The sequence below is a fragment of the Variovorax sp. Soil_C_26 genome (assembly GCF_057657075.1).
Window position 1 is genome coordinate 348844 of sequence record NZ_JBDGJC010000004.1, and the last position, 111873, is coordinate 460716.

Here is a 111873-nt window from a genome sequence, read left to right on the forward strand (position 1 = left end):
CCGCCGCATCATGCATTTCGAGACGCCCTATGGCGCCACCATCTGCCAGATGGTCGGGCTGGGCCTCGGCGTGAGCATCGTCAATCCGCTGGTCGCGCGCAGCTATCGCCACACCGGCATCGTGGTGCGCCCCTTCGCGCCGCAGGTGCCCTTCGTGAGCTACCTGCTGCAGGCGCGCCACCGGCCGTTCAATGCGCTGGTCGACCGCTTCCAGGCGCTGGCCGGCGAGGTCATCGCCGAGGAACTCCGCGCGCTCGACTGACCTCGGGCGGCCGCAGAGCCCATACGGTTTTCGTATGGGCGCCTGACACACTCGTATTTGCGTCCGGCAGGGGGGCGCCGCAATACTCGTTGGCCCTTGAAAAGACCAGGAACCCACGAGTATTCCGATGAATCTGCGAACCCGCCCGAGGCCGTGCTGATGGCTGCGCCGGCGAACAATCCGACTTCTTCTTCCGCCGTCTTCGACGTCGCCGTGATCGGCGGCGGCCTCGTCGGCTCGGCCATCGCCTACGGCCTGCGCGGCAGCGTCGAGTCGATCGCGGTGCTCGACGAGGGCGACATCGCGCTGCGCGCCTCGCGCGGCAACTTCGGCCTGGTCTGGCTGCAGAGCAAGGGCTACGGCATGGGTGCCTACAGCCGCTGGACGCTGGGCTCGACACGGCTCTGGCCGCAGCTGGCTGCGCAGCTGCGCGACGAGACCGGCATCGACGTGGCGCTCGAGCAGAAGGGCGGCCTCACGCCGCTGATGGGCGACCACGAGATCGAGGCGCGCCTCGCGTGGGTCGAGCGGCTCATGGCGCAGCAAGGCGTCGAGCCCTACGAATGGAAGCTGCTCGACCACCATCAGGCCGCGTCGCTGGTGCCCGGCCTCGGGCGCGACGTGACCGGTGCGATCTGGACGCCGCACGACGGCATCGTCAACCCGCTGAAGCTGCTGCGCGCGCTGCACACGGCCTTCGCGCAAAGCGGCGTCTCCTACCTGCCGCACCACGGGGTCGAGAAGATCGAGCATTCGGCCGGCATGTTCCACCTGCGCACCGCCGCGGGGCGCTGCATCCATGCGCGGCGCATCGTGCTCGCCTCGGGCCTGCACAACGGCACGCTCGGCGCACAGGTCGGCATCGACCTGCCGATGGCGCCGCAGCGCGGCCAGATCATCGTGCTCGAGCGCACGCGCCGGCTGCTCGACACGCCCATGGTCACGCTGCGCCAGAACGACGAAGGCAGCTGGCTGGTCGGCGACTCGCAGGAAGATGCGGGCTATGCCGAGCACGTGACCACGCTGCCGGTGCTCGCCACGCTGGCCGACCGCGCGGTGCGCACGCTGCCCGCACTGAAGGACGTGCGTGCGGTGCGCGCATGGTCGGCACTGCGCGTGCGTGCGCAAGACGGCTTTCCCGTCTACGAACAATCCGCGCGCCATCCGGGCGCCTTCATCGCGACCTGCCACAGCGGCGTCACGCTGGCGGCGACCCACGCCTTCACGCTCGCACCCATGATCGCCGCCGGTGCCCTCGCGCCCGAACTCGACGGCTTTTCGACCAGGAGATTCCATGTTCAGTCGGCTTGAGCACCCCGCCGGGGCCGCCGGGCGCACGGTGCGCATCACCGTGGACGGTGCCGCACTCGCCTGCGCCGAGGGCGACAGCGTGGCGGCTGCACTGCTGGCCGCTGGCATCGACGCCTGCCGCGACACCGCGGTGACCGGCGTGCCGCGCGGACCTTTCTGCATGATGGGCATCTGCTACGACTGCCTGGTCGGCATCGACGGCGAGGCGAACCGCCAGGCCTGCATGACGCGAGTGCGCGACGGCATGGTGGTGACGCGGCAGCTCGGTGCGCGGGAGGTGAAGGCATGAACGCCAGCTCTCCGCTGCAGTTGCCGCCAGCGCTCGAATGCGACCTGCTGGTCATCGGCGCCGGTCCCGCGGGCCTGGCCGCAGCCACGCGCGCCGCAGGCCTCGGCCTGGACACCGTGCTGATCGACGAACAACCCGCCGCGGGCGGGCAGATCTACCGCGCGATCGGCAGCACGCCAGTGCAGGACCGCGCGATCCTCGGCGCCGACTACTGGCACGGGCTCGACCTGCTGGCGCCGTTCCGCGCGAGCGGCGCGCGCCATGTCGCGGGCACGATGGTCTGGGCCGTGAGCCCCACCGCGCAAGGCTTCGAAGTCGCGTATTCGAACGCGGCCGAGCGCACGAGCGGGCTGCTGCACTGCCGGCACATCATCGTCGCGACCGGCGCGCAAGAACGGCCCGTGCCGATCCCGGGCTGGACGCTGCCCGGCGTGCTCACCGCGGGCGCGGCGCAGATCCTGCTCAAGACCGCGGGCGTGGTGCCCACCGGCACCACGGTGCTGGCCGGCGCCGGACCGCTGCTCTACCTGCTGGCCTGGCAGTACCTGAATGCGGGCGTGAAAGTCCATGCGCTGCTCGAGACCGGCATGCCCGGCCAGTGGCGCCATGCGCTGCCGTTCGCCTGGGGCTTCCTGCGCTCGCCCTACCTCGGCAAGGGCCTGAAGCTGCTGCGCGCCGTGAAGGCGCAGGTGCCCATCATCGGCAACGTGACGGCACTCGAGGCGCTCGAGGCGCCCGGGCATGCCGGCCGGCTTGCGCAGCTGCGCTACCAGGCCGGTGGCCAGACACACACGCTCGCGGTCGACCAGCTGCTGCTGCACCAGGGCGTGGTGCCGAACACGCACCTGTCGCGCGCGCTCGGTGCCGAGCATGCCTGGAACGAACGACAGGACTGCTGGGAGCCCGTGGTCGATGGTTGGGGTGCGAGCTCGGTGCCGCAGCTGACCATCGCGGGCGATGGCGCCGGCATTGCGGGCGCCGTCGCGGCCGAACACCGCGGCCGGCTCGCGGCCGTGCATGCCGCGGCCTCGCTCGGCGTGATCGACACTGCGCGTCGCAACAGCGAAGCCGCACCGCACCGCACCGCCCTGTCGCGTGCCACGCGCGGGCGCGAGTTCTTCGAGACGCTGTACCGCGTGCCCGAGCGCCTCCGCCGGCCGGTCGGCGACACCATCGTTTGCCGCTGCGAAGAAGTGACGGCCGCGCAGGTGCGCGAGGCCACGCGCATCGGCTGCCAGGGGCCCAATCAGTTGAAGGCCTTCCTGCGCTGCGGCATGGGCCCGTGCCAGGGCCGCTTCTGTGGCCTCACGGTCGCCGAAGTCATGGCCGACGAGCAGGGCCGGCATCCGCGCGACGTGGGCAGCTACCGCGTGCGCTTCCCGATCAAGCCGGTGACGCTGGGCGAGATCGCCTCGCTGCCGCAGACCCAGGCCTCGCGCGACGCGGTGGTCCGTTTCGCCAAAAAATAATGAACTCCAAAGTCAGCCGCCGCCTCACCGAAGGCACCGCCCCCGAGGTCACCGAGCACATCTACGCGCCGCGCCTCGCCAAGGACTTTCCGGCCGTTTTCGCGCCGCTCAACGACGTCAACCAGGCGCACCTGCTGATGCTGCTGCGCACCGGGCTGATGCCGCCCGAGCCGGCCGCGCAGCTGGCGCGTGCGCTCGCGCGCATCGAGGACGAAGGCGTGGCCGCCGTGCCGCTCGATCCCTCGATCGAGGACGCCTACTTCAACTACGAAGCGCACCTGATGGCCGTGGCCGGCAGCCATGTGGGCGGCTACCTGCACATGGCGCGCAGTCGCAACGACATCCTCGCCACGACCGACCGCATGCGGGCGCGCGAACTCGCGCTGTCGCTGGTGGAGGCCCTCTGCACCGTGCGCGACGCGGCGCTCGCGGGCGCGACGAAGCACTGCCGCACCGTGATGCCGGGCTACACGCACCTGCAGCCCGCGCAGCCGATCACCTATGGCTTCTATCTCTCGGCGATGGCCGAGGTGCTGACGCGCGACATCGAGCGCGTGCAGCAGGTCGAACGCCTCATCGACCGCTGCCCGCTCGGCGCGGGCGCGCTCGCGGGCACTTCGTTCGCGATCGACCGCGAAGCGACTGCGCGGCTGCTGGGCTTCGGCAGCGTGCTGCCCAATGCGCTCGACGCCGTGGGCTCGCGCGACTTCGCGCTCGAGCTGCTCGCGGCCATGGCGATCTGCGCGGTGGGCTGGAGCCGCTTCGCGCAGGACTACTTCGTGTGGTGCACCAGCGAGTTCGGTCTGATCGACTTTCCGGACCGCGTGGCGGGCACCTCGAGCATCATGCCGCAGAAGAAGAACCCGGTCGTGCTCGAGTACCTCAAGGGCAAGGGCGGCCACCTGATCGGCCTGCTCGGCGCATCGCTCTCGACGATCAAGGGCACCAACTTCAGCCACACCGGCGATGCGAGCCGCGAGGGCATGCGCAGCGTCTGGGAGGCCGGCGAGGAATGCCTGCGCTGCCTTGCGCTGTTCGACCTCGTGGTGCGCAGCGCCACGCCGAATGGAAAAGCCATGTCGCAGCGCGTGCGCCGCGACTTCAGCACGGCCACCGACCTGGCCGACCTGCTGGTGCGCCGCTCGGGGCTGTCGTTTCGCGAGTCGCACCACGTGGTGGGCGCCGTGGTGCGCGAGGCGATGGACCGCGCGCTCGGCGCCGACGAGGTCGGCCTCGACATGCTGAACCGCGCCGCCCGGGACCAGCTCGGCCGGCCGCTCGCGCTCAGCGACGAAGAAGTGCGCCAGAGCCTCGACCCGATGGCGAGCGTCGAGAGCCGGCTCGTGCGCGGCGGCCCTGCACCCGTGCGCGTGCAGGAGCGCGTCGCCGAGCTCGAACGGCTTTCGGCAGACGACCGCCGGCGCAACCAGGTACGGCGCGACACGAGCAACGAGGCGCGCGAGCGCCTCAAGCAAAGCATCCGGACACTTGCCCTTCAACAACCCGCGGCACCGTCGGCCCACCAAGGCCGCACCGCTTTCTTCGAGGATTGAGACATGCGCTTTTTCACCCGAATCGTTCCGGCCGTCGCGATGGCGATGACCCTGGGACAGGCCGTTGCCCAGGACCTGCCGCCTTCGCCCATCCGCCTGCTGGTCGGTTTTTCCCCCGGCGGTGGCAACGACGTGATGGCCCGCCTGATCGCCACGCAGTTCCAGCTCAACACCAAGGAAACCATGGTGGTCGAGAACAAGCCCGGCGGCGGCAGCACCGTGGCCACTTCGGAAATGACGCGCGCCAAGCCCACCGGCCAGACGCTGCTCATGGGCTCGGTCGGCGGCCAGGCGATCGCGCCATCGATCTACAGCAAGCTGCCCTACGATCCGGTCAAGGGCGTGCAGGCGGTGTCACTCGTGGCCAGGTCGGCCAACGCGTTGGTCGTCAATGCCGAGCTGCCGGTGAAGAACGTGAAGGAGCTGCTCGCGTACGCCAAGGCGCATCCGGGTACGCTCAACGTCACCTCGCCGGGCAACGGCACCATCTCGCATCTTTCGGCCGAACTCTTCAAGAGCATGGCGGGCGTGTTCATCACGCACATCCCCTACCGCGGCGACGCACCCGCCATGCAGGACGTGATGGGTGGCCAGGCGCAGATGACCTTCGCGAGCCTGCCGTCGGCCAAGGCCGGTGCCGACACCGGCAAGGTGCGCATCCTCGCGGTGACCAGCGCCAAGCGCGTCGATTCGATGCCGCAGGTGCCGACCATCGCCGAATCGGGCGTGCCGGGCTACGACGTGGTTTCCTGGTATGGCGTGTTCACGACCGGCGGCACGCCGATGCCGGTGGTCAACCGCCTTGCAAAGGAGTTCGGGGCGGTGCTCGCGCAACCCAACGTGCGCGAATCGATCACCAAGATGGGCATGGAAGCCGGCGCGCTCGGCCCGGCCGAGTTCACCGAACTTGTCAACGCCGACACGCGCAAGTGGGAGAAGGTAGTGAAAACGGTGGGCATCAAGCTCGATTGAGCCTGAGCGAACCCTGCAGGCGGGTTCACTCGCACATCATCCGCAGCAGCCCCCGGTGTTCCGCGACGACCACCGCCTGCGTGCGGGAGCGGACCTGGAGCTTGCCGAGAATGCCTTGACATGCGCCTTGACGGTCCCGAGCTGGATGTCGAGCGTGCGCGCTATTTCCTTGTTCCCTGCACCTTGCGACATCTGGTGAAGGACGTCGTGCTCGCGCTTGGTGAGGGACGCATGCACCAAGCTGTCGGCGATGCGCGCCGAGACCGCGTCGTCGTAGCAGCGCCCGCCGCGCGACAGCGATCTCACCGCGTCGACGATCCTCTCGGCAGAGCAGCCCAGCAGGAGATAGCCTTGCACACCGCGCGCCATCGCGCTGCGGATGTCCCATTCGCCGGCACGCGTCGTCACGATCAGCACCTTTGGTGCCGGCCGGCGAGCACCCGGCGAACCGGCGAAAACCTCGAGGCAGCGCATGGCGGTCGTGGATTCGGCCGAAGGTGTCTATGAGGTGCTGCTCGATCAGCAGACGCAAGCGTTGCGCTGGGTGGCGAACGGCCCCGAAGGGGAAGTGCTCGAGAAGGAGCCCGGTGTCGGCCTGCTCCTCCGGTTGCGCATGCTTTGGCTGTCATGGTTGATTCCGCAGGACCAGCTGTGAGCAGCGCCGTGCATCAGCCCGCGCCGCGCGGCGCGCGCCCGGCGCCGCCGCCGCCCTTGCGCACCGAGACCTGGTTCTGCGAGCCGGCGCCCAGGGTCAGGCGATCGTGCCGGCTCTCGGGCGTGCGGCGTCCCTGGTTGAGCTGCGTGGGCTCGGTCTGACCCATCTTGTTGTGGTCGTTTGCGAGCTTGCCGCTTTGCGGCGTCTGCGCATCGGCCTCGGCGGTACCGTGCGCGGTGGCGGTGGCCGCGCGCACGGGGCCGCCGACCTGGTCGCGCTCCGGATGCTTGTCGCGGCTCTGTTCCTTGCGCAAGAAATCCTGCTTCTTTGTCATGGTGTGCTCCGTGTGGGTGAATGAACCATCGGTTTCACCATGCGCGGCCCTCAAGGTTCCCGCGTGTAGGAAATGGGCTGAGGCGGATGTCGTACCGGTCGGGCGTCAAGACGGCGCTTCTCTCGCGAAACGGACCACCGTCACGCCAGGCCGCAACTGCCGCAGCGAGGGCATGACGAGCACGCAATCGTCATAAGGCGTGATGACGGCCTCCCCGTCGTTGTCGCCGATGGGCGTTCCCGCTTTCGGTAGGGTTTCGAGGCCGCGGTAGTCGCCGAGAAACCGGAACCGCTCGCTGCGCGCGACGACACCGCCTGTCACTCGCAACACGCGCTGCGGGGGCGCGTCGGGACGGCGCCAGCCCGCGAGCAGTTCCTGCGCCACTGCGGCCTCGAGGATCCCGGCTTCGACCAAGAACCGGACGGCCATGTCTTGGGCCACGTCACGGCTCGACAGGTCGCCGTGGAAGCCGCACTCAACAAGCAGCGACCGGTTGTCGACCGCCTCGGTGTCGGCCAATCCGAAATGGCCGAAATCGCGCATGCGCGTGCCATCCTCATGCCCTTCGTCGACCACCACGTGCTCGGGTGCGCGCAGCTTTCGCGCAAGCGCAAGGTTGCGTGCATGCGGCCCTGGGAGCAACAGCGGGGCACCGGATTCATGCATCGAGTGCAGGTCCAGCAGCCAGTCTGCCTGCGCCACGAACGGAAGCAGCGCCTGCGCGCGGCGCCGCTCCAGCGTGCCGCCCTGCGCCAAGCGCGCCGCGGACCATTGCCGGTTCAGGTCCTCGTCGACGAAACGCGACGCATCGAATGCGGCCGGATCGAACCGGTCGAAAGCGGCGAGATTGCAGAAGGCCAGCGTGAGGGTGCCGCGGCATGGGCGCACGCCGGCCTCAAGCAGGCCCCGGACAGCCCAGGCCCCGCACAGCTCGTTGCCGTGGACGAGCGCCGCGACCATGACACGGCGGCCGGGCGCGCCCGACTCGAAATGCCACACCCCCTCGGTCCCGGTATTGCCCGCGCGCCAGGCGCCGAGCTCGGGCCTGGGCAGCGCAAAGTGCAGCGCCGTCATTCCGTGATCTTCGCGAAGTCGACGATCTGCTGATACTTGGCGCTTTCTTCCGCCAGGAAGCGCGCCATGTCGACGTCGAGCGGCGCGATGGTCGAGCCGGATTCCTCGAGCTTCTTGCGCAGCTCCGCGGTCTGCAGGATCTCCCTCAGCGCATTGCGCAGCTTCGCGAGGATGGGTGCCGGCAGGTTGGGCGGCGCCATCAATGCGAACCAGACGCCGATGTCCATGTGCTTCAGCTTCGGCAACTCCGCGAGGGCGGGAATGTCCGGGGCCGCCGGCGACCGGCTTTTCTGCGTCACGCCGATCGCCACCACCTTGCCGCTGCGGATGTGCGGCAGGCCGCTGGACAGCACGAACACGCCGTAGTCGAGCGAGCCGCCCACCAGGTCGATGGTCAACGGCGCCACGCCGCGGTAGGGGATGTGCGTCATGAACAGGCCGCCCTGCTCCTTCACCATCTCGCCGGCCAGGTGCAGCGCCGTGCCGACCCCGCTGCTTCCGTAGCTGAACTGCCCCGGCTTGGCCGACACCGCATCGAGGAACTGCCCCGCGTTCTTGACGCCCGCGCCGGGCGATGCCACCAACACCATGGGCTGAGAGGCGACCAGGCCGATCGGCGTGAAGTCCTTGTAGCTGTACTTGACCGTGCCGGGCGTGATCAGCCGGTTGATGGCGATCTCGTTGTTGGCGCCCAGCAGCAGGGTGTAGCCGTCGGGCGCCGCCTTGGACACCTTCGTCGCGGCGATCGCGCCGCCCGCACCACCCGCGTTCTCGACCACCACCGCAACGCCGAGCTTCTTCGCGAGCTGGTCGGCCACTGCGCGGCCGGTCAGGTCGGTGCTCCCGCCCGGCGGATAGCCGACCAGCACGGTGATCGGCTTGCCCGGGTAGGCGGTCTCCTGGGCCAGAGCCGGGCCCGCGCAGGCAGCGGCGGAAAGAACCGAGAACGCGGCAACGCGAAGGGCATGGGGAATCTTCATGGTCTGTCTCCTGTGGTGCCCGCATTCTGTTGGCCGCGAGCTTCGCAGCAGTGCCGATTCGGCACACAGGCTTGCAGGAAGGTACCGGAGTTCAGCCGGGGTCGACGGTCTGCCAGAACGACTCCGCCGCGGCGGAGAGCCTTCGCTTGGCGCGCACCATGCGGATCTCGAAGCCGATCTCCAGGGCCTTGCTGCCCACCGGCGCCAGCTGCCGCGCCTTGCAGGCGCCCGCAGCCAGAGACCAGGGAAGCCACGCCACGCCCAATCCCTTGAGCGCGTACTCAAGCAGCGCGTCGGCCGAATCGCACTCGATGGTTTCCGTGAGCCGGGGCGCCTTCGGGTGGTTGCTCAGGTGGTCGCTCACAAGGCGGCCCAGGGCCAGCGTCTGGGCATAGGCCAGGAAGGGAATCGCCTCGGCCTGGTCGACGCTGAACGCCGCCTGACCGCGGGCATCGACCTTGCCCACCGGCACCAGTCGGTCGCTCGCGATCCTGCGCTGCAGGTACTGGTGCGAACCGAGACGCAGCGCGATCTGCGGATGGTGGTAGGTCAGCATGAAATCCGATTCCCCGCGCTCGAAGCGCTGCAGCGTTTCCGCCATGGAACCGGTGCGCACCACCACACGGACGCCCGCGCGCTGCCGCCTGATCCTCGCGAGCCAGTCGGCGGCGACCGTGCGCGCCAGTGTGCGCCCCGTAGCCAGCGTCACCGTGGCGGTGCGCCCCTGCCCGTCCGCCCCGGCGATCTCGCTTCTGGCCTGCGCCATGGCCGGCACCACCTGCAGCGCAAAGCCGAGCAGCTTCTCGCCCTGGCTGGTCAACCGGACCGACGTGCCGTGCCGCTCCACGAGGGCGGCCCCGGCCCAGGCTTCGAGCGCACGGATGCGGCGGCCGAACGCCGGATGCGTCACGTGGCGCTGCTCGGCAGCCCGGGTGAAGCTCCCGGTGTGCGACAGCGCAATGAGGTCTTCGAGCCACTTGGTCTGCATGGCTGCGACTGTAGTCGCTGCGTCCAGCGCGTCCCGCGTCGCTCCGGCGACCATGGCTCGCCGCGGCGCTGCCTACCATGCAGCCCATGAACGATGCCTACCTGCTCTACGGCGCCCAGATCAGCTACTTCAGCGGCAAGGTCCGCGCCTACCTCCAATGGAAGGGCCTGCCGTTCACAGAGCGCGAGGCGGATGCCGACATCTATCGCAGCGTGATCGTGCCCGGCGTGGGATTTCCGGTGATCCCGGTCTTGCGAACGCCGAGTGGCGCGCTGCTGCAAGACAGCACCGACATCATCGACGCGCTCGAGGCCGCGCATCCGGTGCCGAGCATCGCGCCCGCGGGCGGGGTGCAGCGGTTCGTCGCGAGCCTGCTCGAGCTCTACGGCGACGAGTGGCTGATCATCCCGGCGATGCACTACCGCTGGCACCACAACCGCGAGTGGGCGATGCGGGCGTTCGGACGATTGAACGCGCCCGACGCTTCGGCCGACGCGCAGTTCGAGATCGGCCAGCGCCGCGCCCAGCCCTTCGCGCAGGCCGCCGTGCTGTTGGGTGCGCAGCCCCACATGCACGCCGCGATCGAGCGCTCGTACGAGGCGCTGCTGCTGGAACTCGATGCGCATTTCGCGGTGCACCGCTGCGTGCTCGGCGACCGGCCCAGCATCGCCGACTTCGGGCTTTACGGTCCGCTCTATGCCCACCAATACCGCGACCCCGCGAGCGGCGCGCTGATGAAGCGGCTCGCGCCGCACGTGGTCGCGTGGATCGAGCGCCTGCGCGATAACGCCATGCCCACCGACGGCCGCTTCGCGCCTGCCGATGCCGTGCCGCCCACGCTGCTGCCCGTGCTGCGCCGCATGATGCGCGAGCAGCTGCCGGTGCTGGTCGACTCGATCGAGCGCTTGCACGCGTGGATGGCTGAGCACCCGGGCGAGCATGCCGTGCCGCGTGCACTGGGCATGCACGACTGCGAGATCGAAGGCGAGCGCGGCGAACGCATCGTGCGGCCCTACAGTCTCTGGATGCTGCAGCGCGCCGCCGATGCGTATGCGGCGCTGACTGCGGCCGAGCGCACGCAAGCCGACCAGCTGCTGGCGGAGGTCGAAGGCAGCGCCTTCACGCGCCTGCCGCCGATGCCCAGGCTGGCGCGCGACCGGCTCAGCGTGCGCCTGGCGGGCGAGGCCGCCGCCGCGCGTCAGTAGCCGAGCTTGGCCTCGCCCTGCAGGCGTCCGCCGGCCGCCGAGGCCTGCTGGAATGCGCGCGTGATGATGCTCGTGGTTACGCTCGCGAAGTAGCGCGCGCCCCAGGCGCCGTATTTGTCCTCGTCCTCGGGCGTGAGTGCGATGGTGCCCGCGCAGGTGCCGGTGCCGCTCACCGCGCGCAGCGCGCGCTCGATCTCGGCCTCGACCTCGGGGGCCTTCCAGTCGCTGCCGAAGCCCATCGCATGCGACAGGTCGTTCGGTCCGACAAAGACGGCATCGACACCTTCGACCGCGGCGATGGCGGCGGCCTGCGCCACGGCCTCGGGCGTCTCGATCATCACGATGAGCGCGATGCCTTCGTTGCTGCGCTGCGTGTGGGCGGCGCCCGGGAACGCGCCGTAGCCCGCGGCGCGTGGGCTGAAGGCGCTGCCACGGCGGCCGACGCCCGGGTAGCGCACCTGCTGCACGAGTTCGCGCGCCTCCTCGGCGCTCTCGACCATCGGGATCTGCACAGCGCCCGCGCCCATGTCGAGGATGCGCGAGATGTCCTGCCGCAGGCAGCGCACGACCGGCGCGATGCCGCTCGCGCGGGCCGCGCGCAGCATGTGCTCGGTGGTCTCGAGGTTGGCGCTGCCGTGCTCGTTGTCGAGAATGATGAAGTCGAAACCGGCATAGCCGCACATCTCGACGATGGCAGGGCTCGGCAGTGCGTTGAACAGGCCGCGCAGGCGCCGGCCGCTGCGCAGCATCGCGGGCAGGCGGGTGTCGATGGGGTGGTGATGGTCCATGGCGGTGGCTGCCCTCAATCGAGCACGATGTTATTGGTCTTGATGACCTTCGCGAACTTGACCGTCTCGTCCTGGATGAACTTGCGAAAGCCCTCGTGCGACATGGGCTTGGGCGTGAAGCCCTGCGCCGCAAGGCGCTCGGCCATGGCCGGCTGCTTCAGCACCGCGACCACTTCGCTGTTGAGCCACGCCACCACGGGCGCCGGCGTGCCCGCGGGCGCCAGCAGGCCGAGCCAGGTCGAGGCCTCGAAACCCGGCACGCCCGATTCGGCCAGCGTCGGCAGCTCGGGCGCGAGCGGCGAGCGCGCATCGCTCGTGATCGCGAGCGCCTTGGCCTGGTTGTTCTTCGCGAACGCGAGCGCCGTGGTCATGTTGTCGAACTGCATGTCGATCTGGCCGCCCGCGAGGTCGACCAACGACTGGCTGCTGCCTTTGTAGGGCACGTGCACCGCGGTCGCGCCCACGCGGTTGAGCAGCATCAGCGTGGTCAGATGCTGCGAGGTGCCCGGGCCGCTGGTGCCGTACGAAACGGCATCGGGCTTGGCCTTGATGGCGGCGATCAGCGCGGCCACGTCCTTGGCGCCCGACTTGTTGCCGGCCAGCAGCACGAGCGGCGTGCTCGCGAGGCCTGTGACGGGTGCGAAGTCTTTCTCGGCGTTGTAGCTGATCTTCTTCTGCAGCGTGGGGTTCACGGCCAGCGCGGTTTGCGTGCCGAGCAGCAGCGTGTAGCCGTCGGGCTTGGCGCGCGCGACGTACTCGGTGCCGATGCCGCCGCCCGCGCCGGCCTTGTTGTCGACCACCACCGCGGTGCCCCAGCGCTTGCCGAGCGCATCGGCCAGGAGGCGGCCCACGATGTCGGTGGCGCCGCCGGGCGCGAAGGGCACCACGATCACGACGCGGCCGGTGGAGGGATAGCCATCGGGGCCGTTGGCCGTCTGGGCCTGCACGGCGGGTGCCGCGACGGCGAGCGCGACGGCGGCGAACGCCATGGCGCGGCGCACGGAGGAGAAAGAGAAGGAAGAAAGTTGGCTGTTGTTCATGGAGAGGTCCTCGTTCATTCGGCCTGGATGTTCGCGTCCTTGATCACCTTGCCCCACTTGGCGATCTCGGCACGCTGGAAGGATGCGAAGGCATCGGAGGTGCGCCCGTCGGCCTCGACGCCGAGGCCGCGCAGCCGCGCCTGCACCTCGGGCATGGCGACCACGGCCGCGAGTTCGCGCGACAGGCGCTCGACGATCGGCTTGGGCGTGCCGGCCGGTGCGAACACGCCCTGCCACGACTGCATCTCGAAATCGGCCACGCCCGCCTCGGCGAGCGTCGGCACGTCGGGCATGCTCGCCTGGCGCTTGGCCGAGGTGATGCCGAGCACCTTCACGCGCTTGGCATCGATCATCGGGCGCGCCGCCGCGACGGTCTCGAACACCATGTCGATCTGGCCGCCCACCAGGTCGACCATCGCCTGCGAGCCGCCCTTGTACATGATCTGGCGCATGCGGGTCTCGGTGATGTTCTCGAACAGCTGGCCCGAGAGGTGCTGCGAGGTGCCCGCGCCGGCCGTGCCGTAGGTCAGACTCTCGGGCTTGGCCTTGAGCTCGGCGATCACCTGGGCCACCGAATTGAAGCGGCTCTCGGAGGGCACCACGAGCACGTTGCTGACCGTGCCGATCATGTTGACCGGCACGAAGTCCTTCACCGGGTCGTAGCCCAGGTTCTTGTTGAAGAAGGGGTTCACCGCGTGCGTGGTGATGGTGCCGCCCATCACGGTGTAGCCGTCGGCCGGCGCGCGCGCGGTGGCCTGCGTGCCGACGATGCCCGAGACGCCAGGACGGTTCTCGACCACCACCGGCTGGCCGAGGCGCTCGCCGAGGTGCTGCGCGATCAGCCGCGCGACGCCGTCGGACACGCCGCCCGTGGAGAAGGGAACGATGTACTTGACCGGCTTGGTGGGCCAGGCCGTCGACTGGGCGTGGCCGTTGCCGGCCAGGGCGCCGAGCGCGAGTGCCGCGACGATCAGCGGACGGAATCGGAATTGCATGGTGTGTGTGTCTCCAGGTTTTTTCTGTGGGTGGAAGAAGAGGTCCGCTCAGGCGGAAGGCGATGAAGCGCCCTTGCGGCGCCGCGCGGCAACGGCGCGCACCGAGTCGCGTTCGATGAGGGCACAGGGAACGACGACGTTGCGCGGCTGCGCGTCGTCGTGCATCTGTTCGTGCAGCAGCTCGACCGTGGCATCGACCATCGGCTCGACGGCCTGCACCGCGGTCGTGAGGCGGTAGGCGCCCCATGCGGCCTGGGGCACGTCGTCGAAGCCGACCACGCTCACGTCTTCGGGCACGCGCAGGCCCAGCTCCTGGCGCAGCACGTCCATCACGGCGATCGCCATGTGGTCGTTGGCGACGAACACCGCATCGGGCCGACGCGCGGCGGGCAGGTTGGCGAACATCGCGCGCGCGGCGGCGCCCGCCTGCACGAAGTCGTAGTGGCCCACCTCGCGGCGGAACAGGGGCATGCCGGCAGCGGCGAGCACTTCGCGAAAGCCGCGCTCGCGCTCGTGGTTGGTGGACGACTTCTCGAGGCCCGCGAGGAACGCGATGCGCTTGTGGCCGCGTTCGAGCAGCAGCCTGGCCACCATGCGCCCGCCCTCGACATTGTCGGAAGTGACCGCGCTGGTGGTGTGGCGCGCGAAGGCGCTGGTGTCGGGCACGCGGTTGAACAGCACCACCGGCACGCCCGTGTCGGCGCACTGGCGCGCGAGCGCGGGCGAGAGCATGGCCGAGGCGATGACGATGCCGTCGATCTGGTACTGCAGGATCTCGTCGAGCACGCCGTCGGTCTCGTCGCCGTCGCTGATGAACATCAGCACGTGGTAGCCCTGCTTCTGCAGCTTCTGCGAGAGCTTCTCGATCACCAGCGGATAGAACTGGTTCTCCAGGTAGCCCATCACCAGCGCGATGATGCGGCTGCGGCGCGTGATCAGGCTGCGCGCCATCGCGTTGGGGCGGTAGCCGAGCGTCTTGGCCGCGATCATCACGCGCTCGCGCGTTTCGTCGGACACGCTCGCACCGGGCGTGAAGGTGCGGCTCACGGCCGACTGCGACACCTTGGCGAGCGTCGCGACATCTTGCGCGGTGGCCTTGGGTTTCATGCGGCGCTCCATCCGCCGTCGAGCATCAGCGCGCTGCCCGTGACGAGGCTCGAGGCCTCGCTCGCGAGGAACACGATGGCGCCCATGATCTCTTCGGTGCGGCCCAGGCGCCCGAGCGCAATGCGCTCGGTGACCCAGCTGCGAAAGCCCGCGTCGGCGAACATGCCGGCCGTCATCGCGGTCTCGATGAAGGTCGGGCAGACCGTGTTGACGCGGATGCCCGCGGGGCCGAGCTCCCAGGCCAGCGCCTTGGTCATGCCCTCGACCGCATGCTTGCTCGCGCAGTAGAGCGTGCGGCGCGGGCTGCCGACCACGCCCATCTGCGACGACACAGTGATGATCGAGCCCGGCAGCGTCGCCTCGACGAGCATGCGCGCCACGGTGCGCGTGACGTACAGCGTGGCCTTCACGTTCAAGTCGAACACCGCGTCGATGTCCTCGTCCTCCACCTCGACCAGCGGCTTGGGTCGGTTCAGGCCCGCGTTGTTCACGAGGATCTGGAACGGCGCCGCCGCGCCGAGCGCGCGGGTTACCGCGGCCGAGTCGGTCACGTCGAGCACGAGGTGCTCGCAGGCGCCGCCCTCGGCGCGGATCAGTTCGCAAGCCTCGCGCAGCTGCGCCTCGGAGCGCGCAGCGAGCGTGACGTGGGCACCGGCGCGTGCGAGCGCCGCTGCCGCGGCCAGGCCGATGCCGCGGCCCGCGCCGGTCACCAGCGCGCGCTGGCCATCGACGCGAAAGCTCGGCGAAGGCGGCAGAACGCTCATGGCGCCAGCGCCGGCACCGGCTCGTACCAAGGCACCTCGGCGCGCGTGCCGTAGCGGCGCACGCGCAGGTTGGCCTGCTCGCCGTGGCCTGCGAAGTTCTCCATGTGGCACAGGCGCGAGCAGTACTCGCCCATCGTTGCGCTGGCTTCGTCGGTCAGCACCTTCTGGAAGGTGCAGGTCTTCAGGAACTTGCCGACCCACAGCCCGCCCGTGTAGCGCGCGTTGCGGTTGGTGGGCAGCGTGTGGTTGGTGCCGATGACCTTGTCGCCGAAGCTCACGTTGGTGCGCGGGCCCAGGAACAGCGCGCCGTAGTTGGTCATGCGCTCGAGAAAGTAGTCGGGGTCGCGCGTGAGCACCTGCACATGCTCGAAGGCCAGCTCGTTGGCCTTGGCGAGCATTTCTTCCTGCGTGTCGCACACGATGACCTCGCCGTACTCGGCCCAGCTCACCGAGGCGATGGCCGCGGTCGGCAGCACCGTGAGCTGGCGCTCGATCTCGGCCATGGTGTCGTGCGCCAGCTTCTCGCTGGTGGTCAGCAAGATCGCCGGCGAGGTCGGGCCGTGCTCGGCCTGGCCCAGCAGGTCGACCGCGCACATCTCGCCGTCGGCCGAGTCGTCGGCGATCACGAGCGTTTCGGTCGGGCCGGCGAACAGGTCGATGCCCACGCGGCCATAGAGCTGGCGCTTGGCCTCGGCCACGTACATGTTGCCGGGGCCCACCAGCATGTCGACCGGCGCGATGCTCTCGGTGCCGACAGCCATCGCCACCACCGCCTGCACGCCGCCGAGCACGAGGATCTCGTCGGCGCCGGCCATGGCCATTGCCGTGACGATCGCCGGATGCGCCGCGCCCTGGAACGGCGGCGCCGTGGCCACGATGCGCTTCACGCCCGCGACCTTCGCGGTCAGCACGCTCATGTGGGCCGAGGCCAGCAGCGGGTATTTGCCGCCGGGGATGTAGCAGCCCACCGCATCCATCGGGATGTGGCGGTGGCCCAGGACCACGCCGGGGTAGGTCTCGACCTCGACGTCCTTCATCGAGTCGCGCTGGATCTGCGCGAAGTTGCGCACCTGCGCCTGCGCGAAGGCGATGTCCTCGATCTCGCGCGCCGAGAGGCTCTTGCGCGCCTTCTCGATCGCGTCGGCACCCAGCCGGAAATCGGCCGGGTCCCAATTGTCGAACTGGCGGCTGTACTCGCGCACGGCCGCGTCGCCGCGCGCCTCGATCGCCTTGACGATGCCCTCGACGGTCGCGCGGACCTTGGCGTCGTCGTCGGCACGCACTTGCACGTCCTTGCCGCGCTTCAGATGTCTGATCATTCGGTGGTTGCTCCAGGGTGGGGATCTTGCATACGCATGCAATGTCACGGTCTTGCATGCGTATGCAAATGAGCGTTTACCCTTAGTCGATGGACCCATAAGTAGCATCGCCTCGCATGAAAGAAGAAGAAGCCACGCGCCCCGACCCCGCCTTGCTGCGCCGGCTGCTGCGCGCCAAGGACCGCATCGACGCCGCATCGCACGAGGCCTGGCCCGTGGCACGGCTCGCGCAAGTGAGCGGCGTGTCCGAGGCGCACTTCGCGCGGTCGTTCAAGCAGGCCTTCGGCATTCCGCCGCACCGCTACCTGCTGACGCGCCGCATCGAGCGCGCGGTGGCGCTGCTGTGCGAGACCGATGACCCGATCACCGACATCGCGTTCGCCACCGGCTGGGCGAGCCTCGGCACCTTCGGCCGCATCTTCCGCGACATCACCGGCGAAAGCCCCAGCGAGGTCCGCGCGCGCGCCGGCACGCTGCGGCCCGAGGCGCTCGGGCGCATGCCGGCCTGCATCGTCCATGCCGCCGAGCGGCCGGACTTGCGAACCGCAGTTTTGGAGAAGCGGCGCCGGGAGATGGACGGTACAACCGGATCCGTTCATCAACACAAGGAGATTCCATGAGCCAGAACGGCATCGAGGTGGCCGGCGTGTACGTGCGCGACCAGGACGAGGCGCTCGCGTTCTATGTCGACAAGCTCGGTTTTCGCGTCCACACCGACGTGGGCAACGGCAGCTATCGCTGGCTCACGGTGCAGCACCCCGAGCAGCCCGCGTTTCAGCTCGGCCTTTTCGTGCCCGGCCCGCCGGTGCATGACGAGGCCACCGCAAAAACGCTGCACGAGAGCGTGGCCAAGGGCGCGATGCCGCCGCTCGTGCTGGCCGTGGACGACTGCCGCGCCGCCTACGACCGGCTGCTGGGCCGTGGGGTCGAGTTCACGCAGGAACCGATCGAGCGCTACGGCACGGTGGATGCGGGGTTTCGCGATCCGTCGGGGAATGGGTGGAAGATGATCGAGCGGCGGGGGTAGATAGAAACACGCAAGAAGCGCCGGCTTCTTGCGGGTATCCTCCGGGCGCGCTGCGCAGACCCGCGAAGCGCCAGACACGGAGAACCCCAGGCATGCGGCAGGACGATTCCCGCGATCCCTCGCTGGATCACAGCAGGGCTTCGACGGCGGCTTGGGAGCGGTCGCTTCGGCCCTCGCGATCGACCGGCGCCGTCTGGTTATTGGTCGGTGTTGTCGCGGCGGCTGCGCTGCTCTATGCGGGCTTCAGCCTGTGGCCGGTTGCGCGTCAGGTGCGCGATGCGGCGGTCCGGCAGGTTGCACCCGCTGCAGCCCCACCCGTGATTGCACCGGCACCGCGGCAGGATGCGCGCAGGCGGCCGGAGGCCGAGGCGCCGCCGCGCACCCAGCGCTTCGCCAAGTGCATCTCGGCCGCGGGCGCCATCACCTACTCCGACGGCCCCTGCCCCGCAGGCACAAGGGCCACCGAAGTCGCGGTGAATCCCGATCTCAACCTTGCCGATGGAATGTCAGACGAAGCCAGGCTCGCTTCGATGCGGGACAACCGCGCCAGAGCGCATGCCGTGGTCGAGCACGAGCGACGCGTGGCGGCGAACGTCGACAGATCGACGAGCTCGGAGTGCGCGCAGCTAAAAGCATTGATTGAAGCGATCGATGCCGCGGCACGCCAGCCGTTGTCCGCGTTCAGGCAGGACCAATTGAAGGATGAGCGCAGGCGCGCGCATGACCGGCGGTTTGCGCTGCGGTGCGGGTGAGGTGGCCTGATGTTCCGCCTTTCGCGACACTGATGTCCGGGTTGCAGGGCTAGTGCGGCACGCTTCGCAACCTTAGATTTGCACCACACAAGGAGCGAAATCATGCAAGCAACCCAGAACAGGCGCATCGTCTACCGCACCCGCGGACAAGGCCACGGCGGGATCACTCGCCTGATGAGCCCGTCCGACCTCGGCGAGAGTTTGAAGCCGTTTGTGTTTCTGGACCTTTTCAACATGGAGCGCCCGCTGCTCGACGCCATGCGCGCCGGGGCCGGCATGTCGATTCATCCGCATTCGGGGATCGCCACTGTGACGGTGCTCACCGAAGGCCGGATGAAGTTCGACGACCCCTCGTCTGGCACTGGCATGCTGTCGTACGGGGGCGTCGAATGGTTGCGCGCGGGCAGCGGCGTCTGGCACGGCAAGGAACTCACGCCGGACGACGTGCCGCTGGTGCAGGGCTTCCAGCTGTGGCTCGCATTGCCGCCGGCGCTGGAGAACGGGTCGCCGGAAAGCCGCTATCTTGAGCCGCAGAGCATCCCCTCGGCAGGCCCTGCCCGCGTCATCCTCGGAGAGCATGCGGGCGTGCGCAGCCCGACGCCTGCGCCCGTGGGCATCAACTACCTGCTCGTGACCCTCGAGGCCGGCGGATCTTGGACTTACCAGCCGCCCGCGGGTCATTCGGTCGGCTGGCTGGCGGTGGCGCGCGGAACCCTGGAGGCCGGCACATCCGTGCGCACGGGCGATATGGTGGTCTTCGAGGACGCGGTGGAACCGATCACCGTGCAGGCCGGCATGGGTGGCGATGCGGTGTTCGTGCTGGCATCTGCCATCCCGCACCCGCATGAACTGCATTTGGGCAGCTATTCGGTACACACCTCCGCGCAGGCGCTCGAAGCCGGCGAGCGTCGCATCGAGGCACTGCGCGAGCAGATGGTTGCGGCGGGAAATCGGCGAACACCCACGGGGAACGTCCCGGTGTTTCGCTGACAGGCCGCCCGCATCTTCTGGGCAGAGCCCAGCCCTGCAACACGCCCCGAGACACCGTTCAAGCGTCCGCAGTCCAGCCTGATTTGCCAGGCGGATCGCAGTACTCGATCAGGAGCTCGGTCAGCACACGTATCTTCCGGGCGGGGTGCTGGCCCGGTGGCCGGACGACGAAGGCGCCGGCCGGCGGCGGTGGATACCGGGTCATGACGGGGACCAGTGCGCCGGCGACCACATGCTCGTCCGTGAGCCAATCGGGCACATACGCGATGCCGAGCCCTGCGACCGCCGCAGCAACCAGTGCGATGCCGTTGTCGGCCTTGAATCGGCCCTGCGGTCGCACGGTGAGGATCCGGTCGCCATCCATCAACCTCCAGGCCTCGGTTCCCTGCATCAGGGCTTCGTGGGCCACCAATTCTTCTGGCGTTTCCGGCGCCCCGTGTGCGCTGACATAACCCGGACTCGCGACCAACTTTCCGTAGACCGGGCCGACGCGCCGCGCGATAAGGTTGGAATCCTCCAGGTAGCCCACCCGTATCGCGCAGTCGAAGCCCTCCGCGATGAGGTCCACGAAACGATCGCTGTAGGACGTCTGCATTTGCAGTTGAGGATGTCGCCGCGCCATCTCGGCGAGCATGGGTGCGAAGTGGGTGGGCCCGAAGGACAGCGGCACTGCGATCCTCAAGCGGCCGCGGAGGTCGCCTTCAGGCAGGATCGTCTCTTTCGCCACGTCGATTTCGGTACATACCCTGGCCGCGTGCTCCCGGAACATGGCGCCGGCCTCGGTGAGTGCGGCTCCGCGCGTGGAGCGCGACAACAGTTGAACGCCGAGTTCTCCTTCCAAGCGGACCAGTCGCCGGCTCACCATCGACTTGGAGATGCCGAGCCGAACGGCTGCCGCCGAAACCCCGCCCGCCTGGGCCACCTCGACGAATGTGCGCAAGTCCTCGATGTCCATCCTGGCGTTCCTTGAAGTGCGACACAGATCGCCTAAAGATGGTACTACCGCTCGATCAAGGGGAACGGAATACTCATCGCTGGCGACATCGCCCCGAGCGCATCGACCGCCGGAAACCCCCGCCGCTCAATGCGGCAACAAGGAATCAACATGAACCCTCGCAACGGCCTCTCTTCCCTTCTCCGCCCTGAAGATTCGGTCCTTCTTCTGATCGATCACCAGGCCTACCAACTTGCCAACCTGAACAGTCACGACCCGCAGATGGTCATCAACAACACCGTGGGGCTGGCAAAGGCTGCCAAGGCCTTCGGCGTTCCGACCATTCTGACGAGCGTGATTGCGGAACGCGGCGGGCGCCTGTTCCCGCAGATCACGGACGTCTTCCCCGAGCAGGAGGTCATCGACCGAACATTCATCAACACTTGGCAGGACAAGAAAACTGTGGACGCCGTCAAGGCAACGGGTCGCAAGCAACTCATCATCGCGGGGCTGTGGACCGAAGTCTGCGTCGCGATGCCTGCCATCCACGCGCTGGGCGAAGGCTGGGATGTCACCGTCGTGACCGATGCGTCCGGCGGGATGTCCATCGAGGCGCATCAGGTTGCCATCCAACGGATGCTCGCAGCGGGCGCGAACATGCTGACCTGGCTCGCGGTGACCGCCGAATGGCAGCGCGACTGGGCACGGACCGAAAGCGCTGCTGAGTTGACGACAGTGATCACGCAGCATGCCGGCGCCAGCGGCATCGCGTACCTGTGGGAGCAGCAGTTGCTCAACACGCCTGTGCCCGCCAGCGTGGGCTGACCTTGCACGGGCCGGAGTCTCCGCTGAAGTAAGAGCAGCCAAGGCAACGCCTGGTCGATCCGGGCGCACGCTTTCGTGCGTCGCGCCAGGCGCGATCTCGTTCAGGTCCCCACTCAGCGCGGCAGGTCGAACAACCTCGCCGCATTCCCCCAGGCAATCCTTCGCGCCACATCCACCGGCAACTCTCCAAGCCAAGTGCGATACCCCCGCATGATCTCGTCGTAAGCACTCCAGCGCTGGTTGACCCAGGTGTCGGACCCGATCACAAACCGGTCCGGATACTTGAGCAGCAGCGCACGCCACTCGGGGCACAGCATGCCGCCGCCACACGTCAGCCCCGGCCGATAAGAGAGTTCGCCGACAAGCAGCGGATAGCGCTCGAACAGCGCGTGCACCCGCTCGATCGGCGTGCCGCCGATACCGGTGTGGGCCCAGATCAACCGCAGCGACTGCCCCTTCGACGGCGCATTGGCCATCAGCAAATCGATCGCCACATCGTCGACGTGCGCGAGCACCGCGAGCTTCTGCCGCTCGGCAAGCGCGATCAGCTTCCTGGCGACGGGGCCGTCCGCATTGGCGCTGTCGTACAGATGAAACTCGCCGATGCCGCGGTAGGGGCCGCTTGCGGTGCCGCGCGCGAGTTCGGTCTGCACCATCTCGTAGATGGTCTCGTCGCGGAACCAGTTGGTGTAGTCCTCGCGGTTGCGGTAAAGCCGCACGAAAGGCACCACGGTCACGCCCGCGGCGCGGGTCTCGCGCGATGCGGCGAGCGTCTGCGTGCCGGCGTTGGGGCGCGAGTTCGCGATGATCGCCTGCACCTTGTTGCGCTGCATGCGCGCCAAGGCCTCGGTGGGCGGATAAGGGCCCGTGTTGCCGTCCCAGGCTTCCTGGTTGTAGTGCAGGTGGGTGTCGAACAGCGGGCCGTCATAAGGCCCCTGCGCATGGGCGCCAAGCCCCACTGCAAGACAAGCTGCGACGAGAAACGCGCGGAACGATGCAGTGGTGGCTTTTCTCATCGCATGGCCTGCTTGCTAGATCAGTGGGTTGAAACCAGGCGCCTGGTTCAGCTCCGAGGCCTTGTAGATCTTGTGCTGCGCGGTCGGGCCGCCCGCATCGGACACGACCAGCAGGCGCCAGAGCGGCTCGTTCGCGGCGGCGGCCTGTTCCTCGGGCGAGAGCTTGAAGCCCGGCACGGCCGTCGAGGTGCCCTTGACCGCCACGCGCAGCAGCGTGGCGCCCTTGCCGTTCGACACCTCGATGCCGTAGCCGAGGTTCTGCGCGGTCACGTCGGCGGGCTTGTAGCCGTAGCCGCCGAAGTGGCGCACCACGTAGTCCATGGCGGCGGCCTGCACGTCGCCGGCCGGGCTGCCGGCGGTCGATGCTGCGGCGGCCGCGGGCTCGTTCTGCAGGGGCACGCCGCTGCGCGCGCGCGCGGCCTCGATCTCGGCCTCGCTCGGCACCCAGCCGGGCGCGCCGCGCACCAGCACGGCGAGCAGGCGCTCGGGTTCCCAGGTGGCGACATGCCATTCGGTCTCGTCGCGCACGCGCGTGGAGACCTTCGCGCTCTTGTTGCTTTCGAACTCGGCAATCTCGATGCGGTTGGTCTGCAGCACGGCGCGAAAGCCCTGGCCCGCGTCGAACGTCTGCTTGAGCAGGCCGAGGCGGTCCTTGGCGCGCTGCACCTGCTGGGCGCTGCGCGGGGCACCGCCGGCGCGGCGCTGCACGTCGAGCGACTCGAGGCAGAACCAGCGTCCGCCTTCGCCCACGCTCACGAACTCGGCCCAGACGGTGGCGATCACGTTGTCGCCGGTGGCGAGCCAGGCATGCTCGAAGGGCTTGTCGCGGGCGTCGAAGACGCCCATCTTGGCGACGATCTCGACCGGCGTGAGCCGTGGGCCCGAGAGCCGCATCTCATCGATGACGGCGAGTACCTGGGGGTCGACTTCCTTGTCCATTGTTCAGTGCGTATCCGGCGGGTTTCAAAGGGGGTGGCAGTATGCCGCATCGGGCCATGTGGCCTTGGGCGAGCGCGTTAGCATTTACGCTTTCGCGCCGACGATTTTCCACATCTTCCGACCGAAGGAGCACCGATCGATGTCCACTTCCTTGTTTCAACTCGAGAGCCCCGAATTTCGCGACGGCAGCACCCTGCCCCTCTCGTGCGTCCACAACGTGATGGGCGCGACCGGCGAGAACATTTCGCCCGAGCTCGTGTGGAAGAACCCGCCCGCGGGCACGAAGAGCTTCGTGCTCACGATGTACGACCCCGACGCGCCCACGGGTTCGGGCTGGTGGCACTGGGTGGTCTACGACATTCCTGGGTCCGCCACCTCGCTGCCGCGCGGCGCCGGCGCGGCCGACGGCAAGCTGCTGCCCGCGGGGGCAAAGCAGGGCCGCACCGACTTCGGCACGGCCGGCTACGGCGGCGCCGCGCCGCCGCCCGGCCATGGCCCGCACCGCTACATCTTCACGCTGCATGCGCTGTCGACCGACACGCTCGACGTGCCGGCCGACGCCACGGCGGCGTACGTCGGCTTCATGGTCCACATGTCGAGCCTCGGCTCGGCCACGCTGGGCGCGTCCTACGAGCGCTAGCAGGCAGGCAAGGCGCCCGTCGCAGGCGCCGCTCAAGCGGCATGCGCACGCGCGCAGAGCCGCAGGCCGTCGAGGTCCAGCACGTCGATGCTGCCGTAGCGGATCTGCAGCAGGCCGGCATCCTCGAGCTCGTGCAGCGCACGGTGCGCGATCTGCCGCGAGATGCCCGCGAGCCGGCCGATCTCCTCCTGCGAAATCTGCAGCACCAGGCCGGTACGTGGGTTGAGCTGCGGATTGAAGAGTTCGGCCAGGCAGCTCGCCACGCGCGAGCGAATGTCGTGCATGCGGTTGCTCTCGGCCAACGCGATGAACTGGCCGAGCCGAGCGTTGAGCTGGTCGATCATGAAGTGGCAGAAGGTCAGGCTGCTGCCCCGCAGATCGTGAAAGGTCTGGCTCGGCATCAGCGCAACACGGGTGTCGCGCAGCGCAACCACGCCATACGGGCGCAGCTCGCCCTTGAGCACCGAGCCTTCGCCGAGCCAGCCGCCATTGGAGATGCCGCTCAGCGTGGTGCTGCGGCCGTCGGCCGCGAGCACGTCGACCTTGACCATGCCGTCGACCACGCCGATCCAGTGTGTCGCCATGCTCCATTTGTGACAGACGATTTCACCGGCCGCGAAGAAGCGGTCCTGCGTCTCGCGCTCCACTCGCTCGAGCTGCTCGGGCGCCAGCTCGCGCGCCCAGGCCGCCGCTCGCAACATGGCCAGGGTCTGCACGTTGTTTGTCATGGGAAAGACTTTCTTTGTCGGCGCGAATGCCTAGCATGCGCTGCGCAGGCGATGAGGCGATGGTCTTGGCGGCCTGAGTTTATGTGGCAGTACAAACAGGAGACAAATCATGAGAAACCCTCTCTCGATGGCGGGCTGCGCAGCGGCCTGCATTCCCGTGTTGCTCGTGGCCTGCGGCGGGGGTGGTGGCGGTGGCGGCGGGTTCGGCTTTCCGCTGCCGCCGCCCGCGCCCAACCCGCCGCCCGTCGCTTCTGCCGAAGAGAAATGCACGGCCTTCGCCGGCGCATCGCTCGCCGGCGCCACACTGCGTGAAGCGAGCTTCGTCGCAGCCACCGCAACGGCCGCGGAGTACTGCAAGGTCACGGGCAGCCTGCATGGCACGCTCAACTTCGAGGTGCGCCTTCCCACGGCCTGGAACGACAAGCTGCTTTATGCGGGCGGCGGCGGCTGGAACGGCAGCATCAGCATCACGCCCTATTCGCCGAGCGGTGCCACCGGCGGCTATGTGCTCGTCGCCTCGGACGGCGGACGCCAGGGCGACGGCCTGGATGCATCGGACTTTCTGAACAACCCCACCGCGCAGGCCGACTTCGGCTATCTGTCGATCCACTCGGTCAACGAGGTCGCCAAGGAGATCGTGCGCCAGCGCTATGGCAAAGAGGCCACGTTCCGTTATTTCGAGGGCTGTTCGAACGGCGGGCGCGAAGCCCTGGTGCAAGCCACACGCTTTCCGAACGACTTCGACGGCATCGTGGTGCGCGCGCCGGCCTACTCGTTCACCGAGCTGTTCCAGGCCTTCATCGCGAACGGCAAGGCGCTCGCGGCGCCGGGCGGCCAGATCAGCGCCGCCAAGGCCACGCTGATCGCCGACACCGTGCGCGCGCAATGCGACACGCTCGACGGCGCGGCCGACGGCATCGTGAGCAACCAGCTGGCCTGCACCTTCGATCCGGCGGTGCTGCGCTGCACGGCGGGCGACGCCGACACCTGCCTGACCGATCCGCAGGTCGCGACCGCGAAGACCATTTATTCCGAACTCACTCGCGCGGACGGCAGCAGCGTCTATCCGGGCTGGGGCCCCGGCGGCGAGGACCAGGGCTGGCCACTGTGGGTGACCGGCTCCGCGATCGGCGGCACCGGGCTGCAGTTCCAGTTCGGCAGCGGCCTGGTGAAGTACTGGGTCACCGGCGATCCGGCCTTCGACGTGCTGGCCTTCGATCCCGAGATCTACACCGCGGGGCTACGCCTGGCCGCCACCACGCTCGACGCCACGCCCGACCTGCGTTCGTTCTTCGGCCGCGGCGGCAAGATGATCCTCGTGCACGGCACGCACGACTGGGCGATCAGCTACAAGGGTTCGATCAAGTACTTCGACGACGTGGCGACGGCAGTGGGCGGCGCATCGACGCGCGATGCGTCGATGGAGTTCTTCCTCCAGCCCGGCGTCCAGCATTGCGCGGGCGGCGTGGGCCCGGACACCGTCGACCTGGTCGACGCCGTGGTGAAGTGGCGCGAGAGCGGCACCCGCCCGTCGACGCAGGGCATCGTCGCGAAGAAGCTCGATCCCGCGACCCAGGCCGTGGTGCAGGCACGGCCGCTCTGCAGGCACCCCGCCTTCCCGAAGTACAAGGGCAGCGGCGACCTGAACCTAGCCGAGAGCTACAGCTGCCAGGCCTCGTGACGCGCTGAAGAAGCCAGTGCGCGGGGCGCGGCCGCATAGACTCGGCCGATGCACAGCGCCCCCGCCCTCGACATTCATTCAGCTGCCTCGCTGTCCGAGGCGCAGGCTGAAGGCCGCGTCGATGGCGCCAGGATGGCCGACAGATGAACCCGTGGATCGCGGCGCTGGGGCTGGCCTTGCTGCTGGCCGGTCTGCCGGCCGCAGCAGCGCCGGCGCAGAACGCGGAGGCGGTCCACATCACGCGGGCCGCGCTGCTGTCCGTTCCGGGCACGGGCTATTCGGCTGCGCCGAGGCGCGCCGAGGAAGCCGGGCTTCCCACTGACGGATGGCAGCAGGTCGACCTGCCGCACACGGCGAAGCGCGAGCTGGTGCCCACCTCGGCGGGCGGCGTGCACACCGTCACCGACTGGTACCGCATCGACCTGGCCGAGCTCGCCCCCTCGGCGTCGCAGCAGCCACGGCTTCTCTACCTTCCGCGCTGGAAGACGCTGGGTCGCATCGCGGTGTACGGCGACGGCATGCTGCTCTACCAGTCGCAAGGCAGCGCCGTGCACAACGGCTACAACCACCCGCTGCTGCTGCCGCTCAACGCGGCCGCCGACACGCCTGCGCCGACGACGGTGCTGATCCGCGTCGACCGCCTGCGCAGCAGCGGCAGCGGCTTCTCGACGGTGTGGGTGGGCGACCAGGCCGCGCTGAATTGGCGCTACCAGGTTCGGCAGCTGCTGCAGGTGCACCTGCCTTTCGTGGGCGGTGCCGCGTTCCTGGCGGTGGGAATCTTCGCGCTCGCGGTGTGGCTGGGACGGCGGCGCGAGACGCTCTACCTGCTGTTCTTCGCGATCTCGGCGCTGGCCTTCGCGCGCATGCTTCACTACTTCGTGAGCGGCGACTACCTGCCGGTATCGGACGAATGGTTCGAATGGATCACGGTCGCCTCGCTGCTCTGGCTGATCATCCTCATCCACCTGTTCCTCGAGCGCCTGCACCATCAGCCGTCGGCCTGGCTGACGCGCGCGTCGGTCGCGCTGGCGCTGGCCTGCAGCGTCGCGACGCTGCCGGGCGTGTCGGCCGCGGTGCCGAGCCTCTACCTGTTCACGCCCCTGCTCAATCTGTCTGTGCTGCCGGTGGCGGTGCTGATCTTCGCCGTGAACCTGCGCAAGGCGCTGCGCGCCAGGTTGCCCGAGGGGCGGCTGGTCGCGGGCTGGGCCGGCATGGCGGTCGCATTCACCGCCTCCGACGGGCTGCTGCAGAACAACCTGGTCAGCCCCGAGAGCGTGTACACCTCTCCCTACGCGATCATCGGCCTGTTCTTCATCTTCTCGTACATCATGTTCCGGCGCTACACGGGTGCGTTCGACGAGATCGCGCGCTTGAACGAAGGCTTGGCCGAACGCCTCGAGGCGCGCGAAACCGAGCTCGCGCAAAGCTACCAACGACTGCGCGCGGTCGAGAACGAGCAGATGCTCGCGGCCGAGCGGCGGCGCCTGATGCAGGACATGCACGACGGGCTCGGCTCGTCGCTGATCGGCGCGATCCGCTCGGTCGAGCACGGCGCCATGACCAGCGCCGAGATCTCCGGCGTGCTCAGGGGCTGCATGGACGACCTGAAACTCGCCATCGATTCGATGGAGAGCGTGGATGCCGATCTGCTGCTGTTGCTGGCGACCTTGCGCTTTCGGCTGGCGCCTCGCATCGAGAGCGCCGGCCTTGCGCTGCGTTGGGAAGTGCAGCCCGTGCCCCCTTTGCATTGGCTGAACCCCGGCAGCGCGCTGCACATTCTGCGCATCATGCAGGAGTGCGTGGCCAATGTGCTGCGCCACACGCGGGCCAGCACCATCCGCTTCAGCACCGCGGCCGATGCCGAGGGCGTGCGCGTGGTGATCGAGGACGACGGCGAGGGCTTCGCCGTGGCCGAGGCGCTGCAGCGCAGCGGCCGCGGCCTGCGCAACCAGCAGCAGCGCGCAGCAGCCATCGGCGGTACCGCGACCTGGGAGTCCGGCAGCGCCGGCACGCGCTTCACGCTCTGGTTGCCGCTTCGCCAAGAGACCGGCACCGAGACGGCCTGAGTACCGTCTGAGCGTTTGCGCCGGGTGCGGCAGCCTGCTCGCGCACGCCCGGCCGGCGCAGATCATCCGCTTTACTGCGATTGCGTTCGCAATTGCAATAAGATAGTGGCCATGAACCGCTTGACACGCCAACAACGCATCGCCGCACCGAATGCTCCGGTCATGCGCCGGCAGACGCTGGCCCGATGAGCAGCCTGCTGACATCCGGCGCCTGGGCAAGGGTGCTTGGCGCATTGGCGATCGTCGCGCTCCTCTGGCTGGCGGCCGCCTGGGCGCTTGCGCGATGAGTCCGCAATCAGCCACGGCGGCGATCCGGCTGCGCAAACTCACCGTCGCCTACCGCGGCCATCCCGCCGTGCACCACCTGTCGGGCACGTTCGCCGCCGGGTCGCTGACCGCGATCGTCGGGCCGAACGGCGCGGGCAAGACCAGCCTGCTCTCGGCCATGATGGGCCGCATGCCGCCGGCCGAGGGAGACGTGACGTTCGATGTCGGCTGTGCGGGCCGCATCGCCTGGCTACCCCAGCAGTCCGAGATCGACCGCAGCTTTCCGATCCGGGTGTTCGATCTGGTCGCGCTCGGCCACTGGGCCCGCAGCGGGAGCTTCCGCAGGCTCGATGCGGCGCAACGCGACGCCGTGCACCGGGCCATCGCCGCGGTGGGGCTCGAGGGTTTCGAGCGGCGCGGCATCTCGGAACTCTCGGCCGGCCAGTTCCAGCGCGTGCTGTTCGCGCGCGTGCTGCTGCAGGACGCGCCGGTGATCCTGCTGGACGAGCCCTTCAACGCCATCGACGCGCGCACCACGGCCGACCTGCTGGCGCTGGTGCGGCGCTGGCACACCGAGCAGCGCACCGTGGTCGCGGTGCTGCACGACCTCGATCAGGTGCGCGCACACTTCGACTGCACGCTCCTGCTCGCGCGTCGCTGCATCGCCTGGGGCCCGACACCCGAGGCGCTGAGCGCCGGCAATCTGCTGCGCGCGCGCCAGGTGGCCGAGGCCTGGGACGAACGGGCGCCGGTCTGCAGGAAAGCGGCATGACGCTGTCGGCGCTCCTCCTCGAACCCTTCGCCGAGTACGGTTTCATGCGCCGCGCACTCGTTTCTTCGCTCGCGCTCGCCCTCGGCAGCGCACCGATGGGGACGCTGCTGGTGCTGCGCCGCATGAGCCTGGTGGGCGACGCGATGGGCCACGCGCTGCTGCCGGGTGCCGCCGTCGGCTTCGTGCTTGCGGGGCTCTCGCTGCCGGCGATGAGCATCGGCGGCTTCTTCGCGGCGCTGGCTGTGGCGCTGGCCGCGGGCTGGGTCGCGCGGGCCACGTCGCAGCGCGAGGACGCGAGCTTCGCCGCTTTCTACCTGATCGCGCTGGCGCTCGGGGTGCTGCTGGTGTCGGTACACGGCAGCAGCGTCGACCTGATGCACCTGCTGTTCGGCAGCGTGCTGGCCGTGGACGACGCGGCGCTGCTGCTCGTCGTGAGCGTGGCCAGCGTCACCCTCGTCGTGCTCGCCGCGATCTACCGCCCGTTGGTGGTCGAGTGCCTCGACCCGGGCTTCCTGCGCAGCGTCGGCGGACGCGGCGCGCTCGTGCATGGCGCCTTCCTGGTGCTGACCGTCGCGAACCTGGTGGCAGGCTTCCAGGCGCTCGGCACCCTGATGGCGGTCGGCCTGATGATGCTGCCCGCCACGGCCGCGCGCTTCTGGGCCGCCGAGGTCTGGAGCCTGGCGCTCGTCGCGGCGCTGATCGCCGCCTTCTCCGGCTTTGCCGGCCTGCTGCTCTCCTACCACGCCCAGTGGCCCTCGGGCCCCGCGATCGTGCTGGTGGCCGGCGGCGCCTACCTGGTTTCCGTCGCCGCGGGTCCGCGCGACGGCGTTCTCTGGCGCCTCTGGCGCCGCTCCCACCTCAGTCACTGAAGAAACATGAATCCTTCCCGCCGATCCTCGATCGCCGCGCTGCTCGCGCTGGCCACCACCGTTCCCGCATGGGCGCAGAAGCCGCCACGGCCCCTGCGCGTGGTGGCGAGCTTCTCGATCCTGGCCGACATGGTGCGCGAGGTCGGCGGCGATGCGGTCGAGGTCAGCGCGCTGGTCGGGCCCGATGCCGACGCCCATGTGTTCAGGCCCAGTCCGGCCGATGCACGCCGCATCGCAGCCGCGGATCTCGTCGTGGTCAACGGCCTGGGCTTCGAAGGCTGGCTCGATCGGCTGGTCCGGGCCTCCGGATACCGCGGCCCCACCGTGGTGGCGAGCGAAGGCATCGCCACGCGCAAGCTCGGTCGCGGCATCGACCCGCACGCCTGGCAAGACCTCGCGAACGCGCGGCGCTACGTGGAGAACCTGCAACAGGCCCTGGCGCAGGCGCGGCCCGAGCAGTCACCACAGTTCGAGCGGCGCGCTGCCGAGTACATCGGGCGCCTCGATGCGCTGGGGCGCGAGATTCGCGCGCGCTTCGACGGCATCTCGGTGCACTCGCGCCGCGCCATCACGTCACACGATGCCTTCGGCTATTTCGGCGCTGCGTACGACGTCCGCTTTTTCGCACCGCGGGGCATGAGCACCGAGAGCGAGGCCTCGGCCGCCGCCGTGGCCCGGCTGATCGACCAGATACGCAAGGAGAAGGTGCGCGCGGTGTTCGTGGAGAACATCTCCGATCCACGTCTCGTCGAGCGCGTGGCGCGCGAAGGCGGCGTTCACTTGGGCGGTCGCCTCTATTCCGATGCACTCTCGTCGCCCGGCACCGAGGCCGACACGTACCTGAAGCTCTTCGCGCACAACGCGCGGACCATCGCCGACGCGCTCTCGCGAGGCCAGCAATGAGCCGTTCGTTCCACCTCCGCGACGACGCCCCATCTCGCGCTGCAGGCCAGGCAAGCAGGCCGCAGCCCATTGCCATGCTGGCTGCCACGATGTGCCTGTGCATGACCCAGGCCCAGGCGCAGACGGAAGACACGCCAGCGGCGCTCGGCACGGTCACGGTCACCGGCACCCGCGAGCGCGCCTACCGTTCGGTGGTCGCGCCGACCGCGAACAAGAGCGACACCACGGTCAAGGAAACGCCCTTCTCGATCCAGACGGTCACGCGCGAGTTGATCGAGGACCGCGGCATCACCACCTTCGGTGAAGCCGTGCGCACGGTGCCGGGCGTGACGCCGCAGGTCGGCTGGGGCGGCAGCAACGATCGCTTCAGGTTGCGTGGCTTCGCGACTACGGCCAACCTCAAGAACGGGTTTCGCCGCAGCGTGTTCGCGCCCGTCGACGAGCTCGCCAACATCGAGCAGATCGAGGTGCTCAAGGGTCCGGCTTCGGCGCTGTACGGCCGCTTCGAGCCCGGCGGCGTGGTCAACCTCGTCACCAAGAAACCGCAGGACCGGGCCCGCACCGGCTTCGAGCTCACCGCTGGCAGCGACGACTTCTACCGCGCCACCTTCGACAGCACCGGCCCGCTGAGCGACACGTTGCGCTATCGGCTGACGGGATCGTGGCAGGACAACAAGAGCTTTCGCGACTTCGTGGGCGCGCGCACGGCCTTCGTGTCGCCGGTCTTCCAGTGGCAGCTCGGCGCCCGCACGCGCCTGACCGCCGAACTCGAACTCGGCCGGCGCAATGGTTCCTTCGACCGCGGCTTCGGCAACAGCCCGCAGTTCCTGCGGGTGCCGATCCACACCAACTACGCGGAGGCCGACGCGCGCCTGAAGAACGAAAGCGCGCTCGGCTCGGTGGTGCTCGAACACCGCTTCGACAGCGGCTGGGACCTGCGCACGGGCGTGCAGGCCTCGTCCGCCAAGACCGACGCGCTCTGGTATCCGTATGGCTTTCAGGCGCTCAGCGGCGAAGATGGCCTCGATCCCCAGGTCAACCGCCGCAAGCAGCGCAGCATCGACGAGCAGACCGACGTGACGCTGATGGCCGAGATCTCACGGCGCTTCGAAACCGGCGCGCTGAAGCACCGCGTGCTGCTGGGCATCGACGCGAATCGCGACCGATGGGATTTCACGGCGGACGCGAACCTCGGTCCGTTCGGCTTTCCCACGAACCTGCCGATCAGCCTGTACCGGCCGGTCCACGGCACCACGGTGGGGGGCCCGCTGCAGCCCTACGACGCGTCGAACTACAAGAGCCGCAACGTGGGGCTCTACGCCCAGGACGAACTGCAGCTCGGTTCGCAGTGGCGGCTGCTGCTGGGGCTGCGCTACGACCGCTCGCGCACCCAGGCCCGTGCGCAGTACCTGCCGGTGTCCGGCACGCTCGTGCGCTCCGACGACGCGGTGTCCCCGCGCGCGGGCCTGACCTGGACGCCTTCGGCGGCAGCTTCGTTCTATGCGAGCTGGTCGAAGTCGTACCTGACCGAGCCTTTCAACGGCATGCTGCGCGACGGCGCCCTGCCCGCGCCTTCGCGCGGCAGCCAGGTCGAGATCGGCACCAAGCTGAGCCTGCTCGACGGCCGGCTCGAGCCGACGCTCGCGGTGTTCGACATCCGCCGCCGCAACGGCGTGGTGTCGGACCCCGACGACTTCAACTACGTCGTCCAGGTCGGCGAGCAGCGCAGCCGCGGCTGGGAGCTCGACGTGCCGTTCACCGTCACGCCGCAATGGCGGCTGCTGGCGAGCTACACCCAGCTCAAGGCCGAGATCAGCAAGGACAGCGACCCCGACATGATCGGCAAGCTGCTGGCCAACGCACCGCGCCGCAGCGCCAGCTTCTGGTCGACCTACGACTTCCGCGGTGCGGCCACGGGCCTGAGCGCGGGACTCGGCGCGATCTACGTCGGTGCACGCCAAGCCAACACCGGCAACACCTTCGTGCTGCCTTCCTATGTGCGCTGGGACGCCAACCTCGCCTACCGGTTCGGTGCGGCGCAGCGCTACAAGCTGCAGCTGACGGTCCAGAACATCGGCAACAAGCGCTACTACGACTCCGGCGGCGCCTTCGTGCCGACGTTCCCGGGCGCACCGCGCAGCATCATGGCCACCTTCGGCATGACGCTCTGATGGCGCTGCTTGCGCGAGGCCTGGCGGCCGGCTACGGGCGCACGACCTTGCTCGGCCCGCTGGACCTTAGCCTTCCGGCGGGTCGGCTGGTCTGCCTCATCGGTGCCAACGGCGCAGGCAAGTCCACGCTCATCCGCACGCTGTGCGGCATGCAGCCGGCACTCGCGGGCGAGGTCTGCATCGACGGCACGCCGCTTGCGGTGCTCTCGCCGGCCGCGCGGGCACGCAGCCTGTCCGTCGTCCTCACCGAGCGGGTGCAGGTCACGCTCATGACCGGCTACGAGCTCGCAAGCCTCGGCCGCTATCCGCACCTGGGCTGGAGCGGCCGCCTCGGCGCGCAGGACCATGACGCCGTGCGCGCGGCCCTGGCACAGGCCGGCGCTGTAGCGCTCGCGGATCGGCTGGTGTCCGAGCTGTCCGACGGCGAGCGCCAGAAGCTCATGATCGCGCGGGCGCTCGCACAGGAGCCCCGGCTGCTGGTGCTCGACGAGGCCACCGCCTTCCTCGACCTGCCGCGCCGCATCGAGACGATGCAGTTGCTGCTCGACCTGGCGCGCCGGCAACAAATCGCCGTGCTGCTGTCGACGCACGACCTCGAACTGGCGCTGCGCTATGCCGATACGCTCTGGCTCATCGACGGGCAGCGGCAGGTCCACGCGGGGGCGCCGGAGGACCTGGCGCTGAGCGGACTGCTCGGCGCCACCTTCGCGGCCGAGGGACTGGCTTTCGACCTGGAGCGCGGCGAACTGGTGGTCGGGCGCGGCGGCGATCGGCCCATCCGGCTCGAGGGCGACGGCATCCCGGCCGCATGGGCGCGCCGCGCGTTGCAGCGCGCGGGCTTCGTGATCGACGCGCAGGCACTGGACGCGGTGCATGCCATTGCCGAGCGCTACACGCTGCGGCCGGCCAAGGGCGAGCCCCGCCACTACCGCACGCTGGGTGCCCTGGTGGAAGGGCTGACGTTGCACACGCAGGCATCCGCATGAGAACTGCACGTGCGTCTGCGGCGTTCGGCTGCGCGGCGCTGCTGTCGGCCTGCATGCAGATCGCGCCGCCACCGCGCGCGCCCTGGCCATCGGTCGAGGTCGGCGAAGACGGCCCGGCCCGGAACCTGGACGCGGCCTGCGTCGCCGACTACCGCCCCGGCGTCGACTACTTTCCGCAGAAGACGCGCTTCACCCATTCGACCCAGCTGCAGGTCGAGTACGCGCCGCACTACAAGCGCGTGCGCTTCACGCCCAGCGTCGCGACCGGCGAAGTGATCGAGTTTCTCCTCGTGCAGTGCGGCACGCCCACGCCGCCGCACGGACCGCATGTGCCGGTGGTGGAGGTGCCGGTGCGGCGTTTGGTGACCGGCAACTCCGCCATGCTGGGCGCGCTCGACGAACTCGGCCTGGTGGATCGGCTGCACGGCTCGGAAAGCACGCGCGGCGCCACCGTGCCCGCCGTGCGCGAGCGCATCGCGCAAGGGCTGGTGCACGAGATGTCGGGCTACGGCCACGCGTCGATCGAACCGGTGATGGCCGTGCAGGCCGACGTCTACCTGAGCTTCTACTCGGCCTACCCGCAAGGCAATATGCACCCGCGCCTGTGGGAGCTCGGCGTGCGCGCCATCCCGCAGGCGGATCACCACGAACCGCATCCGCTCGGGCGCGCCGAATGGCTCAAGCTGCTGGCGCTGCTTTCGAACCGCGAGGCGCGCGGCGACGCGAGCTTCGCCGAGATCGCGGCGCAGTACGCGCATTGGAAGGCGGTCGCCGCGCAGGCGCGTTCGCGTCCGCGCGTGATGGCCGGGTTCGCGAGCAGCCGCGACACGATCGAGGCCTTCGGCGGGCGCAATCACCGCGCGCAACTGATCCGCGATGCCGGCAGCGAGTATGTGCTCGGCGACGATCCCCGAACCAGCAGCCTGGTCTACGAGCCGTTCGAGAAGGTGTATGCCCAGGGCGCGGATGCCCCGGTCTGGCTCGGCACGCTCGGCGGCCAGGCCGACCGCGAGACATTGGTGGCAGCGAATGCGCTGCACGGCTGGTTCGATGCCGTCGGCGCAGGGCGGGTGTACGCCTGGGACCGCGGCTACACGGGGGCATGGGCCTATCCGTACCAGGACCAGGGCATGACCCGGCCCCACATCCAGCTCGCCGAAGCCATCGGCGCCTTGCACCCGGAACTCGTCGACGACCAAGCCCCGGCCCCGGCCCAGTTCCTTCGCCGCCTGCCATGACCCCATCCTCTCTCGCACCCTCCCCCGCCGCGTCCCCGCGTGCGGCCTCGCCCGGCCGGCGCGCCCGGCGCTGGTTCCCCGCACTCGCGGTGCTGCTGGTCCTGCTGTTCGTGGCCGAGCTGTCGCTGGGCTCGGTCGCGATCCCTGTCGGTGCCATCCTCGAAATGCTCACCACCGGTTCGAACGGGCAGCAGGTCTGGCAGAACATCGTGCTGGGCTTCCGGCTGCCGCGCGCGCTCAATGCGCTGTTCTCCGGCGCCGCGCTGGGTGTGGCCGGACTGCTGCTGCAGACGCTGTTCCGCAATCCGCTGGCAGACCCGTTCGTGCTGGGCATCGTGCATGGCGCGCGGCTCGGCAGCGCGCTGCTCGTCACCTTCGCCGGCGTGGTCGGCAATGCCTTCCTGCTGCGCTACGGGCTGATCGGCGACGTCGGGCTGGCCGTGGCGTCGGTCTGCGGCTCCGCGGCCGTGCTGGGCCTGCTGGCCGTGCTGTCGCGCCGCGTGGGCACGGTCACGCTGCTGATCATCGGCCTGATGCTCGGCTACCTCGCCGTCGGACTGATCAGCGTGCTGATGCACTTCATCGACGAGACCCAGGCGCGGGCGTTCAAGGCCTGGGACGATGCGAGCTTCGCGGGTGCGACCTGGCAGCAGCTGCGCATCCTGATGCCCGGCATCGGCATCGGCCTCGGGGCCTGTGCATTCCTGGTCAAGCCGCTGAACGGGCTGCTGCTCGGCGAAAGCTACGCGGCGTCCATGGGCATGCCGGTCGCGCGCGTCAAGCGCAGCGCGCTCATCACCACCGCCTGGCTCAGTGGTCTGGTCGCGGCCTTCTGCGGTCCGGTCGCCTTTCTGGGCCTGGTGGCGGCGCAGCTCGCGCGAACGCTGATGCGCTGCGCGGACCACCGCGTCCTGCTGCCCGCGGCCGGGCTCGTCGGCGCCGTGCTGGGCCTGGCCGCCGACCTGGTGCTGCACCTGCCGTGGAGCCGCCACGTGTTCCACCTGAACGCGGTCATCGGCCTTGTGGGCGCGCCGTTGGCGCTGTACATGCTGTACCGCACCCGCGCACTGCACAAGGTCGACTAGAAGCGTTTCGCTTTCCGGACTTCGTGGGCGGCAGACAATACACGCGCACGTAACCCGACCCGAGGCGCATCATGGATCTACGTCAGCTCAGCTACTTCATCGCCGCGGCCGAGGAGCGCAACCTTGGCCGAGCGGCAGAGCGACTGCACATGTCGCAGCCACCGCTGACACGGCAGATCAAGGCACTCGAGGAACAGGTTGGCGCGCCGCTGTTCGAGCGCACGCCGCGAGGCATGTTGCTGACGCAGGCCGGCGAAGCGTTGCTGCAGGACGCGCGCGACATCTTCTCGCTGGTCGACCAGGCCACCGATCGCGCACGGCGCGCGGGCGACGGCACCACAGGACGCATCGACGTGGGGCTGCACGGCTCGGCGATGTTCGGCGTCGTGCCCCAAGTACTGACCCGCTTTTCGGACATGCACCCCGGGGTCGAGGTGTCGCTGCACCAGGGACAGACTCACCAGCAGGTCACCGCGATTCGCCAGCGCCGCATCCTGATCGGCTTCGAGCGCATGGTGCCAATGGACGATGACCTGGCCGTCGAACTCGTGGCGCGCGAACGCCTGCTGGTGGCCATGAGCAGCGCGCATCCGTTCGCCCAGCGCAGCGCCATCCCGGTGGCGCTGCTGCGCAACCAGCCGATACTGACCGCATCGTCGCGCTCGGCGCCGGCGATCACACTGCGCCTGTGCCGGGCGGCGGGTTTTGAACCGCGTTTTGCCGCTCAAGCCGGCGATCTCATCATGGCCACCATGATGGCAGGCATCAGTCGCCAACTCGCACTGGTGCCGGAGTCCATGACCAACCTGCGGCTGCCGGGCGTGACCTACCTGCCGCTCGAAACCGCAGGCGAGCCGGCGCACATGGAAGTGCACTGCTTCTATCGCAAGGAGGAGGCATCTCCGGTGCTGCAACGCATGCTGGAGGTCGTGCGCGCGTTCGCTGGCGACGCCGTGCCTTTGGCCGATCGAAGCGCGGTAAACCCTTAGCCGGCAGCCCCCGATACCGCCAAGGTATCGCTCCGATCCAATTTGGAATTGGACAGCGCGGCCGTACGACTCGAGACTCCGCCGCATGATCACGTTCGCAGTTATCGGCATCGACCACCGGCACGTCTTCCACCTCATCGAGGGCCTGCTCCAGGCCGGTGCAACTTGCGCAGGCTACCTGTCCGCTACCTCAGACCCGCGCGTTCTCGACGGCGTGCGCAGGCGCTTTCCTCAGCTCGAAGAATGCGAAAGTGCCGATGAGCTGCTGCAGAACCCGGCCATCGACCTGATCGTCACCGCCGGCGTGCCGTCGGAGCGTGCCCAGATCGCGATCACCGCGATGAAGCATGGCAAAGACGTACTCACCGACAAGCCTGGCGTGGTCAGCGCCGAGCAGTTGGCGCAGGTCGAAGCCACCGTGCGCGACACCGGACGGCTCTACGCGATCTGCTTTTCGGAGCGGATGATCGTGCCCTCGGTCGCGACGGCACAGCGGCTGATTGCAGACGGCGCCATCGGCCGAGTCATCCACACGCTGGGCATGGGCCCGCATCGGCTGAACCAGGGCATCCGCCCCGCGTGGTTCTTCGACAAAGCCAGCAGCGGTGGCATCCTGGCCGACATCGCGTCGCACCAGATCGACCAGTTCCTGGTGCTGACTGGATCGAGCGACGCCGAGGTCAGCTTGGCCAGCGTGGCGCACTTCGGCCGCACGACGACGGCGGACTTCGAGGACTTTGGCGAAGTCGCGCTGGTTTCGCGCGACAACGGCGCGCGAGGCTACGTGCGCGTCGACTGGTTCACGCCCGACGGCATGCCGGCCTGGGGCGATGGCAGGCTCTTCATCACGGGCACCGAAGGCTCGATCGAACTGCGCAAGTACATGGACATCGAGGGCCGCGCCGGGACCGACCATCTCTTTCTGGGCGACCGCACCGGCACCCGCCACATCGACTGCACGAGCGAGCCGATCACCTTCTTCACCAAGCTGGTCGAAGACATCGAGCGCCGTACACAAACCGCCATCCCACATGCACACAGCTTCACGGTGAGCCGGCTGGCGCTCGAGGCGCAAGCCAAAGCCGAAGGCAGAGCCGGCGCACAGGTGGAGAGTGCGCGATGACGCGACTCGGCGTTGGCCTGATCGGCCTTGGTCCGGGCTCGGAACCGCACCTGGCCGCCTTGCGCGAGCTGCAAGATCGCGTCGACCTGCGTTGGGCCTTTTCGCACAGCGACCCGGCGAAGGCCGAAGGCAAGGTGCCCGCCCACACGCGGTTGACCAACGACCTCGCGCAGGTGCTGCAAGATCCCGAGGTGCGGCTCGTGATCGTCTCCACGCCCGCGCACACCCACCTGACCATCGCGGGTCAGGCCCTTGCGGCGGGCAAGCACACCTTGGTCGAGAAGCCGCTGGACGTGAGCCTGGCCAAGGCCGAAGCGCTGGTCCGCCTCGCAGCAGCCACGGACCTGTGCTTCGGCGTGGTGCTGCAGCACCGCTTCCGGCCCGGCGCAATCCGGCTGCGGGAGTTGATCGCGTCATCGGCACTCGGCGTGCTGCAGGCAGGCGTGCTGCAGATCCCCTGGTGGCGCTCGCAGGCCGGCTACTACGACCAGCCCGGGCGCGGCTCGGTCGCACGCGATGGCGGTGGCGTGCTGTTGACGCAGGCCGTGCATGCACTGGACCTGTTCCGCAGCCTGGTCGGTGTGCGCGACGTGATCGCCTCGCAGGTGCGCACGACCGACATCCACCGCATGGAAACCGAAGATTTCGCGGCGGCGCTGCTCACCCTGGGCAACGGCGCACCCGGCGTGCTGATGGCCACGACCGCGATGTACCCGGGGCGGGCCGAGTCGCTCGAACTCATCTTTGCCCGGGCCACAGCATCGCTGGTGGGCGGAACCCTGCGCGTGCAGTACCACGATGGGCGCACCGAGCTCGTCGAAGGCGAGGCCAAGTCGGGCAGCGGCGACTCGATCATGGATTTTTCGCCAGCGGCGCATTTGGCGCTGCACAGGGATTTTCTTGACTCAATCGCCGAAGGCCGGGCCCCCGCCGTCAACGGCGACGAGGCGTTGCTGACGCACCGGCTCATCGACAAGATCATCGTGGCCGCCGCCTTCGAACCCAGTTCCCCCAACCATAAGCAGAGGCAAATATGAAGACATGGACAACGTTGGCACTCGTGTTCGCGACTTTCGCGTGCACCACTGGCGCGGCAACCGCGGCGGACGACTTTCCGAACAAGCCGATCAAGATCGTGGTGCCCTATGCGCCCGGTGGCACCACCGACGTGCTGGCCCGGCTGCTGGGCCAGCGTATGGCAGCTGACCTGGGGCAGGCCGTCGTCATCGACAACCGGCCGGGCGCAGGCGAAGCGATCGGCGCCGGCGTCGCAGCCAAGTCCCCGGCCGACGGCTACACACTGTTGCTGTCGACCATGACGACGCAGGCCATCAATCCCGTCCTGTACCCAAAACTCAGCTTCGACGCATCGAAAGAGCTGACCGCCGTGGGTCGCGTGGCCGACGTGCCCGCCATGATTGCGGCGAACCCTTCTGTGCCGGCCACCAACATGGCCGAGTTCTTGGGCTACCTCAAAGCCAATCCGGGGCGCAACTTCGCGTCCCCCGGCGCGGGCACGCCGAACCATCTGGCGACTGAGCTGTTCAAACGGGCCGCGGGCGTGAACGTCACGCACATTCCTTACAAGGGTGGCGCGCCGGCCGTGCAGGACCTGATGGCGGGGCAAGTGGATTTCATGCTCATCCTCGCACCGGAAGCCATGCCGTACGTGAAGTCCGGAAAGCTGAAGAGCATTGCAATGACGACACTACAGCGCTCGCCCATGTTCCCCGGCTTGCCGACCGTGGCCGAATCGGGCATCAAGGACTTTGAGCTTGTTGTCTGGTACATCCTCCTTGCACCCACCGGCACGCCAAAGGACGTCGTCGCTCGCTTGAACAAGAGCCTGAACACCACGCTGAACGACAGCGCGATGAAGACCAAGCTCGCCGAACTGAGCATTCAGCCGACCGGCGGGACCACGGAAGACGCAACGGCCTTTGCGAACAAGGAGGCGGCGAAATGGAAACGGGTCATCGAGGAGTCGAACATCAAGATCGACTAAGAGCAGGCGCAGTTGCGACGCGTTGAACGGCGAAGGTATCGCCGCGAGCAGCATCATCCGACGGGGTTCGAGTTTCTCAGATCTGCAGGTTCACCTGCACCTTCGGCCCGCCGGCCGACGACTGCGCGACCGTGACCGCGCGCCCGTCGATGCGCTGGAAATGCAGCTCCACGCGCGCATCGCCCACGCGCAAATGCCTCAGATGCAGGTGGTCGATGTCGCTCGGCAGCCGCGGCTGCACGATGTTCACCTGGCCGCGGATGCCGTCGACCTCGAGTCCGAGGCAGGCCTGCAGCAGCATGAACACCGACCCCGCCGCCCAGGCCTGCGGCAGGCACGCCACCGGGTACGCAATCGGCGGATCGCCGGGCTGGCGATCGAAGCCGCAGAACAGTTCGGGCAGCCGCATGCCGAAGTGGGCGGCCGACTCGAACAGGTTGTCGAGGATGCGCACCGCCCCCTCGCGCTCGCCGTAGCGCGCCATGCCGGCCGCGCACAGCGCCACGTCGTGCGGCCACACCGAGCCGTTGTGGTACGACATCGGATTGAAGCGCACGGCCTCGTTGGGCAGCGTGCGGATGCCCCAGCCCGACGCGAAGGCCGGCGAGAGCAACTCGCGGCCGACGGCGCGCGCCCGCTCGCCGGCCGGGAGCCCCGCGAACAGCAGGTGCCCTGCATTGGAGGCTCGCACGCGGCAGGGCTGGTTCGCACCGTCGATGGCGAGCGCATAGAACTGCGGCCCGTCGAGCCAGAAGCGGCGCTCGACGGCTTCGCGCAGGGCCTCGGCACGTTCGCGCCAGCGCGCAACGCCGGGGTCGTCGCGCCACTCGGCAATGAAGGCCATGCCAAGCAAAGCCGAATAGGCATAGCCCTGCACCTCGACCAGCGCGATCGGGCCTTCGGGGGTGCGGCCGTCGGCATGGAAGATCGAATCGTGGCTGTCCTTCCAGCCCTGGTTGACGAGGCCGCTGGCCTCGCCGCGCTGATAGGCGAGCAGGCCGTCGGGATGGCGCGCCATGTTGCGCTCCATCCATTCGCAGGCGGCGCACAGCGCACCCCAGATGCGGTCGATGGTCGCGCGGTCGCCGGTGCGCTGCGCATAGGCGCCGGCCAGCGCCACGAAGAGCGGCGTGGTGTCGACGCCGCCGTAGTACTGGCCGAACGGCAGTTCATCGACCGCGGCCATCTCGCCCTTGCGGGTCTCGTGCATGATCTTGCCGGGCTCGGCATCGCGAAAGCTCGACGTCTGCTGCGCCTGGCGCGCCGCGAGAAACTCGAGCACGCCCTGCGCGAGCCGCGGATCGATCCACAGCGTCTGCAATGCCGTGACGATCGCATCGCGGCCGAAGGGCGTCGAGAACCACGGGATGCCCGCATACGGATAGGGCCCGGTCGGAAGGTCCGTCGTGAGCAGCGCGAGGTCGGCACGCGAGCGGTCGAGCCAAGCCTGGAACAGGCGCCCCGAGGCCTCGAGCCGGGCGCCGCGCCGCTGGCGCGCGCGCATGCGCCAGCGGGCGAGCACCCCGGCCTCCCTGAAGCGCTCGGCGCTCGGCGTGGCGGGTTCTGCGCCCACCTCGACGAACAGCGTCCAGTGGCCATGCGCGGCGAGCGGCACACCGAACTCGGCGCTGCCCGCATCGAGGCGCCGCGGCAGTTGCGAGAAGTCGATGCAGGCACGGCGCAGCACGCCGTCGAGCCCCTGGTAGCGCAGCGCCACGCCCTGCGCGCGCAGTTCGGGCGTGCCGAACTCGCCGCGCCGCGCGCGCTGTTGTCCGCGCACCTCGAACATGTCGCGGAAGTCGGCGCCGAACTGCAACGCGAGCGGCGCCTCGGCCGGTTGGTCGCCGTAGTTGACGAGCCGGATGCGCTCGAACAGCCGCGCGTTCCAGAGAAAGCGCTTGCGCTCGATGTGGATCACGCCCTGCGGCATCGAGGTCGATCCGAGCACCGGCAGCGGCCGGTTGGTGAGATCAGCGGTGAAGAAGACATTGTCGGCGCCCACGCCGCTCGACAGCAGCGACGGCCTCGCGCCGTCGAGCCGCAGCACGAAGCTCGAGAGCATGCGCATGTCGTCGTGGAACAGGCCGTCGACACCACCGCCGACATCGCCGTGCGCATCCATCACGAAGTAGGTGTCGCCCTCCTTGAGCACGAAGGCATGGTGCACGGCGCGCTCGGGCGCGGCTTCGGCCTGTTCGGTGGCAGCCACTTCGGCATTCATCGCTAGGCGGCCTCCTTGTAGAGCCGGTGCTGCGGCGGCAGCACGCCGCCGCCCACGAGCCGCAGGTACTGCTCGACGTAGGCGCTCGCCATCGCGCGGGCCGAGAAGCGTTGCTCGAAGGCCTGGCGCACGCGCCTGCGGTCGAGCCCGCCGATCGCATGCACCGCCTCGACGGCCTCCGCTTCGCTCTCGACGATCCGGCCGCTGATGCGCTCCTCGATCACCTCGGGCACCGAGCCGCAGCGCCAGCCGATCACCGGCGTGCCGCAGGCCATCGCCTCGATCATCACCAGGCCGAAGGGCTCGGGCCAGTCGATCGGGAACAACAGCGCGCGCGCACCGCCGAGGAACGCGGCCTTGTCCGCATCGCCGATCTCGCCGACAAACTCGATCAGCGGATGGTTCAGCAGCGGGCGGATCACCTGCTCGAAATAGCGCGCGTCGGCCGCATCGACCTTGGCCGCGATCTTGATCGGCAGGCCCGCGCGCCTCGCGATCTCGATCGCGCGGTCGGGCCGCTTCTCGGGCGAGATGCGACCGAGGAACGCGAGGTAGCCGGCGGGCTCGGGCGAGAAGGCGTAGGGCGTCTCGTCGAGCCCGTGCGGAATGGTCGCGAGCCAGTTCGCAAACGGCAGCGGCTTGCGCTGGTGCCTCGAGATCGAGACCAGCGGATAGCGGTTCCAGCGCATGTAGGCGCCGGGCAGGTCGGCGATATCGAGGCGACCGTGCAAGGTGGTGAGCGTGCGTTCCGCCATGTCCTCGAAGAACGGGAAATGCAGCAGGTCGACATGGAAATGCAGCACGTCGAACTCGTGCGCACGTCGTCGCACCTCGTGCAGCATGCTCAGGTGGCTGGCCAGATCGGACTTGAGCGGGGCCGGATCGAGCCGCAGGGCCTGGGCACGCATCGGCGCGAGCCTGGCCCGGGTCTCGGTGTCGGCCGAGGCGAACAGCGTCACCTCGTGGCCCTGATCGACCAGGGCATTGGCCAGGTGGGCGACGACCCGTTCGGTGCCGCCGTAGAGCCGCGGCGGCACGGCTTCGTAGAGAGGGGCGATCTGCGCGATCTTCATCGTCAAGACAATCTCCTCGCAAGGGAATGAATGGACAAGAAACAAGGCGGAGAAAGGAGGCGTGCGACGCCACGCGCCGAGCTTCCGGGCGGCTATTTTGCGACGGCCGCGCGGGATTTCAAGAGCCGCTTTTCGGCCGTGCGCCGCTTGCGCGCAGCGCGCGCTTGCCCTAGATTTTTTATGGCAAGTGCAAGGAGGTTTTCTCGAATGAACATTCTCGAAACCGTGGCCGACCAGTCCGATGCGATGGGGCTGCCGCTCTATGCGGTGACCGTCACCGCCGTGGCGCGCGAAGAGGCGCCCGCATTGCTGTCGCTGCACTGGCACGGCTTCTTCCGCCAGACCCCGCTGCGCCTGCCAGGCGTCGAACTGCCGGTGCGTCCGGTGCCGCAGTCGATGGCGCAGGTCGACCTGTCACCGGGGCCGCCGGGCCTGTTCGACGAACTCGAGCGCTCGCTGCTCGAGGCCGCATGGCAACTCGGCGCCTGGGACGTCGAACGCATCGAGCGGCCGGCTTGGTGGCGGCTGGGCGCGCCCGCGACCGAAGTCAGCGACGGCCGGCGCGCGTTCGGCTACTACGACGACGACGGCGCGAACGATTCAAGCAGCAGCAGTGCACATGTGATTGCCGAGGCGCCCGACCGCGAGGCGCTGATGCGCCTGGCCGCGCACCGCGGCTACCTGCGCTGGCTGTTCCGTCCGCGCAAGCACGGCCTCTGGGCTGCCGTGGCAGACGATGACGACGCCACGCTCGACGACAGCGGCGGCCGTCCGCTGCCCTGCCCGGTCATGCCGCAGCCGCCGCATGCCGACGCGGCGTCGCACCGCACCGTCTACCGGCTCGGCCGCGCGGACCGCATCGTGCTCGGCGGTCGCTGAAAAAAATCGTCACAAAAATTTTTGGCGCGCGGGGCCTTGAAGCGCCGCGAAGGCGCCCATAGCTCTCGCGCGCCGGCACTTCGGTGCCGGGGGAACGAACCCATTGCCGCACCGGCCGCACGCCGGCGCGGGGTTCTCTTTTTTGATGACCTGCATCGCTTAGGAGATTGAACATGAAACTTCATCCTCTCTACGACCGGGTGATCGTCAAGCGGATCGAACAGCAGCGCAAGACGGCTTCCGGCATCGTGATTCCCGACTCGGCGGCGGAGAAGCCCGAACAGGGCGAGGTGCTCTCGGTGGGCCAGGGCAAGCTGCTCGCGGACGGCACGCTGCGCCCCCTGCACCTGAAGGCCGGCGACCAGGTGCTGTTCGGCAAGTACGCCGGGCAGACGGTCAAGGTCGACGACGAGGAACTGCTGGTGCTGCGCGAGGACGACGTCCTTGCCGTCGTCGAGAGCAGCAGCAGCGACCGCGGCGGCCTCAAGCGCGTCGCCTGACATCCCGAAAAACCTATCGTTGTGACACGAGGAGTGATGAACACATGACTGCCAAGGACGTCCGATTCCATGACAACGCCCGCCAGCGCATCGTCGCGGGCGTGAACATCCTGGCCGACGCGGTGAAGGTGACGCTCGGCCCGAAGGGTCGCAATGTGCTGCTCGAGCGCAGCTTCGGCGCGCCGACCATCACCAAGGACGGCGTGTCGGTGGCCAAGGAGATCGAACTCGCCGACAAGTTCGAGAACATGGGCGCGCAGATCGTGAAGCAGGTGGCCTCGAAAACGGCCGACGTGGCCGGCGACGGCACCACCACTGCCACCGTGCTCGCACAGGCCATCGTGCAGGAGGGCATGAAGCACGTGGCCTCGGGCATGAACCCGATGGACCTCAAGCGCGGCATCGACAAGGCCACGGCCGCCGTGTTGGAGGAACTGCGCAAGCTCTCCAAGCCGATCTCCACGGGCCGCGAGATCGCGCAGGTGGCCGCGCTCTCGGCCAATGCCGACGAGGCGATCGGCAAGATCATTGCCGACGCGATGGAGAAGGTCGGCAAGGAAGGCGTGATCACGGTCGAGGACGGCAAGTCGCTCGACAACGAGCTCGACGTGGTCGAGGGCATGCAGTTCGACCGCGGCTACATCAGCCCTTACTTCATCAACGACCCCGAGAAGCAGGTCGCGCACCTCGACGATCCGCTCGTGCTGCTGCACGACAAGAAGATCTCCAACATCCGCGAACTGCTGCCGGTGCTCGAGGCCGCGGCCAAGGCCGGCAAGCCGCTCCTGATCGTGGCCGAGGAGGTCGAGGGCGAAGCGCTCGCGACGCTGGTGGTCAACTCGATGCGCGGCGTGCTCAAGGTCGCGGCCGTGAAGGCGCCGGGCTTCGGTGACCGCCGCAAGGCGATGCTCGAGGACATCGCGGTGCTCACGGGCGCCACGGTCATCTCGGAAGAGACCGGCAAACAGCTCGACAAGGCCACGCTCGAGGACCTGGGTCGCGCCAAGCGCGTCGAGGTGCACAAGGAGAACACCATCATCATCGACGGCGCGGGCGACCAGGCGCACATCGACGCACGCGTGAAGTCGATCCAGGCGCAGATCGAGCAGGCCACGAGCGACTACGACCGCGAGAAGCTGCAGGAGCGCGTGGCCAAGCTCGCGGGCGGCGTGGCCGTGATCCGCGTCGGCGCCGCAACCGAGGTCGAGATGAAGGAAAAGAAAGACCGCGTCGACGATGCGCTGCATGCCACGCGCGCGGCCGTCGAGGAAGGCATCGTGCCAGGCGGCGGCGTGGCGCTGCTGCGTGCGCGCGCTGCGCTCGCCGAGCTGAAGGGCGCCAACGCCGACCAGGATGCGGGCATCCGCATCGCGCTGCGCGCGCTCGAGGCGCCGCTGCGCGCGATCGTCGCGAACGCCGGCGTCGAACCCTCGGTGGTGGTGGCCAAGGTGCTCGAGGGCAAGGGCAACCACGGCTACGACGCGTCGACCGGCGAGTACGGCGACCTGGTCGCGCTCGGCGTGGTCGACCCGACGAAGGTCACGCGCACCGCGCTGCAGAATGCTGCGTCGATCGCAGGCCTCATCCTCACGACGGACGCGACGGTGGCCGAGCTGCCGAAGCCCGCCGAAAAGGCGCCGGCAATGCCGCCGGGCGGTGGCATGGACTTCTGAGTCCGCTTCGTCGCGTCGCTCTTTTTCTCCAAGGGCCAAGCGGCGTCCCGGCAGGGGCGCCGTTTTTTTTCAGCTTGCCGCCTTCGGCATCCACGTATCCAATCCGCTTTTTGGGAGACGCCATGACAGACACATCGAACGACACCGGCCCGTCCGGCGGCCGGCTGCACGGCAGGACCGCGCTGGTCACCGGCGCGGCACAGGGCATCGGCAAGGCCATTGCGCTGCGGCTGGCGCAGGAAGGCGCCGACATCGTGCTGCACGTGCGCAGCGACGACGACCGCGCGCGCGAAGCGGCGCGAGAGATCGAGGCGCTGGGGCGCGCCTGCGAAGTGGTGGCCGCCGACATGGCCGACACGGCGGCCGTGCGCCAAGTGATGCCGCGCGCACTCGCGCGCTTCGCGGCCGTCGACATTCTCGTCAACAACGCCGGCATCGAGCGGCATGCGAGCTTTCTGGAGGCGAGCGAAGAAGACTACGACGCGGTGCTCGACGTGAACCTCAAGGGCCCGTTCTTCCTGATGCAGGCGTTGGCGAAAGCCCTGGCAGCCGCAGGCCGCCCGGGTCGCGTGATCCACATCAGCTCGGTGCACGAGGAGCTGCCCTTTCCCAACTTCACGGCCTACTGCGCAAGCAAGGGCGGCCTGAAGATGCTGATGCGCAATGCCGCGATCGAACTCGCGCCGCTCGGCATCACGGTGAACAACGTGGCGCCCGGTGCGATCCGCACGCCGATCAATGCGAAGCTGCTCGACGATCCCGCGAAGCTGCAGCGCCTGCTGGGCCAGATTCCGCTCGGGCGCATGGGCGAGCCGGTCGATGTGGCGGGCGCGGTGGCGTTCCTCGCCTCGGACGACGCGCGCTACATCACGGGCAGCAGCATCGTCGTCGATGGCGGACTGCTGTGGAACTACCAGGAGCAGTAGCAGCAGCCTGGGGCCGTCAGCCGAAGAACAGCCACCCGGCGGCCGCCGCAAGCCCCACCACGAGCACCGGCGAGAGGCGCGCATAGACGAGCAGGCCGAAGGCGGCCAGCGCCAGCGCGAAGTCGGCGCGGCCGTGAATGGCGCCGGTCCACACCGGGTCGTAGAGCGCCGACAGCAGGATGCCGACCACGCCCGCATTGACGCCGGCCATGGCCGACTGGACGGACGTGCGCTGGCGCAGCGCATCCCAGAACGGCAAGGCGCCCACGACCATCAGGAAGCCCGGCAGGAAGATCGCCACCAGGAACAGCATTCCGCTGGCCCAGCCCGGAACCGGCCCCTGCATCACGGCCCCGAGGTAGGCCGCGAAGGTGAAGAGCGGGCCAGGCACCGCCTGCGCCGCGCCGTAGCCCGCGAGGAAGTCGGCATTGCTCACCGCACCGGCGGGCACGAGCGTGGACTGCAGCAGCGGCAGCACCACATGCCCGCCGCCGAAGACCAGCGCACCAGCGCGGTAGACGCCGTCGACCAGCGCCCAGAGTGAGGAGCCGCTGGCCGCGGCCAGCAGCGGCAGCCCCACGAGCAGCACGGCGAACAGTGCCAGCGCGACGACGCCGGCGCGCCGCGTCACGCCATAGCCGATGTGGCTCGGCGCCTGCGACTGCGACTGCTTCAACAACCACCAGCCGATCAGGCCGCAGACGAGGATCGCGCCGACCTGGGCGAGCGCCGACGGCAGCAGCAGCGTGAGCAGCGCGGCGAAGATCGCGAGGCCGGCGCGCGGCCGGTCGGGGCACAGCGATTTCGCCATGCCCCAGACCGCCTGCGCGACCACCGCCACGGCCACCACCTTGAGCCCGTGCACGGCACCCGAGGCGGCGACGTTGCCGTAGCGCGAGATGCCGTAAGCGAACGCGATCAACGCAAAGGCCGAAGGCAGCGTGAAACCGGCCCAGGCCATCAGCGCGCCGAGCCACCCGGCGCGCGAGAGGCCGAGCGCCATGCCCACCTGGCTGCTTGCGGGTCCGGGCAGGAACTGGCACAGCGCCACCAGGTCGGAATAGCTGCGGTCGTCGAGCCAGCGGCGCCGCTCGACGAACTCGGTGCGAAAGTAGCCGAGGTGCGCGATCGGCCCGCCGAACGAAGTCAGGCCGAGCCGAAAGAAGGCCCACAGCACTTCGAACGGCCCGCCGGGGCGGCGGGCGGTACGAGCGGGTTCGGGAAGTGAAGAGGAAGAGGTTGGATCGGGGAGTTTCATTGCAGCTGGCACGTTCTTCGCGGGCAGCGCACCCTGCTGTCCGCCCGGCCCTGCGCATTGTGAGCGCGAATCGCCCGTCCCGGTCCCTGCCGGATCAGCCGGGATCCCGGCCGCCGTTTCGCTCTGCCTCTTCCTCGAGCGCACTGCCGCCGGTCGACTCCGACACGTCGATGTCCTCGCTGTCCTCGCGCGTCGGAGATCGCCTCTCGGTCTTTGGGGGCGCGGGTGCCGGCGAATGTGGCTGCGAAGCGGCCCCATCGCTCGGCTGGGTCGAAAGCGGATCGTTGTTCATGTCGCAGCTCCTGATTGCGGCAAGCTACGTCGGTCGGCGATGGGCGCGTGTAGGTCTGCGCCTCGCCGTGGCTGCGCTCCAGGCACGCATACCGCATCTCCCTCGGCCTCGCCTGCGCCTGCGCCTTCGGTTCGGGCTAGCACTTGCCCGGCCCGGTGGTCATCCAGGTCCTCGGATCTGTTCGACGCGTCCGGGCAGTCCGGCGCTGCGATCCGGCTGTCTCGACACTGGACCGAAGCTGCAAGCCGGCGCAAGCGCATCAAAGCGTGCTCCCATGCTGCCGATCTGCCGTGCTCCCCCGTTCTGACGGCCGGGCTGCGCCTCGCACCTATCAACACTGCCAGTTGCCCGGGACCACGCCGCAACGAACCATGTGACGTTTCGGCGGAAGGACCCATCATGCGCACGCTGCTGATCGACAATCACGACTCGTTCACCTACAACCTCTTCCAGTACCTGGCCGCGTGCAGCGGGCAAGTTCCGCTGGTCGTGAAGAACGACCAGATGAGCTGGGACGAAGTCGAACGGCTGGAATTCGACAACATCGTGATCTCGCCGGGTCCGGGACGCCCGCAGCGGCCCGCCGACCTGGGCATCTCCGCGGATGCGCTGCAGCGCTCGTGCAAGCCCGTGCTCGGCGTCTGCCTCGGCCACCAGGCCATTGCCCACCACTGTGGCGCCACGGTCGACCTCGCGGCCCGCCCTATGCACGGGCGACTCGACCGCGTCTCCCATGCCCAACGTGACCTGTTTCGCGGCATTCCCGACCGCTTCGAGGCGGTGCGCTACCACTCGCTCGCCGTCACGCAGCTGCCCGCGTCGCTGCAGCCATTGGCCTGGACCGCGGACGGCACGCTCATGGCGCTGCGCCATATCTCCCGCCCCTGGTGGGGCGTGCAGTTCCACCCGGAGTCGATCTGCACGGAATTCGGTGCCAGGCTGCTGCGGAACTTCCTCGAGCTGAGCGAAGAGTGGTGTGCCGAACTCGCGCGGCGCGAGGCAGTAGGCCATGTCGCGCCCGGTTCGCGCGCCGGCCTGTCACGACCTTTCTCGCTGCACGCGGACTGCATCGACAGTGCGGCGCGCGCGGAAAGCGTGTTCATTGCCGCGTTCTCCCAAAGCGAGACCTCGTTCTGGCTCGACAGCAGCCTGGCCGAGCCAGGACGGGCGCGCTTTTCGTTCATGGGCGATGCGTCGGGACCTCATGCCCAGGTGCTGACCTACTGGACCGCTCCACGCGAACTCCTGATACGCCGGGGAGCCGTCGTGCAGACGCGCAACGAAAGCATCTTCGACTATCTGCGTGACCATCTGCCGAACTCCCCGCCCGTGGGACCGAGTCTGCCATTCGAGTTCGCCGGCGGCTACGTGGGCTTTTTCGGCTACGAGCTCAAACGTGAACTCGAAGGTCAGTACCGGCATGACGCCACGACGCCGGACGCGGTGTGGCTCATGGCCGACCGGTTCCTCGCGTTCGACCATGCCGAGCAGCAGATCTGGATCGTCTGTCTCGACGAAGGCACGCCGTGCGAGGACAACCTCAGGTGGATGCACACCATGCACGAACTGCTCACGCGTGCGTCGCCCGCGGACATGCAGGAGGCCGCTCGGCAGGCGCCGCCGACGGGTGGTGCACAGGGATTGAAGCAGCTTCGGTGGCAGGTGGAACTACCCTCGTACCGCGACCTGATCCTGCGGTGCCAGCACGAGATCCTCCAAGGCGAGACGTACGAGGTCTGCCTGACCAATCAGCTCGTCGGCGAAGGTCGCATCGACTCGCTCGCGGTTTACCGCGTCCTGCGCGCACGCAATCCCGCGCCTTATGCGGCCTACCTGCGCACGGGCGGCTACGTTGTGCTCTGCGCCTCGCCCGAACTCTTCCTGCGCATCGGCAGCGACAGGACGGTCGACTCCAGGCCCATCAAGGGTACCGCGGCGCGCGGCGCGACGCCCGAGGATGACCTCGCCCTCGCCGAGGCGCTTCTCGCCGACGAGAAGACGCGCGCGGAAAACCTGATGATCGTCGACCTGCTGCGCAACAACCTCAACCGCGTCTGCGAGATCAACAGCGTGCACGTGCCCGGCCTGTTCGAAGTGGAGACCTACGCCACGGTCCACCAACTGGTCAGCACGATCAGGGGACGGCTGCACGAAGACCTCGGTGCAGTGGAATGCGTGCGTGCCGTGTTCCCGGGCGGCTCGATGACAGGTGCGCCCAAGGTACGCACGATGAAGATCCTCGATGAGCTGGAGGGCGCCGCGCGCGGCATCTACTCCGGCAGCCTCGGTTATCTTTCGCTCAACGGCACCGCCCAGCTCAACATCGTGATCCGCACGATCGTGGTTGCGAACGGCCTCGTCTCCATCGGCGCGGGCGGCGCGATCGTCGCGATGTCCGATCCGGACGAGGAGGTCGACGAGATCGTCCTCAAGGCCCGCGCGCCCTGGGACGCACTTCGGGAATGCGGCGCCCCGCTGGGGCCGACGCCGGGCACATCCCCACCCGACGAACGCGCGGGGGGTCCGTCGCTCGGTCCGGCCCCTCCGGACGACGCGGAACAGGCCGGAAACGACCCGCCATCCGGCCGTGGCTAGCGCGGCGGCGAACCGCCGGGGCGTGGCCCTCATGCTTGTAGCGATGGCGTGCTACATATCGAACGACACCTTCGTCAAGCTCATCGCCGACCGGCTTCCTCCGGGGCAGATCCTTGCCGTACGTGGCGCATTTGCGAGCGTCCTGGTGATTTCCGCCACTGCCCGCGCGTGGGGCGGCTGGCATCACCTCCTGCAGCCTGTCATGGGCGTGCGGTGCGCGCTGGAGGTGGCGACGGCGCTCGCCTCCGTCGTCGCGCTCTCGCTGGTGCCGCTGGCCGTCGTGACATCGCTCATGATGACCGCACCATTGCTCATTGCCATGGCCGCGATGGCGCTGCGATGGGAGCCATGGCGCAAATGGCGCGTGCTCGCCGCAGGAACCGGTCTTGCGGGAACCCTGCTTGTCGTCAGGCCATCGCTGGAGGTCGACGTTCCGACCGTCGGCATCGTCTGCGCGCTCCTGTGCGCCGTCTCCCTCGCCGCTCGGGACCTTGTGACCCGGCGCATGGCCGCCTCTATCCCCTCGGCGGCGATCGCGAGCGCCACCACGCTGGCGGTCGCGATCGTCGGCGGCCTCATGGGCCTCGGGGAGCACTGGCGCGCGCTGGAACCTCATGAGCTTGCGGCGCTCGCTGCCGCCGCGGCATGCGCCGCAGCAGGCAACTACGCGCTCATTGCAGCCTGCCGTGGCGTGGACCTGTCGATCGTCACGCCATTTCGCTACAGCATCATCGTCTGGGCCGTGCTGCTGGGCTACTTCGTCTGGGGCGAAGTGCCGGACCTGGGCGCGATCGGCGGCATCGTGCTGATCGCGGTGGCAGGCGCCTGTGCGGCATTCTGGAGCCATCATGACCGGGGGAATTGAGCCAGCGGGTACCTGCGGGGCCCCGCTCGTGATCCCTGACCTCGTCGTCCACGACGGAGCCAATCGCCACGAGACACTGCACGCAACCTGAGGCGCGTCGCTTGGCTGCGCGCGCAGCGACACCGCTGCAACCCTCTTGGAGCGACAGTGCAGCGGCACGATCCAGGGGCTTTCCAAAGCCGACGGAAGGTCAGTCGCGCAGCGAGAACACGACACTGAGGTAGGCGACGGGCGGTTCATGGATGGCCTCGATGCCGTGCAGCGCACTCGCCTCGAACAGCAGCGAGTCGCCGCTGCCGAGCTCGACCACCTTGGCGCCATAGCGATAGCTCACTCGCCCCGAAACCATGTACAGGAACTTGAGCCCGGGATGCTGGAAGCTCACGTAAGGCTCGGCCTCCTCTTCGAGACGCACGAGGTACGGTTCGACGAAGAGGTTGCCCGACAGCAGATGCCCGAGCAGCTCGTAGCCGTAGCCGGCGACGGCGCCGATGCGGTCGATCCGAATGCCCGTGCCTGCCGGCACATGGCAGAAGTCGGTGCGGTCGAACTGGTCGGAGAAAAAGCGCGACATCGACACGTCGAGGCCACCCGCGATGCGATCGAGCGTCTCGACCGAAGGCGACACCAGGCCGCGCTCGATGCGAGAAAGCATGGACCGGGAGATGCCGGCGTTCTGCGCGAGTTCGCCGCCAGAGGCACCCGAGGCGATCCGCAGGGCCTTGATCTGTGCGCCGATGCGCGACGCCGGGGCGCTGCGTGCAGGCAGCGCTGGCGCACGAGCGCGTTGAAGCAACGACGCCGGTAGCCTGAGGGGCCGGGCGGTGGGAAAGGGCGATGCCACCTGCTTGCGTGCCATCGGATTCAATGCGTCCCTGCGTCGCTTGGCCTGCGCGAGTGGCGTGCGAAGGTAGCGTGAGCCTTTTGTCGGACCGGCGCCATCAGGCACTCCGCCGCGCGCGGCAGATCTCGTCCTCGAGCCGGCAGCTTTCCGCGATGACGAGGTTGTAGACGGCGCGCACGAAGCCCGGCCGAAGGCCATGCACGGCGGCAAAGGCCGCCGCCCGCAGATGAACGAACCCGATCCTCGCCGGTTGAAGCATCGGGATCGCATGGGCCTTCTTGTGCAATCCGATCCTCGTGCAGATCTCGAGCCGCTGTCGCAGGTTCTCGAGCAGCCGGGCATCGATGGCATCGAGTTCCGACCGCATGTCTTCGAGCCGGCGCTGGGCATCGTCCGGTGCAGTGGTCGAGCCGGAACCGGACGCACCCTTCGGGCGGTCCGGTGGTGAGGTTGCGCACAGAGCAATGTGTGTCATGGTGGTCTTGTTGACAGAGTTTCGAACAGGGCTGCGGGTCGGGCGCCAATGCGCGGCGTGCGTCATGCGGAATCAACTCAACGGTCCGGTATGTGCCCGGTACATGGACGAAAGCGAATGCCGGCGATAGATGATTCATTTCGCCGGCCTTGTCATCAAGGCTTGCATGTGGAACAACAGAGACCCCGATCTGCAGCGGCCTTGCAGGAGGTCTCAAATCATCCATCCTCCTCGGAGGCCGAGGCTGCCGGAGACGCGCGGCAGTGATGCTTGTTCATCTCATGCAATGTGCAGGCGCCGCGGCGTGGCGTGCGTGGATTGATCCGAGCACGGCACGGCATCGGATTCGCCTCCCGTCGCGCCGCGCCGAGCCACGCCGGCACTATGAACATTGGTAGTGCCGGCGCCGCTGTCATCCCGATGTAATGCAGCCTCACGCAGAAAGGGGACGCCATGGACATCATCGCTGGAACGCCCGAGCAATTGCCGTCGGAGTTGCTCTCCGACATGGCCCGCTACCGGTACGAGGTCTTCGTGGAGAAGCTAGGCTGGGACCTGCCGACGCGTGGCCGTCTGGAACTGGACCAGTTCGATCGTCCCGACACCTGGTACCTCATCGCGCGCGACGCGGCGGGGGCCATCGTCGGCACGGCGAGGCTGCTTTCGACGCAGCGCCCCTATCTGCTCGCGTCCGTCTTTCCCGAACTGCTGGGCGGTGCGCCGGCGCCGAACAGTCCCCGCGTATGGGAACTCTCGCGCTTCGCCGCTGTGGACCTCGGCGCAGCCCGTCGAGAAAGCGGTGGTGCCGACGTGCCTTCGACTGCGCTCGCGCTGCTGGCGCGGGCGATGCGCGTCGTCGCCAGGCAGCGCGCACGGCAACTGGTCAGCGTCTCACCGGTCGGAATCGAAAGGATCCTGCGCAGGGCCGGCCTGACTCCGCGACGCGTCGCGCCGCCGCTGCGAATCGGTGACCAGTACCTGATGGCCTGCCTCATCGATGTCGATGCGCGCTGGTGCCCACCGGGCGAGACGATCTGCGCGCCGGCGGCGGCAGCGCAGGCCCGCTCGCGGCGCGCCCCGCTGAGCGCCGCCGCGAGCTTCAAAGTAGGCCCAGGCGCGCCGCGCGCGCCACGGTCGCGTTCTTGTTGTTGGCCCGCAGCTTTGCCATCGCGTTCTTGACATGAAAGTTGACCGTCGCTGTCGAGATGTTGAGGATGGCCGCGATCTCTTCGCTGGTCTTGCCGTCGGCCGTCCAGCGCATCACCTCCCACTGCCGCGCAGTCAACGGCTCCATGTCGGCCAGTGGGCTCCTGCCGAGGTACGGCGAGAGCGCGCAGTGAGCCGTGTTCACCAGCCATCTGAGCAGCGGGTCGTGCGCGCGCATCTCCGACTTTGTCAGCCGGTCGCTCGAGCGCGCGAGCGACAGCATACCGACGCGCCCGTCGGGCTCGAAGACCGACTGAGCCCAGCCGACACGCAAGCCGAACGATCGGGCCTCATCCCACATCTGCGGTGCCTTGCCGAAGAGTTTGTCGCTCCAGACCACCGGCTGGAGGCTGCGCGTTCCATGCACGACGGTGGGGTCCACCTCCACGTAACCCGCATCCATGTAACGCTGGCGCCATCCCTGGTCGTAGTTGCTCAACATCTGGATGTTCAGCCGAGTGAACGGGAACGGCATGCGGATTCCGTAGGCGCAATGCTCGAACCCCAGGTGCCTGGCAGCGATCGTGATCTGCTCGAATGCGCCGTGCGCATCGCTCGCCCTGGTGAGCCGCGCAAGCACCCGTTGCGTCCAATCTTTCATGCGGCGCCTCCGCGCCCGTGGCTTGGCGATGTGCCTTCGCGACGGGGCCGCCATGGCGGGCCCAACGCACGGCCGCAGGACTGGCGTGGAGGTCGGAGCGACGCACTGGGATTCATGGCCACTGATGCCGTTCGACAACTATGATCGGCGCAGTCTAGAAGCTGGCTGCGTGCGCAGCCCACAGATTCACCACGATTTCTGCCAATTGGGAGACTGTCCCGCTCCGACACGGCAACGGCCGATCGAATCGGCCTTCCAGGACACTGCCGGGCCGCGACCGCTCCATGAGGGGAACATTGCCCACCAGTGATGCACACGGTCTCGTTCCTGCTGCTCCCCGGATTTTCGCTGCTGGAAGTCAGCGGCGCACTTGAGGTGCTCAAGATCGCGAACGGCCTCGCCGAGATGACCGCCTGCACAGGCCCCTACCATGTACGGCTGATCAGTACGGAACGCGAAGCGGTGCAGAGCTCGAGCGGCGTTGCCATTGCCGCAGCAGCATTGCCGCGGCACTTGGGCAAACCTCCGCAGACACTTGTCGTCGCCGCCGGTCCCGGCGCAGCAACCGGAACCTTCCAGCGCGAGGCCTGGGCACGCGCTCGCGAATGGCTCGCACGCCATCAGGCACATGTGGAACGGGGGGCCGTCTTCGGGACGGCGGCACTGCAGCTTCTCGCGGAAGCCGTGCGCACGCCCCCGGCCCGGCTTGGCGCGAGGAGCCCCGAGGCCCGCCACACCGGCTCCGCGGCTGCGGACCGCAGCCGCTGGGTCTCTAGCACCTGCGCCACAGGCATCGACGTGGCGCTCTCGTGGATCGAGCAGGACCATGGAAGACGCTGGGCCGAGGCCATCGCGGCGCGGCTGCCTGCGCCGGGCAGCGCGGCCTACGCCCCCTCGGGCTTTCGCAGCATGCTGATCGAGCGGCCTGCGCGCGAGGAGCGCATCGCACAGCTGCACCTGTGGATCACGCTGCATCTGCGCGAGCCGCTCACCGTGAAGCGGCTGGCGGCCCAGGCATTGATGTCCTGGCGCACCTTCGCGCGCTACTACCGGCGCACGACGGGCTTCACGCCGGCGCGTGCCGTCGCGCAGATCCGGCTCGATGCGGCATGCCGCCTGATCGAGTCAAGCACGCGCCCACTCAAGGCCATCGCTGCGCAGTGCGGGTACAGCTCGCACGAGGTGATGCGGCGGGCCTTCGTGCGCAACCTCGGCATGGCGCCGGCCGAGTACCGGCGGCAGCAGGCGCTGGCCCAGGCAAGATATAGACAAGGCGGCGCGTGAGATGCGAATCGAGCGAAGCCACGTAGGTTCGGGCTTTCTTGCCTGTGCCGCGATTGAAGGCTAGTACTAGCGCGTGTCCCTTGCGGCCGCAAGGGCGCGGGCCTTGCTGATCAACGGCTTGACGATGCCGAACGTTTTTTCGCTCGGGTTGATCACGCTGATCCAGTACATCTTCGCGTAGAGCGGATGGGGCATCAGTTCGTCGAGCGCGGTGAAGTCCACACCGGCAGCCTTCGGTGCGCCGAACAGCGCACGAAACGTTTCCTTGTCGATGCCGATGTTGAGGCGAAAGACGCCCGATCGGTTGAGGTTGGAGGCACTGTCGAATTCGTCGTCCCTGGTGACGATGGTCGCGAAGGGGAACCTGTTGTCGGTGCCGTGGAGGAGAAAGGTGTTCTCGTCTGCGACCTGGAAGTGGCCGCCGCCGAGTGACTCGATGATGTATTGCGTGATGTCGTCTTCGCTCATCGGATCGCACGTTCAATCATGGGTTCCATGCCGCGGGCGCGTTCGCCCGCGACGAGGTCGATCGAGCAGAGCGCTGCCGCTGATGCCGCGCGGGAGCCCCGGCTGCCCATCCGAGCGGCATGAAGTCGGTCCGGCGCAGTAGGTCGTTCTGGCAGATGGTCAAGGGCTCGTCGCGATCGCTGGAGAACGCCAGCGCAGCGCCGATTGCCGCGCCCTTGCCCAGAACGCCTAGAACAATATGGCGAGCAGGATGATCACGGGGATCGGAACCCCGAGCAACCAGAGCAGAAGTGAAGGCATGGTGATCTCCTTGTGATTGATCGAACGGCTTCTTCAGAGGTCGCGACGGCGCCCGCCATACGTGGCGGCGAAGCTCGCAACGAAGGCGCCGATGAAGAGCGACACCACCATCCACAGCGAGGCGTACGCCGACGCCTTGCGCGCCGCATCGGCGGCCTGCTTGGCCTTCGCCTGCGCGTCGTCGCGCGCCGCACGGGCCTTGGCGAAGATGTCGTTGACCCGCTTCTCGGCTTCGGGCTGGCTCAGGCCCGTGCGCTGGGCGACGAGCTGGGCTGCGTAGCGCGTGTCTTCCGCGGGCAGCGCGCCATCGCGCATGCCGTTCGCGAAGATGCGGCCGATCTCCGCGTGGGCCGCTGCCGCATCGGGCGGGGGCGGCGGCGCCGTCGTGGCGACGGGCAGCGATGCGGAGGCAGTGCTCGCCTCGTTGGGTGCCGCGGGTACCGGGGGTGCGGCGGATGCGGGGGCCACCGGGGGCACGGAGCCAGCGCCGCGCGGCTCCTGGCGGAACAGCGCATCGATGTGATAGCCCATCGGGCCGGGGCCGCTGCTCGACGCCGCTTGCGATCCACCGGCGCCCGCGCCAGCCACCGTCGCAGCCGCGGCGGCACCGCCTGCAACCGTGGCGCCCGCCTGAGCGCCCGTGCCCAGCATCGAGCCCACCACCGAGCTCAGTAGCCCCGCCGTCAGCAGCGTGGCCACGGCCCATGCAAGGAAACCATGTGCCGTGTCGCGGAAGAAGACCTCGTCCGTGTGGATGCCGGCCCATTTGGTGCGAAGCCGGCCGGCCAGGTAGCCGCCCAGGCCTGAGGCCGCGAGCTGCATGAAGGAAAGCCAGAGGATCGTGGCGATGCCGATGGTCGCCGCGCTGGCGCCCTGGCTCGACCAGGGGCTGATCGACGACATCCCGAGCCCGGTACCGAGCAGCAGGAGGACGAGCGAGAGCGACGCGGCGCCTGCGGCGCCGGCGAAGATCGCGCCCCAGGACACACCGCTCTGAGAGGTCGACGCTTCGACCACGCCGACCGGGGGATTGACGCCGTACTGGGCCATGGCAGCTCCTTTTTTTGTTGAGCTGAGACTTTTTCCCGGGCGTGCGCTGCCATCCGTCGGCATCATCCGCAAGGCTGGGTAGGCAGTGATCCCGAGGGCAGGACCAGCGATCTCTCATAGCGGCATGACCGCCGGCCTCCGATGGAATCAACACCCGACAGCTGGCGCTTGACCTCCGGGCGCTCGCGCACTTTCAGAAGACTGACCGGCGGATGCGCCGCGCCACCGCGCAAGTACTCCTGGCAGTCGGCCTCGCCTCCGACGGTCTCCGTGGCCTAGTGGCCCGCGAGCTCGTAGCCGGTGCTGCGCCCGCCGCCGGGTGATTTCTTCAGCACGCCCAGCTCCAGCAACTGCGTAATATCGCGCAACGCAGTATCCGGCGAGCACTTGGCGATGGCGGCCCACTTGCTGCTGGTGAGTTTGCCCTCGAAACCGTCGAGCAGGCGGTTGAGCAATTTCACCTGCCGTTCGTTCAACGGCACGCCCGCCCAGCGTTGCCAGAAGTGCGCCTTGGCGAGCACGAGATCCAGCGTGATCTGCGCGCTAGCGATGGCGCGTTGCAGCGTGCCGAGGAACCAAGACAGCCAGCCGGTCACGTCGAGCGTGCCCTTCTGCGTACGCTCCAGCACGTCGTAGTAGTCCTTGCGCTCGCGCTGGATCTGCGCCGAGAGGCTGTAGAAGCGCTGCGGGCTGCCGTCGGCGCGGGCGAGGAACAGGTCACCCACTGCGCGCGCGATGCGCCCATTGCCGTCATCGAAGGGATGCAGCGTGACAAACCACAGGTGCGCGAGGCCTGCCTTGATGAGCGCCGGTTCGCCGGCGTCCTCATTCGCCCACAACAGAAATCTCGCGATTTCGCCGGACAGCACAGCGGCGGGCGGCGCCTGGTAGTGAACCTTGCGACGGCCCACCGGGCCAGACACCACCTGCATCGGCCCATCGGCATCGTCGCGCCACCGGCCGATGGAGATTCTGCTCATGCCCGAATACCCAGTCGGAAAGAGCGCCGCATGCCAGCTGAACAGGCGCGCGACGGTCAGCGGTTCGGCACTACGGGAAGTGGCGTCGAGCACCATCTCCACGACACCTTCAACATGCCTGTCCACCGGCGCGACCGCGCCGATGTCTACACCCAAGCGACGCGCGATGGACGAGCGCACGGATTCGACGTCGAGCACCTCGCCTTCAATTTCGCTGGTCTTGACCACGTCTTCGGTCAGCGCGGCAAGGCTGGCTTGCCCGCGCAGCGCCAGTCCCACGTCGGCCAGACGCCCGAGCAGCATGCCCTGGGCGCGGCTGACCTCGGTCAGAGGCTTGGTCAGTGCTGGTAGGTCGTAGCGCCAATCAGGCCAGTCGCCCGCCTCCCAAAGGTAGAGGTTTTCTCCGTAAAACATGCGGAGATTAAACACGGGATTCGCCGTAACCGCAATATTTGCCGCGTTATGTGCGGAGAATGCCGCCGCCAATCACCGCATCGGCATAAGCCGACCTCCGGGTTTTCGACCACGAGCTGCATCGTTCTATTACTCATATCTGCAGGCCGCTCACGAGCACATCGAACAACGCGAGCGAACGGCCACGCCCAGCCTTTCATTGACCAGTCTTATCTCCTTGTAAAACGGACTTGAGGTAGACCCCTCGGAACTCATGAGCTCCTTGATGAAGCGGTACAAGAAGGAGTCGCGGACCAAGACGGCTGCCGGGTAGGACATCTCGGCGTCTCGTGCTCGCCCTCTTTGCTGGGTGGCGGCACCTCCATCCGACCGCCATGGTTCGCGCGGCACTGCAACGTCTTGAGCTCCGCAATCAGCGAGAGCATGTGGACCGTCTTTTCATCATGGCGCGACTGTAAGTGAGCGTCCTTCTAAAAAGAAGGAGAAAGTTCACATATTCGCCAGTTGCATTTGCCGCTTACGGCCGCCGCGACGACTCTTCTTCCGTGGCCCAGCACACGAGCCGCAGTTCCTGGAGCCTCACGCAGTCGCTGGAGCCATCGCCGAAGCGGACTTCCGCCATGTCGTTGTCGCGGGCCTTGAGCCTGAGCGTTCCTCGCCGGCCCTTGTGTTCGACCACCAGCACTGTGCGGCCGCCACTGCTCGCATGAACGGGCCGGATGGGAACGTTGGCGGACGGCATGGACGGCTGAAGCGGCCGACCGCCACTCGTGCGCCCGAGCGCCGCCTCCACCGTGCCGCGCGTGATGGAACCATTGCCCTGGAGCAGTGCTGCGGCCTTCTCCGGGTCGGTCCTTGCTACCAGGGAGAGCTGGTAGATCACGCGCAAATCGGTCCCGAGGCGGCCTGAATCGAAGGCCGAGCGCACCTCCGCAGGCGCCCCGATCAGCGCCGCCGCCTCGGAAATGAAGGACCGCGGCTTGTTCAGCCTGCGCGCGATCTCCGCGCGCGTGTGCCCCTCGCGCTCACGCTCGGCGATGAAGCGCGCGAGGTCGAAGGGCGACATGTTCTCGCGGTGCAGGTTCTCTGCGGCCTGGGCGTATGGATCGATGCGTGCGTCGAGGAACGCGGGGATGGACGTCAGACCCGCGCTGAGCGCGGCGCGCACGCGCCGCTCGCCGCGGTTGACGACGTACCGCCCCGTCGCGCCCTGCGTATGACGCAGCGACACCGGCTCCAGCACGCCGTGCGTGCGGATCGATTCCGCAAGCTCGGCGAGCGTCTGCGTGTCCACCGTGCGCCGCGGCTGTGCCGGATCGAAATCGATCAGCGACAGGGCAACCTGCATCGGCGCGCCTGCGTGCGCCGGCACCGCCTCGGCGAGGAGATCGCCGGCCTTGAACTGCGCGAGCATGCTCAAATCCAGTCCGCCCGCCGTACTCACGGCACACCTCCATCCCCGTGTGCGTGCGCCCGCGTGTCGGGCTCCGTCGCGCACGGGCTTGCGATGCGCTGCCAGAGCAAGTCGAATACCGTGAGCAGCTCGGCGCCGGATTCCCGCGCCGAGCTCTTCGCGAGCTTCCACACCGGAACGCCCTCGGCGAGAGCTTCAGGAATGGCCGAGCGCGTAGAGATCTTCGCCGGCAGCACGAACTCGGTGTAGTTCGATACGAGTTCCTGCAGCGCCGCCTTCTGGCGCACGGAGTGCGGATTGAAGCGGTTGGCCACGATGCCTGCAAGCCGCAGCCGCGGGTTGTAGCGCCGCTGCACGCCGAAGACGGTCTTGAGCATGTCGGTGACGCCGTCGATGCTGTACTCCTCGAGCTCGATCGGACACAGCACGCTGTCGGCCGCAATGAGCGCAGCGCTCATGCGCAGGCCCAGCGCGGGCGGCGTATCGATCACTACCCAATCGAACACATGGTCAAGCACGGCGACGTGCCCGCAGAAGGCGGGGATGACCCCTTCGGGCTCGGACAGCTCGATGTCCGCGAGCGCCTTGCTGCCGCCGAGCAGCGTGATGCCAGAACCTTCCGGCCTCGACCAGGCGAGGGGCTCGGGTGAAAACAGCGCGCGGGCCTCCACGCCGCTCGCGAACCGTCCGAGCGACTTCGAGCTGTTGCACTGGGTGTCGAGGTCGATCAAGCACACCCGCATGGCCTGCCGTTCGGCCAGCCAGTGCGCGTAGAGCACGCTCAGGGTCGACTTGCCGACCCCACCCTTCTGGTTGCTGAAGACGATCACGCCCATCCATGACCTCCGTTCGATCGGTGAAGATTTCCTCCGGTGATGTAGCCGATAGCACGCGAACGAGCCACTCTCAACTTTGATAGTGGCACCCCAGGCCCGCGGTCCTACCATGCCGCCCATCCAAGCATCGAAGACATGCTTGCGGACTCCAGGGCGGCGCGGATCGTCGCTCCTGGCCGGCGCGCGTCGTGTCTTCGTTCAGATTGTTCGTTCGCAGTGCCCATGGCTCCCCGTGGCGCTGCACCGCACTGAATGGAGCATTCGCCATGCAAGCTCGGGAGCTGCACTGCACCGCCAGGCCAGCGAAATCCCTGGGGTGGCTGCCACTGGCAGCCTGCCTGGGCCTCGCCCTTTTCATCGTGCCCGCACGGCCCGGGGCGACTGCCGTGGTGGACGCGTCCATGCAGACATCGCGTGACGACGAGCGGGTTCGCATCCTGCGCCATGAGCTCGCTCGTACCGAAGCGCTCGCGGCGCAGCTCGCGCAGCGCGAGGCCGAACGTCTCTCGGCAGGGGATGCGGCGGGCGCACAGGAGGCCCAAGTGCAGCGCTTGCGCGCCATGCGCGACATCGACGCGCTCGAGCGCGAGATCGCCGCGGCCACTGAGCGCTCGCCGCGCACCTCGAAGGACACGGCAGCGCGCGGGCGCGCGGCGGCCGGATCCCCGCGGCCGGCGTGGTGGGATGTGTACGGCCGCCCCCGGCGTGGAGGTGCCGCTGCGTCGCTGGTTTCCGATGAAAGCAAGGAGTAGTTCCGAATGCCTGCCTTGACCCGCTCCCACACCTGCGCTGCCATCCCATTCCCTGCGCGCCGGCGGCGTCCTGCGCCCTACGGTGCCCGCCTCGCGGCGGCCGTGCGCTCGCAACGGGTGCGGCTCGAACAGCCTTCTCGCAACGGTCGTTCGTTGCGCAGCACAGTTGAGGTCGTCCGTCCGGTCGGCAGAGAGCGTCCATGGCGGCGGATCCTGCGCAGGTGCTTGGTCTTCACGCTGCTCGCACCGTGTCTTGCACTTGCGGGCAGCCCGTTCGCCACCGGGGCCGCCGCAACACAGACACAGCTCGTCGCGATACTCACGCCACTCGCCGCCGTCGCGGTCATGGTCGCGGGCGTGATGGCCTGGTTCGGCCGGATCAGTTGGTGGTGGATGGTCGGCGTCGTGATCGGCACCGTCCTCGTCTTCGGCGGACCCCAGATCGTCTCGTGGATCCGCGGCATGTTCGGCGTCTAACCCAGGCGAGGCAGCCATGGACCGCAACCAGGGTCTTGTCGCGGACACGCTCTTCGTCGGAATGACGCGGCCCTCGATGGTTTGGGGCGTCACGTACTCGGCCATGATGTTCAATGTGGTGGTCACCGCCGAGTCGTTCATCGTGACCAAGAACCTGGCATGGCTGCTGGCCTTTCTGCCGCTGCATGGGCTGCTCTATCTGCTATGCCTGCACGAACCCCGCTTCTTCGACCTGCTGCAGCTCTGGGGGCGGACCCGCTGCCCGGCATGGCTTGCGGGCAACCTGCGCCATTGGCGGGCCAGCTCCTACAGCCCGCTGGTGCTCGACCTGCCCGACGCACGGGGCCGCCGGCGTCGTCCGCCGGATGGCGTCCGGATCTAGCAGGAGCGCGCGCCATGCCTGCGCTGCTGAGGAACCAACGCCTGCTCCGCCGCGAAGCAAGCGCTGCGTCCATGATCCCTCTGCTCGCCCACCTCGACACGCATGTGGCGAAGACGCGCGCGGGCGACTATGTACAGACCCTGCGCCTGGGTGGCGCGAGCTTCGAAAGCGCCGACGACGAAGATCTCAACGGCTGGCACGAGCGCCTCAACATCCTCTGGCGCAACATCGCCTCGCCGAACCTGGCGCTCTGGACGCACGTGATCCGCCGGCGCGAGACGGGATATCCGCACGGGCGAACACTCCCGGGCTTTGCCGCCGAGGTGGAGCAACGCTACCGCCGCAAGATCGCCGGCGAGCGCCTGATGGTCAACGAGCTGTACCTCTCGCTCGTATTCCGTCCCCAGCCCACGCGGATCGGACATGCGGCCCTGCGGTTCCTCAAGAAGGCCGATCCCGACGCGGAGCGCGCCGAACTCGAGGACTCGCTCGAGGAATGCACGAAGAAGCGCCAGGAGCTGCTGGCCGCGCTCGAGCGCTACGATCCGGAACCGCTTGGCGTCTACTTCCGGCCCGAGCGCCACACGCGCTATTCATCGCTGCTCGAGTTCCACGGCCTGCTCATCAACGGCGAGTGGCAGCGCATGCCGTTGCCGCGCGCACCGCTCGACGAGGTTCTCGCGACGAGCCGCCCCTTCTTCGGCAACGAGGCGATGGAGTACCGCACCGGCACGCAGACCCGGGTGGGCGCCTTCCTCGGGATCAAGGAATATCCGACCCCGACCGCGCCGGGCATGTTCGCCGCGCTGCTCACCGCCCCGTTCGCTTTCGTGCTGACCCAGAGCTTCACCTTCCTCGGCAAGGCCACCGCCACCGACATGGTGGGGCGCCAGTTCAACCGCATGGCTGCCGCCGGCGACATGGCGGTGTCGCAGGCCGACGAGCTCAAGGATGCGCTCGACGACCTGATGAGCAACCGCTTCGTCGTCGGGGACCACCATCTCACGCTGCAGGTCCTCGCCGATAGCGACGACGGGGTCGGCGACGCGCAGGGCCGTGCGCGGCTGAAGCAGCTCAACGACCATGTCGCGCGTGCACGCTATCTGCTCGGCGACACCGGCATGGTGGTGGCGCGCGAGGACCTCGCGCTCGAGGCTGCGTTCTGGGCGCAGCTTCCCGGCAACTTCGCGTACCGCACACGCAAGGCGCCGGTCACGAGCCGCAACTTCGCGGCGATGTCGCCGTTCCACAATTTTCCGACGGGCCGTGCAGTCGGCAACTACTGGGGCGAGGCGCTCGCGATGCTCGTCACGCGCGCCGGCTCCCCGTACTACTTCTCGCTCCATGCGAGCGACCCCCGGCGCGCCGATGGCGGCAGCCGGCGCGACGTCGGACATGTCACGGGGGTGGGCCCCGTCGGTACCGGCAAGACGACGCTGCTCGGCTTCTGCATGGTGGCGATCCACAACCGCTTCGATGCGACGCAGGTCGTCTTCGACAAGGACGAGGGCCTGCACATCCTCGTGCGGGCGCTCGGCGGTCAGTACCTGCCGCTCAAGAACGGGGTGCCGACCGGCTGCAACCCGCTGCAGCTCGACGCTGCGGTCGCAGACAACGTCGAGTTCATGCGGCAGTGGCTGCGGCGGCTCGTGCTGCGCTCGCCGAAGGAGGTGCTCAACGCTCGGCAGGAGGACGACCTCGACCAGGCGCTGCGCGGCACGCTCGGCCTGGAAGCCCGGTTCCGCCGGCTGTCGCGGTTGGTCTCGTTCCTTGACGTGACGGACTCCGAGGGAGTGCACGCGCGGCTTCGGAAATGGTGTGCTGCGGAGGCAGGCGAGTACGCGTGGGTGTTCGACAACGCGCGCGACGAGGTCGCGCCGCTGCTCGGGCGCCATTCGCTCGTGGGGTTCGATGTGACCGACTTCCTCGACAACGACGTGGCGCGCGCGCCGCTCACGATGTACCTGTTCCACCTTGTCGATCGCATGGTCGACGGGCGGCCCCTCGTGTGCTGGATGGACGAGTTCGCGAAGCTGCTCGCGGACCCGGCGTTCGCACACTTCGCGAAGAACGGGCTCGAGACCTGGCGCAAGAAGAACGCCAACATCGTCACGTTCACCCAGAGCACGAGCCATGTGCTCGACTCCGGCATCGCGCGCGCGATCGTCGAGCAGACACCGACGAAAATCCTTTTTCCGAACCCCGAGGCGGACCACCGCGAATACACCGAGGGCTTCAACCTCACGGAGCGGGAGTTCGCACTTCTCAAGGAAGAGCTCGAGCCGGGTTCCCGGCAGTTCCTCATCAAGCAGGGCCACGCCAGCGTCGTGGCGCAGCTCGACCTGCACGGCTTCGACGACCTTCTGCATGTGATCTCGGGGCGGACGGCGAACGTGCGGCTCATGCGCGAGCTCATCGACCGGCACGGTCCCCGTCCCGAGCAATGGCTGCCGCACTTCCGCGCCGCAGTGGCCAGCCCCGCATCTGCCACCTTCTTTTCGTTCAAAGGAGATCCACCATGCGCAAACCCCTGATCGCTCTCTCGCTCGCCGCCGCGGCGGCGCTCTCACCGCTGCACGCGCGCGCCGGCATGCCCGTGATCGACTTCGCCGCGGTGGCGAGCCTCGCACAACAGCTCATGGCCTGGCAGCAGCAACTCTCGGGCATGCAGAAGCAGTACGAGCAGCTGCAGCAGTCGAAGGACCAACTGACCCAGACCTACCAGGCGATGACCGGTGGCCGCGGCATGGAGCAGCTGCTGGCGACACCGGCGTCGGCGCGCAACTACCTGCCGGCAAGCCACGGCGAGCTGATGAACACGCTCGGCGGCACCCCGGGGAGCTACGCGGGGATCGCCGACCAGGTGCAAGCAATCATGAAGGCCAACAGCATCCTGTCGGACCCTCAGATGCAGGCGCTGAGTCCCGAGATGCGCCAGGTCGTGGAACAGGGACGCCAGGCATCCGCGATGTTCGGCGGGATGACCCGTGCCGCGTACCAGAACACCAGTGAGCGGTTCGCCGCACTCCAGCTGCTGATCCGGCATATCGGCAGTGCCCAAGACCCCAAGGCCATTGCGGACCTCCAGGCCCGCATCCAGTCCGAGCAGGCCATGCTCACGAACGAGCAGACGAAGCTGCAGAGCCTCTACCAGATGGCGCGGTCCGAGGAGGCCATGCGCCGCCAACGGCTGCGGGAGCGCGCGGCCGCTGATATCGGCTCGGTGAAGACGCTTCCGGTCGTCCACTATTGAAACCGGGAGGGCGCAGATGATGCCGAAGACTCCATGGATCCTGCTCGGCGTGGTTGCTGCCGTTGCGGGCACTGGCGCGGCCTACGTCGCGCTGCAGCACCGATCCGGGGTGGATCCGAGTGCATGCGCGCCAGCCTCTTCGGTCGCGGTGCCAACCTCCGACGAGCGCGCCGATGAACTGACACGTCGGCGATTGGAAGGGATTGGCGACATTCGAGATCTGAAGCCTGTGCCGCTTCCGCTCGGCGGCGCGAAGTAGCGGAGCGGCCATGGGATTCTTTGCGCAGTTCTTCGCCTGGCTCAATGCGCAGGTCGCGGACTACATCGGTACCAACACCGCGCGCGTGGCCGCCGCGCTCGAGCCCGCCGCGGTCACCCTTGCCACGGTCCACGTCATGATCTGGGGCTTCCTGAGCCTGACCGGACGCATCCAGGAGCCGGTCTGGGAAGGCGTTCGGCGGATCCTGCTGATCGCCCTCGTTCTCGGGGTCGGCCTCCGGCTCTGGGCCTACAACGACGTGATCACGAACACGTTCTACACCGCCCCCGACCAGCTCGCCGCCGCGGTGATCGGGGCGCCGAGCGTGGTCAGCCTCGTGGACCAGGTATGGATGGATGGCAGCATGGCGGCGCAGCATCTGCTCAACAAGGGCAGCATCCTCGATGGCAACTTCGCGTACTACATCGCGGGCTTCCTTATCTACCTGCTCGTCGGACTGGCCGTGGTGGTCACGGCCTTCATGCTCGCGTTGGCCAAGGTCGCGCTTGCAGTGCTGCTCGCGCTCGGGCCGCTCTTCATCGCGATGCTGTTCTTCGACGCAACCAAGCGCTTCTTCGAGTCCTGGGTGGCGCAGCTCGCGAACTATGCCCTGGTCGGCGTCCTGACACTGTTCACGGCGGCGCTGCTGCTTTCCGTCCTCAAGGCGTACGCCGCAGCCGCCTCGGCGGCCGGCAGCGGCATCACCATCGCGGAAAGCACGCGCGTGTGCATGACCGCGGCCCTGGTCTTCCTCGTCATGCGGCAGGTCATGCCGATCGCGGCGGGGCTGGCGAGCGGCGTCGGGCTCAGCACCTATGGCGTCGTGAGCGGTGCGATCCGATGGGGGATGGGCACAACAAGACGGTCCGCGCATGAGTTCGGCCGCGGGCTGCTCGACGGCATGCAGGGGCAGCCCGGCGGACGGTGGGACTCACTGCGGCGGCTCGCCGGTCGCCGCGTGGGCGCTGGCGTGGCCGGCAGCTGGCAGCGGGTTGCCGGTCTGCGTCGCGGCGACGCGGTCGTGCCGCGTTCGCAGGTGATGACGCGCGCCGGTTCGACGCGCTGATGGAGGTCATCCGTGAAGCAACTTGCCGCGCTGCTGTTCCTCGGTCTGCTGCTGGGCTGTGGCACGCGCCCACCGCTGCCGCCCGACTGCGAGGGTGCCCTGACTCCCATCAACGCGCCTGCGGGCGCGACGGAGGCGGACCATGGACCGCGATCCGGGCCTTGAGCGGTACCTGTTCGAGGCACGAAGCTGGGAGGCGGACCGTGCACGACAGGCAATGCGCGCCTCGCGGCTCGCATGGACCGTGGCAGGCGCTGCCTGTGTGGTCGCTGCGCTGTCCGTGGCGGCGGTCGCCGGGCTTACGCCGCTGAAGCAGCCCGTCCCGGTCGTGATCAGGGTCGACAGCAGCAGCGGCATCGTGGACGTGGTGCCGACTTACGAGGGCACCACCGACATTGAGGAGGTGGTCACGCGCAACCTGCTGTCGACCTACGTGATCTCGCGCGAGCGGTACTTCTACGGCACGGCCGAGGCGGACTACGAACTGATCGCGGCCGAAAACTCGCCGCGCCTCAATCAGGAGTGGTCGGCGCTCTGGAACGCGAGCAATCCGCAGTCCCCGCTGAATCTGTTCAGGGACGGGACGACGGTGCGGGTGCAGGTGCGCTCGGTGAGCTTCCTCCGGTTCGGCAGCGGCAAGGACCGGCTCGCCCAGGTTCGCTTCAGCCGCTACACGCGCGCCGGCGGCACCGGGGAGGAACAGGTGAGCCACTGGGTCTCGACGATCGAGTTCGCCTACGGCGCGCCTTCCAAGGACGACAAGATCCGTTCGCTCAACCCGCTCGGCTTCCGGGTCCTCGAGTACCGCCGCGAATCCGAGGTCGCGGCCGGCCCGTCGCACTCTGCGAAGGCGGACGTGCGATGAAGAGGGCGGCCGCAGCGCTCGTCGCGGGCGCCCTGCTCGCAGTGCCTGGGCATGAAGGCGCGCACGGCGCCACCGTGCCCCCGCCCGGTGCGATCGACCCGCGCGTGCGGGTGGTCGCCTACGACCCCCGCGACGTCGTGGCTTTGCACGGGTACGTCGGCTACCAGATTCATCTGCAGTGGGCCGAGGGCGAGGAGTTCGTCAATCTGGGCTCGGGCGACAACGGCGCGTTCGACGTAGGTGCGGAGCGCAACCACTTCTTCATCAAGCCCAAGGAGGCGCGCGCATCGACCAACCTGACGGTGCTGACCAATCGCCGTGCGTACCACTTCGACTATGTGGTGTCGGCCCGTGCGCCGACGGGCACGGCGGCCAGGCGCATGGTGTATTCGATACGCTTCAGCTACCCGGAGGACGAGGCACGCGCTGCGGCCGTGGCGCGGGAGCGCGAGGAGGTCGAGGAGCGGCTCCGGCTGGCGGCGGGCGCCCGGCGGCGCAACACCGACTACTGGTTCTGCGGCAGCGAGGCTCTGCGGCCGGCGGGGGCCTTCGACGATGGCGTGCAGACGCGGCTTCGTTTCCCGCGGCAATCGGAGATGCCGGCGCTTTTCGTGCGCAACGACGACGGCAGCGAGTCGCTGCTGAACTTCCATGTCGAGGACGACGAGGTGGTGGTCCATCGCGTCGCGCGCCGCATCGTGCTGCGCCGCGGTGCACTCGTCGGCTGCGTCGTCAACCGGTCTTTCGCAGCGGGCGGTGCGCAGTCGCGGTCGAAGACCCATGTGCCAGGCCTGGAACGTGCAACGGCCGCGGCCGAAGGAGACGGACCGTGACCTGGAGGCGTCGCAGAGGCAGCCCCGACGCGGCAGCCGTCGGTGCCGTGGACCAGGAGACCGGCGAGATCCTGGGTGCGTCCGGCAGCGCGCCCGATGGTGACGCACGCGCGGCGGCCGACGCGCACGCCCGCGGTGTGGAGGGCGAGCGGACGATTGCCTCGGTCAACCGCGAGAGGTCGATCCAGTCACGCATCAGCACGGCACTCGCACTCGGCACCGTGGTGCTGCTCGGCGCGAGCTTCCTGTTCTGGTACTACAACACGCAGTTCGCGCGCACGCGCGATGCCGAGGAATCTGCCAGGAAGGCGGCGGCGGCGCGCGCCGCAGGCGAGATGAAGCTGCCGCCGCTCGGGCGCATCGACCCGCCGGCGCCAGCCACGCCCGCGATGCCTGCGGCTGCGCCCGCGTCCGCCGCACCGGCGGCGCCGGCTGCAAACCCCGCGACCAGCGGGCCCGTGTCCAAGAGCCCCGAGCAGCTGGCGCTCGAGCGCCGGCTCGGGGCGCCCGTGCTGCGCCGTGCGCCCACCGCGCTGCCAACGGTCGCTGGCGCTGCCGGCGCTCCCGCCGCGTTCCAGCCGCTGTCGATGGCCGGCATGTCACCGCCGGCCGGTGCGCCGCAAGGGGCGGGAGCCGCGGTCGATGTCGATGGCGCCGGCGCGCTCGCGGATCGGCTCGCGCCGACGCGCACACCCGCAGTGGCCGCCCGAATGCTGCCGACGCGCCGCTTGCTGCTGCCCAAGGGCGCCTTCATCGACTGCACGCTCGAGACTGCGATCGACTCGAGCTACGCCGGCATGACCACCTGCGTCGGGGCGAGCGACGTCTACGGCGCGGACGGGCAGATCGTGCTGCTCGAGCGCGGCACCAAGTACGTGGGGGAACAGCGCGGCGAGCCCCGCCAGGGACAAGGGCGGGTCTTCGTGCTGTGGAACGAGGCCCGCACGCCTGCGGGCGTGGTGGTTCAGCTCGCATCGCCCGGCACCGACGAGCTCGGCCGCAGCGGCCTGCCCGGCTTCGTCGACACGCACTTCTGGCAGCGCTTCGGCGCCGCCATCCTGGTGTCGGTGATCGACGGCGCGATGCAGGCAGCCGCGGCCCGCCAGCGCAGCGGCCCTCAGGTCGGCGGCGGCGTGGTGCTGAACCCGCAAAGCGGCCGCGACGTGATGGCCGAGGTGCTGCGAAACACCGCGTCGATACCGCCGACGGTGATCAAGAACCATGGCGAGCGCATCCAGATCCTCGTGGCGCGCGACGTGGACTTCCGCAGCGTCTATGCACTCCGAACCGATGGGGCGGGGCGCTGAGATGCAGCCGGAAGAGCCCTCCTCGCTCGCGCTCTTCCTCGGGCCGCTCGCGCCATGGCTGGACGATCCGGAAACGACCGAGATCTGCATCAACCAGCCCGGTTGCGCGTTCGTCGAGCGTGCCTCGGGGTGGAGCCGCGAGGACCTGCCGTTCGCCACCTTCGACTGGTGCGTCTCGGTCGCGAAGCTCGTTGCGAACCACACGCGCCAGCGCATCTCGGCGCACGAACCGCTGCTGTCGGCCACGCTGCCCGGCGGCGAGCGCATCCAGATCGTGCTGCCCCCGGCGACCGAGCCGCGCACGGTCTCGATCACGATCCGCCGGCCGTCGAACGTGCTCTGGACGCTCGAGCAGCTCGAGACGCTCGGCGTGTTCGAAGCGACCCGTTGCGCACTGCCGGCGCGTGCTGCCGGGGCGGCGGGGGACTTGTCGGCGGCCGACCGCGAACTCGCGGGCCTGCTCGACGCGCGCGATTTCGTGAGCTTCCTGCGGCGCGCCGTGCAGTTGCGGCGCAACATCCTGCTGTCGGGCGCCACGGGCTCGGGCAAGACGACGGTCAGCAAGGCGCTGATCCTCGAGGTGCCGGGTGACGACCGGCTCGTGACGATCGAGGACGTCATGGAGCTGTCGCTGCGCAACCAGCCCAACCATGTTCGGCTCTTCTACTCTCAGGGTGCGCAGGGGCAGGCCGCGGTCACACCGGGCCAGCTGCTCGCGAGCGCCAAGCGCCAGCGGCCGGACCGCATCTTCGTGTCCGAGCTGCGTACCGGAGAAGAGGTCTACGACTATCTCGTCTCGGTCAACACGGGCCATCCGGGCTCGATCACGAGCGTGCATGCCGACAGCGCGGCGATGGCCTTCGTCGCGCTCGCGCAGTTGATGCGGCGCAGCCAGGCGGGCCAGGGCATGTCGACGCGCGAGGGTGTGGAGCTGGCGCAGCTCAGCGTCGACGTGGTGGTGCAGTGCGCACGCGAGCGGCAGCGCCGCGTGGTCCGGGAGATCTGGCATGATCCAGGCGCCAGGCACAGGCTCGGCTAGCGCTGCGAAGGTGCTCGCGGCGCTGCTGGTCGCGGCGGTGCTCGGCCTGCATCTCGCGGGCTACTTCTTCCTGCTCGCGATGCAGCTGCCGCCGCGCGACGCGACACCGCTGACGCTCTACCGGTACTGGCAGGCATACGGAGAGCGCGCAGAGGTCCGCCGCGCGCTGGTGATGGCGTTCGTCGGCAGCGAGGGGCTGGTCCTTGGACTCGCGGGCTTCGCGATGCTGCCGAGGCCGCGTGCGCTGCATGGAGAGGCCCGGTTCGCCCGGCGGCGCGAGATCGAGCGCGCGGGGCTGCTTGGCGAGCAGGGCATCATCCTCGGCCGCCTGGGCGGGCGCTACCTCGTGCTGCCAGGGCAGCAAGGCGTGGCGCTCGAGGCGCCGCCGCGCAGCGGCAAGGGCGTCGGCCTGGTGATCCCGAACCTGCTGAACTGGCCCGGCTCGACGATCGTCAGCGACATCAAGGGCGAGAACTTCCTGCGCACGGCGGGCTACCGCCAGGCGCATGGCCAGGAGGTCCATCTGTTCGACCCGCTGTCCGAACGCGAATGCTCTGCGCGCTGGAATCCGCTCGGCTATGTGTCGGACGTGCCCTACCGCTGCATCGACGACCTGCAGCGCATCGGCAGCATGCTGTTCCCGGACCCCGCGGCGGGCGATCCGTTCTGGACCTCGTCGGCGCGATCGCTCTTCCTCGGCATCGCGCTCTACCTGTTCGAGACACCAGGGGCGACGCGCACGCTCGGCGAGGTGCTGCGCCAGGGCATGGCGAGCGACGACGAAGGCTTCCAGAAGCACTGGAAGCGCGTGATCGATGCCTGCGAACGCGCGGGGTATCCGCTGTCGCAGGAGACGGTGCGCAGCCTCTACGACGTGATCGACCTGGCGCCCACGACCGCCTCGAGCATCCGCAAGACGTTCACGAGCCGGCTCGACCTCTGGCTCAACCCGATGATCGACGCGGCGACGTCGGCCAACGACTTCGACCTGCGCGCGCTGCGCAAGCGCCCGATCTCGATCTACGTGCAGATCAATCCCGACAACATCGCGCGGCTGCAGCCGCTGCTGAACCTCTTCTTCCAGCAGGCGATCGGACTGCAGACGCGCGAGCTGCCCGAGCAGAACCCGGCGCTTCGCCACCAGCTGCTGCTGATGCTCGACGAGTTCCCCGCACTCGGACGGATCCCGGTGATCGCGGAGTCGACCGCGTTCCTGCCGGGCTACAACGTGCGCACGGTGATCATCGTGCAGTCGAACTCGCAGCTGATCGAGAAATACGGCGTCGAGGGCGCCAAGTCGATCCGCAAGATGCTCGCTGCGCGCATCGTGTTTCCGCCGAAGGAGTTCGAGGACGCGGAAGCCGTCTCGCGCGAGCTCGGCACCTACACCGTGCGGCAAAAGAGCATCAGCCGGCCGCTGTGGGGCGGCGCGGGCCGGCCGCCGACCGTGAGCATCAGCGAGCAGCCGCGGCGGCTGCTGCTCGCGCAGGAAGTCAAGGCGCTCGGTGCCGAGCGCATGATCCTGTTGCACGAGGGGCTGCGACCGGTGCTCGCGCAACGGATCTACTACTTTCGCGACCGGCACTTCGCGCGACGCGAGCGCGCGCCGCCGCAGGTGCCCCCGCTCGAGATCGGGCGACCCCACAGCCAACGCTCGGCCGCGGCGTCCTGCCCCGCGCCTGCGCCGCCGCCCGGGGCAGGCGATACATCGGGCGTCGCACTCGAGCCCCGCGCCGATGCGCCCGGTCTGGACGCCTTCTCACTCGATTTCGGGGACGTGGAAATCCCGCGCAGCCCGATGAGCGACGCCGAGATCCAGGCGGCGGCGGCCCATTTCCTGTCGCGGATGCTGGATTGAGTCCACTTCGGAGACGACCATGTGCCCTGCAAACGACGAGCTAAATCCCGGTGCCGACGGCGATGCCGTGCGCGAGGTGCCGCCGCATCCGCAGCGCGCGGCAAACCGCCTCGTGCCCGATGCGGTGGCAAGGCGCTTCCTGCGCGTGGGCGACCGGTATTTCTGTCCCGACCGCACGCTGGCCTTCGTGGACGCGGGCACGCGGCTGCGGGTGCTGTCGCACGACCTCGAGGTCCTGCACGGCATCGTCGCGATCGTCCAGGCGCGCGGCTGGCAGGCGCTGCAGGTGACGGGCGCACCCGCGTTCCGCCGGCAGCTCTGGCGAGAAGCGACGTTGCAAGGGCTCGACGTTCGCGGCCACGAACCCGACGCGCAGGACCGCGAGGAGGTCGGGCGCGCGCTCGCGCGCGGTCCCGCCGACGTTTCGCCGTCCCCAGCGCAGTGGCCGCCGGCCGGTGCGGCGTCTCGGGGGATGGTTCGCGACGGCCTGCGCTCGCCGGTCGCCGGGGTGCTGCTGGCCCATGCCGCAGCGCCATACCGCTTCGATCCTGCACAAGGCGTGTCGTACTACGCCCGAATCCGGACGCAAGCCGGGGAGCGGACCGTCTGGGGCGCAGACCTCGAGCGCGCGATCGCCGAGTCGCGCTCCGGCGTGCAGGTCGGCGACGAGGTGGCGGTCTGGAGGCGCGGCGCGCAGCCCGTGAGGCTGCGCATGGCGAAGCGCAACGAGGCGGGCGAGCGCGTGGGCGAGCAGCGGCTGCGGGCTTCGCGCACCGTCTGGACGGTGGAGAAGCCGCGGTATGTCGAGGCGCTGCGGCACAAGGCCGAGATCGTGCGAGGCGTGCAGATGCCCGCCGGTGCCGCACTCGAGACGGACCCCGAATTGGCCGTGGCATTCGCAGGACTGCGGCTCGCAGCGCAGTTCGCCCGCGCGCTCACGCCGCGCGAGGAGGACCAGGTGCGGATCGTGGAAGCGATCCGCGCGGGACTCGCGCATGCGATCGCACGCGGGGATCGCATTCGCATGCCCGACGCGCGCGCGCATGGCCGCGCGCGCGTCGAACCCCCTGTGCGCGATGAGGCCCCCGCGCGTGCCTGAAGGTCGCGGCGCGCGGCAGCCGCGGCACGGCGCCGCGGCGGCGGAAGCAACCTCGTCGACCACCTGCGCGCCAGCCGGTCGGCCGGGAATAGCCGACGGCAGCCTCGAGGCGTTGAAGTGGCTCGCCGCGGGCCTGATGGTGCTCGATCACGCCAACCGGTTCCTGTTCGATGGCGTCTGCGCGGTCCTCTTCGACCTCGGGCGCCTTGCGATGCCGGTGTTCGGCTTCGTCCTCATGCACCACCTTGCGCGGCCCGACGCGCTCGCCGCCGGCGTGCACCGGCGGGCCATGGTCCGGCTGCTCGCCTTCGCCTTGCTGGCCACCCCAGCGCATGCGGCGCTGGCGGGTTGGTGGCCACTGAACGTGCTGTGGATGCTCCTGCTCTCGGTGGCGATCGTCTGGCTGCTCGAGCGGCGTCGGTACGCGCTCGCGGTGCTCGCCTTCGCCGTGGCAGGCCCGCTGGTGGAGTTCTGGTGGTTCGGTGTGCTCGCCTGCCTCGGCGCCTGGGGCTACTGCCGCCGGCCGACGGCCGCGCGCCTCGCGCTCTGGGCGCTCGCGCTGTGCGCGCTCTGGGTCGTGAACCGGAACCTGGCCGCGCTCGCGGCGCTCCCCTTGCTCTGGGGAGCAGCAAGGATCGAGGTGCCGGTCGCGCGGTGCCGCTGGTTTTTCTACATCTTCTACCCCGTTCATCTGGTGCTGCTGCGGGCGCTCCAGCATGCGTTCTGAAGCGGCAGTCCCGCCGGGCTGCGTACCGACGTGCGCCGCCGTGGACAGGGCTCGCACCAGGAGAACCGGCGCCGTGCCAACCCGCTTTGGTGTTCCGTGATCTACTCTGCGGAGACCGGCCTCCGCACATCGGGTGCTCCCGGCCCTGCCGTTCTGGCTGGCGCCCGCTCGCGGACGGAGGGCTGCCGACGATCGCAGGTGAAAACCCCTCGAAGGGACAAGCGGGCACCATCACGCGACGGCCGTCGAGGCCGGGTCCGGTTTTTTCCACCCTCTACCTCTGCGAGACCCCTCATGAACCACCCCGCCTTCCTTCCGCCGCTGGGCCTTGCGCCCGGTGCTCCTCGTGGCCGCTGAACCGATGTCCGACGCGCCCTTCTTCCATCACGCCTCGGGCGCGGTCCGCTTCTCGGTGAACGTGGCGGGCCAACCGGTGGGCGCCAGCATCGGCAGCAACATCCTCCGCCACGTCTTTCGCACGGCCGAGGACGCAGACCCGCTCACCACCTTCGGCCAGCACATCGAGCAAATCCACGCGGCCGTGCGGCACCGGCTCGGCAACGGCTCCCTCGAACCCGTGCTCTTGCGCGAATACGACCTGCGCGCTCCGGGCTAGCGGGCGCCCCGGCGCAGCGGATTACCATCCACTTACCATCCACTTGGATGGTACAATGCGCCATGCCCGCGATTCGTTCCCCCTTGCCTGCCCCCGCCAAAGCGCCGGAATCCGAGAAGATCACCATCAATCTCGGCTTCGTCGACCTGGGCCACATCGACCTGCTGGTGGCCGAGGGCTTCTACTCGAACCGCACCGATTTCATCCGTACGGCCATCCGCACGCACCTGGCGTCGCACGCCGATGCGTTGCGCCAAGCGGTCTCCCGCAAGACGCTGGTGCTTGGGCTGCAGAGCTTTTCGGCCGCCGACCTGGAGGCGGTGCGCGCCGCCGGCGAGACGCTGCAGATTCGGGTGCTCGGGCTGGCCGTGATCGCGCCCGACGTGAGCCCCGAACTCGCGGCCGCCACCATCGATTCCCTCACCGTGCTCGGTGCCCTCCACGCGTCGCCGGCCGTCAAGGCCGCACTCGCGGGCCGCATCCGATAGCGACGCACGGCAAACTGACCAAACACTTTCCAATGAATCCACATCTCACCGGCCTGATGCGCAGCGCCGTCCACCTCACGCGCGGCGGCCGGCTCGTGGAAGCCACCGCCGCGATCCAGCGCGCGCTGCGCGGCGAGGCCGAACCGCCGTCGTCCGCCGCCACGCCGGCGCCGCGAAGCGATGCCGATGTCGTCATTGACGTGGAGGCGCGCGAGCTTTTGCCCGAGCGCGCGGTGCGCCCGCAGGCGCAAGCCAATCCCGCAGAGCCCGCGCAGGCTGCCAGCGCCGAGCGCTGGACCCGCGGCAGCTTCACGCATGCGGGCCGTGCAATCGGCTACCGGCTCTTCGTGCCGGCGCGCGCACCGGGCGACGCGCCCTCACCGCAGCCGCTGGTGGTGATGCTGCACGGCTGCACGCAGGACGCCGACGATTTCGCGGCGGGCACGCGCATGAACGAGCACGCGCGCGAATGCGGCGCGATCGTGCTCTACCCCGAGCAGACGCAGCGCGCGCATGGCCAGAAATGCTGGAACTGGTTCAAGACGCCGCACCAGCAGCGTGGACGCGGCGAGCCCGCGCTGCTCGCGGCGTTGACCGAACGGATCGCCAGCGAAGAACAGGCAGACCGCACGCGGATCTACGTGGCCGGACTCTCCGCCGGCGGCGCCATGGCGGACATCCTCGGCCAGTGCTACCCCGAGGTCTATGCCGCGGTCGGCGTGCATTCGGGGCTGCCGCGCGGCGCGGCGAACGACGTGATGAGCGCCCTTTCCGCCATGCGATCCGGCCCTGCCGGGGCAGAGCGCGACACCGCTGCGAGCGCCAGGCCGCCGACCATCGTCTTTCATGGCGATGCCGACACGACCGTGCATGCGCGCAACGGCATGGCGATCGTCGATGGCGCACTGCCGGGTGCGGTGAGCGAAGGCCGCTCCGATGCGGGCCGGCGCTTCACGCGCACGCTGTATGCGGCCTCGCAGACGCACGGCGAGGCCGAGCACTGGCGCCTTCATGCGGCAGGGCATGCGTGGTCCGGCGGAAACGCCGGCGGTAGCTACACACAGCCCGATGGCGTGGACGCGAGCCGCGAGATGCTGCGATTCTTCCTCGCGCACCGGTTGGGCGGTACCTCCGGCCACTGATGCCGGCAGGCGCGCCCGCCGTATCCGCTCAGGCGCGTGCTGCCGTGCGCGCTGCGTTGCGCAGGTCGCGGATCTCGTCGTGGTGGCTCTGCGCGGTACGGGCCTGCGCCTGCAACACCTGGCGCACGTCGGCGGGCAGCCGCTCGCGCAGCGCCTTTCGGTAGCGCGCCACGGCCACGTCCTCGCCGCGCTCGCATTCCTCGAGGATCGAAAGCTCGCTGTTCGCGCCCACCGCGTCCTTGATGTTGACCCAGCCGCGATGCAGCGCGCCCGAAGCGGTGCCGCCGTCGGTGGGCTTTCCGCCATAGGCCGTCACGAGCTGGGCCAGCTGGGCCGCGGCCTCTTGGCGCTGGGCGGCACGCGCAGTGAACAGGCTTTTCAGCTGCGCCGATTCCACCGCTTCCGCGCAGGTGCGGAAACCCGCTTCGCCGTCGCGCGCGTTCTCGATCACGTCGTTCAGCACGTCGACCACTTCGTCGTCCGCGAGCGGATCGCCTTCGGGGATCACGGTGTCCTCCTCGCGCATGTAGAGCCGGTCCGTGCGCTCCCACGCGGCATGTGCGGCGGGCCGCGCCTGGTCCCAGGTGAGCGACGAGCTGCCGCGCTGCGTTTCCCACTCTCGCGCGAGCGAGGGCTCCACGGCCGCGAAGTCGTCGTCGAGCGCGGCGCGGCCACGCCAGCCCAGTTCGTAGGCGGGGCCGTAGTGGTCGTAGCTCAGTCCCGGCTCGTAGTAGGGCTCGCGCGTGTAGGCGCCTTCCCAGTGCCCGTGCTCCACCGTCGGGTTGATGCGTTCGGCGACGGCTTTGCCGCCCATGCCGCCAGTCACGGCACCCACGAGCATGCCGGCCACGGCACCGGCAGGGCCGGCCATGGCACCGACGGCGGCACCCGCGAGGGCGCCACCCGCGGCGCCGGCGCCGGTGCCCACGGGATGCGCGCCCGGTTCGCCGGTGATGGGGTCGAGGTTGAGGTCGTCGCGCTCGGAGGGAGTCTTGCCTTGGTTCATGCGGATTCCTTGGATGATGGTGACTCATCATTCGGCGCCGGCAAGCAATGCAAGGTCGGCGACGGACGCGGCCTGCTGTAGTCCAGCCGTCAGGCGCCGGGTAGCGTGTCTTCCTTGGCCTCGACGCAGGGCAGCGCCTGCAGCAAGCCGTGCGCCGCAGCGGCGGCGGCAATGCCGAGCGCGGCCTCCTGCAAGGCGCGCAGGTGCCGGCGCACCATCGCGGCCTCGGTCATGGCGGCGCGGTTCCAGTTGATGTTCAACGCGCCGATCAAGCGGCCGGAATGGATCACCGGCACGGCGATGGCGTCGAGCTTGTCGTCGCGTGCCGGCCCGTTGAACGGGCCACCCCGGTAGATGCGGTGCCGCGCCGCATAGCCACGCTCGCGCGCCTGTGCGACGCGCGCCTCCAGATCGCCGGCTGCCAGTGCGTTCGCGTTGTGCACGTCACGACCGCCGCGCACGGCCTGCACCAGTTCGTCGCGGCGCTGGCGCGGCAGCGCCGCGAGGAATGCGGTGCCGGCCGCCGAGCCGAACAGGTTGACGCGCGTGCGGCCGCCTTTGCGGCGCACGTACAGGCGCGATTGCCGGATGCTCGATTCGAGCACCCGCATGAACGGGTCATTGGCGGTGTGGATCGCCAGGTCCGACGGCCATTCGACGGCCTCGCAGAGCCGGTCCATCCAGGGTGCGGCAATCTCCGCGAGCCGTTCGGTCGGAGACGTGCCGCTCGCCAGGACCTGCAGTTGCACGCTCGGGCGGTAGCGCTGGTCGGTCATGCCGCGATGCACCGCGTTGACGGCCATCAACGTCTTGAGCATGCGCAGCAGCGTCGGACCCGAAAGACCCGTTGCCCGCTGCAGCTCGACGAGAGACGCGCCCTGGGGCATGTCCTGCATCACGCGCAGCACCTCGAAGGCGCGCTCCACCGCGCGGATCGTCTTGACGCTTTCCACAGATATTCCACCAGGTGTAATGCCGTCGATTGTCGCTTTGTACCGTCCGCTCGCACGCCTACCTTTGCAGACCTGCGCGAAGGGTCGCGCAACCAGAGAGAGCAGGATCATTCAGATGGCCAGAGAAGAGCAGGCACTTGGAACGAGCAGCGCCGGAGTCCCGGTGGTGGCGGAAGCCGACGTGGTGGTGATCGGCGCCGGGCCCGGCGGCTTCGCGGCGGCACTGCGCGCGCGCCGCGAAGGCTGCAGCGTCGTCATCGTGGAGAAATTCGACATGCCGGGCGGCGTTCATACCTCCGGCCTGCAAAGCGCCGCCAACGCCGGCGTGGGCGGCATCCACACCGAGCTGATGGACCGCTTCGAGCGCGAAGGCTGCCTCTACACGGCCGACGAGCAGAACCTGCCCGACTGGGCCGGCAATCCGCTGGCGCACTACGACTACTACCTGCCGCCCGGCAGCGCGTTCAAGCGCACGTCGTTCAACCCCGATGGCGCCGGCAACGTGATGGTGCGCATGCTCGAGGAAGCAGGCGTGCATGCGATCTACGGCGCGGCCTTCGCCGACGTCGAGATGGTGCAGGACGGCGGGGGGCGGCGCATCACGCACGCCATCATCGAGACGGTGGCGGGCCGGCAGGCGATCCGCGGCAAGGTGTTCGTGGAAGGCACCGGCACGTCGGAGGTGGTGGCGCGCGCGGGTGCGCCGTTCGTGCGCGGCGGTGGCCGCCAGCGCGAGACTGTCGCGCGCGATGCCGAGAGCCGCCCGATCCCCGGCGGTCTGCTGTGGATCATGGGCGGCATCGACTTTGCGCGCACCGCGGCCTACCAGAAGCGCACCGGCGACTGGCACCTCACGGAACTGATCGCCCGAGCGCGCGCCGTCGGCGACATACCGCCCGAACTGTACCGGCCGCGCCTGGCCGACCAGGGCGTCTACGGCGACCACTACATCGGCCACCCGACGGTGGACATGAGCCCGATCCAGGGACCCGGCACCTTCATCCTCTGGCAGAACGTGCCGTACGAGTGGGCGCTGCACATGGACGACGACGCCGAGCACGCCTCGCGTGCGAAGAAGGAACTGCGCCAGTTGATCGACGCCGAAGCGCGCTTCCTCACCCGCTACGTGCCCGGCTTCGAGCAGGCCTTCATCGCGCACGTGGGCCGCTACGTGGGCGTGCGCGACGGGCGCCACCCGATCGGCGAGTACGTCTTCTCGATCGACGATGCGCGCGAGGGCCGCCGCTTTCCCGACGCGGTGAACCGGCCGATGACGAAGACCTTCTTCTGGGATGCCTACGCCAAGTACACCTTCGAGGTGCCGTTCCGGTGCTTCCTGCCGAAGGAGGTCGACAACCTGCTGCTGACCGGTGCGTCGCTGTCGTTCACCTTCGAGACCATCTTCATGGTGATGCGCAACTTTCCGTGGTGCACCCAGACCGGCGAGATCGCGGGCTTGGCCGCCGCCCGGTGCGTGCGCGAGGGCATCGACGCCAAGGCGCTGCAGTGGAACGAGCCGCTGTTCTGACCTGGGCCATGACACAACAACCGGAGACGAGCATGCAAGAACACGACAACGACAACAACCCTCACGCCTGGCGGCGGCGCGACTGGCTTGCCAGCGCGCTCGCGGCGCTGCCCGCACTCGCGGGCCTGCCTGCACGCGCACAGGCGCGCCTAAAGCTCGCGACGATCTCCACGGGCTTCGCCGTGGGCGGCTCGTCCGACGTGACCGCGCGGCTCCTGGCCGACCATCTTCGCGGCACGTACGCGGACACGGTGATCGTCGAGAACAAGGCCGGCGCGAGCGGCCGCCTGGCGGTGGAGCACGTCAAGGGCGGCCCGGTCGACGGCAGCAGCCTGCTGGTGAGCCCGAGCGGCATGATGGTGCTGTTCCCGCACATCTACCGCAGCCTGCGCTACGACCCGCTGGCGGATTTCGCACCGGTCACCCCACTCGCCAAGTTTCCGTTCGTGCTCGCCATCAGCACGATGGTGCCCGCCAGCGTGCGCACGCTGCCGGCGTTCATCGACTGGTGCAAGGCCAACCCGAAGCAGGCCTCGTTCGGCTCGCCCGGCGCCGGCACCAGCGCGCACTTCTCGGGGATCATGCTCGGGCGCCGCGCCGGCTTCGACTACACGCACGCCGCCTACCGCGGCATGGCACCGCTGGTGTAGGACCTGCTGGGCGGCCAGATCGCACCGGGCGTGCTGACGCCGGCCGAGGCGCTGCCGCTGATGTCGACCGGCAAGCTGCGCCTCGTCGCCACCAGCGGCACCGCGCGCTCGCGCTTCATGGCCGACGTGCCCACCTACACCGAGCTGGGCTTTCCCGAGATCGTCATCGAGGAGTCCTATTCGGTCTATGCGCCGGCCGCGGTCGCGCCGCAGACCGTGGCGCAGCTCGCAGCGCTGGCCCACCGGATGCTGGCGCTGCCCGATACACAGGCGCGCTTCGCGCAGATGGGCCTGGAGGTCGCGCCGATGCAGCCCGAGGCCTTCAGGGCCAGCCTCGTGGCGCTGCATGCGCGCTGGGGCGGCATCGTGCGTGCCTCAGGCTTCACGCCGCAGGATTGAAGGCGCAACGCGATGCTCAATCGACGCCAGCTCTGCACCGGTGCCGCCGCCTTCATCGGCGTCGCGCGCGCGGGAAGCACCCAGGCACAGGCGCTGCCGCGCACCATCAAGATGATCGTGGTGGTGCCGCCCGGCGCCAGCATGGACAACGTCACGCGCCTGGTGGCCGAACGGCTGCGCGAGCGCACAGGGCGCCACGTGCTGGTCGACTACAAGCCCGGCGGCACCGGCCTCGTGGCCTCGCAGTTCCTGCAAACCACCGAGCCGGATGGCAGCCATGTGATGTTCGCGCCGCTCGCGGTGGCCGCGTTCTTTCCATTCCTCTTTTCGAAGCTCTCGTTCGACCCCGACACCGACCTGATGCCGGTGTGCGACGGCGTGCACATTCCGCACACGTTGACGGCGAGCATCGGCTCGGGCTGGCAGAGCCTCGCGCAGTTCCTGGCGGCGGCCAGGGCCGACCCGCTGAAGGGAAGCATCGGCACCTCGAGCATGAGCAGCGTCGGCGCCCTGCTGATGCTGCGCCTGCGTGCGCTCTCGGGCGTGGACCTTCAACTGGTGGCCTACAAGGGCGGCACGCCGCTCCTGGCCGACCTGATGGGCAACCAGATCTCTGCGGGCATCTCGGTGATCTCCGACTACCTCGCGCAGCACCGCGCCGGCCGCGTGCGCATTCTCGCGACGGGCGGCGCGAAGCGCTCGCCACTGGCATTGGAGATCCCAACGCTCGCGGAGTCCGGCTACCCCGACCTGTACGGCGTGTCGTCGATCGGCTTCTTCGTGCGCGGTGGCACACCGCCGCCGCTGGTGGCGCTGCTGTCGCAGGAGATCACCGCCATCATGCGCGATGCGCAGGTGCGCGAGCGTTTGCTGGCGATGGGCGCCGAGCCGGTCGGCGGAACGCCGGAGGCCTTTCGCAGCCTGGTGCTGTCCGAGCGGCGCCGCTGGGAGCCGGTGGCGCGCGCGGCCAACATCCGCATCGAGTAGCGACGCGCGGCCTGCCGGCCGATGTGGTGGTGGTCGAGCCGACGGGCGCCGAAACCCAGGTCGCATTGCGCCTGGGCGGCCATCCGGTGATGGCCGCGTTCCGCGAGCGCATCGATGCGCGCCCGGGCGAGCGGCTCGCGCTGTGGCCCGTGGCGGCGAAAGCGCATCTGTTCGATGCGGCGGGCGGGCAGCGTCTCGACCAAGGCGACTCCGGACCCTAGCGCGTGAGCGCAAGCTCCCACAACAGCTTTGTCTCGCCAGGCAATTCAGGATAGGCACCCGCTTCCGCCGCCACCAACCGGCAGCCCATGGCGCGATAGAAGCGGCAGGCGGCAACGTTGACGTTCTGGGTCTCGATCCTGAGCGTTCGGGCGCCGCGCTGGGTGCTCCAGTGCTTCGCGGCGCGGAACAGCGCCGCGCCGATGCCTTGCCCCTGCACATGCGGGTGGACGCGGATGTCCCAGAGGACGGCAAGGTCGCGGCGGCCCTGCAGCATGTCGACGCCCGGCGTGTCAAAGGCGACGATGGCGCCGCCCACGAGACGGGTACCGGCGAACGCATTGACCATGGCCCATCGGCTGACGTCGAACGATCCCGGCCACTCGAGCGGGTCCTCGAGTTCGTCGTAGTCCTTGCCGAACGGTGCCGGCAATGCGCGCTCCTGCAACGTGAAGGCGCCATCTTCTTCTTCCACGTCAAAGACAGTCTGCGTTTGAAAGCGGCTGGGAATGGCAGCGTACGCCCGCAGCGTATCGACGGCCTTCACTTCGATGCGAAGCCCTGCTTCAGGAGACTTCATGACCGCCCGTGTTCCGCCGGCTCGGCGAAGTGCACCACCATTCGGAGATGGCGGTGTTCATCCACCACCAAGGTCTCGTGCCGGAAATCCTCGCGCGCTCCCCCGGCCGTCATGACGGAGCCGATGCCCCGGCACGCTCGTGCGCTCTCCGGCCTCTCCCACCATCGCCGAAAGTCTGCCGACAGCGCCTTCAGGTCCTCGACCAACGCCACCATCGAAGGCTCGTCCGGTGCCACGGCAAGGTCGTAGCGAAACTGCGCGAGCAGCCTGGGCGCATCGTCGTGCCAAGCAGGCAGGCGCCGGCGCATGTCGGGATCGGCAAACACCAGGCGCAGGATGTTGCGCAGCCCATGCGTGCGGGCGCCGAAGCCGAACAGATCGTCGGCCGCCGTGTTCCAGGCAATGACATCCCAGCGCAAATTGGCGACATAGGCAGGCCTTGTCGCCAGTTCGTCCATCAGTGCCTGGATGCGCGGCGTGACGCAGGCACCCTGGTGCGCCTCGGGCGGTGGCGGGCGGTTGTGGGCCAGAAGAAAGAGATGGCTGCATTCGGCGTCGTCGAGCTTGAGCGCGTGGGCCACGCCGAGCAGGAATTTCTCGGACACGCGGATGTCCCGGCCCTGCTCGAACCAGGTGTACCAGGTCAGGCCCACGCCGGCGAGCGCCGCGACTTCCTCCCGTCGCAGGCCCGGCGTGCGGCGGTGGCCTCGCGAGGGCAGCGCGACATCGGCCGGGGTCAGTTTCAGGCGGTGCCGGGTAAGGAAGGCCGACAACTCGTTCCTGGTACGGCTGAGGCTCCGCTCACCCATGGCTGTCACTCCGAGCAATAGGATAAATAGTTAAATTGTAATAGTGCTGCGGGCCGTTGAAGATGCGCTGGCTGACTCAACCCAACGCGAATCGGAGGCGATTTTTGACCGCAATTTGTGATTTGTCTCTTGTGTCCGGACGCCGCGCGGGCGGCCGGGAGTGGACGGGGCTGGCCCTGCTTTCGCTGCCCACCATGTTGCTCGGGCTCGACCTGACGCTGCTGCACCTTGCACTGCCCGCGCTCGCGATGGACCTGCGCCCGACGAGCGCGCAGGCACTCTGGATCGTCGACGCCTATGGCTTCATGATCGCTGGCTTTCTCATCACGATGGGAACGCTGGGGGATCGGATCGGGCGGCGCAAGCTCCTGATGTTCGGCGCGGCCGCTTTCGGGCTTGCCTCCGCCTTGGCGGCCTGTTCGACCAGCGCCGCCATGCTGATCGCGGCGCGCGCCCTGCTCGGCGTGGCGGGCGCGACGCTGATGCCTTCGACGCTGGCGCTGATCAGCAACATGTTCGTCCACCCCCACCAGCGCGCGCTGGCGATCGGGGTGTGGGCGACCATGTTTGCGCTCGGCATGGCGGCCGGGCCGGTGGTCGGCGGCCTGCTGCTGGAGCGCTACGGATGGGGCGCCGCATTCCTCGTGGCGCTCCCGGTCGTCGCGCTCCTGCTCGTGGCCGCCCCGCTTCTTCTGCCGGAGTACCGTGCGCCGCAGCAAGGGCGGTTGGATCTGCCCAGCGTCGCGCTCTCGCTGCTGGCCTTGCTGCCGGTCGTCTACGGCGTGAAGCAGATGGCCAACGAAGGGATCGTGGCCGGTGCCATGCTGGCCATCGCGGCAGGCGCGGCCTTCATGCTGGTGTTCGTGCGGCGGCAACGTCGGCTGCGCAGTCCGCTGGTCGACATCGAGCTGTTCTCCAACCGGGCATTCAGCGTCGCCCTGGGGGTGCTGCTGGTGGGCCTGGTCGGCGTCGGCGGGACGATGCTGCTGGTGACCCAGTACCTCCAGCTGGTGGTGGGGCTGTCGCCGCTGGCGGCGGGACTTTGGATGGGGCCGCCTGCCCTCGCGATGCTGATGGCGGGCATCACGGCGCCCCTGCTTGCCAGGCGGCTCCGGCCGGGCCACGTGATCGCGGCCGCGCTGGCGCTGTCCGCACTGGGTTACCTGATGTTGAGCCAGCTCGACCGCGGACCGGATGGCCTAGCCCAGGTGACCGCATCGTTCTCCCTGGTGTATCTCGGCCTGGGCACGATCGCGGCGCTCGGGACGGATCTGGTGGTGGGCGCGGCACCGCCCGAGAAGGCGGGGTCGGCGTCGGCCATGTCGGAGACGGTGCAGGAGCTTGGCCTGGCGCTCGGCATTGCAACGCTGGGCAGCCTGACCACTGCGGTCTACCGGACCCGGATGGCCGATCGCGAGGGTGCGCCGCTGGCGCAGGACATCGAACGGGCCGTCTCGGACAGCCTTGCCGGCGCCAGGTCGGTCGCGCAGCTCCTGCCGGACGGCTTGCTGGAACAGGCACAGGCCGCCTTCGTGGCGGGCCTCAACGTGGCGGCTGCGGTCAGCGGCATCGGGATCGCCGTCTTGGCGGGGCTGGCGGCGATCACGCTGCGGCATATCGGCGTCAGCAGCGACACCGGCGAGGGAACGGCTCGATAACGTGGAGCATCAGTCGAAGGTGAGCACACACTCAACACAGCGATTGAGAGATCACCTCGCCTCCGTGCTCACATCCCCGCCACGCCCTGCGCCAGCGCAAAGTCCAGCAGCACCCGGTCGGAGGGTTCCTCGGGCCAGGTGGTCTGCGCGAGCCAGCGGTGGAAGGTCGTGGCCGCGATGCGGCTGGCCGGTCCGTCGCGGCGCCAGGCGCGCGCGATCGGTGCTGCGATGGCTGGCAGGCGCTCGGCCTCGAAGCGCGTGCGCATCTCGGCCTGCATGGCCTCGGGCATCTCCTGGTAGAGCCCCCTCGCCTTCTGCATGCGGTCGTTGTCCCAGAGTTCGCGTATCCGGTGCATGCGGTCCTGGCTGTCGAGCACGGGCGCGGGAGGCGCCGCGGCCGGGCCGCCTGGACCGCCTGACGCGGCGGGCTCGGGCTCGCCCTTGACGCCGGCATAGCCCTTCTTGAGGGCGTCCTTGAAATAGGCCGCGGGCGACTTGAGCGTCGGCAGCGCCTGGCTGCGCAGCCGCTGTTCCACATGCTCGAGCGTGGCGCGCAACTGGCCTTCGTCGGTGGTCGCGTAGAGGTCCTGCGCCTCCTCCTGCTTCAGGCCGAGCGCGATGAGCTTGCCGACCAGTTCAAGGTCGAAGACGTTTCGGCTCGGGTCGTCGGCCGTGCCGAGGCGCTGCTGCAGCTTCGGCACGACCCTGAACTGGATCTCCTCGATGCGCCGGCCGCGCTTGTGCTCGATCAGCTCGAGGCTGAAATCTTCGCAGAGCGCCTCGATCTCGGCCAGCGCCTTGCTGATCACGTCGCGCTTGAGGAAGCGGTAGTCGACCTCGGTGATGTCGCTGCGGCCGGTGAGCACGGCGGCCCACCAGAGCACGTCCTCGCGCATCGACAGGCGGCTCGGCGAGGTGAGATAGCGCGCGCCGATCTCGTACAGCACGGCCGCGGGGTAGCTGCGCATCTGGGCGCTGATCTCGAGCAGTACGCGGGTGTACTGGTGCGGCTTGACAAGGCGTTCGCGGATCTCCTCGGGATAGCGCCAGGTGATGGTGCAGGGCCGGCCCCTGCCCTGCTCTTCGATCGACACGGTGCCGAGCAGCTGCGAGGAAACCCAGCGCTTCAGGCCTGCGCCGCTGGTCGACCATTCGATGGTCGTGGCCTGCATGTCGCGCAGGTGCGACTTCAGGAGTTCGGTGTTGTTGGAGTTGAAGCGGGCATCGCCGATCAGCTCGCTGAGCGCCAGCTTGTAGACGGGCTCGTCGACGCCCTGTTTCTGCGAGTGGTACAGCAGCGCGTTGTAGATGCGCCGCGACAGCAGCGTGAGCCGGCCCCGCTTCGGGCGGATGGCGATGGCCTCGTTGGCCTTGGCCACGCTCTGCTCGTCGGTGACGGCAGGCGGTTTCGGCGGCGGCCGTGGCGCTTCGCCCTCTTCCATGGGTTTTTCCGGGAGATCGTTTATTTCACATCATGCCGCGGATTTGTGAATGGGTCAATTCACAGGTTCATGCAGCGGTGCCTTGAGACTTTGAAGAAGAACACTTGGGATATTGAAGAGTTGACGGTCCTGTTTCTTCAATGGCGACAGCCACTTGCAAGCGGAACTGTGAGTAGCGCTGGGAATGAGTGTGAGAACGGATGGGATTGAATGTGAGAACGAAAGGGATTTGGCGCCCGCTGATGTGGGAACGGATGGGATTTGATGTGAGTGGACAAGGGGCGCGGCAGGCCCGCAGGGCGCTTGCACACGCGTTGCAGGCGCTGGCGCACCCGCTGGCGTCGCTGGGCGGGTCCCGGGGCACCTCGATCGGGGTTCCGGGGTGCCCTGCGGCAACCGCCCGAGGTCGGAATCCCAATCCTCCTCACCTTGGTCCCCAATCGCTCTCACACTTGGATCGGCGATATGCACGATGTTTATCGCAGATCTTGTTCATTCGACGGATTCTCATAGAATGGCCGGATTCCGTCTAATAAGGCTATTCTCTATGGCGTCGCCCACACCGGCTGCTGGTGGAAACCAGGTTTCCACGGCCCCCCTTCCCGTCGCGCTTGCCTCTCCGCCGCGCGCGCGCATCGACATGGCGCGCATCGCAGCCCTGGCCGCGCGAGCCGGCTCGATGGTCGAGCAGATTCGCGGCCGGCTCCTCGCGCCCGAGGCGCGCAAGATCCCGCCCGTCTACTCTACCGCGCAGCTGGCGGCATTGTGCGGCGTTGACAAGGCGCATGTGGCCTACCGCATCACCAAGGACGATCTGCCGAGCGGGCGCCTCACGCCGGCTGGCGGCAAGCGCAACTTCGAGCTCAGCGAACTGCGCACCTGGACCCGCACCTACCGTGCCGACAAGATGCGTCCCGCGGGCAAGAAGGCCTTCACCATCGCGGTCGGCAACTTCAAGGGCGGCGTCGCCAAGACGACCACCGCGATGGTGCTGGCACAGGGCCTGAGCCTGCGCGGCCACCGCGTGCTGGCCATCGACACCGATCCCCAGGGATCGCTGACCACCCTGCACGGCCTGCTGCCCGAGGCGGAGATCAGCGAGGACATGACGATCGCGCCGCTGTGCGACGGCAGCCAGTCCGACATCCGCTATGCGATCCGCTCCACCTACTGGGACGGCCTCGATCTGGTGGCCGCCGCACCGTTCCTGTTCTCGGCCGAGTTCGCGCTCCCAGCGCGCCAGATGCAGGAGCCGGGTGCGCGGTTCTGGGACGTGCTCAATGCCGGACTCGAGAGCGTGCGCGATCTCTACGACGTGATCGTCATCGATACGCCGCCGTCGCTGTCTTATGTGACCATCAACGGCCTCTGGGCCGCCAACGGGATCATCGTACCGGTGCCGCCGTCGGGCCTCGACTTCGCATCGTCGGCCCAGTTCTGGTCGCTGCTCGCCGACCTGGGCGGCAACCTCGATGCGCAGAGCGGCGAGCGCGCGGGCAAGGCCTTCGACTTCCTGCACGTGCTGCTCAGCCGGGTCGACCCGAGCGACCCGGCCACGCCGGCGGTCCGGCAGTGGATCCAGGCGACCTATGGCGAGTACACGCTGCCCGTCGAGATTCCCAAGACAAGCGTGACGAGCAACAAGGCGGCCGAGTTCGCGACCGTCTACGACGTACAGAAATACGAGGGTGCCGCCAAGACCTACAAGCGCGCGGCCGATGCCTACGACTCTTTCGTCGACCTGGTCGAGCAGTCTGTGGTGAGCAGCTGGGCCGACAAGGGGGAGATGCAATGAGTGCGTCGGCCGATCTCGTGAGCGGCCGGTGTGCCGCCGCACGCGGCGCGTGGAAACCTGGTTTCCACCTGATTCGGGGCGCGGCCGTGGAAACCTGGTTTCCACGCCGGCCCGGAGCGGACGCGGGTCCGCATGCATCGTTCAATCGCACCACGCGCTCGGCGTGGAAACCAGGTTTCCACTGCAATGGAGGTCCCAATGGCCAGCACGCGTAAACGTCTCGAAGCGCTCACAGCGGGACTCTCGCTTCCGGAGCCCGCTCCGGCCCCCAGCCCGGCTGCAGCGTTTCCGGCTGCCGCGCCGATCCCGCCGGCCATGCCCGGTGCCGCCGTGGAAACCAGGTTTCCACCGGCACAGCCGGGCCAGTTCGCGCCGCGCACCGGTCCGGGCCAGATGCTCGCGTTCCGCGGCCAGATGCAGGCGGTGGAGGGCGAGCTGGCGACCCTTCGGGAGCGGCTTCGGCACTACGACGACTCGACGCCCACGCGCAAGCTCGACCCGTCGAGCATCCGCGCCTCGCGCTGGGCCAACCGGCATCCGGCCTCGTTCGAGAACGCCGAGTTCGCAGGGCTCAAGGCCGACATCGAGCAGGCCGGCGGCAATGTGCAGCCGATCCTCGTGCGGGCGCTGCCGGACCAGCCCGACCGCTACGAGCTGGTCTTCGGCCATCGCCGGCACCGGGCCTGCCTGGAGCTTGGCATTCCGGTGCTGGCGGCGATCTGGGTCGACGAGCTCGGCGACGCCGAACTGTTCGCGGCCATGGACCGCGAGAACCGCGAGCGCGCCGATCTCTCGCCGTACGAACAGGGCGTGATGTACCAGCGTGCGCTCGAGGAGCAGCTGTTCCCGACACAGCGCCAGATGGCCGAGAAGCTCGGCGTCAGCCACACCTGGGTGCGCAAGGCGTTGATCGTGGCGCAGCTACCGTCGGCCGTCGTCGAATGCTTCCGCAGCCCGCTCGAGATCCAGTACCGCCATGCGGAACAACTCAACGCGGCGCTCGACAAGGACCGCCGCAGCGTGCTCAAGCGGGCAGAGAAGGTGCGCGGACAGAAGCTGTTGCCGGCCGTCGTCGTGGCGCGGCTGCTGGGCAACGAGCCCGGCGCGAAGCCGCAGAAGATCGCAATCCAGAGCGAGGGCAAGACCGTGGGCTCATGCGTGCGGGGCACCGATGGTGCGGTGACGCTCACGCTGCTGCCGAGCGTGGCGGCCCAGCCGCCGACGGAGGCGCTCATCAAGGCGATCTCGGAGGTGCTGCAGAAGGTGCAGATGCTTGGCTGAACAAGGGTAGGACCTCGTAATGTGAGTGCCGTTGGGAATTGCCGGCAGTTGCTCGCAGCCCGCAGGTGCGCCGGAGCGGAGGAGCGGAGGAGGGCAGAGGAGGCGCGATCCGCGGCATGGCGGGGGCTGGGCCTGTCAACCGCGGGCTTTCATGCGCGCGTCGACAAGCCGTCATGGGAATCGAGACGAGCGGCATATGAATGTGTGCGCTAACATCCTTCATTCGCCTTGCCTCCATCCTCCGATCTCCTGCCGTGCCGCGCACTTGGCGCCGGCAATGCAACCAGTCTCTCCGAACCGGATGCAAGCGGCGCCTCCAGCGCCGGGCCGAAGCAAAAAGAGCCATGCAGATCAACGACTTAGCGCATTTCCCGACATTCGATTCTCGAATCTAGGCCGCAAAGCACCTAGAATAGAGATTGATGATTATGCGATTGCACAATGTCGCCAAAAAGGCGCGGCGCATGCGCCGTGCCCTCCTTTGGCACCGATAGCATTCCCACCCAATGGCTACACCCAACGACAATTTCAGATGACCTTGACGCGGACCTACGATCTGCGCCCGATGCCGGCCCCGGCCGGCGCCCGCCGGGAGCGCCCATGAACCAACCGGCCATGCCCACCCAGGAAGAGCTGCAAAGCCTCGATGACGCCGAACTCGAGCAGCTGGCCGTGGAGTGGCGAGCGCGTGCGTCGCGCGGCGAGCGCGATGCGTACGGCGTGGCTCACGCCCTCGAAGTCGAGCTGCGCCAGCGTGTGCGCGCCAGCAACCTCCAGCAATTGCCACCCGAAGCACCGGTTCCGCCGCGGCCCTGGTGGAAGTTCTGGCAGGCACCGGCCGATTCCAACACCCCCACGTGAAGAAGACCGCGCCGCGCAAACTCCATCGCGGCCACTTCGCGTTCATGCGGGCGCTGGCCCAGGGGGTCGACGAGCGCGCGAGCTGGGAGCGCTACTTGCGCCTCGAGGGCGAGCATGTCGACCTGCGCACGGTGCGGCGCACCATCGCCTGGATCCGAGACGCCTTCGCGGCCGCGGCGCGGCGCGAGCACAAGCCGGGCACCGCGCGGCTGATCCTGCTCGATCCCGAGCGATTCACCGCGTCGCCCGCGCTGCCGAGCCTCGCCGAGTTCGCCGAAGCCCAGGGCCTTGCCGATTTCTCCGAAGCCGAGCAGGTCGAGGCCTACGAGGCCGCCTTTCCGCAGGCGCGGGGCGGCGCAGGGCAGGGCAGTGCGCAGCCCTCGCGCCGCGCGCGCGTCATCGCGCGCCAGCTCGAGGCGCTGCGCTGGCTCGAAGACCTGGTCGCGCAGGACCCGCGGCCCGGCGACAGCGCGGCGGCGTGGCTGCATCCGGCACTCGCCGCACGGCTCGAGCGCGCCGGCCTGCCGACGCTCGAGGCGCTGGTGGCGCGCATCAACCTCGCGGGCGCGCGCTGGTGGGTGCAGGTGCCCGGCGTGGGCGAATCCAAGGCCGCGCGCATCCTCGAGTGGCTGCATGCCCACGAGCAGGTGCTCGGCCTGCGGGTCGGCCCGCATGCGGTGCAGCCGCGCTCGCAGCTGAGCCCTGGCGCGCTGGCGGCCGTGGTGCCGCCCGCGACGGCGCTGGTGCCGTACGAGAAGTTCGTGCTGCCGGCCGGGCTCGACGGGCGCACCGGGCGCTTTCGCGCGCCGCCCGAAGACTGCCTGCTGCAGGCGGCCGACGACCATGAAGCGATCGGCGCCTGGCTCGCCGCAAAGGGCGCAAGGTGCGAAGCCGCCGGCGCGCTGTCGTCCACGCAGCGCTCGTACCGCAAGGAAGCCGAGCGGCTGCTGCTCTGGGCCGTGCTGGAGCGCGGAACGGCGCTGTCGTCGCTCGCGCGCGAGGACGTCGACGCCTACCGGGCGTTTCTGGCCGACCCGCCGCCGGCCTGGTGCGGGCCCCGGCATCACCAGCGCTGGTCGGCGTCATGGCGGCCGCTCGAGGGCGCGCTCACGCCGGTGGCGCTGCGGCAGTCGCTGATCATCCTGCGCAGCCTGTTCGCGTTTCTCGTGGGCCAACGCTACCTGGTCGCCAATCCCTTCGACGACGTGGCACTGCCGCCCGAGCGGCCACTGCCGCTCGGCGCAAGCCGCACGCTGAGCTTCGAACAGTGGGACCACGTCGATGCGCTGCTGCGCGGCCATGCGGACACGCAGGCCGGCCGCCGCCTGCGTCGCGCGATGCGCTGGCTCTATGCCACCGGGCTTCGCCTGGGCGAGGTGACGGCGCTGCGTTGCGGCGACCTGAAGCCGCCCGACACCGGCACGGGGACGGCCTGGACGCTGTCGGTGGCAGGCCGGGGCGCGCGCCGCCGGCAGGTGCCGGTACCGGCCGAGCTGGTGCATGAACTGAGCGAAGAGCTCGCGCGGCACGGCCTCGACCTGCAGGTGGATGCGCCCGGCAACCAGGGCGTGCCGGTGCTCGCGCGCTTCGATGCGCAACTGCGGCCAGTCGCCTGGTCGGCCTCCGGGCTGTACCAGGCGATCAAGGCCTTTCTCGCGCAGGCCGCCGAACGCCTCGAGGGCCAGCAAGCGCAGCAGCAGTTGCGCAAGGCCAGCACGCACTGGCTGCGCCACACGCACGGCGCGCACGCGCTGCGCGGCAGGGAAGGGCAGGCGCCGCTGCCGGTGCAGGTGGTGCAAAAGAACCTCGGCCACGCATCGGCCGGCACCACCGCGATGTACCTGTCCGCGGCGAGGGTCCCGCGGCCTTGAGCAACTCCTGTCTTATAGTCAAAAAGTTACACGTTGCGATATTTCGCTACACACGTAACAATTAACAGCAGTTCGCCGGTCGAGTTCCAGGAGAGAGCGCCCGCAATGGCTTGCTTCTCGTTCTGCAGACCGCCTCTCTTTCTTGCGGCCCTGCCTTCAGCCCATCCGGTGCGGCGCTGCTCATCGACTCCTCCCATGAACCGTACCCACCGCATCGTCATCAATCGCCGCACCGGCGCACGCCAAGCTGTTTCGGAAACCGCGAAATCCTCGAGTGGCGGGCCGCCGGCGCTTCGTGCCGCGCTGCTCCTGGGCGCCACGCTGCTCGGCGCGCTCATGTCGCCGGCCGGCCATGCGCAGACGTGGCTGGCGCCAGTGCCCGGAGACTGGTTCGATGCGGCCAACTGGAGCACCGGCGCCGTGCCGACCCGCAGCGATGACGTGGAGATCTCCACGCCGGGCACCGCGCAGATTACCGGCGGCTTGTTCAGCGCCGAGACCAACTATCTGTCGCTCGGCCGAAGCGCAGCGGGCGGGCTTTCCGTCACCAACGGCGGCATCCTCAATTCGGCCAGGATCTTTATAGATGGCGACGGTGGCCCAACCACGATGCTGGTTGAGGGCGCAGGCTCGCGCGTCGACGTAAGCGGCGGGTTGTTGGTCGGCTTTGCCGGTACCGGGACGTTGACCATCCGCAGCGGCGGCACCGTACGCGCCAGCACCATCGAGGTCGGTCTGCAGCCTGGCGCCCAAGGCACACTCAATCTGGACGTCGGCGGCACGCTGGAGACGGGCGGCCTGTACGCGCTGGTTCCGGCCAACGCGGGCGCCAGCGGCGCCTTCAACTGGTCCGGCGGCACGCTGCGGGTCGTCAACAGCAGTCTCGTGTCCGCGATGGACGCCACGCTCACGGGCAAGGGTTCCACGCTCGATACCAATGGCTTCAATGCGACGATGTCGGGTGCGCTGTCTGGCGGCGGCTCGCTCGTCAAGGTCGGTGCGGGAACGCTCTCGCTCTCGGGCGCCAACACCCACACGGGCGGCACGCGCGTCGAACAGGGCGTGCTCGCCATCGCCAGCGGGTCGTCGCTGGGTGCGGGTGATCTTTCGATTTCAAACGCCGAGGTCCGGGGCGCTGCCTCGACCACCGTGAGCAACACCGTCCGCCTGGCCGGCCCGGCCACGGTATCGGCGGCCGCCGGCACGACGCTGCGATTCGATGGCTACATCGACTACGGCTCGGCGCTGAACATCGGCTCGCTCGGCAACACCGGCATCGTCGAAATCGCAAGCGCAACGGGCTTGTTCTCGCAGCATGACCTGCGCGTCGATTTCGGCACTTTGCGCGCTGCGAGCGCCGCTGCGGTTCCCGCCATGACGAGCAAGGCCCCGACGACCTTCGTGGCAAGCGGCGCGACGCTGGACTTCAACGACCACGCCACGGCCGTACTGCCGGTGCGCAACCTGCAGGGCGCGGGCACGGTCAACACGGGCAGCCAGGCCGCGACGACCCTGGCCGTCGCGGCCGGCGATTTTTCGGGCGCGATCGAGGGTGCGGGCAGCCTGCAGAAGAGCCTTGCCGGCACCCTCACGCTGCGCGGCGCGTCCAGCTACGCGGGCGCGACGCGCATCGGTGCCGGCACGCTGGCCCTCGCTGACAACGGTGCGCTGCCTGCGGGCAGCCTGCTCGACGTGAGCACCGGCGCCACCTTCGATGTGTCGGCCATCACGGGTACTGGCACGGCCGTGAACGCGCTGGCCGGCGGCGGCGCGGTGGTGCTGGGCGCCAAGTCGCTCACGCTGTCGGGCGGCACCAGCTCTTTCTTCAACGGCGAAATCAGTGGCAGCGGCACGCTGCACAAGAGCGGCACGGGCGTCCAGGTGCTCGCCGGCGCGGCCACCCACCTGGGCGGCACGGTGATCTCGGGCGGCACGCTGGCGGTGGAGGGCGATGGCGCGCTGGCGCCTACCGGTTCCGTGCACGTGGAAGACAGCGCCCGCTTCCGCATCCGGCAGGTCGACAGCGGTGCCCTCACGATCGGCGCGCTCAGCGGCAGCGGGCGCGTGGACATGGGCGCGACGACGCTCACGGCGGGCAACGCATCGAGCAGCGTCTTCAGCGGGGAGATCTCCGGCAGCGGCGGCCTCGAAAAGCAGGGCAGCGGCACCTTGTTCCTCAACGGTGTCAACAGCTACACGGGCGCGACCCAGGTGCGCAGCGGGCGCCTGGCGGTGGGCGGCACTGCGGCCGACAGCGGCGCAAGCGTTGCGGGCGCGGTGAACGTCGACGACGGCGCGACGCTCAGCGGCTTCGGCCGCATCGGCGGCAGCGTCACCGTGGCGAGCGGTGGCCACCTGGCCGCGGGCGACCCCGCGGCCGGCAACGGCATCGGTGCGCTGCGCATCGACGGCGACCTGTCGCTCGCGAGCGGCAGCCAGCTCGACTTCGACCTGGGCGCGCCGAGCGGGCTGGCGGCGGTGCCGGGGCAGGGTGACAACGTGGCGGTGGGCGGCAACCTGTCGCTCGGCGATGCCACGCTGAACGTGCGCGATGCGGGCGGCATCGGGCCGGGCCTGTACAACCTGTTCCGCTGGGGCGGCAAATTGTCGATGTCGGGCAGCGGCTTTGCGCCGCCCGCCGGCAGCACGGTGCAGATCCTCACGGGCAGCAAGCAGATCAACCTGATCACCGCCGCCGGCTATACGCTCAACTTCTGGAACGGCAACGGCCTGGCCAGCCCGACCCAGATGGGTGGAGGCAGCGGCACGTGGTCGGCCACCGCGCCCAACTGGGCCGACGAGGGCGGCATCGCCAGCGGCCCGCTCCAGCAGCCGGGCTTCGCGATCTTCGGCGGCGCGGCCGGCAACGTCGTGGTCGACACCACCGATGGCCCGGTCATCGCCAGCGGCATGCAGTTCGCGAGCGATGGCTATCGGGTCTCGGGCGGCACGCTCGCGCTGGTGGCCGACAAGGCGTCGCCGGGCCCGGTCGAAGTGCGCGTGGGCGACGGCAGCGGCGCAAGCGCCGGCTGGACGGCGACGATCGACAGCGTCGTCGCGGGCACCGACGGCCTCGCCAAGACCGGCAGTGGCACGCTCGCGCTCACCGGCACCAACACCTATGGCGGCGGCACCGCGGTGCGCGCCGGCACGCTGCAGATCTCGTCCGACAGCAATCTGGGTGCGGCCACGGGCGGTCTCACGCTCGACGGCGGCACGCTGCGCGCGAGCGGCACGATCACGTCGGCGCGGACGGTCTCTCTCGGCGCCGGCGCCGGCGCCGGCGCAGGTGCAGGTGGCTTCGAGGTCGACCCGACCCGCACGCTCACGCTCGACGGCGAGGTCTCGGGTGCGGGTGCGCTCGTCAAGACGGGGCTCGGCACGCTCGCACTGGGCGCGGCCAATAGCTATGCGGGCGGCACGAACGTCGCTGCCGGGAGCCTGCAGGCGCAAGTGACCGGGGCGCTGGGCAACGGCCCCGTTTCAGTGGCCGGCAATGCGTCGCTCCTGTTCGGCGGCACGGCCGATGCGGGCAAGCTGGCCATCGACGTGGCCGCGCGCGGCGCGCTGCCCACCGACAACGCAGGCTTCGTTCAATTCGGCGACAAGAGTTCCGCGGGCCACGCCCACATCGTCACGCACACCGATGCGTCGGCCGATTTCCGCGACGGCGCGAGCGCCGGCAATGCCGTGATCGAGAACCGCGGCGGGAACACCACGCTCTGGTTCAACGCCACCGCCGGCAAGGCGCACATCACCAATTTCGCCGGCGGCGCGATCAACCTGCTCGACGATGCGAGCGCGGGCGGGGCCACCTTCGTCAACGAAGGCGGCGGCCTGATCGACATCTTCGACCGCGCCACCGCCGACCAGGCCACCGTGGTCAACCAGGCCGGCGGCCGCCTGCGCATCCGCTCGCTCACCAACGACGGCATCGCCATCGGCGCGCTGTCGGGCGCGGGCGACGTGATCCTCGGTGCCAAGGCGCTGACGACGGGCGGGCTGAACACGAGCACCGAGGTGTCGGGCACGATCTCGGGCGTGGGCGGCGCGATCGTCAAGATCGGCAGCGGCACGCTCACGCTGTCGGGCGCCAACACCTACACCGGCGGCACAGCGCTCAAGCAAGGCCGCCTCGATGTGGGCCACGGCCAGGCGCTCGGCACCGGCACGCTCGCGATGGACGACGGCACCACGCTAGGCTTCGCGGCCGATGGCCTGGAGATCGCGAACGCGCTCGCGCTCACGGGCCGGAACGATCCGGTCATCGACACCGGCGCGTTCGGTGGCACGCTTTCCGGCGCCATCAGCGGCGGCGGCTTCATCACCAAGGAAGGCACAGGCACGCTCACGCTCTCGGGCGCGAACACCTACACGGGCGCGACGAACGTGGCAAACGGCACGCTGCGCGCCGGCGCGGCCAACACCTTCAGCGCCGGCTCGGCGCACAGCGTGGCGGCGGGGGCCACACTCGACCTCGCGGGCTTCAGCCAGACGGTGGCGTCGCTCGCCAACAGCGGCACCGTGTCGCTGGCCGGCAGCGCGCCGGGCACGACGCTCACGGTCCGCGGCAACTACGTCGGAAGCAACGGCGTGCTCAGGCTCGGCACAGCGCTCGGCGCGACGGGCCCGTCGGACCGCCTCGTGATCGACGGCGGCGCGGCGACCGGCACCACGCGTGTGCAGTTCGCGCAGCTCGCCGGCCTGGGCGCGCTCACGAGCGGCAACGGCATCGAGGTGATCACGGCGCAGAACGGCGCCACGACCACCGCGCAGACCACCCGGGATGCGTTCGCGCTCGAAGGCGGCCATGTCGATGCGGGCGCCTACGAGTACCGGCTGCACGCGGCCGACGCTGCCGGCGCGGGCGAGAACTGGTACCTGCGCTCGACGCTCCCCGGCGCCACGCCGGAGGTGCCCGGCGAGCCCGGTGTGCCGAGCGCGCCGAGCATCGTCCCCATCGTCACCTACCGCGCCGAAGCCTCGCTCTACGCCGCGCTGCCGAACCAGCTGCGCCAGAGCAACCTCGCGATGCTCGGCGATCTGCGCAGGCGCGTGGGCGACGACGACGTGAAGGGCACGGCCGCGCTGACGACCGGCACCGGGCGCCGCGCGTGGGGGCGCGTGCTCTCCGCCGACCTCGACATTCGCCAGGGCGGCACGGTCTCGCCGACCAGCAAGGGCGATCTCACGGGCTTCCAGGCCGGCACCGACCTGCTGGCGACGCCGAACTGGCGCGCCGGTCTCTACGTGGGCCAGCTCGATGGCGACGCGACGGTGAACGGCTTCGCGAGCGGCGTGGCCGGCCTGTACGCGGGCCGCAACGACCTGCGCAGCCAGTACTTCGGCGTGTACGGCACCTTCACCGGCGACAACGGCTTCCACGCCGATGCGGTGGTGCAGTCCGGCCGCCACAGGTACACGGTGCGGCCGGGCTTCGGCAGCGGAGTGGAAGGCAGGGGCAACAGCCTGCTCGGTTCGATGGAAGTCGGCCAGGCCTTCGCGCTCGGCGCGGGCGGCTGGCAGATCGAGCCGCAGCTGCAGCTGATTCACCAGCACCTCGACCTGGACGACGCGGCGATCGCCGGCGCGGTGGTGCAGCCGCGCGCAGACAGCGGCTGGATCGCGCGCGCGGGTCTGCGGGTCAAGGGCCACGTCGACACGGGTATGGGCACGCTTCAGCCGTACGGCCGCGTCAACGTCTACAGGACGTCGAGCGGCACCGACCTTGCGCAGTTCGTGAACGGCGTCACGCGCACCGGCATCGCGGCGCCGAGCGGCGGCACGAGCACCGAGCTCGCAGGCGGCTTCACGCTGGCGCTCGGCCAGCGCACCAGCATCTACGGCGAGCTGGGCAAGCTGTGGTCCTCGGGCGGCAGCGCCAAGGTGAAGAGCGCGGTCAACGGCACGCTCGGCGTTCGGGTCAAGTGGTGAGGCCGTGGCGCCGCACGGAGGCGCCGCGGGTCACGGCCTTGCCTGTGCCTCGGCCCGGCGGCGGCCACCGACGGGCCGCGCAACCCACAGCAGCGCAGCCAGTCCGGCCAGTGCCAGGCCCGCCAGCACCGCCAGATGCGGCAGCACGTCGTGCAGCGGTGCGCCCATCTGGTTGAGCCGCAGCGACGCCTGGATGCCGGCCGTGCTCGGGAAGATCCAGCGCAGCACCTGCAGTGGACCGGGCAGGGCCTCGACCGGCCAGGAGAAGCCCGACAGGAACGCCATCGGCAGGGCGGTGAACAACAGCACCTGCAGCGCGCGCTCGCGGTCGCGCAACCAGCAGCCCAGCAGCAGGCCGAGCGTGCAGATCGCGGGCACGTAGAAAGCCAGCAGCACCAGCGCGCCGAGCGGATTGCCGCCGCGCGGGTAGTCCTGCAGCCAGAACACCCAGCCAAAATAGAAGAGCCCGCTCAGCAGGCCGAAGCCTGTGAGCGCAGCGAGCCGGCCGAGCCAGGCGCCCGCGGTGGCGCGCAGCCGGCCGGCCTCGGCCCAGGTGCCCGCGAGCATCGCGCAGCCCATCAGCAGCGTCTGCTGCAGGATCAGCAGCGCGACCGCCGGCACCACGTAGCTGCCGTAGCCTTCGGTCGGGTTGAACAGCGCCACCAGCTCGGTGTCGAGCGGGCTGCGGCTCGCCGCCGCCTGCAGCGCGCCCTGGCCGCCGGCCTGCAGCTTGCGGATCTCGACGCCGGCCGAAACCGTGCCGACCGCTTCCGAGAAGCCGTAGAGCACTGCCTTGTTGAGCAGCGCATAGGCGCCGTTGCCTTCGATGGTGACCACCGCGCCGGCACCGCGCAGCACGTCGCGCTTGAGGTCGGCGGGCAGCAGCGCGTAGCCCTCGATCTCGCCGCGCCAGAGCGCCTGCTGCGCCGCGTGCAGGTCGCCGGTGAGCATGCGCACGTCGAGCCGCGGGTTGGCCTGCGCGAAACGCGTGACCTGGCGCGACAGCGCACTGTGGTCCTGGTCGACCACGGCCACCGGCACGCGCGTCACCGCCTGGTCGCCATAAGGCCACGGATAGAAGAAGCCGTAGATCAGCGGCGCGAGCAGCATGATCAGCAGCACGCCCTTGTCGCGCAGCACGGTCCGTGCGGTGTCGCGGAAGGCCTCGCGCATCAGCGGCCTCCCCATGTTTCCGGCGCACGCGCGGCACGTGCCAGTGCCACGGCGGAGGCGGCCAGCAACAGCGCGGTGGCGAGCGCCATCCAGAGCGGCGCCGCCAGCGAGTACATGAGCGGCGCCCCCATCTGGAGCTGCTCCATCTGCACCCGGATGTAGTGCGTGTACGGCAGCAGCAGCGCCCAGGCCTGCGCAAAGAACGGCATCGCGACGAGCGGGAACCCCACGCCGCCGAAAGCGAAGGCCGGCGCCGTGATGAAGCCGGTGGCCGACAGCGCGGTGCGCAGCGAGCGCGTGATGCCGGCGGCGAAGGCGCCGAGCGCGATCGACAGCGCCAGGAACACCGCCAGCGCGAACAGCGTCCATCCGAGCGAGCCGGCCGGATGCCAGCCGCGCCCGCCAGTGACCCACAACATGCCGGCGATGCCCACGGCCGCAAGGCTCGCGAACGGCAGTGCGAGCTTGCCCGCCAGCGCGGCCAGCGCTTCGCGCCAGCGCGGCGCGGCACCGAGCCATGCACCGAGGCTGCGGTCGCGCAGCTCGCGGCCCACGGTCCAGGCGCCCGCGGTCATCGCCAGGATGTGCAGCAGCGCCGGGATCAGCGCGGCGCCGAGAAACTGCTCGTAGTCGAGCGAGGTGTTGAACAGCGCCACGGTGCTGGCGCGGATCGGCTCCATGCTGCGGCGCGCGCCGGCCATCGATTCGCCGCGCTTGTTGCGCACGGCCAGCTCCACGCCCGCCGACACGGTGGCCACGGCGGTGCGCACGTCGCGCTGGATCAGGCTCGAGTGCGAGCCCAGCTGCGCGTTGTGCAGCAGCACCACGTGTCCGGTGCGCCCCTGCTTCACGTCGCGGCTGAGTTCACGCGGCAGCTGCACCGCGGCATCGACCGCGCCGCTGGTGAGCGCACGCGCCATGGCGGCCTCGTCGGCGTACTGCTGCGTGACGCGCAGGCCGGGGGTCGCCTCGAGAAAGCGCACCAGCTGGCGCGAGAGCGCGGAATGGTCCTGGTCGAGCACGCCGATCGGCAGGCGGTTCGGCAGGCCGGCAGAAAAAATCCACCAGATGAGCGTCACCGCTAGCAGCGGCACCCAGCTGACCATGGCCAGGTCCCAGGGCCGCGTGCGCAGCAGCGCGAACTCGCGCCGGGCACTGGCTGCAGCGAACCCGCGCATGGTGTTGACCGGCCCTAGTCGACCAGCACGCTCATGCCCGGCCGCGCACCGGCGATCGGCTGCAGCGGCCGTGCGCGGACTTCGAAGGTGCGCACGTCGAAGCCCGCGCCGCCGCGCGTGGCGCGCCAGGTGGCGAAGTCGGGCAGGGCGGCGCTGTAGTGCACCTTGAAGCGGGCGCTGCGTGCGGCCTCGGGCAGCGCAGGCAGCACCGCATCGAACTCGCTGCCGACGGCAAAGCGCGCGAGCCGGTCCTCGCGCACGTTGAGCACCACCCACTGGTCGTTGAGGTCGACCACCGTGACCACGGCCACGCCCTGCGGCGACAGCTCGCCGACCCGGGCCAGCACCTTCGCGACCTCGCCCGCCACGGGGCTGCGCAGTTCGGTCTCGGCCTGGGCCGCCTCGGCCTCGGCGAGCACGCCGGTGACCTGGCGCACCTGCGCGTCGGCGGCGGCCTTGTCCTCGGGTCGGGCGCCGATGCGTGCCATGTCGTACTGGGCCTTGGCCGCAAGGGCCGCGTCGCGCGAGGCTTTCCAGTTGGCCTCGGCCTCGTCGCGCTTCTGCTCGGCCACCAGGCCTTCGCGCGCCAGCCCGTCGACGCGGCGCAACGAGGTTTGCGCGAGCTGCGCGGCGGTTTCGGCGCGCTGCCACTGCATGCGCGCCATCTCCACTTCTTGCGGCCGCGCGCCGTTCTGCGCCTTGCGTGCCACGGCCTCGGCGGCCTGCTGCGCCGCGGTGGCCTGCGCGATCTTGGCCGCGACCTCGGGGCTGTCCATGCGGATGAGCAGCGCACCGGCCTGGATGCGATCGCCTTCCTTCACCAGCACCTCGGCGATGCGGCCGGTCACCTTGCCGGCGATGTCGGTCTCGCGCGCTTCCATCTGGCCCTGGAACACCTCGGGCGGCGGCTGCGCCGCGCGCCAGAAGCCCCACACCAGCAGCACGAGCAGGCCCAGCGCCAGGCCGATGGCGATCAGTCGGCGGGTCTTGGCACTTGTTGTCATTGGTCGTTCACCCTCAGGTCGGCGCGTGCGATGTAGTCGGAAAATTTCTCGGACAGGCCCGCGCTCTCGAGCAACTGCGCGAGCGCCTGCACGTAGTCGTTCGCGGCCTGCGCGCGTTCGGTCAGCACCTTCGCATGGTTGGTCTCGGCGTCGATCAGGTCGAGCGTGGTGCTGGTGCCCTCGCGCAGCCCGGCCACGCGCAGCCTGCGCACTTCCTCGGCCAGGTCGATGGCGGCCTGCATGCCCAGGTATTGCCGGCGCGCGTTCTCCAGCGCGCGCCAGTTGCGCTCGACCAAGAGCGAGATGTCGCTGCGGGCCTGTGCGCCGGTGCGCTCGGCCTGCTCGACCTGCTTCTGCGAAGACGCCGCGAGCGCGTCGCGGTCGACCGCGTCGTAGAGCGTCCAGCGCACGCCCAGGCCGGCCACCCAGTCGGCATTGCCGCTCTTGAGCTGGCGCGTGCCGAAGGCGATGACCTGCGGCCGGCGCAGCGCCTCCTCGCCTTCGTGCAGCTGCTCGGCCTGCATCTTCTTGGCCGCCACCTTGCCGAGGCCCGGATGGCGCAGCAGCGCCGCGTCGATGAAGTACGACAGCGGCTCGACCGGCTGGCTCGACACGAAGAGCGGCGTCTGTGGCGCGATCATGCCCTCGGCGCGCACCGTGCGCGCAAGCGCCACGGCGGCCAGTGCGGCATCGTCCTCGGCCTTGCGCGCATTGCGCCGTGCCTCTTCGTAGGCGGCGCTGGCCTGCAGCCTTTCGACGCGCGAGATCACGCCGGCCGCGAGCATCTTCTGCGCCGCCGCGTCGTGCTGCGCGATGGTGCGCTCGGCCTGCGCCCGCAACATGGCGGCGCGCTGCGCGAGCTGGGCGCCGAAGTAGCGCTGCACCAGCACCGTCTCGACCTCGTGGCTGGCTTGGTCGGCGTCGGCTTCGGCCTCGCGCGTCTGGGCCGACACGAAGCCGCGCACCGCCTCGGTCGCGCCGCCCAGGTAGATCGGCCAGACGGCCGACACCGACGCGTTGGCGCCGGTGTCGTGCCGGTTGAGCGTGTAGCTGTTGGGCAGCTGCGGGATCGGCACGCGCGCGACCAGGCCCTGCAGCGATGAAGGCAGCGCCTGGCCGATCTGGCCGATGCGCTGGTTGAGCGGATCGAGGTCGAGGTTCAGGTTGGCGTTGTATGCATAGGCCAGGCCCGAAACGCTCAGCACCGGACCGCCAAGGCCCTTGAGGCCTTCGCCCTGCAGTTGCTTCGACTCGACGCCGGCGCGCGCGGCCGCGAGCTTGTCGGAACGGTCGCGCATGCGCGCACGCGCGGCGTCGAAGCTCATCGAAAGGGTTTCCTCCTGGGCCTGCGCATGCGCGGCGCCGGCGGGCGCCAGCGCCGCCACGGGCAGCATGGCCGAGACGAGAAGAAGAAGGGCGCGCGGCGACATGGCCGCCATCGTATCGCGGCGCACGGGGCGCTCGTTTGTGCGGTGCGCGGCCGGTTTGGCGCCAGAATGCGGGCATGACCCGAACGAACGATCCGCAGGAGACCGCCGAATACATCCCCTTCGAGGAGTTCCGCCAGGGACTTCCGCAGGGGCGCTTCCGGGTCATCGTCAATCCCAAGCTGGCGGCGCCCTTCGTCTCGCATCGCACGTACGCCACGGTGCTCGCGATGGCGCTCGTCGGCCCCGGCATCGCCGCGGCGCTTGCGGGCCATCCATGGCTCGGCGGCGCACTGGTGGCGGCCGGCATTCTGCTGCGCTGGTCGGTCCGCACCCAGGCGCCGCGCATCCTGCTGCACCTGGCCACGCGCGTGCCTGCCGTCTACGAACAGGCCGCCGAGCATGGGGTGATGGAAGTGCGACGGACCTAGCAGGCACCGCCGCGGCAGCGCGGCTGCGCCACGGCTGAGCGCCTACAACGTGCGAGGCTCCCCGCCGACGGGCCCGCTCATTTCCGTTTCCTACGCTCGGCTCATGCTCGACATCGGCCCGACTTGGGACCTCTTTTCATCGCTCGCATCGCGCCATGGCCGGAGCCTGAGGCTCGCGCACCTCGTCGAAGCGGGCGCCGACAAGCTGCCGCGCCCCGGCGCAGGCCACACGCTGGCGCGCTGGCGCGCGCTCGCCGCCGTGGCTGCGCACGATCTCTCGCTGGTCAAGCTCTTTGAAGGGCACACCGATGCGCTGGCCATCCTGGCGGAGTTGGGCGGCGCGCCGGCCACGCTGCCGGGCGCCCGCTGGGGCACATGGTGTGCCGAGCCGCCCGACGCGCGGCTCGCCTTCGAAGCCGATGCCCGAGGCGAGGGACCCGTAGTCCGCCTGCACGGAACCAAGGCCTGGTGTTCTGGCGCGAGCCAGGTGACGCACGCACTCGTGAGTGGCTGGAACGCCGCTGGCGAGCCCTGCCTCGCCGCCGTGGGCATGACCGAGCCGGGCGTTCGCGTCACGGACGAAGGCTGGCACGCGGTGGGCATGGCCGCGTGCGCGAGTGTCGATGTCCGCTTCGACGGCGCGCGCGCCACGCTGATCGGACGGCCCGGCGACTACGTGCGCCGGCCAGGTTTCTGGCAAGGCGGGGCGGGTATCGCCGCATGCTGGTTCGGTGGCGCATCGGGCATCGCACGGCAGGTGCGCCAAGCCACCGGCGCCAAGGCCGACGCGCACCGGCTCGCGCACCTCGGCGCCATCGAGGTGGCCATGTGCAGTGCGGCTGCGCTGCTGCGCGAAACCGCGGCGTGGATCGACCGCCATCCGCAAGGCGACGCCGAGCGTCCGGCGCGGCGCGTTCGCCTGGCCGTGGAACAGGCGGCGCTGGAGGTGATCCATCACGCCGGCCGCGCGGTCGGCGCCGGCCCGCTGTGCCGCGACGCGAAGTTCGCGCACGCCATGGCCGACCTGCCCGTCTTTCTGCGCCAGAGCCATGCCGAGCGCGACCTGGCCGCGCTCGGACACCTGTCGGTGGATGCGGACGGCGAGGCGGGCACCGCTGGTACCCCCGAGGAGGTATCGGCATGGCGCCTGTAGCGCGCAGGGTAATCGGGGGCGAAGGCACCAGCGAGGCCGAATGGCATCGCTGGGCCGGCCTGGCCGATTTGCCCGCCGTCGACCTGGACACCCTGGTCCCGGAGCACGGGTCGCGTGCCGTGGTTGTGGCGCCGCACCCCGACGACGAAGTGCTTGCGGTGGGCGGCCTGCTCGCGCAACTGGCGGATCGCGGCACGCCGGTGCAACTGATCGCCGTGACCGACGGCACGGCGAGCCATGCCGGCTCGGCGGAATGGTCCGCCGACCGGCTGGCGCAGGTCCGCCCGCGCGAAACAATGCGTGCATTGCGGCGGCTCGGCCTGGCGATCGAACCCTTGCGCCTAGCACTGCCCGACGGCGGGCTCCAGGCCCTGCGCGCGCTGCTGGCCGCGCGGCTCGTGCCGCTGCTGCGTCCGCGCGACGTGGTCTTTACCACCTGGCGCGGGGACGGGCACCCGGACCATGAAGCGACCGGCGAAGCCTGTGCGCTGGCCTCGGCCGCCGCGGGTGCCCGGCTCGTCGAAGTGCCGGTCTGGGGCTGGCATTGGTCGCAGCCCGGCGACGCGCGCATGCCTTGGAAGAACGCGGTCCGCCTTCCCCTCAGCGGCGAAGCGGTGCGGCGCAAGCGCGCGGCCGTTCGCGCCTTCACGAGCCAGCTGCGGTTCGACGCTTCAACCGGCGCGGGGCCCGTGCTGCGCGCCAGCACCGTGGCGCGCGCCGCGCGCCCCTACGAGGTCATGTTCCTGTGAGCGCGGTGCAGGATCGGCTTCCTTATTTCGATGCGCTCTATGCCGAGAGCGACGACCCCTACGCGGTGCGCGAGCGCTGGTACGAGGCCCGCAAGCGCGCAGTGCTGCTGGCCGCGTTGCCGCAGGCACGCTTTCGGCGTGCCTATGAACCGGGCTGCGGCATCGGCGAACTGACGTTCGCGCTCGCGCCGCGCTGCGACGAGCTCGTGGCCAGCGACTTCTCGGACCAGGCGGTCACGATCGCGCGCAAGCGCACCGAATCATTCCCGCAGGTGCGCGTCGACCGCCACGCCATTCCCGAGGGCTGGCCACACGATGCGGGCGGCTTCGACCTCATCGTGCTCAGCGAAGTGGGTTACTTCCTGCAGCGCGCCGAGATGCAGCGCGTCGCCGAATGCTGCGCGACCTCTCTGCTCGCCGAGGGTACGCTGGTCGCATGCGACTGGCGGCCGGGCTTCGCGCAGCGCGCTTTGGCAACGGCCGATGCGCACAGCATCCTTGCCGATCTTGGCCTTGCGCGGCTCGTGCTCCACGAGGAAGACGACTTCGTGCTGCAAGTGTGGTCTCGCGACCCGCGCTCGGTGGCGCAGCGGGACGGCATCCGTTGATCGGCGTCATCGTCCCCGCGCACAACGAATGCGAGCGCATCGGCGCCGCGCTGGACGCGCTGCGCTCGGCCGCGGCGCACCCGGGCCTGCATGGCGAAGCCGTCGAAGTGGTGGTCGTGCTCGACAGCTGCAGCGACGGCACTGAAGACGTGGTCGATGCGCACGGCGTCGCGTGCCTGAAGCTGGCCGCGCGCAACGTGGGCGTGGCCCGCGCGCGGGGCGCCGAGCTATGCATCTCGGCCGGCGCGCGCTGGCTCGCCTTCACCGATGCCGACACCATGGTTTCGCGCGACTGGCTGGTGATGCAGCTCGCGGAAGGCGCCGATGCCGTGTGCGGCTGCGTGGAGGTGAACGACTGGACTGCCCACGGCGCCAACGATGAAGCCGTGCGCGCGTTCTTCGAAGGGCGTTACAACCGCGCCGATGGCCATCGGCACGTGCACGGCGCCAACTTGGGCGTCTCGACCGCGGCCTACCTTCGCGCCGGTGGCTTCTCGCCGCTGGCGTGCAGCGAAGACGTGGCGCTGGTGGAGGCGCTCGAGGCCGCGGGCGCCAGCATCGCCTGGAGCGCGGGCCCGCGCGTCGTGACGAGCGCGCGCACCGACCCGCGTGCGCGGGGCGGGTTCGGCGAGACGCTGCTGGCGATGGCGGCCATGCAAGCGCCCGGCCTCTCGCCGATTCCGCCCTAATCGACGCGGATGTTGCGCGCCTTCACCACGCGGCTGTAGATCTCGGCATCGCGGCGCACCATCGCCGTCATTTCCGCGCGCGTCACGCCGAGCGGCTCGCTGTTGAGCTCGCGGATGCGGCGGGCCAGGTCGGGGTCCTTGCTCGCCTCCACGAACACCGCGTTGAAGCGCTCGAGCACCGCCGCAGGCGTGGCCGCGGGCGCCCAGATGCCGTGCCACGACATCATCGAGTAGCCGGGCATCGCCTCGGACAGCGTAGGCACGTCGGGCAGCGCGGGGTGACGCTCCGGTCCCGAGTAGGCCAGTGCCTTCACGCGGCCGGCGCTGATCAGCGGGTAGCCGGTGGCGATCGGCTCCATCAGCGTGTCGACCTGGCCGCCGACCAGGTCGGCGATCGGGCTCGCGCGGTAGGGCACATGGAGCATGTCGATGCCGACCTCGTCCTTGAGCGACTCCACGATGAGCTGCGACGGGCTGCCCGCGCCGTAGGAGGCGTGCGAATAGGTGCCCGGCTTCTCCTTCGCCGCGGCCACGAGTTCCTTGAGCGTCTTGGCAGGGAACTTGGTGGTGGCGATCAGCACGAGACCCTGGCGCATCGTGGTGGCGACCGGGGTCAGGTCCTTCTCGGGGTCGAACGGCAGCTTGCTGTAGATGTAGGGATTGATCGTGAACGCCGTCGAGAGGTTGTACAGAAAGGTGTAGCCGTCGGCGGGCGCCTTCGCGACGGTGTCGGAGGCGAGGTTGCCGGCGGTGCCGGGCCGGTTGTCGATCATCACGGGCACGCCGAGCTTGCGGCCCGCGTACTCGCCATACATGCGCGCGAAGATGTCGGGCGGCGTGCCGGGCGCGAAGCCCACCACGATGCGGATCGGCTTGCTCGGCCATCCGCCGGCGGGGGTTTGGGCGGATGCGGGGGCCGCGGCCACGAGGCTTGCGAGGCCCAGTGCCAGGCCGAGCATCTTCCGCATGAGGCTTGTTGTGGTTGTCGTCGTTGTCGAACGCATGCTTGTCTCCTGTGGTTTTTTGATCTCGGTGCCGTACGCGTCAATCGACCTGCGCACCCGAGCGGCGCACGGCCTCGCCCCATTTCGCGATCTCGGCCGTCGCGAAGGCGCTCATCTCCACGCTGTCCATGGCGGCGGGCTCGATGCCCTGGGCCGCGAGCCGGCGCTGCACCTCGGGCTGGGCCAGCACCGCCTGCGCCGCCTCGCGCAGCCGCTCGCGCTGCGCGGCGGGCATCGCGGCGGGCGCATACAACATGAACCACGCGACCAGGTCGAAGTCGGCGATGCCCTGCTCGGCGAGCGTGGGCACCTCGGGCGCGGCCGCGCTGCGTTTCGCGCTCGATGCACCGAGCGCGCGCAGCGTGCCCGCGCGCACCTGCGGCAGCACGGCGGCCGGGTGATAGAACATGAACTGCACGTTGCCCGCGATCACTTCGTTGAGCGCCTGGTTGCCGTCGCGGTAGGGCACGTGCACGAAGTCCTTGCCGAGGCGCAGGTTGAGCAGCTCGCCCGCGAGGTGGCCCGAGGTTCCGTTTCCGGCCGAGGCGAAGCTCACCGACTTGCCGCTCGCCTGGCGCAGGTCCGCCACGCTCTTCCACGGCGCCGCGGCCGCGACCACCAGCAGCGTCGGCGTGGCACCGACGAAGCCGAGCGGCACGAAGTCGCGCTGCGGGCTGTAGCCGAGCCGCTTGTAGAGCGATGCGTTGATTGCGTGCGTGCCGACCGTGCCGAGCAGCAGCGTGTGGCCATCGGCGCCCGAGCGCACCGCCAGCTCGCTGCCGATGGCACCGCCGGCGCCGGGCCGGTTGTCCACGACCACGGCCTGCGAGAGTTGGCGCCCGAGCGCATCGGCCAGCACGCGGCCCACGATGTCGGTCGAGGTGCCGGCCGCGAACGGCACGATGAGCTTGATCGGCCGCGCATCGCCGCCCGCCTGGGCCCAGGCCATGCCGTGCGGCACCGGGAGCGTGGCGGCCAGCGCCGCCGCCGCCACGAGCGCGCGGCGCTTCATGCCGCCTCCCCGAAGCCGGCGGGCAGCGTGCCGTCGTACTGCAG

104 protein-coding genes and 2 pseudogenes (2 of these 106 cut by a window edge) are annotated in these 111873 nt (G+C 69.3%); 67 read left to right on the plus strand and 39 right to left on the minus strand.

Annotated features, from left to right (window positions below):
• The 6 genes from AC3A6G_RS14345 to AC3A6G_RS14370 all read left to right on the plus strand — a co-directional run.
• Window positions 1–262, plus strand: partial view of a LysR substrate-binding domain-containing protein gene (locus tag AC3A6G_RS14345; RefSeq protein WP_487860242.1) — the final stretch only. It extends 635 nt beyond the left edge of the window; only the last 262 of its 897 coding nucleotides appear in the window; its start codon lies off the left edge, out of view; the stop codon is at window positions 260–262.
• A 159-nt stretch (window positions 263–421) separates the two neighbouring features.
• Window positions 422–1573, plus strand: coding sequence for an NAD(P)/FAD-dependent oxidoreductase (locus AC3A6G_RS14350; RefSeq protein ID WP_487860241.1), 1152 nt, complete (start codon window positions 422–424; stop codon window positions 1571–1573).
• Entirely contained in the window at window positions 1557–1862 is a 306-nt protein-coding gene (locus AC3A6G_RS14355) for a (2Fe-2S)-binding protein (protein WP_487860240.1), read from the plus strand. The genes AC3A6G_RS14350 and AC3A6G_RS14355 overlap by 17 nt, the downstream gene beginning before the upstream one ends.
• Window positions 1859–3331, plus strand: a complete 1473-nt coding sequence (locus AC3A6G_RS14360; RefSeq protein ID WP_487860239.1) for an FAD/NAD(P)-dependent oxidoreductase — start codon at window positions 1859–1861, stop codon at window positions 3329–3331. Before AC3A6G_RS14355 ends, AC3A6G_RS14360 begins: the two co-directional genes overlap by 4 nt.
• Window positions 3328–4884 (plus strand): argininosuccinate lyase, encoded by a 1557-nt coding sequence (gene argH / locus AC3A6G_RS14365; RefSeq protein WP_487874006.1) that lies wholly within the window; start codon window positions 3328–3330, stop codon window positions 4882–4884. The genes AC3A6G_RS14360 and argH overlap by 4 nt, the downstream gene beginning before the upstream one ends.
• Before the next feature lie 3 nt (window positions 4885–4887).
• Window positions 4888–5856, plus strand: a complete 969-nt coding sequence (locus AC3A6G_RS14370) for a Bug family tripartite tricarboxylate transporter substrate binding protein (RefSeq protein ID WP_487873925.1) — start codon at window positions 4888–4890, stop codon at window positions 5854–5856.
• 36 nt (window positions 5857–5892) lie between these two features.
• Here the strand turns inward: AC3A6G_RS14370 and AC3A6G_RS14375 are convergent, their stop codons facing one another.
• Window positions 5893–6330, minus strand: a complete 438-nt coding sequence (locus AC3A6G_RS14375; protein ID WP_487873926.1) for a LuxR C-terminal-related transcriptional regulator — start codon at window positions 6328–6330, stop codon at window positions 5893–5895.
• Here AC3A6G_RS14375 and AC3A6G_RS14380 point away from each other — a divergent pair.
• Window positions 6329–6511 carry a hypothetical protein gene (locus AC3A6G_RS14380; protein WP_487873927.1) on the plus strand — a complete coding sequence of 61 codons (183 nt, stop codon included), beginning with the start codon at window positions 6329–6331 and terminating at the stop codon, window positions 6509–6511. The two genes, AC3A6G_RS14375 and AC3A6G_RS14380, sit on opposite strands and share 2 nt — an antisense overlap.
• 13 nt (window positions 6512–6524) lie before the next feature.
• Here the strand turns inward: AC3A6G_RS14380 and AC3A6G_RS14385 are convergent, their stop codons facing one another.
• The 4 genes from AC3A6G_RS14385 to AC3A6G_RS14400 form a co-directional block, all read right to left on the minus strand.
• Window positions 6525–6845, minus strand: coding sequence for a hypothetical protein (locus AC3A6G_RS14385; protein ID WP_487873928.1), 321 nt, complete (start codon window positions 6843–6845; stop codon window positions 6525–6527).
• 105 nt (window positions 6846–6950) lie between these two features.
• Window positions 6951–7919: a M14 family metallopeptidase gene (locus AC3A6G_RS14390; RefSeq protein ID WP_487860234.1), complete on the minus strand. Its 969-nt coding sequence runs from the start codon at window positions 7917–7919 to the stop codon at window positions 6951–6953.
• The gene (locus AC3A6G_RS14395) at window positions 7916–8899 is read right to left on the minus strand and encodes a Bug family tripartite tricarboxylate transporter substrate binding protein (RefSeq protein ID WP_487860233.1); all 984 of its coding nucleotides are present in this window, start codon (window positions 8897–8899) and stop codon (window positions 7916–7918) included. Before AC3A6G_RS14395 ends, AC3A6G_RS14390 begins: the two co-directional genes overlap by 4 nt.
• Before the next feature lie 91 nt (window positions 8900–8990).
• The gene (locus AC3A6G_RS14400) at window positions 8991–9887 is read right to left on the minus strand and encodes a LysR family transcriptional regulator (RefSeq protein WP_487860232.1); all 897 of its coding nucleotides are present in this window, start codon (window positions 9885–9887) and stop codon (window positions 8991–8993) included.
• 77 nt (window positions 9888–9964) lie between these two features.
• Here AC3A6G_RS14400 and AC3A6G_RS14405 point away from each other — a divergent pair, with 77 nt between their 5' ends.
• Window positions 9965–11092: a glutathione S-transferase family protein gene (locus AC3A6G_RS14405; protein WP_487873929.1), complete on the plus strand. Its 1128-nt coding sequence runs from the start codon at window positions 9965–9967 to the stop codon at window positions 11090–11092.
• Here AC3A6G_RS14405 and AC3A6G_RS14410 read toward each other — a convergent pair.
• Genes AC3A6G_RS14410 through hisD form a run of 6 tightly spaced genes read right to left on the minus strand, consistent with a single transcriptional unit; the run spans window position 11086 to window position 17105 of the window.
• Window positions 11086–11880 (minus strand): HpcH/HpaI aldolase family protein, encoded by a 795-nt coding sequence (locus AC3A6G_RS14410; RefSeq protein ID WP_487860230.1) that lies wholly within the window; start codon window positions 11878–11880, stop codon window positions 11086–11088. The two genes, AC3A6G_RS14405 and AC3A6G_RS14410, sit on opposite strands and share 7 nt — an antisense overlap.
• Window positions 11881–11894: 14 nt before the next feature.
• Window positions 11895–12920 carry a Bug family tripartite tricarboxylate transporter substrate binding protein gene (locus tag AC3A6G_RS14415; RefSeq protein ID WP_487860229.1) on the minus strand — a complete coding sequence of 342 codons (1026 nt, stop codon included), beginning with the start codon at window positions 12918–12920 and terminating at the stop codon, window positions 11895–11897.
• A gap of 14 nt (window positions 12921–12934) precedes the next feature.
• On the minus strand, window positions 12935–13915 hold the full coding sequence (locus AC3A6G_RS14420) for a Bug family tripartite tricarboxylate transporter substrate binding protein (protein WP_487860228.1): 981 nt from the start codon (window positions 13913–13915) through the stop codon (window positions 12935–12937).
• 48 nt (window positions 13916–13963) lie between these two features.
• Complete coding sequence (locus AC3A6G_RS14425) at window positions 13964–15022, minus strand: LacI family DNA-binding transcriptional regulator (RefSeq protein ID WP_487860227.1); 1059 nt, start codon at window positions 15020–15022, stop codon at window positions 13964–13966.
• Complete coding sequence (locus AC3A6G_RS14430; protein WP_487860226.1) at window positions 15019–15786, minus strand: SDR family NAD(P)-dependent oxidoreductase; 768 nt, start codon at window positions 15784–15786, stop codon at window positions 15019–15021. The genes AC3A6G_RS14425 and AC3A6G_RS14430 overlap by 4 nt, the downstream gene beginning before the upstream one ends.
• A complete protein-coding gene (hisD, locus tag AC3A6G_RS14435) occupies window positions 15783–17105 on the minus strand; it encodes a histidinol dehydrogenase (RefSeq protein ID WP_487860225.1) in 1323 nt (440 codons plus the stop codon). Before hisD ends, AC3A6G_RS14430 begins: the two co-directional genes overlap by 4 nt.
• Window positions 17106–17221: 116 nt before the next feature.
• Between hisD and AC3A6G_RS14440 the strand changes: the two genes are divergently transcribed.
• From AC3A6G_RS14440 to AC3A6G_RS14455, 4 genes are all read left to right on the plus strand, one after another.
• Window positions 17222–17725, plus strand: coding sequence for a helix-turn-helix transcriptional regulator (locus AC3A6G_RS14440; RefSeq protein ID WP_487860224.1), 504 nt, complete (start codon window positions 17222–17224; stop codon window positions 17723–17725).
• Window positions 17722–18132, plus strand: a complete 411-nt coding sequence (locus AC3A6G_RS14445) for a VOC family protein (protein WP_487860223.1) — start codon at window positions 17722–17724, stop codon at window positions 18130–18132. The genes AC3A6G_RS14440 and AC3A6G_RS14445 overlap by 4 nt, the downstream gene beginning before the upstream one ends.
• 92 nt (window positions 18133–18224) lie before the next feature.
• The gene (locus AC3A6G_RS14450) at window positions 18225–18884 is read left to right on the plus strand and encodes a hypothetical protein (protein WP_487860222.1); all 660 of its coding nucleotides are present in this window, start codon (window positions 18225–18227) and stop codon (window positions 18882–18884) included.
• Window positions 18885–18986: 102 nt separating this feature from the next.
• Complete coding sequence (locus AC3A6G_RS14455) at window positions 18987–19874, plus strand: pirin family protein (RefSeq protein ID WP_487860221.1); 888 nt, start codon at window positions 18987–18989, stop codon at window positions 19872–19874.
• Window positions 19875–19932: 58 nt separating this feature from the next.
• Here the strand turns inward: AC3A6G_RS14455 and AC3A6G_RS14460 are convergent, their stop codons facing one another.
• Window positions 19933–20829 carry a LysR family transcriptional regulator gene (locus AC3A6G_RS14460; protein WP_487860220.1) on the minus strand — a complete coding sequence of 299 codons (897 nt, stop codon included), beginning with the start codon at window positions 20827–20829 and terminating at the stop codon, window positions 19933–19935.
• Window positions 20830–20979: 150 nt separating this feature from the next.
• Between AC3A6G_RS14460 and AC3A6G_RS14465 the strand changes: the two genes are divergently transcribed.
• Window positions 20980–21633 (plus strand): hydrolase, encoded by a 654-nt coding sequence (locus AC3A6G_RS14465; RefSeq protein ID WP_487860219.1) that lies wholly within the window; start codon window positions 20980–20982, stop codon window positions 21631–21633.
• Window positions 21634–21746: 113 nt separating this feature from the next.
• Here AC3A6G_RS14465 and AC3A6G_RS14470 read toward each other — a convergent pair whose 3' ends face one another.
• Both AC3A6G_RS14470 and AC3A6G_RS14475 read right to left on the minus strand, forming a co-directional pair.
• On the minus strand, window positions 21747–22649 hold the full coding sequence (locus AC3A6G_RS14470; protein WP_487873930.1) for an amidohydrolase family protein: 903 nt from the start codon (window positions 22647–22649) through the stop codon (window positions 21747–21749).
• 15 nt (window positions 22650–22664) lie between these two features.
• Window positions 22665–23588 (minus strand): protein NO VEIN domain-containing protein, encoded by a 924-nt coding sequence (locus AC3A6G_RS14475; protein WP_487860217.1) that lies wholly within the window; start codon window positions 23586–23588, stop codon window positions 22665–22667.
• A gap of 139 nt (window positions 23589–23727) precedes the next feature.
• On the opposite strand from AC3A6G_RS14475, the gene AC3A6G_RS14480 reads away from it, so the two are divergent.
• The gene (locus AC3A6G_RS14480) at window positions 23728–24228 is read left to right on the plus strand and encodes a YbhB/YbcL family Raf kinase inhibitor-like protein (protein WP_487860216.1); all 501 of its coding nucleotides are present in this window, start codon (window positions 23728–23730) and stop codon (window positions 24226–24228) included.
• A 32-nt stretch (window positions 24229–24260) separates the two neighbouring features.
• On the opposite strand, the gene AC3A6G_RS14485 is transcribed toward AC3A6G_RS14480, so the two are convergent.
• Window positions 24261–24956, minus strand: a complete 696-nt coding sequence (locus AC3A6G_RS14485) for a Crp/Fnr family transcriptional regulator (protein WP_487860215.1) — start codon at window positions 24954–24956, stop codon at window positions 24261–24263.
• 109 nt (window positions 24957–25065) lie between these two features.
• On the opposite strand from AC3A6G_RS14485, the gene AC3A6G_RS14490 reads away from it, so the two are divergent.
• The 13 genes from AC3A6G_RS14490 (at window position 25066) to AC3A6G_RS14550 (ending at window position 41111) form a co-directional block, all read left to right on the plus strand.
• Window positions 25066–26637, plus strand: a complete 1572-nt coding sequence (locus AC3A6G_RS14490; RefSeq protein ID WP_487860214.1) for a tannase/feruloyl esterase family alpha/beta hydrolase — start codon at window positions 25066–25068, stop codon at window positions 26635–26637.
• Between the two features lie 143 nt (window positions 26638–26780).
• On the plus strand, window positions 26781–28703 hold the full coding sequence (locus tag AC3A6G_RS14495; RefSeq protein WP_487860213.1) for a sensor histidine kinase: 1923 nt from the start codon (window positions 26781–26783) through the stop codon (window positions 28701–28703).
• A gap of 283 nt (window positions 28704–28986) precedes the next feature.
• On the plus strand, window positions 28987–29742 hold the full coding sequence (gene aztA / locus AC3A6G_RS14500) for a zinc ABC transporter ATP-binding protein AztA (protein ID WP_487860212.1): 756 nt from the start codon (window positions 28987–28989) through the stop codon (window positions 29740–29742).
• Window positions 29739–30611 (plus strand): metal ABC transporter permease, encoded by an 873-nt coding sequence (locus AC3A6G_RS14505; protein WP_487860211.1) that lies wholly within the window; start codon window positions 29739–29741, stop codon window positions 30609–30611. Before aztA ends, AC3A6G_RS14505 begins: the two co-directional genes overlap by 4 nt.
• 6 nt (window positions 30612–30617) lie before the next feature.
• Window positions 30618–31514 (plus strand): metal ABC transporter solute-binding protein, Zn/Mn family, encoded by an 897-nt coding sequence (locus AC3A6G_RS14510; protein ID WP_487860210.1) that lies wholly within the window; start codon window positions 30618–30620, stop codon window positions 31512–31514.
• Between the two features lie 74 nt (window positions 31515–31588).
• Entirely contained in the window at window positions 31589–33685 is a 2097-nt protein-coding gene (locus tag AC3A6G_RS14515; RefSeq protein WP_487860209.1) for a TonB-dependent siderophore receptor, read from the plus strand.
• Window positions 33685–34671: an ABC transporter ATP-binding protein gene (locus AC3A6G_RS14520; protein WP_487860208.1), complete on the plus strand. Its 987-nt coding sequence runs from the start codon at window positions 33685–33687 to the stop codon at window positions 34669–34671. The genes AC3A6G_RS14515 and AC3A6G_RS14520 overlap by 1 nt, the downstream gene beginning before the upstream one ends.
• Window positions 34668–35909 (plus strand): ABC transporter substrate-binding protein, encoded by a 1242-nt coding sequence (locus AC3A6G_RS14525; RefSeq protein WP_487860207.1) that lies wholly within the window; start codon window positions 34668–34670, stop codon window positions 35907–35909. The genes AC3A6G_RS14520 and AC3A6G_RS14525 overlap by 4 nt, the downstream gene beginning before the upstream one ends.
• The gene (locus AC3A6G_RS14530) at window positions 35906–36994 is read left to right on the plus strand and encodes a FecCD family ABC transporter permease (protein WP_487860206.1); all 1089 of its coding nucleotides are present in this window, start codon (window positions 35906–35908) and stop codon (window positions 36992–36994) included. The genes AC3A6G_RS14525 and AC3A6G_RS14530 overlap by 4 nt, the downstream gene beginning before the upstream one ends.
• Before the next feature lie 71 nt (window positions 36995–37065).
• The gene (locus AC3A6G_RS14535; protein WP_487860205.1) at window positions 37066–37983 is read left to right on the plus strand and encodes a LysR substrate-binding domain-containing protein; all 918 of its coding nucleotides are present in this window, start codon (window positions 37066–37068) and stop codon (window positions 37981–37983) included.
• Between the two features lie 85 nt (window positions 37984–38068).
• A complete protein-coding gene (locus AC3A6G_RS14540; RefSeq protein ID WP_487860204.1) occupies window positions 38069–39106 on the plus strand; it encodes a Gfo/Idh/MocA family protein in 1038 nt (345 codons plus the stop codon).
• Window positions 39103–40143 (plus strand): Gfo/Idh/MocA family protein, encoded by a 1041-nt coding sequence (locus AC3A6G_RS14545; RefSeq protein ID WP_487860203.1) that lies wholly within the window; start codon window positions 39103–39105, stop codon window positions 40141–40143. The genes AC3A6G_RS14540 and AC3A6G_RS14545 overlap by 4 nt, the downstream gene beginning before the upstream one ends.
• A complete protein-coding gene (locus AC3A6G_RS14550) occupies window positions 40140–41111 on the plus strand; it encodes a Bug family tripartite tricarboxylate transporter substrate binding protein (RefSeq protein WP_487860202.1) in 972 nt (323 codons plus the stop codon). The genes AC3A6G_RS14545 and AC3A6G_RS14550 overlap by 4 nt, the downstream gene beginning before the upstream one ends.
• Before the next feature lie 76 nt (window positions 41112–41187).
• Here the strand turns inward: AC3A6G_RS14550 and AC3A6G_RS14555 are convergent, their stop codons facing one another.
• Window positions 41188–43332, minus strand: coding sequence for an amylo-alpha-1,6-glucosidase (locus AC3A6G_RS14555; RefSeq protein ID WP_487864942.1), 2145 nt, complete (start codon window positions 43330–43332; stop codon window positions 41188–41190).
• Between the two features lie 2 nt (window positions 43333–43334).
• Window positions 43335–44405 (minus strand): glycosyltransferase family 4 protein, encoded by a 1071-nt coding sequence (locus AC3A6G_RS14560; protein WP_487860602.1) that lies wholly within the window; start codon window positions 44403–44405, stop codon window positions 43335–43337.
• A gap of 207 nt (window positions 44406–44612) precedes the next feature.
• Here AC3A6G_RS14560 and AC3A6G_RS14565 point away from each other — a divergent pair, with 207 nt between their 5' ends.
• The 4 genes from AC3A6G_RS14565 (at window position 44613) to AC3A6G_RS14580 (ending at window position 48383) form a co-directional block, all read left to right on the plus strand.
• On the plus strand, window positions 44613–45284 hold the full coding sequence (locus AC3A6G_RS14565; protein ID WP_487860200.1) for a diguanylate cyclase: 672 nt from the start codon (window positions 44613–44615) through the stop codon (window positions 45282–45284).
• Window positions 45285–45457: 173 nt separating this feature from the next.
• Window positions 45458–45784, plus strand: a complete 327-nt coding sequence (locus AC3A6G_RS14570; protein ID WP_487860199.1) for a co-chaperone GroES — start codon at window positions 45458–45460, stop codon at window positions 45782–45784.
• A gap of 44 nt (window positions 45785–45828) precedes the next feature.
• Entirely contained in the window at window positions 45829–47457 is a 1629-nt protein-coding gene (gene groL, locus AC3A6G_RS14575) for a chaperonin GroEL (protein ID WP_487860198.1), read from the plus strand.
• Between the two features lie 122 nt (window positions 47458–47579).
• On the plus strand, window positions 47580–48383 hold the full coding sequence (locus AC3A6G_RS14580) for an SDR family NAD(P)-dependent oxidoreductase (protein WP_487860197.1): 804 nt from the start codon (window positions 47580–47582) through the stop codon (window positions 48381–48383).
• 16 nt (window positions 48384–48399) lie between these two features.
• On the opposite strand, the gene chrA is transcribed toward AC3A6G_RS14580, so the two are convergent.
• Window positions 48400–49641 carry a chromate efflux transporter gene (chrA, locus tag AC3A6G_RS14585; protein ID WP_487864943.1) on the minus strand — a complete coding sequence of 414 codons (1242 nt, stop codon included), beginning with the start codon at window positions 49639–49641 and terminating at the stop codon, window positions 48400–48402.
• Between the two features lie 94 nt (window positions 49642–49735).
• A complete protein-coding gene (locus AC3A6G_RS14590) occupies window positions 49736–49933 on the minus strand; it encodes a hypothetical protein (RefSeq protein WP_487860195.1) in 198 nt (65 codons plus the stop codon).
• 399 nt (window positions 49934–50332) lie between these two features.
• Here AC3A6G_RS14590 and pabB point away from each other — a divergent pair, with 399 nt between their 5' ends.
• Entirely contained in the window at window positions 50333–52528 is a 2196-nt protein-coding gene (pabB, locus tag AC3A6G_RS14595; RefSeq protein WP_487873931.1) for an aminodeoxychorismate synthase component I, read from the plus strand.
• A 22-nt stretch (window positions 52529–52550) separates the two neighbouring features.
• Window positions 52551–53393, plus strand: coding sequence for a DMT family transporter (locus AC3A6G_RS14600; protein WP_487860193.1), 843 nt, complete (start codon window positions 52551–52553; stop codon window positions 53391–53393).
• A gap of 190 nt (window positions 53394–53583) precedes the next feature.
• Here AC3A6G_RS14600 and AC3A6G_RS14605 read toward each other — a convergent pair whose 3' ends face one another.
• Together AC3A6G_RS14605 and AC3A6G_RS14610 are read right to left on the minus strand one after the other, a co-directional pair.
• Window positions 53584–54189 (minus strand): helix-turn-helix domain-containing protein, encoded by a 606-nt coding sequence (locus AC3A6G_RS14605; RefSeq protein ID WP_487860192.1) that lies wholly within the window; start codon window positions 54187–54189, stop codon window positions 53584–53586.
• A 145-nt stretch (window positions 54190–54334) separates the two neighbouring features.
• Window positions 54335–54778, minus strand: a complete 444-nt coding sequence (locus AC3A6G_RS14610) for a chorismate mutase (RefSeq protein ID WP_487860191.1) — start codon at window positions 54776–54778, stop codon at window positions 54335–54337.
• Window positions 54779–55165: 387 nt separating this feature from the next.
• On the opposite strand from AC3A6G_RS14610, the gene AC3A6G_RS14615 reads away from it, so the two are divergent.
• Entirely contained in the window at window positions 55166–55891 is a 726-nt protein-coding gene (locus AC3A6G_RS14615) for an acyl-homoserine-lactone synthase (RefSeq protein WP_487860190.1), read from the plus strand.
• Here AC3A6G_RS14615 and AC3A6G_RS14620 read toward each other — a convergent pair.
• Window positions 55812–56519, minus strand: coding sequence for an autoinducer binding domain-containing protein (locus AC3A6G_RS14620; protein WP_487860189.1), 708 nt, complete (start codon window positions 56517–56519; stop codon window positions 55812–55814). The genes AC3A6G_RS14615 and AC3A6G_RS14620 overlap by 80 nt on opposite strands.
• A gap of 309 nt (window positions 56520–56828) precedes the next feature.
• On the opposite strand from AC3A6G_RS14620, the gene AC3A6G_RS14625 reads away from it, so the two are divergent.
• Window positions 56829–57803: a GlxA family transcriptional regulator gene (locus AC3A6G_RS14625; protein ID WP_487860188.1), complete on the plus strand. Its 975-nt coding sequence runs from the start codon at window positions 56829–56831 to the stop codon at window positions 57801–57803.
• 66 nt (window positions 57804–57869) lie between these two features.
• On the opposite strand, the gene AC3A6G_RS14630 is transcribed toward AC3A6G_RS14625, so the two are convergent.
• From AC3A6G_RS14630 to AC3A6G_RS14650, 5 genes and pseudogenes are all read right to left on the minus strand, one after another.
• On the minus strand, window positions 57870–58271 hold the full coding sequence (locus tag AC3A6G_RS14630) for a DUF6194 family protein (protein ID WP_487860187.1): 402 nt from the start codon (window positions 58269–58271) through the stop codon (window positions 57870–57872).
• Between the two features lie 333 nt (window positions 58272–58604).
• Entirely contained in the window at window positions 58605–59621 is a 1017-nt protein-coding gene (locus AC3A6G_RS14635) for a hypothetical protein (RefSeq protein WP_487860186.1), read from the minus strand.
• A gap of 275 nt (window positions 59622–59896) precedes the next feature.
• Entirely contained in the window at window positions 59897–61015 is a 1119-nt protein-coding gene (locus AC3A6G_RS14640) for a Fic family protein (protein ID WP_487860185.1), read from the minus strand.
• A gap of 871 nt (window positions 61016–61886) precedes the next feature.
• A pseudogene (locus tag AC3A6G_RS14645) lies at window positions 61887–62429 on the minus strand (ParB/RepB/Spo0J family partition protein); the annotation flags it as partial.
• 26 nt (window positions 62430–62455) lie between these two features.
• Window positions 62456–63265 carry a ParA family protein gene (locus AC3A6G_RS14650; protein ID WP_487860184.1) on the minus strand — a complete coding sequence of 270 codons (810 nt, stop codon included), beginning with the start codon at window positions 63263–63265 and terminating at the stop codon, window positions 62456–62458.
• Between the two features lie 401 nt (window positions 63266–63666).
• On the opposite strand from AC3A6G_RS14650, the gene AC3A6G_RS14655 reads away from it, so the two are divergent.
• From AC3A6G_RS14655 to AC3A6G_RS14735, 17 genes are all read left to right on the plus strand, one after another.
• Window positions 63667–64017 carry a hypothetical protein gene (locus tag AC3A6G_RS14655; protein ID WP_487860183.1) on the plus strand — a complete coding sequence of 117 codons (351 nt, stop codon included), beginning with the start codon at window positions 63667–63669 and terminating at the stop codon, window positions 64015–64017.
• Between the two features lie 6 nt (window positions 64018–64023).
• On the plus strand, window positions 64024–64494 hold the full coding sequence (locus tag AC3A6G_RS14660) for a TrbC/VirB2 family protein (RefSeq protein WP_487860182.1): 471 nt from the start codon (window positions 64024–64026) through the stop codon (window positions 64492–64494).
• 16 nt (window positions 64495–64510) lie between these two features.
• On the plus strand, window positions 64511–64876 hold the full coding sequence (locus tag AC3A6G_RS14665; RefSeq protein ID WP_487860181.1) for a VirB3 family type IV secretion system protein: 366 nt from the start codon (window positions 64511–64513) through the stop codon (window positions 64874–64876).
• A gap of 14 nt (window positions 64877–64890) precedes the next feature.
• Complete coding sequence (locus AC3A6G_RS14670; protein ID WP_487860180.1) at window positions 64891–67410, plus strand: VirB4 family type IV secretion/conjugal transfer ATPase; 2520 nt, start codon at window positions 64891–64893, stop codon at window positions 67408–67410.
• A complete protein-coding gene (locus AC3A6G_RS14675; RefSeq protein ID WP_487860179.1) occupies window positions 67395–68129 on the plus strand; it encodes a TrbJ/VirB5 family protein in 735 nt (244 codons plus the stop codon). Before AC3A6G_RS14670 ends, AC3A6G_RS14675 begins: the two co-directional genes overlap by 16 nt.
• Window positions 68130–68145: 16 nt before the next feature.
• Entirely contained in the window at window positions 68146–68388 is a 243-nt protein-coding gene (locus tag AC3A6G_RS14680) for a hypothetical protein (protein WP_487860178.1), read from the plus strand.
• 10 nt (window positions 68389–68398) lie between these two features.
• Entirely contained in the window at window positions 68399–69454 is a 1056-nt protein-coding gene (locus AC3A6G_RS14685; protein WP_487860177.1) for a TrbL/VirB6 family protein, read from the plus strand.
• 142 nt (window positions 69455–69596) lie between these two features.
• Window positions 69597–70319, plus strand: coding sequence for a VirB8 family type IV secretion system protein (locus AC3A6G_RS14690; RefSeq protein WP_487860176.1), 723 nt, complete (start codon window positions 69597–69599; stop codon window positions 70317–70319).
• A complete protein-coding gene (locus AC3A6G_RS14695) occupies window positions 70316–71152 on the plus strand; it encodes a TrbG/VirB9 family P-type conjugative transfer protein (RefSeq protein WP_487860175.1) in 837 nt (278 codons plus the stop codon). Before AC3A6G_RS14690 ends, AC3A6G_RS14695 begins: the two co-directional genes overlap by 4 nt.
• Window positions 71149–72459, plus strand: coding sequence for a type IV secretion system protein VirB10 (gene virB10, locus AC3A6G_RS14700; protein WP_487860174.1), 1311 nt, complete (start codon window positions 71149–71151; stop codon window positions 72457–72459). The genes AC3A6G_RS14695 and virB10 overlap by 4 nt, the downstream gene beginning before the upstream one ends.
• 1 nt (window position 72460) lies before the next feature.
• Window positions 72461–73498, plus strand: coding sequence for a P-type DNA transfer ATPase VirB11 (virB11, locus tag AC3A6G_RS14705; protein ID WP_487860173.1), 1038 nt, complete (start codon window positions 72461–72463; stop codon window positions 73496–73498).
• Window positions 73467–75356 carry a type IV secretory system conjugative DNA transfer family protein gene (locus tag AC3A6G_RS14710; protein ID WP_487860172.1) on the plus strand — a complete coding sequence of 630 codons (1890 nt, stop codon included), beginning with the start codon at window positions 73467–73469 and terminating at the stop codon, window positions 75354–75356. The genes virB11 and AC3A6G_RS14710 overlap by 32 nt, the downstream gene beginning before the upstream one ends.
• 19 nt (window positions 75357–75375) lie before the next feature.
• A complete protein-coding gene (locus tag AC3A6G_RS14715; protein WP_487860171.1) occupies window positions 75376–76455 on the plus strand; it encodes an LPD7 domain-containing protein in 1080 nt (359 codons plus the stop codon).
• Window positions 76448–77182 (plus strand): TraX family protein, encoded by a 735-nt coding sequence (locus tag AC3A6G_RS14720; RefSeq protein ID WP_487860170.1) that lies wholly within the window; start codon window positions 76448–76450, stop codon window positions 77180–77182. The genes AC3A6G_RS14715 and AC3A6G_RS14720 overlap by 8 nt, the downstream gene beginning before the upstream one ends.
• 361 nt (window positions 77183–77543) lie before the next feature.
• Window positions 77544–77798, plus strand: a complete 255-nt coding sequence (locus tag AC3A6G_RS14725) for a DUF1488 family protein (RefSeq protein WP_487860169.1) — start codon at window positions 77544–77546, stop codon at window positions 77796–77798.
• Between the two features lie 62 nt (window positions 77799–77860).
• A complete protein-coding gene (locus tag AC3A6G_RS14730; protein WP_487860168.1) occupies window positions 77861–78286 on the plus strand; it encodes a CopG family transcriptional regulator in 426 nt (141 codons plus the stop codon).
• 32 nt (window positions 78287–78318) lie between these two features.
• Window positions 78319–79428 carry an extracellular catalytic domain type 1 short-chain-length polyhydroxyalkanoate depolymerase gene (locus AC3A6G_RS14735; RefSeq protein WP_487860167.1) on the plus strand — a complete coding sequence of 370 codons (1110 nt, stop codon included), beginning with the start codon at window positions 78319–78321 and terminating at the stop codon, window positions 79426–79428.
• Between the two features lie 28 nt (window positions 79429–79456).
• Here AC3A6G_RS14735 and AC3A6G_RS14740 read toward each other — a convergent pair whose 3' ends face one another.
• A complete protein-coding gene (locus AC3A6G_RS14740) occupies window positions 79457–80434 on the minus strand; it encodes a ferritin-like domain-containing protein (protein ID WP_487860166.1) in 978 nt (325 codons plus the stop codon).
• Window positions 80435–80523: 89 nt separating this feature from the next.
• On the minus strand, window positions 80524–81387 hold the full coding sequence (locus tag AC3A6G_RS14745; protein ID WP_487860165.1) for a helix-turn-helix domain-containing protein: 864 nt from the start codon (window positions 81385–81387) through the stop codon (window positions 80524–80526).
• Window positions 81388–81502: 115 nt separating this feature from the next.
• Here AC3A6G_RS14745 and AC3A6G_RS14750 point away from each other — a divergent pair, with 115 nt between their 5' ends.
• The 4 genes and pseudogenes from AC3A6G_RS14750 to AC3A6G_RS14765 all read left to right on the plus strand — a co-directional run bounded on the left by AC3A6G_RS14750 (window position 81503) and on the right by AC3A6G_RS14765 (window position 85172).
• Window positions 81503–82915 (plus strand): FAD-dependent oxidoreductase, encoded by a 1413-nt coding sequence (locus AC3A6G_RS14750; protein ID WP_487860164.1) that lies wholly within the window; start codon window positions 81503–81505, stop codon window positions 82913–82915.
• Window positions 82916–82947: 32 nt separating this feature from the next.
• Window positions 82948–83964, plus strand: a pseudogene (locus AC3A6G_RS14755) (tripartite tricarboxylate transporter substrate-binding protein).
• A gap of 12 nt (window positions 83965–83976) precedes the next feature.
• Window positions 83977–84951, plus strand: a complete 975-nt coding sequence (locus tag AC3A6G_RS14760; protein ID WP_487860163.1) for a Bug family tripartite tricarboxylate transporter substrate binding protein — start codon at window positions 83977–83979, stop codon at window positions 84949–84951.
• A gap of 11 nt (window positions 84952–84962) precedes the next feature.
• On the plus strand, window positions 84963–85172 hold the full coding sequence (locus AC3A6G_RS14765) for a TOBE domain-containing protein (RefSeq protein WP_487874007.1): 210 nt from the start codon (window positions 84963–84965) through the stop codon (window positions 85170–85172).
• Here the strand turns inward: AC3A6G_RS14765 and AC3A6G_RS14770 are convergent.
• Window positions 85169–85750, minus strand: coding sequence for a GNAT family N-acetyltransferase (locus tag AC3A6G_RS14770; protein WP_487860162.1), 582 nt, complete (start codon window positions 85748–85750; stop codon window positions 85169–85171). The two genes, AC3A6G_RS14765 and AC3A6G_RS14770, sit on opposite strands and share 4 nt — an antisense overlap.
• Entirely contained in the window at window positions 85747–86559 is an 813-nt protein-coding gene (locus AC3A6G_RS14775; RefSeq protein ID WP_487860161.1) for a helix-turn-helix transcriptional regulator, read from the minus strand. Before AC3A6G_RS14775 ends, AC3A6G_RS14770 begins: the two co-directional genes overlap by 4 nt.
• A 194-nt stretch (window positions 86560–86753) precedes the next feature.
• Here AC3A6G_RS14775 and AC3A6G_RS14780 point away from each other — a divergent pair, with 194 nt between their 5' ends.
• Window positions 86754–88217: an MFS transporter gene (locus AC3A6G_RS14780; RefSeq protein ID WP_487860160.1), complete on the plus strand. Its 1464-nt coding sequence runs from the start codon at window positions 86754–86756 to the stop codon at window positions 88215–88217.
• A 68-nt stretch (window positions 88218–88285) separates the two neighbouring features.
• Here the strand turns inward: AC3A6G_RS14780 and AC3A6G_RS14785 are convergent, their stop codons facing one another.
• A complete protein-coding gene (locus tag AC3A6G_RS14785) occupies window positions 88286–89659 on the minus strand; it encodes a RepB family plasmid replication initiator protein (RefSeq protein WP_487860159.1) in 1374 nt (457 codons plus the stop codon).
• 640 nt (window positions 89660–90299) lie between these two features.
• Here AC3A6G_RS14785 and AC3A6G_RS14790 point away from each other — a divergent pair.
• The 5 genes from AC3A6G_RS14790 to AC3A6G_RS14810 all read left to right on the plus strand — a co-directional run bounded on the left by AC3A6G_RS14790 (window position 90300) and on the right by AC3A6G_RS14810 (window position 101401).
• On the plus strand, window positions 90300–91454 hold the full coding sequence (locus AC3A6G_RS14790) for an AAA family ATPase (protein WP_487860158.1): 1155 nt from the start codon (window positions 90300–90302) through the stop codon (window positions 91452–91454).
• Window positions 91455–91784: 330 nt separating this feature from the next.
• Complete coding sequence (locus AC3A6G_RS14795) at window positions 91785–92735, plus strand: ParB/RepB/Spo0J family partition protein (RefSeq protein WP_487860157.1); 951 nt, start codon at window positions 91785–91787, stop codon at window positions 92733–92735.
• A gap of 600 nt (window positions 92736–93335) precedes the next feature.
• A complete protein-coding gene (locus tag AC3A6G_RS14800) occupies window positions 93336–93596 on the plus strand; it encodes a hypothetical protein (RefSeq protein ID WP_487860156.1) in 261 nt (86 codons plus the stop codon).
• Window positions 93593–95467 (plus strand): site-specific integrase, encoded by a 1875-nt coding sequence (locus tag AC3A6G_RS14805; RefSeq protein WP_487860155.1) that lies wholly within the window; start codon window positions 93593–93595, stop codon window positions 95465–95467. The genes AC3A6G_RS14800 and AC3A6G_RS14805 overlap by 4 nt, the downstream gene beginning before the upstream one ends.
• 195 nt (window positions 95468–95662) lie before the next feature.
• Window positions 95663–101401: an autotransporter-associated beta strand repeat-containing protein gene (locus tag AC3A6G_RS14810; RefSeq protein WP_487860154.1), complete on the plus strand. Its 5739-nt coding sequence runs from the start codon at window positions 95663–95665 to the stop codon at window positions 101399–101401.
• Window positions 101402–101431: 30 nt separating this feature from the next.
• Here the strand turns inward: AC3A6G_RS14810 and AC3A6G_RS14815 are convergent, their stop codons facing one another.
• From AC3A6G_RS14815 to AC3A6G_RS14830, 4 genes are read right to left on the minus strand one after another with little or no spacing between them, the layout of a single operon-like run.
• Window positions 101432–102574, minus strand: a complete 1143-nt coding sequence (locus AC3A6G_RS14815) for an ABC transporter permease (protein ID WP_487860153.1) — start codon at window positions 102572–102574, stop codon at window positions 101432–101434.
• Window positions 102574–103752: an ABC transporter permease gene (locus tag AC3A6G_RS14820; RefSeq protein WP_487860152.1), complete on the minus strand. Its 1179-nt coding sequence runs from the start codon at window positions 103750–103752 to the stop codon at window positions 102574–102576. The genes AC3A6G_RS14815 and AC3A6G_RS14820 overlap by 1 nt, the downstream gene beginning before the upstream one ends.
• Window positions 103753–103766: 14 nt before the next feature.
• Window positions 103767–104756: an HlyD family secretion protein gene (locus AC3A6G_RS14825; RefSeq protein WP_487860151.1), complete on the minus strand. Its 990-nt coding sequence runs from the start codon at window positions 104754–104756 to the stop codon at window positions 103767–103769.
• Window positions 104753–106210 carry a TolC family protein gene (locus tag AC3A6G_RS14830; RefSeq protein WP_487860150.1) on the minus strand — a complete coding sequence of 486 codons (1458 nt, stop codon included), beginning with the start codon at window positions 106208–106210 and terminating at the stop codon, window positions 104753–104755. The genes AC3A6G_RS14825 and AC3A6G_RS14830 overlap by 4 nt, the downstream gene beginning before the upstream one ends.
• A gap of 50 nt (window positions 106211–106260) precedes the next feature.
• Between AC3A6G_RS14830 and AC3A6G_RS14835 the strand changes: the two genes are divergently transcribed.
• The 5 genes from AC3A6G_RS14835 to AC3A6G_RS14855 all read left to right on the plus strand — a co-directional run bounded on the left by AC3A6G_RS14835 (window position 106261) and on the right by AC3A6G_RS14855 (window position 109813).
• Complete coding sequence (locus tag AC3A6G_RS14835; protein WP_487860149.1) at window positions 106261–106614, plus strand: hypothetical protein; 354 nt, start codon at window positions 106261–106263, stop codon at window positions 106612–106614.
• A 103-nt stretch (window positions 106615–106717) separates the two neighbouring features.
• Window positions 106718–107767 carry an acyl-CoA dehydrogenase gene (locus AC3A6G_RS14840; RefSeq protein WP_487860148.1) on the plus strand — a complete coding sequence of 350 codons (1050 nt, stop codon included), beginning with the start codon at window positions 106718–106720 and terminating at the stop codon, window positions 107765–107767.
• Window positions 107755–108516 carry a PIG-L deacetylase family protein gene (locus AC3A6G_RS14845; RefSeq protein WP_487860147.1) on the plus strand — a complete coding sequence of 254 codons (762 nt, stop codon included), beginning with the start codon at window positions 107755–107757 and terminating at the stop codon, window positions 108514–108516. The genes AC3A6G_RS14840 and AC3A6G_RS14845 overlap by 13 nt, the downstream gene beginning before the upstream one ends.
• Complete coding sequence (locus tag AC3A6G_RS14850) at window positions 108513–109124, plus strand: methyltransferase (protein WP_487860146.1); 612 nt, start codon at window positions 108513–108515, stop codon at window positions 109122–109124. The genes AC3A6G_RS14845 and AC3A6G_RS14850 overlap by 4 nt, the downstream gene beginning before the upstream one ends.
• A complete protein-coding gene (locus AC3A6G_RS14855) occupies window positions 109121–109813 on the plus strand; it encodes a glycosyltransferase family 2 protein (protein ID WP_487860145.1) in 693 nt (230 codons plus the stop codon). The genes AC3A6G_RS14850 and AC3A6G_RS14855 overlap by 4 nt, the downstream gene beginning before the upstream one ends.
• On the opposite strand, the gene AC3A6G_RS14860 is transcribed toward AC3A6G_RS14855, so the two are convergent.
• The 3 genes from AC3A6G_RS14860 to AC3A6G_RS14870 form a co-directional block, all read right to left on the minus strand.
• The gene (locus tag AC3A6G_RS14860; RefSeq protein WP_487860144.1) at window positions 109810–110781 is read right to left on the minus strand and encodes a Bug family tripartite tricarboxylate transporter substrate binding protein; all 972 of its coding nucleotides are present in this window, start codon (window positions 110779–110781) and stop codon (window positions 109810–109812) included. The two genes, AC3A6G_RS14855 and AC3A6G_RS14860, sit on opposite strands and share 4 nt — an antisense overlap.
• A gap of 76 nt (window positions 110782–110857) precedes the next feature.
• Window positions 110858–111829, minus strand: a complete 972-nt coding sequence (locus AC3A6G_RS14865; protein WP_487860143.1) for a Bug family tripartite tricarboxylate transporter substrate binding protein — start codon at window positions 111827–111829, stop codon at window positions 110858–110860.
• Window positions 111826–111873, minus strand: partial view of a citryl-CoA lyase gene (locus AC3A6G_RS14870; RefSeq protein ID WP_487860142.1) — the end only. Its footprint extends 759 nt past the window's final position; 48 of the gene's 807 nt are visible here — the last part of the coding sequence; its start codon lies beyond the right edge, outside the window; its stop codon occupies window positions 111826–111828. Before AC3A6G_RS14870 ends, AC3A6G_RS14865 begins: the two co-directional genes overlap by 4 nt.

Bases quoted from the DNA above. Each gene is read 5' to 3' on its own strand.
- AC3A6G_RS14350 (WP_487860241.1), top strand. From the start codon at position 422: ATGGCTGCGCCGGCGAACAATCCGACTTCTTCTTCCGCCGTCTTCGAC.
- AC3A6G_RS14355 (WP_487860240.1), top strand. From the start codon at position 1,557: ATGTTCAGTCGGCTTGAGCACCCCGCCGGGGCCGCCGGGCGCACGGTG.
- AC3A6G_RS14360 (WP_487860239.1), top strand. From the start codon at position 1,859: ATGAACGCCAGCTCTCCGCTGCAGTTGCCGCCAGCGCTCGAATGCGAC.
- AC3A6G_RS14370 (WP_487873925.1), top strand. From the start codon at position 4,888: ATGCGCTTTTTCACCCGAATCGTTCCGGCCGTCGCGATGGCGATGACC.
- AC3A6G_RS14380 (WP_487873927.1), top strand. From the start codon at position 6,329: ATGGCGGTCGTGGATTCGGCCGAAGGTGTCTATGAGGTGCTGCTCGAT.
- AC3A6G_RS14375 (WP_487873926.1), bottom strand. From the start codon at position 6,330: ATGCGCTGCCTCGAGGTTTTCGCCGGTTCGCCGGGTGCTCGCCGGCCG.
- AC3A6G_RS14385 (WP_487873928.1), bottom strand. From the start codon at position 6,845: ATGACAAAGAAGCAGGATTTCTTGCGCAAGGAACAGAGCCGCGACAAG.
- AC3A6G_RS14390 (WP_487860234.1), bottom strand. From the start codon at position 7,919: ATGACGGCGCTGCACTTTGCGCTGCCCAGGCCCGAGCTCGGCGCCTGG.
- AC3A6G_RS14395 (WP_487860233.1), bottom strand. From the start codon at position 8,899: ATGAAGATTCCCCATGCCCTTCGCGTTGCCGCGTTCTCGGTTCTTTCC.
- AC3A6G_RS14400 (WP_487860232.1), bottom strand. From the start codon at position 9,887: ATGCAGACCAAGTGGCTCGAAGACCTCATTGCGCTGTCGCACACCGGG.
- AC3A6G_RS14405 (WP_487873929.1), top strand. From the start codon at position 9,965: ATGCAGCCCATGAACGATGCCTACCTGCTCTACGGCGCCCAGATCAGC.
- AC3A6G_RS14410 (WP_487860230.1), bottom strand. From the start codon at position 11,880: ATGGACCATCACCACCCCATCGACACCCGCCTGCCCGCGATGCTGCGC.
- AC3A6G_RS14415 (WP_487860229.1), bottom strand. From the start codon at position 12,920: ATGAACAACAGCCAACTTTCTTCCTTCTCTTTCTCCTCCGTGCGCCGC.
- AC3A6G_RS14420 (WP_487860228.1), bottom strand. From the start codon at position 13,915: ATGCAATTCCGATTCCGTCCGCTGATCGTCGCGGCACTCGCGCTCGGC.
- AC3A6G_RS14425 (WP_487860227.1), bottom strand. From the start codon at position 15,022: ATGAAACCCAAGGCCACCGCGCAAGATGTCGCGACGCTCGCCAAGGTG.
- AC3A6G_RS14430 (WP_487860226.1), bottom strand. From the start codon at position 15,786: ATGAGCGTTCTGCCGCCTTCGCCGAGCTTTCGCGTCGATGGCCAGCGC.
- hisD (WP_487860225.1), bottom strand. From the start codon at position 17,105: ATGATCAGACATCTGAAGCGCGGCAAGGACGTGCAAGTGCGTGCCGAC.
- AC3A6G_RS14440 (WP_487860224.1), top strand. From the start codon at position 17,222: ATGAAAGAAGAAGAAGCCACGCGCCCCGACCCCGCCTTGCTGCGCCGG.
- AC3A6G_RS14445 (WP_487860223.1), top strand. From the start codon at position 17,722: ATGAGCCAGAACGGCATCGAGGTGGCCGGCGTGTACGTGCGCGACCAG.
- AC3A6G_RS14450 (WP_487860222.1), top strand. From the start codon at position 18,225: ATGCGGCAGGACGATTCCCGCGATCCCTCGCTGGATCACAGCAGGGCT.
- AC3A6G_RS14455 (WP_487860221.1), top strand. From the start codon at position 18,987: ATGCAAGCAACCCAGAACAGGCGCATCGTCTACCGCACCCGCGGACAA.
- AC3A6G_RS14460 (WP_487860220.1), bottom strand. From the start codon at position 20,829: ATGGACATCGAGGACTTGCGCACATTCGTCGAGGTGGCCCAGGCGGGC.
- AC3A6G_RS14465 (WP_487860219.1), top strand. From the start codon at position 20,980: ATGAACCCTCGCAACGGCCTCTCTTCCCTTCTCCGCCCTGAAGATTCG.
- AC3A6G_RS14470 (WP_487873930.1), bottom strand. From the start codon at position 22,649: ATGAGAAAAGCCACCACTGCATCGTTCCGCGCGTTTCTCGTCGCAGCT.
- AC3A6G_RS14475 (WP_487860217.1), bottom strand. From the start codon at position 23,588: ATGGACAAGGAAGTCGACCCCCAGGTACTCGCCGTCATCGATGAGATG.
- AC3A6G_RS14480 (WP_487860216.1), top strand. From the start codon at position 23,728: ATGTCCACTTCCTTGTTTCAACTCGAGAGCCCCGAATTTCGCGACGGC.
- AC3A6G_RS14485 (WP_487860215.1), bottom strand. From the start codon at position 24,956: ATGACAAACAACGTGCAGACCCTGGCCATGTTGCGAGCGGCGGCCTGG.
- AC3A6G_RS14490 (WP_487860214.1), top strand. From the start codon at position 25,066: ATGAGAAACCCTCTCTCGATGGCGGGCTGCGCAGCGGCCTGCATTCCC.
- AC3A6G_RS14495 (WP_487860213.1), top strand. From the start codon at position 26,781: ATGAACCCGTGGATCGCGGCGCTGGGGCTGGCCTTGCTGCTGGCCGGT.
- aztA (WP_487860212.1), top strand. From the start codon at position 28,987: ATGAGTCCGCAATCAGCCACGGCGGCGATCCGGCTGCGCAAACTCACC.
- AC3A6G_RS14505 (WP_487860211.1), top strand. From the start codon at position 29,739: ATGACGCTGTCGGCGCTCCTCCTCGAACCCTTCGCCGAGTACGGTTTC.
- AC3A6G_RS14510 (WP_487860210.1), top strand. From the start codon at position 30,618: ATGAATCCTTCCCGCCGATCCTCGATCGCCGCGCTGCTCGCGCTGGCC.
- AC3A6G_RS14515 (WP_487860209.1), top strand. From the start codon at position 31,589: ATGCTGGCTGCCACGATGTGCCTGTGCATGACCCAGGCCCAGGCGCAG.
- AC3A6G_RS14520 (WP_487860208.1), top strand. From the start codon at position 33,685: ATGGCGCTGCTTGCGCGAGGCCTGGCGGCCGGCTACGGGCGCACGACC.
- AC3A6G_RS14525 (WP_487860207.1), top strand. From the start codon at position 34,668: ATGAGAACTGCACGTGCGTCTGCGGCGTTCGGCTGCGCGGCGCTGCTG.
- AC3A6G_RS14530 (WP_487860206.1), top strand. From the start codon at position 35,906: ATGACCCCATCCTCTCTCGCACCCTCCCCCGCCGCGTCCCCGCGTGCG.
- AC3A6G_RS14535 (WP_487860205.1), top strand. From the start codon at position 37,066: ATGGATCTACGTCAGCTCAGCTACTTCATCGCCGCGGCCGAGGAGCGC.
- AC3A6G_RS14540 (WP_487860204.1), top strand. From the start codon at position 38,069: ATGATCACGTTCGCAGTTATCGGCATCGACCACCGGCACGTCTTCCAC.
- AC3A6G_RS14545 (WP_487860203.1), top strand. From the start codon at position 39,103: ATGACGCGACTCGGCGTTGGCCTGATCGGCCTTGGTCCGGGCTCGGAA.
- AC3A6G_RS14550 (WP_487860202.1), top strand. From the start codon at position 40,140: ATGAAGACATGGACAACGTTGGCACTCGTGTTCGCGACTTTCGCGTGC.
- AC3A6G_RS14555 (WP_487864942.1), bottom strand. From the start codon at position 43,332: ATGAATGCCGAAGTGGCTGCCACCGAACAGGCCGAAGCCGCGCCCGAG.
- AC3A6G_RS14560 (WP_487860602.1), bottom strand. From the start codon at position 44,405: ATGAAGATCGCGCAGATCGCCCCTCTCTACGAAGCCGTGCCGCCGCGG.
- AC3A6G_RS14565 (WP_487860200.1), top strand. From the start codon at position 44,613: ATGAACATTCTCGAAACCGTGGCCGACCAGTCCGATGCGATGGGGCTG.
- AC3A6G_RS14570 (WP_487860199.1), top strand. From the start codon at position 45,458: ATGAAACTTCATCCTCTCTACGACCGGGTGATCGTCAAGCGGATCGAA.
- groL (WP_487860198.1), top strand. From the start codon at position 45,829: ATGACTGCCAAGGACGTCCGATTCCATGACAACGCCCGCCAGCGCATC.
- AC3A6G_RS14580 (WP_487860197.1), top strand. From the start codon at position 47,580: ATGACAGACACATCGAACGACACCGGCCCGTCCGGCGGCCGGCTGCAC.
- chrA (WP_487864943.1), bottom strand. From the start codon at position 49,641: ATGAAACTCCCCGATCCAACCTCTTCCTCTTCACTTCCCGAACCCGCT.
- AC3A6G_RS14590 (WP_487860195.1), bottom strand. From the start codon at position 49,933: ATGAACAACGATCCGCTTTCGACCCAGCCGAGCGATGGGGCCGCTTCG.
- pabB (WP_487873931.1), top strand. From the start codon at position 50,333: ATGCGCACGCTGCTGATCGACAATCACGACTCGTTCACCTACAACCTC.
- AC3A6G_RS14610 (WP_487860191.1), bottom strand. From the start codon at position 54,778: ATGACGCACGCCGCGCATTGGCGCCCGACCCGCAGCCCTGTTCGAAAC.
- AC3A6G_RS14615 (WP_487860190.1), top strand. From the start codon at position 55,166: ATGGACATCATCGCTGGAACGCCCGAGCAATTGCCGTCGGAGTTGCTC.
- AC3A6G_RS14620 (WP_487860189.1), bottom strand. From the start codon at position 56,519: ATGAAAGATTGGACGCAACGGGTGCTTGCGCGGCTCACCAGGGCGAGC.
- AC3A6G_RS14625 (WP_487860188.1), top strand. From the start codon at position 56,829: ATGCACACGGTCTCGTTCCTGCTGCTCCCCGGATTTTCGCTGCTGGAA.
- AC3A6G_RS14630 (WP_487860187.1), bottom strand. From the start codon at position 58,271: ATGAGCGAAGACGACATCACGCAATACATCATCGAGTCACTCGGCGGC.
- AC3A6G_RS14635 (WP_487860186.1), bottom strand. From the start codon at position 59,621: ATGGCCCAGTACGGCGTCAATCCCCCGGTCGGCGTGGTCGAAGCGTCG.
- AC3A6G_RS14640 (WP_487860185.1), bottom strand. From the start codon at position 61,015: ATGTTTTACGGAGAAAACCTCTACCTTTGGGAGGCGGGCGACTGGCCT.
- AC3A6G_RS14650 (WP_487860184.1), bottom strand. From the start codon at position 63,265: ATGGGCGTGATCGTCTTCAGCAACCAGAAGGGTGGGGTCGGCAAGTCG.
- AC3A6G_RS14655 (WP_487860183.1), top strand. From the start codon at position 63,667: ATGCAGACATCGCGTGACGACGAGCGGGTTCGCATCCTGCGCCATGAG.
- AC3A6G_RS14660 (WP_487860182.1), top strand. From the start codon at position 64,024: ATGCCTGCCTTGACCCGCTCCCACACCTGCGCTGCCATCCCATTCCCT.
- AC3A6G_RS14665 (WP_487860181.1), top strand. From the start codon at position 64,511: ATGGACCGCAACCAGGGTCTTGTCGCGGACACGCTCTTCGTCGGAATG.
- AC3A6G_RS14670 (WP_487860180.1), top strand. From the start codon at position 64,891: ATGCCTGCGCTGCTGAGGAACCAACGCCTGCTCCGCCGCGAAGCAAGC.
- AC3A6G_RS14675 (WP_487860179.1), top strand. From the start codon at position 67,395: ATGCGCAAACCCCTGATCGCTCTCTCGCTCGCCGCCGCGGCGGCGCTC.
- AC3A6G_RS14680 (WP_487860178.1), top strand. From the start codon at position 68,146: ATGATGCCGAAGACTCCATGGATCCTGCTCGGCGTGGTTGCTGCCGTT.
- AC3A6G_RS14685 (WP_487860177.1), top strand. From the start codon at position 68,399: ATGGGATTCTTTGCGCAGTTCTTCGCCTGGCTCAATGCGCAGGTCGCG.
- AC3A6G_RS14690 (WP_487860176.1), top strand. From the start codon at position 69,597: ATGGACCGCGATCCGGGCCTTGAGCGGTACCTGTTCGAGGCACGAAGC.
- AC3A6G_RS14695 (WP_487860175.1), top strand. From the start codon at position 70,316: ATGAAGAGGGCGGCCGCAGCGCTCGTCGCGGGCGCCCTGCTCGCAGTG.
- virB11 (WP_487860173.1), top strand. From the start codon at position 72,461: ATGCAGCCGGAAGAGCCCTCCTCGCTCGCGCTCTTCCTCGGGCCGCTC.
- AC3A6G_RS14710 (WP_487860172.1), top strand. From the start codon at position 73,467: ATGATCCAGGCGCCAGGCACAGGCTCGGCTAGCGCTGCGAAGGTGCTC.
- AC3A6G_RS14715 (WP_487860171.1), top strand. From the start codon at position 75,376: ATGTGCCCTGCAAACGACGAGCTAAATCCCGGTGCCGACGGCGATGCC.
- AC3A6G_RS14725 (WP_487860169.1), top strand. From the start codon at position 77,544: ATGTCCGACGCGCCCTTCTTCCATCACGCCTCGGGCGCGGTCCGCTTC.
- AC3A6G_RS14730 (WP_487860168.1), top strand. From the start codon at position 77,861: ATGCCCGCGATTCGTTCCCCCTTGCCTGCCCCCGCCAAAGCGCCGGAA.
- AC3A6G_RS14735 (WP_487860167.1), top strand. From the start codon at position 78,319: ATGAATCCACATCTCACCGGCCTGATGCGCAGCGCCGTCCACCTCACG.
- AC3A6G_RS14740 (WP_487860166.1), bottom strand. From the start codon at position 80,434: ATGAACCAAGGCAAGACTCCCTCCGAGCGCGACGACCTCAACCTCGAC.
- AC3A6G_RS14750 (WP_487860164.1), top strand. From the start codon at position 81,503: ATGGCCAGAGAAGAGCAGGCACTTGGAACGAGCAGCGCCGGAGTCCCG.
- AC3A6G_RS14760 (WP_487860163.1), top strand. From the start codon at position 83,977: ATGCTCAATCGACGCCAGCTCTGCACCGGTGCCGCCGCCTTCATCGGC.
- AC3A6G_RS14770 (WP_487860162.1), bottom strand. From the start codon at position 85,750: ATGAAGTCTCCTGAAGCAGGGCTTCGCATCGAAGTGAAGGCCGTCGAT.
- AC3A6G_RS14775 (WP_487860161.1), bottom strand. From the start codon at position 86,559: ATGGGTGAGCGGAGCCTCAGCCGTACCAGGAACGAGTTGTCGGCCTTC.
- AC3A6G_RS14780 (WP_487860160.1), top strand. From the start codon at position 86,754: ATGTTGCTCGGGCTCGACCTGACGCTGCTGCACCTTGCACTGCCCGCG.
- AC3A6G_RS14785 (WP_487860159.1), bottom strand. From the start codon at position 89,659: ATGGAAGAGGGCGAAGCGCCACGGCCGCCGCCGAAACCGCCTGCCGTC.
- AC3A6G_RS14790 (WP_487860158.1), top strand. From the start codon at position 90,300: ATGGCGCGCATCGCAGCCCTGGCCGCGCGAGCCGGCTCGATGGTCGAG.
- AC3A6G_RS14800 (WP_487860156.1), top strand. From the start codon at position 93,336: ATGAACCAACCGGCCATGCCCACCCAGGAAGAGCTGCAAAGCCTCGAT.
- AC3A6G_RS14810 (WP_487860154.1), top strand. From the start codon at position 95,663: ATGAACCGTACCCACCGCATCGTCATCAATCGCCGCACCGGCGCACGC.
- AC3A6G_RS14815 (WP_487860153.1), bottom strand. From the start codon at position 102,574: ATGCGCGAGGCCTTCCGCGACACCGCACGGACCGTGCTGCGCGACAAG.
- AC3A6G_RS14820 (WP_487860152.1), bottom strand. From the start codon at position 103,752: ATGCGCGGGTTCGCTGCAGCCAGTGCCCGGCGCGAGTTCGCGCTGCTG.
- AC3A6G_RS14825 (WP_487860151.1), bottom strand. From the start codon at position 104,756: ATGACAACAAGTGCCAAGACCCGCCGACTGATCGCCATCGGCCTGGCG.
- AC3A6G_RS14835 (WP_487860149.1), top strand. From the start codon at position 106,261: ATGACCCGAACGAACGATCCGCAGGAGACCGCCGAATACATCCCCTTC.
- AC3A6G_RS14840 (WP_487860148.1), top strand. From the start codon at position 106,718: ATGCTCGACATCGGCCCGACTTGGGACCTCTTTTCATCGCTCGCATCG.
- AC3A6G_RS14845 (WP_487860147.1), top strand. From the start codon at position 107,755: ATGGCGCCTGTAGCGCGCAGGGTAATCGGGGGCGAAGGCACCAGCGAG.
- AC3A6G_RS14860 (WP_487860144.1), bottom strand. From the start codon at position 110,781: ATGCGGAAGATGCTCGGCCTGGCACTGGGCCTCGCAAGCCTCGTGGCC.
- AC3A6G_RS14865 (WP_487860143.1), bottom strand. From the start codon at position 111,829: ATGAAGCGCCGCGCGCTCGTGGCGGCGGCGGCGCTGGCCGCCACGCTC.